The sequence below is a fragment of the Paenibacillus sinensis genome, from assembly GCF_019904155.1.
GTDB classification, from domain to species: Bacteria; Bacillota; Bacilli; order Paenibacillales; family Paenibacillaceae; genus Paenibacillus_AQ; species Paenibacillus_AQ sinensis.
On record NZ_JAHCMB010000048.1, the window covers coordinates 1 to 102,299 of the forward strand.

The window sequence follows — 102,299 nt, forward strand, 5'->3', positions numbered from 1 at the left end:
TAGTCCCACAGAAATGTGTATGATTTTACTGATTGCAACATAAACTCCGTCCCAAGCACTTTGACCATATGTACTTATAATGAGAAAAGAGATACCTAATATTAGAATATTAAATCCAATTAAGTAAATAGCTGTTCGTTTTAATTTTATCAATTAATTGCGTCCTCCATTTCTAAATCAATCTAGATAGATTTTTGATGAGTTGAATTAATTGTAGAGTTTATAATCTGTTCAGTCGGTTGCGCATGCAACGCAAATTATGAGCATAACAAAAAAAGTGCGGGGAGCGGCGGCGTTGTTCCAACGCTCCCCGCTTTCCTTATAGCTCGACTATCGCCGTAAGCTGTTTAAGCACCTCTGAAACCCGGCCCCACAATTCAGTATAATCTTTTTGCAGGGCAGCAATTTCAGACGGATACACGCCGTAGGTGTTGGCATGAATAGCAACCTGATTCAGATTGTTGGCACATCTGCGTTGCAGGGAAACAAGCTCTCGGACAGGTGAGAGGTCAACATTAAAAACATAACCATTCAAAGCCATTTTGCGGATATAGGCACTTAAATTCTGCGTTCCCGCTTCCTCCATACGCTCCTGAATGGCAGCGTATTCTTCCTCACTTACCCAAACAAAGAGGGGAACGCCACGCTTGCGCCGCTTCACCGTTCTTCTCGTTCCCGGCTTCGCCGTTTTGCCGGCGGCTCCTTTACCCGGTCTTTTTGCTTTTCCTCCGGGCGGGCCTGTGGAACAGGCAGAGGGGCATTATTGGGAATCCCATCAATCATGTTGTAATTCTGCTCGGTGGAAAGCTCTGCGTTTCTAAGATAATTGTCTTTTTCCTGCATGAAAAAATCCTCCTTTTTATGACTTCGGGCCAACTTGGCCCGAAGTGGTTATCTGTCTTTATTTATAGGGCAATGTTACGATTGGGCAGGTGCGGTCATAGAATAAGCCGCACCTGCCTAAAACAGACTCCCCGAAGCCGCATAAACAGCGGCTTTTTTCAGTCCTAATCGTAACAGCTATGCCTTATCCGAACGCCGCTTTTTCCTCATTCTTTCCCGGCTCCTGCGGCGGTTGCCCTCCGCTTGGCAGCCTGGCGAACAGTAAGCCCGTATTTCGTCCGATACAAACGCCTTTCCGCAAATGGCGCAAGCGTCCATTTCGGGAGCGGCCCGCCCTAACAAGGTTGCTTCCAGCTTTGGGTCAAGGGGAAGAACGGCATTTTGAAAATACTTGCAGTATGCGCCCGTCCACCATTTATCCAGCATATAACAGCCGCCGTAATCAAGGGGCAGACAGCCGTATTCACTGTCATAGTTGGCGCACATGGAAGTGACCAGCTTTCGGATAGCCGCCCGTTCATGGCGGGTCAGCTCTCGGCTATCCATGACTTTGCCCTCCCTGCGACTTCGGGCCAACTTGGCCCGAAGTTCTGGAAAAGGTCAAATCCCGGTAGCATATCCCTAAGCAGGGAATCCCCCGCCAGTAAGAACAGCCATAGCAGGGGGAACCGGGCGGCGGCTTTTTCGGTAGGGCTGGGCGCATGGGCCGGGGTTTTTGCTTCATCATTTTTTCAAAGGGGTTATCGGTGAAATTCATGCTTCACCGTCCTCACTGTCGGCCCCGGCTTCGTCCTCGTCCTCATTCCACGGCGGCCCGTCGTCCTCCTGTTCTGCATAGGGGTCATCTTCATATTCGCTGTAATCGTCCTCGGCATTATTGGCCCGTTCCTGCTTCGGGCGGTAAACCTTGAAGTAATACCCGGCCCCGCCGCCAGCCAGCAACACCAGGACAACAACAATCATCATGCCGTTACCGTCTTTTTCCGGTTCGGGGGCGGGTTCCAGTGTCGGCTCCGGTGTAACAGAGGTTGCAGGTGTTGCAGGCTCGGCGGGTTCTTCCGTTTCCTCGGATTTTTCGGCAAGGGCCAGCAGGTCTTTTTCTGTTACCGCATTGAGGAAATACACATTTTCCTGCTCCCGCTGCTTGTCGATAATCAGGTAGAACACGTTTTCACTTGGGGTCATTATGGTGTAAAACTCTTTCCCGTCCTCGTCCGTGGCGTTGTCAATGACGGTTCCCGTCCCGGCAGGGGTGAAGGGATTGGGAGCGGCTACCGGCTCCGGGGTTTCCATTATCTCCTCCGGGATTTCCTCACCGCCGCCAGCATAGGCGGTCAAAGGAAAAGCCGCCATGCAGAGCATAGCGGCGGCAAGCAGTGTCAATATACGCTTTTTAGGCTTATTCTTCATCTTCGTTTTCCTCCGTTTTTTCTGTGATGGCGGGTGCTTCTAACTTCGGGCCAACTTGGCCCGAAGTGGCGCCGCCTGATTTTGCCGCTTTCAGCAGGGCCGCAAGGTCGGTCAGGGAAATGTCCATGCCCCGCACAGCGTCCACGATTTCCATGTTCTCAAGCTCGGTTTTCTGCTTTTCCAGTTCCCGCAGCTTGGATTGAAACTCATTGATTTTGTCTTTTATTTTCTGTATGTCCTTGCTTACACGCTCAATTTTTGCGTTCAAGTTACCACCTCCAAATATTAGGGCAAACGCCCGAAAGAATAGTAATGAGATTGCCAGTAGTTAGTTTCGACAGAAGCATAGCCAATGGGATTTCCGCAATGCAACATCATTCCCCCGCCCACATAAATGCCCACATGCGATACGCCGGGGGTGTCATAGGTTCCTACAAAGAAAATCAGATCTCCCGGCCTTGCATTGGCAGAGGACACAGGCGTACAGATGTTAAACAGCCCTTGCGCTCCAAGCCGCCCCACATTCCAGCCGCTGTGATTGACTACCCACGACACGAAGCCCGAACAGTCAAAAGAAGTGGAGGGAGAGGAACCGCCCCAAACGTAAGGGTAGCCCAAATATTTCTCCGCTTCTGCAATCAGGGCCGCAAAGGCCGGGTCAGACAGGGCTTCGGGCGGTATGTCGTAATCGGTGTATTCTCCGGGGTGGGTGTAGATATTGCCCTCAAAGAGATTAGGACGGTTGCCTTTGGTCTTTTGGTAAATCAGGTAGCGCTCCGTCTGCTCCGGGTCGAGATTGGCAAGGGCAACGGCTCCCAATGACGTATTGCGTAGGCTTACATTGAGAATATAATAGTTGTAGGGAACCTCTACCTCATAGGTGTCGGAATGGGTCGTGGTTTCCCCGGTTTCCGGGTCGGTTTCTGTCCATGTGTCCGTCCGGGTTTCGGTGCGGTAGCGTACCTCCACGGTTTCCGTGATGGTAAGGGTATACTGCTGTTCCAAGAGATATTGAAGCTCGGCCCGAACCTTTGCCGGGGTGTAATCGTCATATTTGGCGGTCAGGTAAGAAGCCAGTTCAAAGGGGTCATGGCCGATTTCGTCCACCGAATAACGGTACTCGTCATAGGACGGATAATCCCTTTCTATCCGGGCCAGCTTATCCCGTAACGCCTTTTCCAGTGTGGTATAGTCGGCTTCCACGGCTTCAATGTCGCTGTCTGATGAACCATAGGAAGTGCCGCCCACCGCTCCAATCAGGCCGTTGCCAATGGTGGTAAGCGCCCCCATGCAGGATTGCAAGACCACAATCAGCAGGAACGCACAGGTTAAAATCAAGATGACTTTGGGATTGCTCCGAACAAACCGCCATGCGGCCCCGGCGATATTTTTTGCTGTGACCGCCGTTTTCTTTGCCGCCTTTGCGCCTGTTTTAGCGGCCTCCTTCGCCTGTTTGCGATATTGCTTTTTTAGCTGTCGCTTTTGCCACAGCCGGGAAAGCGGATTGCTTTTCAGCCCCGGATTTTCCTGCACCAACTGGCGGTAGGCATAATCGGCTTTTGCGCTGATGGCTTTTCGTTCCCACTTGCGAACCTGCCGGGCCGGGCGGGTACGGATACGCTTTTTGATAAAGCGAGTACCGCCCCGGATAAGGTGTTCCCCGGCAAGCTCGGTTTTGTGGGCCGCTTCAATACCTGCGTTTTCACGTTCTACCTGATGGATTTTGCCATGCACATACCGCCAAGTCTGAAATTTTGCGGCTCGGCCCACGGTCTTGATGGGGCCGGGCTTCTTGGGCGGCTTCTGGTTTGCCAGCTTTTCACGGGCGGTATTCAGCCTTTCACCGTTCTTTTCCATGCGGAGCTTGGATTTCTCCATGCGCTTACCGTCTTTTGTCGCCTTTTTATTAGCAGGGCCAGTATGGGGAGCGTCCTCGGCGGCTTCACCACCGGGCAACGGCTCCCCGTCACGCCACAGGCGTTTAGAGGGCCTGGGCTTATTGCTGTCCTGCCGGAGCTTTCCCGACTTCGGGCCAACTTGGCCCGAAGTGGCAGGGTCAGCCGATTTTGGCGGGGCCGGGCCGGGGCGATTACCCACAGGCGGCGAAGCTCCCGGCGGGTCGGAGATCGGCGGCGGTTCACTTTTGGGAATAGGCCGCTTTTTTGACTTCGGGCCAAGTTGGCCCGAAGTTACCGCCTGTTCCTCATGCTCAAACCGCAAACGGCCTGCTGGCCCCTTGCGGCTTTTATCCTCCATTTTGGCCCTCCCTTGCTATATCCTCCGGGCGAGTAGTTAAAAGATTGTAAATCTCACCACGGGGAAAACGGTCTACAAAAGGAATGGTGGTACTGCCGAAGAACAAAAGTCCTTCGCCGGGGTTGCTGTGGGCGATATAGGAAAGCTGGTGTTCAGAGATACCAAGCTGTTTGGCGAGGATTGCCCGGTCAGCCTGTGCCTGCGCCAGCAGTATCATAAAGTCGCTGTTGTCAAAGATATTTTCTACCTCCCGGCTTGCCAAAAGGTCTTTCACATTCTGTGTGAGCGCACTTGGCACACAGCCTTTTTTACGAAGCATTTTCCAGACACGGACAAAATAGCTTGCGGAAAGTGCGTCCTGCAACAAAATGTGAAATTCGTCATAATAGCACCATGTCGCAAGGCCAGCCGAAAAGTTTTCGTCAACTGCCTGTGTCACAAGCTCGTTGGTAATGTGCATGGCGATTTTGCGTAGGTTTTCGCCCATGCTTTTCAGCACGATACAGATGATCCGCTTGTCGGTCTGTACGTTGGTGGCGAAGTTAAACATATTAAGGGAGCCGGTGCAGTAAAGCTCCAGAGCGGTTGCAATCCGTTTGGCTTCCGGTTCCGGTTGCTGGCACAGGGTTTCGTACAGGTCTTGCAAAAGGGGCATTTTCCCGTTCCCGATGCCAAGCGCAAGCTCCCGGTACACAAGGCGCACACAGCGGTCAATCACCGTTTTTTCAATGGGCTGTAAGCCCTCTTTGCCGCCGATTATCAATTCACAGAGGGACAATAAAAAATCCGCTTTCATGGAAAGCGGGCTGTCCTCGGCGGTCATATTGAGCTTTAAGTCCATTGGGTTGATATGGTGGGGGCTGTCGGGTGAAATGTCGATTACCTCACCGCCCAGCCGTTTTACCAATGCGGCATATTCGCCCATTGGGTCTACGATAATAATTCTATCGTTAGTGGCAAGAAATACATTGATTAGCTCACGCTTTGCGGAAAAGCTCTTGCCCGAACCTGTACTGCCAAGATACAGGCCGTTGGCGGATTTCAGTTTTTTGCGGTTCGCCATGATAACATTATGGCTTAAAGCGTTCATGCCATAGTACAACGCCTGTCCGTCCATGCGGAGTTCTTGGGTCATAAACGGCACAAAGATTGCGGTACTGCTCGTTGTCATGCCCCGCTGTATTTCAATACCGTTGTACCCAAGAGGGAGCGAGGACATAAAGCCCTGCTCCTGCTGAAAGTCCAGCCGCTTCAAAAAACAGTTGTATTTCTGCGTAATGCCCGACACGGTGAAAATGTCGTTTTCCAACTGCTGGCGGGTGGGTGCGGTGTTTACGATAAGGAACGTAAGCAGGAACATTCGCTCATTGCGGCTCTGCAAATCTGCCAAAAGAGTGGCGGCATCCTTACTGTAAGTCAGCAAATCCGGGGGTAGAATGTCAATGTCATATCCCGCCCTTGCCGCTTTTTTCTGCTCGTCCATCTTCATTTTCCCTATGTCGGACAGCTTGGCCTTGACGGTTTTTACGGCTTTTGTCTGGTCTACCGTCTGTATGTGCATGGTAATGGTCATTTCGGCGTCCATTTCCAGTAGCTCTGCAAGGAGTTTGTCGGAAAGCTCCGAAGCCATAATCTGCATATACGAAGCCGCCCCCCATGTGGTTCCCACACGGAACAGGCGGCTTTGCCGAAAGTCAAAACTGGTCGGGGCTATAAAATCCTTTGTTCCCATTCCGGTTTTTGGTATCATATCCCATGAGAACCGGAACGGCTCCCGCCCTCCGGGGTGGAGCTGGCTGTGCAGCATTTCCAAGCGTTCATGCCCGGAAAGGGTTGCCGACTGTACGCCGAGCTTCTTGAAGTTGCCCATAATGTCGGCTTCAATACGCTCCAAGCGGGGCCGAGCCGTTCCGATCCCGTCCGCATGAATCCCGAACGTGATGTACTTGGAACGTACAATCCCGTTGTTGCTTCGGGCAATCTGGCCTTTCAGCATGTCGGTAAATTCATTGCGAATACCGTTACAATCATCATTCTGCGGGGGTATATTCACGCTGTACCGATTTTCGGGCCGGGAGCGGTGGTTGATGAACGACATTTGAAAAGGCAAGGCACTGTCAAAGTAGTTCAAAAAGGAACAGTACCCGTCAAAAATAGTGCTTTGGTCGTCTGTTGAAGCCACGGCGTAGTTAATATCCTCATAAGAAAGGGTCTTTGTGTAGTAGCCCTCCTGCACCTTGCAGATACCGTCACGAAGCATTTCCTTGTAGGGAATGGTCTGCTGTGCGGTCTGCGGCCCACGCTTTTTAGGCTTTGCGCTTCTTGGGGGAACGGGCAGACGTTTTGTTTTTTGCGCCATTCGGTGGAACCTCCTTTCCGGGGTTGCTTAGATACGCATAGAAATTCTGTGTCTGATATGGCCTCGTACGGGGCCACAGGAATTTGGAGCGGACGATATTCCGTACTACCTTTTCAAAGGGAAGTCCGTCACGCTCGTACATGGCGAAGAAAAAGCAAGGGAGCATAAAGTCAATCATCAGGAACATGGCCCCGGTATTGCCGATGGCGGTATGGGTAAATAGATAGGCGGGTACGCCGATACCCGCCGCCGCTCCGAAACAAATTAGTTGGCGTTTGGTAAGGTTAAATGCCAGCTTGGTCTTTATTTTCGATAAATCGTTGGGTACGCTTACATATGCCAATGGGTAAAATCCTCCTTTCCAACTTCGGGCCAAGTTGGCCCGAAGTGTCAGCGTTCGGCGCTATGGACAGAAACAGTCTGTCGGGCCGGGGCCTTTTCAAGCCCGGCCTGCCGTATACGCCAATAGTCCGGGTTGTACTCCCGGATAGATTTATTGATATTTTCCTCAAAAGCGGCCTTATCCTTAATGCGGTCAGGAACAGCCCACAGATTTTTATCCAAAAGCTCCCGGAAAGCAACATCTTCCTGCGAATCTTCCTCAAAGCAGAGAAAGCCGCCGTGACGAAAGCCGCATTTCCGGGCGGCGGGAGAGAGAACCGCCGCCATATCCTTAGAAAACATGGTGCCGCCGTGACTGGCGGTGCTTACAAGAAACACGCCGGGGCAGAGTATTTCGCAATGCTGAACTTCGCCCCACGGCGATTTTTCAGGCTGTTGGTACATAAAATATCTCCTTTCCACTTCGGGCCAACTTGGCCCGAAGTCACAATACTATCTTTCTGCACTTTTAGCCTTGCTGGCTTTTGCGGGAGCAGGGCGGGCGGCTTCATTTTTCGCCGCCTGCTTCGCTCCCTCGGCAAGCTGTTCCGGGATGGATTTCTTTTCCGGGGCGGTAACAGCAGCGGCACGGGTCTGTAATTTTTCCACCTCCGCATGGTAGGCGGCAACCACGGCCCCAGTCAGCTCCTTGCGGAACTCGGCGGTAATGGGCTTTGCCGTATCCCGGTAGCCGGTCTTGCTGGTCTTATCCGGTTTGCTCGGCATACCTACAAAAATGCCCTTGTCGCTCTGCAAAATCTTGAAATCCTCCACGACAAAAGCATCATTAAACTTGATACTGGCAAAGCCCACAAGGTTTCCCTTCGGCTCGATAGGCCGGGCGGTAACGTCCAGTTTCAGCGGCATTGCCGCCTGTTCGGGTTGCTGTTCCGCTTCCTGCGGAACGGTGTTTTTTTCATTACTCACGTTAATGCAACTCCTTTCCACTTCGGGCCAAGTTGGCCCGAAGTTATCCTGTGGGGTTAATGCGCACCAAAAATGGATTTGGCAACGCCCCCGGTCTTGAACATGGTGAAGCACAGCAGGACAGTATAGCCAATCAGTGTCCATATGGCCCCGATAGGGTCGCCGCTGATGGCGATACTCTGCACCAGCTTTGCGTAAATCCCCACGCACACCAAAATCAAAAGGCCCTGCATACCAACGGCGCACAGGGATTTCAAATAGTTTTGGCCCATATGTCCGATTTCCCGGTTGACCATCGTTGCCATCGGCACAGGAGCCAAACTGGTGAGCAGATATATTTCAATCATTCTGCCGTAGACAATCACGAAAACCACGATATTGATAGCCACAACCACCAGCTTTATGAGGAAGGATTGCAGCCACAGGCCAAGCAGGGGGCCAATGTCCATTGCCATAAGTTCATCACGAAAAGCGTCCAGCATATCAGGGTTTACCGCCGTACTGCCTTGAATCAGCCCCCCGGCGTTGCTTATGACGCTTTGGGAAACATCAAACACCGCCATGACGATATTAAACGTATTGGACAGTATCAGCACCGCCGCCGCTGTTTTGAAAATCCACTTGAAGAAAATCCAAGTATCTATGTCATGTAAATTGTTGCGGTCAATGATAAGCTGGATAAGCTCATAGGTCGCCACAAAGGTCAGCACAAGCCCGGCAATGGGCAAGACAACCGTTTCAGATAGGTTGCGGATAAGGGAGAATACTCCGGGATTCCATGCCCCCGGAGTGGTTCCCACCTGTGTCGCAATCTCCCCGATCTGGTTGTTTACGTTCTCAAAAAGCCCGCCCAAGTTGTCCATGATACCATCAACTAACAGGCCCTTTATCCACTCGTTTATCCAGTCGGTGAGAAAATCCATAGGCTAACCTCTTAAAACAGACCGGACAGCAGGGGAACAAGCGTCGTACCTAAAAGGATAATCCCACCGCCAGCCATAAGCTGTTTCATGCCCTGCGATTTTGCGCCGGGATTGTCGCTGCCATACCCTTCCAAAAGGTTGATAACGCCCCACACCGCAAGGCCAGCTCCAAGAGCAACAACAAGGGTCTGCAAGGTACTAATTGCACTCGTAAAAAATCCCATAATCTAATTACCTCCATTTTTTATCTTGTTTTCGGGTACAAAAAAACCGCCATTTCTGGCGGCTGTCACTTCGGGCCAAGTTGGCCCGAAGTTAGGCAAACGCTTCCGGGTCATCCACATCATCATAGTTGAGAATGTCCTCGTCCTCGTCTATGGCGGCGGCTTCCGCTTCGGCGCTAACTTCATAAAGGGTATACTGCTCATTGGGGTTGAGCTTTTTCATACGGCGGTTTATCAGCTTTGAAGCGTCAAAAGCGTTGCGCTTGTCGGCTTCGGCTGTACGCCCGTAATTGGGGTGCTTCTTTAAGTCATATTTCGGGGAAAGGAATGGCCGCAATCCTCGTAATTGCAGAATACACTTGTTCCCGTCCATTGTGGTCAGTTCGTCCATTGTCATAAGCTCTTTACCAAGCTGCTGCATATTCTGTCCGTAGCTTTCCGACTGGCCCCGTGTTCGGCTTTCCGTCTGCATGGAAATGGTTTCTTTCCCCAAAACCTCCGAAAGCTCCTTGATGGTACTATGTTCCCGTCCACCAAGAAAAATCACGCTGTCCATATTGCCCATAATTGTTTCCGCGTGGTCTTTGTATAAGGCTTTAAGTTGGCTCTGCGCCTGCAAAAACAGGCACAGGGAGATTTCACGGGAGCGGATAACGGCAACCAGTTTTTCCAGTTGCGGAACCTGCCCCGTGTTGGCGGCTTCGTCCCATAATACCCTTACATGATGGGGAAGTCTGCCGCCGTGTACCGTGTCGGCCCGTTCGCAAAGCAAGTTGAACATCTGCGAAAAGGCAAGGGCAACGATGAAGTTATACGTTGTGTCAGTGTCGCTGATGATGAAGAAAGTAGCGGTTTTCCTGTCGCCCATGCGGTCTAATTCCATTTCATCATAGCTTGTAATCTCCCGAAGCTCCCCAATGTCAAAGGGGGCCAAACGTGCGCCACAGCTAATCAAAATGGATTTTGTGGTCTTGCCGCTTGCTAATTTGAACTTCTTATACTGTCTTACGGCGAAGTGGTGAGGGTTCCGCTTTTCCAATCCCATGAACATATAGTCCACGGCGTTCTTGAAATTTTCATCATCTTCCCTCGTTTCCATGCTGTTAATCATATCCACAAGGGTATTGATATTGCGTTCTTCCTCTGGCCCCTCAAAGACGATATATCCAATCAAGGCGCAATATAAAAGGGTTTCTGATTTCGTCCAGAACGGGTCGCCCTCCTTGCCGTCCCCCTTGGTATTTTCAATCAGAGCATTTACAAATTTCAAAATGTCGCTCTCTGTTTTGATATACGACAAGGGGTTATAGTGCATGGATTTTGAAAAATCTATGCTGTTGAATACCTTGATTTTATAGCCCTGCTTTTGCAGGAATGTACCCACCTGCCCCAAAATGCTGCCCTTTGGGTCTACCACAACAAAGGAAGAATGGGCTTGAAGCAGGTTCGGGGTCAGCCAGAAGCGGGTTTTACCGCTTCCGCTGGAACCTATCACGCAACAATTCAGGTTCCGGGCATTGGCGGGATTGGCGGGGCGGGTGTTCATGGTAAGAAACTCTGTGCCTGTGAGTATTACGTTGTTGCTGAATTTGGGGTCGATAAAGGGCTTTATGTCCTTTTGCGTTCCCCACCGGGCCGAGCCATATTCCACATCCCTCCGAAACTTTTTTGCGTTTTTTACCTTATACCATACCACCAGCCGAAGAATTACGGCCCCGGAAAGGCCGATAAACCAATCGGACAGCACAAAGCCCGGCGTTAAGGTTTCAAACGCCGGGCCTATGGTTTTCATTACACCAATCAGCTTATTGCCGAAGTCTGCGCCGGGGGCCATTCGGTAGGCTGTACCGAGCTTCAGGAAAAACCAAAGTGCAAACAAGTACGGAATGTTCGGCAATACATATTTTCGGATTTTATCGTTCATTCCGCACCGCCTCCCGCTTACGTTCACGCTGGCGGGGCTTGGTGCGCTCCCGGTCTGCAAAGGTTTTAAGCTGCTCCAGAATAGAGGGGCGGCGGTTCTTGCCCCGGTTCAGTACCAGTTTGCTGTATTCGCCAAAACAGGCAGTAATAGCGTCTGCCTGTCCTGCCTTAAAAAACAGCAGGTACTTATTCGGCCCTGTCTTATGGAAAGCATAGTCCACATTGTATTTCCGGGCCACACGGTCAAAGAGCTTTGTATCCCCGGAAAGGTCAAGGCTTTTGGTGGAAACGCCGTGGTTCATCAGCTTTTTTACGCTCTGCTTTCCTTGTGGGGTTTGCCCGTTGTGATACTCCTTTTGGATCTTCCGCACCGCCGCCGCTAAAATCTTCGCCAACGCCCGGCCCGTCAGCTTTGTGGCATTAACGGATAGGGCAACCGTTCGGCGTTCTATTTCTTCCTGCATGAAATTCCTCCTTTCCTGCCAGATATGGCAATATCACAGGCGGGAGGACTTCGGGCCAACTTGGCCCGAAGTGGTTTACCGCTCCGCATTAACAGGGCGGGGCCGCTCTGCGGTGGGAACGTCTTTTTTCGCCTGTGTAATCTGTTCCTTATGGGTTTCAATGGCTTCCCGGATTGACGTTTTTTTCTCCGCCGCCCGTTCCTCCAACCGGGGCATTGCGCCAATGGCCTTATCAACATTCCGTTTCATGGCGGCAAAACAGGAACGCTCGGCCCTGAATGGGGCGGATATGACCGCCGCCAGCTTACCGGGCTGTTTCACTTCCTGTAAGGCTTCTCTGCCAAGCATGGCCCGGCCCATATTTTTCAAATGCCGCCCCGCCTGATGGTATTCGGTACTGATGGCTTCGATTTTGGCAATGGCCCTATCGTCAACCTGAATATCTTTGGTAAGCGTATCCCGCATGGATTCCAGAATGGGACGCACCTTGAAGAAACGGGCTACATTATCCAGAGCGGAAATTCCCCTTTCCTTAAAATCGGCAACGGCGTTTTTACAACCGTCTATGATATTCTGCTTTAGCTGTGTAAGCCGTTCCCACAGGTCAAGCACCTGTCCCTGCGTAACAATGACCGCCTTTTGCAAAGCGGTCTTAACAGGGTGGTTTTTCTCCTGCGCTGTTTTTAATTCCTGCCGCATGGCGGCAAGCTCCTTTACAGCGGCGTCAAGCTGTTTTTCCATTGCGCCCACCTGATTCAGCACCGCCAGAAAATCCTTTGTGGACGGGGAATTGTGTTCCCGCAATACCGCCAGAAGTTCTTTCACATGCTCATTGTCCATAATCGGCTCGGCGGTGGTTTTCGTTTTTGCCATAGGCTTTTTACTTCCTTTCGCACTTCGGGCCAAGTCGACCTGAAGTCGGCTTAATCAAGCGGTTTCGCCCGGCCCTGTGTTTTCACGGTCAGAATCCCGTCCAGCGTGGTGGCTGTGATATTCATCCGCCCGGCTATGGCAATGTCGTTTTTCATATCTTCGTCAACCTCATTGCCGCACACCACCAGTACATGGGAGCGGCGCAAAAGGTCACGACCCATGTCAATGCCGCTTTTGTGTTCCTCCGGGATAGCGTCATTGAGGAATAAGGGCAGATAGAGCAGGGGGCAAACCGGGGAAAAACCCGCTTCATAGACCGCCCTGCAATATTGCGCCGCCTGTCTGGTGTCCGTATCGTGATCGCCGCACCATGCGGCGGTAACATATGCTAAAGGTCGTTTCATGTATAAAGCACCTCCGTTCTTGTTGCGCTGAATGTGTCAACCTATCCCCCCGCCCTTTCCATGCTTTGGAAAGGGAGCGGCTCAAAGGAATATATATCCCCGTCGCTTGACTGCCTTAAAGCATAGCCGGGAGAAATCCGTCAAGAGTGCGAAGCACCGCCTACGGCGGCAGGCTCTTGACGGATTTTCCCGGCTATGCTACCCAATAAGCGGCGACGGGGAATATATTATATCCTTAGAGCTTTGGGGTGCGGGGCAACGTCCCGCAAAAGAACACTTCGGGTCAACTTGGCCCGAAGTGCTTTATTTCTCCTGCTCGGCTTTCTTTTCCGGGGCTGAAATGTCTTTCAGCTTATCCTTGTTTTCCTCAAGCAGCTTCATAATGGTGTCCTTCATTTCACGGGGCGTTTTTTCCTTCCCGAAATACTGTCCGAGTTCTTGGCTGGATAAAATCACTTTGTCTACCTCCTTTTTTTCTTCGAGCATAATCCCGTCTATCGTGTCGGGTTTTAACATGTTCTTTTGGTCAAGCTCCCGCATACGCTGGGACTGTGACAGCGAGGGGGCCGACTGCTGGCCCTCAATGGCAACGGCGATATACCGCTGATTTTTGGGCGTGATGAACGCAAGCTCCACGGCGGGGGTGAACGCTATTTTCTTTTCGTCCACCATTTTCATAAGGTCGGGAACCAGTTCATTGAGCTTGATATACCGCTGTACCTGCTTGATTGTCATTTTGTTGCGCTCGGCTACAACCTCATTGGAACGCTGTCCGTTGCCGGTTCGTGCGCCCTGCTTTTTAATGGCCTCCAATTGCATTTGCAGAGCTTTGGCCCGTTCACTGGGCAAAATGGCTTCACGTTGGGTAGTATTGTCCTCCACCATCTGCGTAATGGCCTGTTCGTCTGTCAGGTTGCGGACAATACAGGGCATATTGGTAAACCCGGCGAGTTCGCTTGCCATCTGGCGGCGGTGGCCCGATACGATTTCATAGCCGCCATCTTCACGGGGACGGACAATAGCGGCTTGTGTTACGCCTTTGTCCTTGACGCTTTCCACCATTGCCGCCATTTCCTCGTCTTTGCGGACTTGGAAAGGGTGGCCTTTGAATGGGTGAAGTTCGGCAAGACTGATATATACAATTTGTTCCTGCTCATTGGAGCGGGGGGCCTCCCTCGGTTCGGGCGGCTGAACAGGGGCCTGAGGCGGCATTTCCTGTTTAGGCTGTTCTGTGGATTTTCCCGAAACAGAACCGCCGCCGATTCCCGCCGCCTGTTTCTGTTTGGTGGGTTTATCCACTTGGGTGGTTTTTGCCTGTTTTTCCTGCTTGGCAGGGCGGGAGGGCTTCTTGTCCGCTTTTTCAGCGTCTTTCGGCTGGCGGGACTTGGGCTTGTTGTCAGCCGCTTTCGGCTCATTGCCCTTTGCTTTATCCGGGGCCGGTTTCTCTGGCTCTGCTTTCTTACCACCGGGGCCTGATTTTTCCGTTTCTTTTACCGCCGCCTGTTTCCCGGAAACAATCTCATTGATTTTGTCAAAGGAAACCACCACATCACCGGGGGCGGGAATATCAACGGGCGTGGGCGGCTCCAATCCATCCTTGCCTATGTCATGCGAAGCCACTTTCACGGCAGGTTTTTCCGGGACCGGGGCTACACCGCTGACTTCGGGCGGTTTTGCAGGAGCGGCTTTTTCTTCCGCTTTGACTTCCTGCGCCGGGGCGGTTTTCACTTCGTCAGGCTGATTTGTTTCATTATTTGCCATGTGCTTTTCCTCCTTGTCTGTTTTATGGCATGAAAAAAGGGCCTGATTTTTCAATCAGACCCACAGGGATTAGCAATCCCCCCTTTCCACTTCGGGCCAAGTTGTCCCGAAGTTCCGCTATCCAGACACAGAAATACCGCCTATCTTGTCCAATTAGGCGGTATCCTGTGTAATGTGATAGCTCATATTTTATTTGATTGCCCTTGTACCGGGGCTATTTTGCAGTTTCCTATTATAAATGTCCCCACGGCGGCGATTGTCTCTCTGTCGATCGGCGCGGCGCCATTTCTTGGCCGCATCATCGAGAACGCGCTGCGTGAGGTGGAGAACGGAAAGATTGAGGCGGCCAAATCGGTTGGCGCCGGCCCGTTCACCATTATCGCCCGGGTATTGATCCCGGAGGCGCTGCCCGCTCTTGTCCGGGGCATGACCATCGCCGTCATCTCGATCGCCGAATTCACGGCGGTTGCAGGCGCTATTGGCGCGGGAGGGCTGGGCAGTCTGGCAATCCGGTTCGGGTACCAGCGGTTTCGAACCGATATTTTGCTCGGAACGGTCCTGCTTATCATTCTGATTGTGCAAATTGTGCAGTGGTCGGGGGATTCTATCGCCCGTTCCATTGACCGGAAACGCTGCAAGAGCGGTTGATCCGCAGGATCTTGATAGACCTTAATGCAGCTGCTTTTATCAAACGGGTTGTACTGATTTATTACATATATTTTAGGGGAGAGAAGGGATTAGGATGAAGAGAAGAGGAAGCTTGTTGCTGGCCGCGGTCATGGTGTTGACGGGGATTCTGGCAGGATGCGGATCGCAGAACGGGAATGGGAACTCGGCGGCAGCTACCGCGAAGTCCAGTCCAGCCGCAGCTAGTTCGGCAGCAGCCAGTCCGGCCGCAGCCAAGGAAGTAACGCTGAAGGTGGGTGCTTCGGCGGTGCCGCATGCCGAAATTTTGGAGTTCATCAAGCCGAAGCTGAAGGCGGAAGGCATTAACCTGGAGGTGGTTGTGCTGGATGATGACGGCCAACTTAACCCGGCGCTGCAGGAGAAGCAAATCGACGCCAACTATTTCCAGCATGTTCCGTACCTGGACTCCATCAAGGGCGAGAAGGGCTATGATTTTGTCGTTACGACCAAGGTACATGTGGAGCCAATCGGCTTCTATTCCCAGAAGCTGAAATCCAAGGATGAAATACCGGACGGCGCCAAGATCGGCATTCCGAACAACCCGTCCAATGAATACCGGGCGCTCGTACTGCTCCAGCAGCAGGGGCTGATCAAGCTGAAGGACGGTCTCACGACATACGAGGCGACGCCGAAGGATATCGCCGAGAATCCGCATCATCTGGAGTTCATCGAAGCAGATTCAGCTACGCTGCCCCGTTCGCTGCCCGATCTTGACGGAGCGGTCATCAATACCAACATCGTCCTTGAAGCGGGTATCGACCCCAAGTCGGCGCTGTTCCGTGAAGACGCCAACTCGCCTTACGCGAACGTTGTAGTTGTCCGCAAAGGAGACGAGAACCGCGAGGAAATCAAGAAGCTTGACGAAGCGCTGACAAGTCCTGATGTCAAAAAATTTATCGAGGATAAATACGGCGTGGCTGTCGTCCCCGCATTTTAAGTTTGCGGCACAGTTCTGCTGAATGAACTCAGAATTCGGTTAACCAAGAGTCCTGCCAATTGCGGCGGGATTCTTTTTTTGCAAATGAAGAGGTGTGGCGGGCTAATTCCGGCGGGGAAGGGAGAAAATGGCGGTATACGCTCTATCGGCTGTTTGCATGCCGTTCTCCAGCGGGTAATGTACCCTCAGAGTCTTCCAAAGGAGCCCTGCCTCTTATGAAATATGAAATTGTGCATACCAATACCTTTCAGTACGAGACAAAGGTCGATCAGAGCCTGAACACGATCAGGCTGAAGCCTCTGACGGATGAGGTCCAGCGGCTGCTCGTCTACCGGGCGGACATTACACCTGCTTCGCTAACCAGGGAATATACGGATGTCTGGGGCAACCAGGTGGAGACGTTCTTCATTCCGGAGAAGCATGATTTGCTGGAGGTGAAGACGACTTCGGTCGTGAGTGTGCAGCGGAGCCCTTTTATCCATGAGCTGCGGTATTCGGGACGGATGCGGGAGATTTTTCATACGGGGCTGTTCCGGCAGCATTACCTGGCCTATCTGAACGAGACTGATTATACGTTTCTGACCAAAGAACAGGTGAAAGAGGCAGGACGCGCGCTCGGGGAAATGGACAATCCGGTTGCCTATGCGCTGGAAGTGATGAAATACATCTATGAGACCTTTACTTACAGTGGAGAAGCGACAAATGTGGAGACGCAGGCCCGTCAGGCCTTCGACCTGAAGCAGGGCGTCTGCCAGGACCTGGCCCATGTGATGATCGGCATCCTTCGGGCGGCCCGCATTCCGGCCCGGTATGTCAGCGGTTATCTATATGTCGGGGAGGACTCCGCCCTGAAGGGCGATGCCGCGACCCATGCCTGGGTTGAAGTGATGGTGCCGGGCATCGGTTGGATCGGGCTGGACCCGACGAACAATGTGGAGGCGCTCGACAATCATATTCGCGTCGGAACAGGGCGGGATTACGCCGATGTCAGCCCTCTTCAGGGGGTGTACCGGGGCGGCGGCGGCACAATGGAGGTATCCGTGTCGGTGAAGCTTCTGGAGCAGCCGGGCAGTCTTTAATTTATAGTAGCCGCTCGTATTCTTCTCTCAGGATCGACATGATCTGGAGCGACTCGAAGGTATCCTGAATCTTGATGCATTCCCGGAGGATGCCTTCCGCCCGGAATCCGGCGCGTTCATACACATGCTGCGCTCTCGCGTTATGGGTCTTCACATCCAGCCACAGCCGGTGCACGCCCGTATTCTGGAAGAGCCAGTCGCGAAGACTCCGCAGCATCTCGGAGCCGTAGCCCTTGCCCTTCGCGTCTATCGCAATCCGCTTGATGCATACGGACAGATTGGGGTCCCGGAGGCCGGTCACGATCACATAGCCGATGCGTTCGCCGCCGGGCTCCTGAACAATCAGGTGCAGCATATCGGGATTCGCCAGCGCTTCGCGGTGCTCATCCAGGCTCCACTGGCCGATAAACGGCTTGTTCTCCGGGCTGCTCTCCGCCTCTGCGACAAAGGCCAGGTCGCGCTCTTCCGTTCTCCGCAGTAGCAGCCTGGCCGATTCGATCAACACAGGCTGGATCATTGCGGAATTGATCCTCTCAGGTCCGCGCATTTCCGATTCAGACATCACGATCACCCTTTACCGAAATTTACATCAGTATAGGGCATAAGAGGCGATCTGTCTCTATCAGGTCTTCAGCCTCCCGATCGTGTATAATGAGTGGGATAGAATCGAAAGCGAAGAGGGGCGCGGTCTGCCGTTATGTATGCACTGGATATCATGTCTTGGGTTACGGAGGAAAATTTGCGGGACTGGGTGGAGCGCTACCGCTCCTTGGGGCCATTCCCGGGGATCGGACTTACCTTCCTGAAGTCGTTCGTTCCGCCGCTGCCCACCCTTGTCATCGTTGGGATGAACGCCGCCGTCTACGGGCTGTGGCTCGGCTTCCTGTATTCCTGGCTGGGCCTGGTAGCGGGCTGCCTGACCGCCTTCCTGATCATCCGGCGCATCGCGTCCCATCACCGCCTGCGGAAATGGGCGGAACGGCCGAAGGTGGCCCGGGGCATGGAATGGGTCCGGCGCAGCGGCTTCAGCTATGTGTTCCTGCTCAGCCTGTTCCCGGTCGGGCCGTTTGTCGTTATCAATCTGGCGGCCGGACTCGCCGGCATGCGGCTGCGTCCCTACCTTTTGGCTCTCGCCTCCGGCAAGGCCATAATGGTTCTGGCCGTCTCTTATGTCGGCAACGATGCAGGCAGGTTCCTCCGAAACCCGCTGGAGCTGCTGGCTGTCGTCCTGCTGGTTCTGCTGTCGCTGTGGGGCGTCCGGTCAGTGGAAGGGTATTTGTCACGGATCAAATCCATTAAAGAAAGAGGTTGAAGATAATGAAATACCGCAAGCTCGGCAGTACGGAATTGAATGTCTCGGTGATCGGAGTCGGCACCTGGCAGTTCGGCGGCGAATGGGGAAAGGATTTCACGCAGGATGAAGTGGACGCCATGTTCGACAAGGCGGCAGAGCTCGGCATCAACCTTATCGATACGGCAGAATGCTACGGCGACCACCTGTCCGAGAAGCTGATCGGCGGCTACCTGAGCCGGCGCAAGCGGGAAGACTGGATTGTCGCCACGAAATTCGGTCATCATTTTGATGGCCATCTTCAACGGGAACAACTGTGGAGCGCGGGTGATGTCCTGAAGCAGCTCGACGATTCGCTGCGCGCGCTGCAGACGGAGTATGTCGATCTGTACCAGTTCCACTCCGGAACGGACGCCCAGTTCGACAACGACGGGCTCTGGACGATGCTGGACAAGCAGAAGCAGGCCGGCAAAATCCGCCACCTCGGCGTTTCCATCAGCACCGCGAACGATGGGGTGCATCAGACAAGCTCGTCTCCGGGGATCGGCGCCGAAGCGATCCAGGTCGTCTATAACCGGCTGGACCGGGCGCCGGAGGAGAGACTGTTCCCGCTCGCGCAGGAGCATCGCCTCGGCGTGCTTGCCCGCGTGCCGCTCGCGAGCGGCTACCTGAGCGGCAAGTACAAGGCCGGCGCGACGTTCGCCGAAGGCGACGTGCGGGCGAACCACGACGCGAAGAAGCGCGAGGAGCAGCTTCGTCTCGTCGCCGAGATTGCGGCTAACGAAGTGCCGCAGGGATTGAACATGGCGCAGTGGGCGCTTGGCTGGTGCCTGCAGCATCCGGCGGTGACCAGCGTCATTCCGGGCTGCAAGGACGTGAACCAGGTGATCTCGAACGCGCAGGCGGCCGATCTCGATATGGTCACCGAAGCGTAAAACTGCGGCTGCGGCGTTATGGAACAACGCATAGAAGCCCGCTGATGGAAGGGCGATGTACAGCCTTCCGTCAGCGGGCTTTTTGCCATGCACATATAGCCGAGCCGGATCATGCATACAGCCAGCCAAGCAAGATAGCGATTGGAGGTCCCGTGAGATGCCCTGGCGTACTTGTCGGACAGAGCATGTCGAGCGGCATCTGCGGGCAGGCACCCGTGGACGGCACTTGTCGAGCGGCATCTGTCGGACGGCACCTGTCGGGGGCGACATCTGTCTGACGGCACCTGTCGGGCGACATCTATGCGGCAGCACCGATTGGGCAGCGTCAGTCTAGCGGCATCTGTGGTCAGCACTGCCGGATAGGCAGCTGGTTACAGCTCGAACATCGCAGCCGTCTCCGCCTCTGCCGCCGATATGGTCTCCGCACTCCCCCGGGAATGATGAATCCAGCAGTTCGTCTTCCGGTTATACCGGTATGCGTCCAGCCATTCCGCCTTTCGGCTGATCAGCGTCCGGAGCGCCGCAACGATATAATCGACCTCCTTCAAGGTCATTATGGGGTGCACAGAGAGCCGGACCCAGCCCGGCCGCAGCGACTGGTCGCCGGTGCGGATGGCGCTGTCTATCTCCAGGGAGGCCTTCCGGTCGATCGAGAGCAGGTAATGGCCGTAGGGACCGGCACAGGAACAGCCTCCCCGGGCCTGGATGCCGAAGACGTCGTTCAGAAGGCGGACGATGAGGTTGTAGTGCATATCCCGGACGGTGAAGGAGACGATGCCGATCCGGTCGTCGGCCTTGCCCTCGAGGACGGTAACGTCCGGGATGCCGCGCAGTCCGGCGAGCAGGCGCCGGCCGAGGATGCGCTCGAACGCGCCGATTCTGGCGGGGTCCATCCCTTCCTTCAGCCGCAGGCAGAGCGCGGCCTTGATCCGCTGCAGGAAGCCCGGCGTGCCGCCGTCCTCCCTCGCCTCGATTCCGGCGAAATAGCGGGGGCCGTACCACGGGCTTACCCAGGACACCGTGCCTCCGCCGGGCTCGTCGGGGCGGAGGCTCCGGTACAAGCCGGCATCGAACACGAGGATGCCGCTTGCGCCCGGGCCGCCCAGGAACTTGTGCGGCGAGAAGAAGATGGCGTCCAGCTTCTCCCCGGACGCCTCGGGGTGCATGTCGATTTCCGTATACGGCGCGTTCGCCGCGAAATCGACGAAGCACAGTCCGCCGTGGCGGTGCATGACGGCGGCCAGCTCCCGGTACGGCGTCTCGATACCGGTCACGTTCGAGCATGCGCTGAAGGAGCCAATCTTGAGCCGCCGCCCCCGGTACGCCAGCAGCGCGGCGTCCAGCTCCCGGGGGTCCGGGGCGCCACCGTCGCCGGGAGGCAGGACGACCACTTCGCCGATTGTCTCCTGCCAGGGCAGCAGATTGGAGTGGTGCTCCATATGGGTGACGAAAATAACCGGCCGCTCTTCCGGCGACAGGACGGCCGGGCTCAGCCACTCGGGCAGCCTGAGTCCGAGCAGGCGCTGGAGCTTGTTGATCGCTCCGGTCATGCCGTTGCCGCATGACAGCAGCACATCGCGCGGCCCCGCGCCTACATGGCGCTTGATGATCTCGCCGGCCTCCTCATAGGCACGGGTCATCGTCATGCCCGTCGCATTGGCTTCCGTGTGCGGATTGCCGACGAGTGGACCGAACCGCTCCAGTATGATTCGCTCGATCGGCTCATACAGACGGCCGCTGGCGGTCCAGTCGGCGTATAGCAGGTTTTTTCTGCCGTATGGGGTCGTAATGGGGTGCCCCAGTCCGACCGTGCGTTCGCGGTATGGGCGAAAATGCGCCTCGAGTCGTTCCTCCGCTTCCAGGGCCGGTACGGGGGTAGAAGTAAGCACAGGCAATCCCTCCAGCAAGGTGGTTCCGTTTGCCTTAGTATATGCCGGTGCCTGAAATAGGTTAATGCCCATGCCCAATCCGCCGCAGCTCAAACTGGCAGTAGAGGGAACCGCCCTGCCTCTTTAAGCCGCCTTACGCCTTAGATGAACAACTGCATATCGCTGTCCAGCGCGTCCTTCAGATAAGCTGCGGCGTCGATGATTTCCACTTCCGGCAGCAGCTCCTCCGGCTTGAAGCCCATGATTTCCACGGACAGCTTGCAGGCGTAGAATTTGATGTTCTTCTTGCGCGCCCCTTTCAGAAAATGGATGAGCTTCGGCGCATCCTGATCCTCGATCATCTCCTCCAGCATCCACTTGCCGAGACCGTTGAAGTTCATGCGGGAGAGCGGCAGCTGCTCCGGCCCCTTCGGCGTGATCATGTCCATCAGCTTTTCGTAGATGCTTTTGTCCTCCAGCGTCATTTTTTCGGGGTCCCGGATCAGAAACAGCCCCCAGAACGCGAAGAACATCGTCACCTCCACTTCGATATCGCGTGCGCTGTTGGCCAGAATCAATCCGGCCATCGCTTTGTCGTACTCGCCGCTGAACATCAGCAGGTTCATTTTCCGGCTCATTGGTCCATCGCCACCTCCGTAACAGAATGACCTTAGTATGAGCCGGGGGAAGAAAGCTATCCCTGCGTATCCTGTTCCTGGCGAGAAAAAAAGACCGTCCGCCAATCATGGCGGTCCGGTCCTTCGAGCTCGCTATAGTGCTCCGGCCCGGCCGGCCAGTCCATCAGCCTGCCGCATGAGCAGATCCCGGATTTCTTCCGCCGGAAGCGGGCGGTAGAACAGGTAGCCCTGCACGTTCATGCAGCCGAGCGACATCAGAAAGGCCGCCTGCTCCGTGTTCTCCACCCCCTCGGCGACGAGGTCGTAGCCGAGCTGGGAGGCGACGAAGACGATCGATTTAATGATCGTTTCATCGATGGAGCTGTTGCCGATTCCGGTTATGAAGGTGCGGTCGATCTTGATTTTGTTCACGGGAAAATGCTTCAAATAATTGAGTGACGAGTATTTGGTCCCGAAATCATCGACCGACACGATAATGCCGAGATTCCGCATCTCCTGAAGAAGCGGATAGTGCTCTTCCAGGAGAGCGGTGCTCTCCGTGATTTCGAATTCCAGCACTTGAGGAGGAAGTCCGTATTCCTCCAGGATGGACATCAGCGCCGGGAGCAGATTGCGGTTGTAGAACCAGCTGTTCGAAATGTTGATGGAGATACGCGGGACGTCGAGTCCTTCCTGCTTCCAGTCGGCCAGCTGACGGCAGACCTCGCGGATGATCCAGTCGGTTAGCTGCGTCATCAGTCCGGCTTCCTCGACAGCGGAAATAAAGGCTCCGGGAGGCAGCAGCCCCTTCTCCGGATGATTCCAGCGGACCAGCGCCTCCATGCCGGTCAGTCTGCCCGTGGCGGCATGAACCTGCGGCTGATAGTGAAGGACAAATTCATGCTTTCTCAGAGCGGTGAGCAGGTATTTGCTGATCATTGTCTTCTGCTGGAGCTTCTCGTGAAGCTGCTCATTGAATACGAAGTAGCCTCGCCCGTTCTGGCCTTTCGCCTGGTACATCGCCATATCGGCGTATTTCAACAGGTCTTCCTTCTTGGTGGAATGCTCGGGGTACAGGGAAATGCCGATGCTGGTGGAAAGGCCCAGATACGTTCCCGAGATCTCCAGCGGCTCCGCGGCGACAGCGGCCAGCCGCTCGGCAATTTCCGGGATGCGTTCCCGGGGAAGATCCTCGAAGAGCATGACAAATTCATCCCCGCCCGTGCGGGCGAACAGCCGGCAGGGAAGCCGGGCGCCGTGAATCCGCCGGGCCAGAACCCGAATCACCTTGTCTCCGGCGGAGTGGCCGAGCGTATCATTGATTTCCTTGAACCGGTTGAGGTCGAAGAAGAGCAGGGTAAAGGTCCGATCGGGTCCCGCCATCCGGAGCAGCCGGTCGAATTCCTCCATAAAGAACCGTCGGTTCGGGATTTCCGTCAGACTGTCGTAGTGGGCCAGCTTCTCATAGAGCCGTTCGGAGATGCGCAAATCCCGTGTCCGCACGCTGACGGTATGCTCAAGCTCCCGGCTGAACTTCTTTTGCCGGCTGAGCGAGTACAGGACGGAGGTGATCACAGACAGAAAGGCGAGGTCGATCAGGAATACGCTGAGCAGGGTCTTGCCTTTATTGCCTGGACTCAAGCTGGTATGGAGCATCCAGTCCTGGTTGTAGAGCCGAACCGGGAGACTGATGGGAGTTCCGCCCTTCCCCGGCCGATCGCCGAACAAATACGTATCGTTGCCCCGGGTAACGTACACCTGGGCGCCGCCGCTCATGAAATGGCTGATAATATCGTCTACCCGCAGCGTCGCGGATACGATTCCAAGAAAGGTGTTGCCTTGGAACAGCGCTTGCCGTATAACGAGACCATAATCGCCCTGGGCAAGGGTGCGGGGGCCGTCGATGGTGATGGCGCGCGTGCGGATGGTCTCCTGGATCAGACCGGGCGAGGCCAGTTCGGGATCGAGCAGCAGGCTTTTGTTATATACGGCTGTATTTCCGGTGAGGGGATACAGATATTTGATAATGCCGCCGGGAGCGACAACGATATTCATCAGGTGATTGGTGCTTCGGTATGCGGTGGACAAATAGCGGTCGATAACGGCAGGCTCCGCATCGAAGCCGACAGTCTGGATAAAGGAGCTGATGCCGCTGACGATGGACACCCGTTCCTCGATGTTTGAGGTTAGCGTAGAGGCCTGGGATGACAGATCGGCCCTAATGGCCCGAACCTCCTGGTTGACCGACAGGGTGTAGTAGTAGAACAGCAGGATTTGAAACAGGGTGATAAACACAGCAAGAATAATAACAGGCTTTTTCCTGAGGAGAGCCATGAGCTGCCTCCGATACAATAAACTCGTACTTAATAGTGATTATTATATAGAATGTCTTAAGCGGGCGGGGGGCGTCAACTAGATTTTAGCGGCGGAAAATGGAAAGCGGACCGGCCTCTCAAGGAAGGGGGACGATCCGCCATGGATTATTTCTTGAAGATGCGAAGCGGTGCACCCATGGGGAGGAACACTCGTCCGAAATGGGCGTTCAGCACCGAGGCGCCGCAGCCGTACAGGGACACGATGCCGATGCACAGCTCCGAAATGGCGGCCAGCTTGTGGAAGGCTTCTGCGGCTATGCCGAAGGAGTCGAAGGTTAGACCCAGGAACAGCAGGTCGATCAATGCAAAAATAATCAGCAGCACTTTGTTCGCCTCTGTCGCGCCAAGCGTCATGAAGAGCGTGAAGACAAGGTAGCCGAGGAAGACAAAGCCGAGCTGCTTCGGATCGACAGCTTCGGCAAGGGCGGTCCCGAACACGCCGAGCTTGATCAGCCAGCTTCCCGCCATACCGAACCAGAAGAAGGCGTAAGCGGCGAAAGCGGTCATGCCGAAGGTGTTGTTATGCTTCGCATCCTGAATGCTGGCGAAGAGCTGGGCGAAAGCGCCGAGGAAGATGGCCCAGGGTATCACATAGCTGAGGCCGCTTGTGATTTCAAGCTTCTGCGAGGATGCGACCAGGGTCACGATGGCGAGACCGAACAGGCCGATTGCGCCGGGGTCGGCGGCAACGATCTTGACCGGCTGGGCTGCCGGATGCTGGACCGTGCCGCCGGCCGTTTTGGCGGAACGGGATGACGAAGGTTGCGATGACATGAACAATAAAGCCTCCAATTATCATTATTATGAAATTCCATTACGCATTCACACCTGAAAATATGGGATCAGCGCTTCCGCTGCGCGAACAGCGGCGCATTAACTCCACAGGTTTAGTGCTGCAGGCGTATCAGCAGCTTATCATAACACATCCCCCTTGGCTTGCCTATCCTGTGTTTCTTGTATTACGTCGAATTTTGGTGGAATTTGTGACATTCGCCTGAAGGGGCGTGTATAATGAAGTAGATTGGAATCATTCTTAACTGGCAGCAAGGATAAGACCCGAAGGAGAGAGTTAGGCCATGAAGAAATGGACTTTTTTTAAGAAGGCGTCCCGTTTCGGCGTCATTCCCGTGATGATCGTGCCGGTTGTTCTCGGGGCGCTGGGGGCTTTTGTCTGGGAGGATGTATTTCATCCTTTTTTATTTATGCTCACCTTTATCGGTGCCGCCGCGGCCCATCTGTTCTCCAATATGGTGAACGATCTGTGGGACTATCGCAGCGGTGCGGATATGGAGGCGAAGAATACACCCGGCGTCATTACGACCAATTCGGGCTTCCTGTCCGGCGGGCTGATCTCCGAGCGGAGATTCGCACTCCTGACCTGGGGGCTGCTTCTGCTTGCCGTTCTGTGCGGAGCGGCGTTGGCATTCTATTCGGGCTGGCAGGTGCTTTGGTTCGTTGCTGGAGGGGCTCTGCTGGCCTATTTCTATGTGGCGCCGCCGCTGCGCTTTGGATACCGGGGCAAGGGGTACAGCGAACTGGCGATATTCGCGGCGTTCGGTCTGATGCCCGTACTCGGCTCCTATTTCGTGCAGACCGGGCATTTCGGAATCAAGCCTGTGCTGCTGTCGCTGCCCGTCGGCCTGCTGACGACGCTGCTGCTGTTCAATCACCACTTCCTGCATTGGAGTGCGGACAAGCAGGCCGGCAAGCGGACGCTTGTCGTCGTGCTTGGCGAAGCGCGGGCGCTGATCTTTTCACGCATTCTGCTGTACACGGCTTATGTCTCGCTTGTCGTCTGCGTCGGCATCGGGGTGCTGCCTGTCTATGCGCTGTTTGCGCTGCTTACCGCGATTCCGCCGATTGGTGTCTACCGTGGACTGAAGCAGCATAACGCCTCCCCCGCCTATCTGCCGCTCATGGGCGCTTCGCGTCAAGCGTCGATCCGCTGCGGCGCTATTATGGCGGCGGCCCTGCTGATTCAGGGCATTGTCGGGAACTATTGGGGCTAGATTGATCGGAATCATAGATACTAACTTTAATTGACACTAACTTAACGGAAAGAAGAGATGACGGATGGAGAAGCAGGTTATCGGCGATTTTCACACGATTCTAAATGAAGGCGAGGTCTGGAAGACCGGAGGCTTTGCCCTGCCGGATGGCTCATTCTGGGCATACCGGGAGCCGAACGCTGTTGTCATCGTACGCGGCGGCATCCTGTACGTGCGGGCCCAGCTCAGCCGCCAGCATCATCAGGTGCAGATTCTGGACAACGCCAAGCACATGTATTATTCCGCCAAGGAATTCGAGGTTCCCGAGATGGGTGAAATATCATTTGAGCTGCAAATACGCGCCCGGACTTCAGGGACGGCGCCGGGAGACCTGTATGACGGCTATGTATCGCTGAATCTGCTCGATTTCACGACAGGTGCCGCTCTGGACTTTTTCGCCGGCAACGATACGTACGCCACAGTCTACGGTATTCTGCCTTTCCCCGGGGTTACGGTGCCGGAGACGGACCGGACGAAGTATTTCTGCATTTTCAGGGAAGACACGGATTTCAAGCCGCGGGAGTTCAACACGTACAAGATCACCTATCACCGGGGCAAGGACGAGGCGGTATTCTTCCTCAACGGACGCGAGGTGCGCAGAGAGACCGGCATTCCGGTCAAGCTGAACAAGTTCACCGTGGCGCTGGGCATCATGACAGAGAAAGATTTGTCTCCGGAAGGCAGCGTGTCGGTGCATGGACAGACCGTGATCGGGGAATGGTCGCCGGTAACGATCACGACTTCAGAGGAATAGGCCGGGTGAAGCGGTGAATATCAGAAGTTTTCTCAGACTGGTGGAAATCCAGACAAAGGCTGCCAGCATAATTCCGTTTGCTCTTGGCACGCTGTACGCACTATACCGGTTCCACAGCTTCGATGCCGGGAAATTCCTGCTCATGCTGGTGTCTCTGCTCAGCTTCGATATGGCGACAACGGCCATCAACAACTATTACGATTTCAAAAAAGCGCAGCGGACGCACGGCTACGGCTATGAGACGCATAATCCCATCGTCCGCCACAAGCTGAAGGAAGGCGTGGTAGTCGGTGTCATTTGCGTCCTCCTGCTCCTTGCGGTGGGCTGTGGGCTGCTGCTGGTGACCCGGACCGGACTGCTTGTTCTCGCGCTGGGTGGCCTCTCCTTTATGATCGGCATTCTGTACTCCTTCGGTCCGGTGCCGATTTCCCGGATGCCGCTTGGCGAGCTCTTCTCGGGACTCTTCATGGGCTTTGTCATCATCTTCATTTCGGCCTATATTCATGCGGGTGATGCGCTCGCCGTGCTGGCCGTGGACCTGCGGGATGGCTGGGTGCATTTCGATCTGAACCTGATCGAGGTCCTCTTCCTGTTCGGATTCTCGATTCCGGCTGTGCTCTGCATTGCCAACATCATGCTGGCCAACAACATCTGTGATGTGGAGGAAGATATCGAGAACCGGCGCTACACGCTCCCGGTCTATATTGGGAAGCCAAATGCGCTGCTGCTGTTTGGGGCGCTCTATTATGCCTCTTACGCGGATCTTGTCGTCCTGCTCATACTCGGTGTTCCTCCGCTGCTTCTGCTGCTGGTGCTGCCGACGCTGATTCCCCTGCGCCGCAATCTGGCGAAGTTCGCCGAAAGGCAGGAGAAGGGCGTTACCTTTATTTTGGCTGTGCGAAATTTTATGCTGCTAAATGGTTCCCGGATCGTTGTTCTGCTGGGGGCGCTGCTGCTTCGGTTATAGCCTGCCGCCATTGGACTGGCTTATAATGAAACGGATACATGCAGTCATTGAGATCAGGAAGGGGTGGAGGGTATGACAACAAGGCGCAAACTGAGATTCGGCATTATGGGCTGTGCCCAGATCGCAACGGGGAGCGTGATTCCCGCAATCGCGGAATCAGAGTCCGCTGTTGTGCAGGCGGTAGCCAGCCGGGGGCTGGACAAGAGCGGGCGCGTAGCGCGCGAGTTCGGCATCAAGAGCGCTTACGGAAGCTATGAGGAACTGCTCCAGGACCCGGAGGTGGACGCGGTATATATTCCGCTGCCCAATCATCTGCACCGGCAGTGGGCAATCCGCGCGGCGGAAGCGGGCAAGCATGTGCTGTGCGAGAAGCCGATAGCGCTGAATGCCGCGGAGGCGGAGGAGATCGTTCAGGCCTGCCGGAAGGCCTGCGTCCATCTGGCGGAAGCGTTCATGTACCGTCATCATCCGCGATATGAGGAGATCCGAAACGTTCTGCGGTCGGGAGAAATTGGAGAGCTGCGGGCGATCCGGGGATCTTTTACGTATAATGACGCCTCCGACACTTCCAATATCCGGTTCCGTTCCGAGTGGGGCGGAGGATCGCTGTTTGACATCGGATGTTACCCGCTTACGGCCGCGCGCATGCTGTTTGATGCCGAGCCGGAAGCCGTTACCGTGCATTCCCTGTTCTCTCCGGATCACGGCAACGTGGACATGATGTCCTCGGGGCTGGTCGAATTTCCGGGAGGCCTGAGCCTGCTGTTCGAATGCGGAATGTGGGCCTATAACCGTCAGCTGCTTGAGATCATCGGGACAAAAGGGCTTCTGGAGATTCCGATGCCGTTCAACGCCCGGACGGAAGATGCCGGATTTGTTGTCCACGGGGAGAACGGCCGCCGCGAGGCCGCCGCGCCTGGCGCCAATCCGTATACCCGGCAGGCCGACCACTTCGCCGCCGCCGTATTCGGCGACGCACCGCCGCTCTATGAGCCGGAGGATGCGATTGTGAACATGAAGCTGCTGGATGCCTGCCTCGCTTCGGCGACCGGCAGAAGAAGGGTCGAACTGTGAACCTGTTTCTAAATTTCGACATTGCTTTACCCTGTCCGAAAATAGGGCACAAGTTCCAGTATTTACTTAGACAGCCTATCGAATACAAGGTAGAATAAGCTAACAAAGATGTTAACCATGAAAATTTCATTTGCTTTATTGCCATATACTTCTATATTGCAGCTTTCCGGCCAAATCGGATAGCGGGCATGTCAACGCAGCGACAATCCAGCCTATAACTAACCGGTAAAGAGGTCGTCCTATGGACCATTTGGGAATCCACTACAATATTTGGATCGTACTGCTGTCGTTCGCGCTAGCGGTCACGGCATCCTATTCCGCGTTGAATCTGATCTGTCAGGTGCCCTCCTCATCCCGGCGAACGCGCAGCCTCTGGCTGCTGTCGAGCGCCTGTGTGCTCGGAAGCGGCATCTGGTCTGCGCATTACGTCGGCATGATGGCCGGGCGGATGCCGTTCGATGTCCGCTATACCCCGGGCAGAGCCATCATATCCATGCTGATCGGCATTGTTATCTGCTACCTGGGTCTGGCATTCTGCCTGTCTGAGCGCAGATTATTCTGGCGCTGCACCGGAGGCGGGCTGCTGCTTGGTGCAGGGATTGCGGTGATGCATTATGTAGCCATCTCCTCCATGGTGATGGAGGCGAGAATTAACTATGGGCTGTCCGGACAAAGCCTGGCCGTGCTGATCGGAATGGCGGTCTCCTGGATGAGTCTCATGCTGTTCGGAAGAGTCAGAGGGAGGACCGGCTTCAGCGGCTGGAAGCTGCTCGCCGCACTGCTGCTCGGCCTCGCAATCGGCGGGATGCATTATACGAGCATGGCGACGAGCCAATTTGCCTATGACAGCTGGCTCGGCACCAATCCTTCGCTTATTCAGACGGATGTTATTCTGCTGCTGGGCGTATCCCTTGTCACGCTCTTTATGTTCGGTATCTCGGGTGGCGCCGTCTTTCTGGACCGGAATGTGCTGGAACGAATGGCTTACAACGATCCCCTTACCGGGCTGCCGAACCGGCACGGGCTGGAGCGCTACTTCAGAGAATCATTTCTCGCGGGGCAATCGGGGGCGGTATTCTTCGTCGATCTGGACCGGTTCAAATCGATCAACGATACGCTTGGGCATGATATCGGCGACATGCTTCTGCAGGAAGTAGCAGAGCGGCTGAGGCAGAGCGTAAGTCCGAGAGGGAATGTATTCCGGCTTGGGGGCGATGAATTTCTGATCGCCGAGCCTAGCTTCAGCTCCGAGGAAGCGGCTGAGGAAGCCCGGCGTATCCTGCAGGAGATCAAGAAATCCTACAAGATACAGGGCAACGAGCTCTATGTGACGGCAAGTGTCGGCATCAGCATTGCGCCGGCTCACGGCACGGACCGTTCCTCGCTGATGAAGGCGGCCGATACGGCGCTCTATACCTCGAAGGACTCCGGCAAGAATAAGTTCAGCATCTTCGACCAGGAGATGAACCGCCATCAGCTGCGGCGGATGTCGCTGGAGAAGGATCTGCGCAAAGCGCTGGCGAGATCGGAGTTCATGGTCGTCTATCAGCCTAAATGGGATTCGCTGATGAATGTGACCGTTGGTCTGGAGGCGCTGCTGCGCTGGAGGCATCCCGAGCACGGAGTCATCTCGCCCGGCGAGTTCATTCCGATAGCGGAGGAGACGGGACTGATCGTGCCGATCACTTACTGGATGTTGCATGAAGTGTGCAGCCAGAATATGCTCTGGCATAAGGAGGAGGTCGCCTCCGTCGCCGTTTCGATCAATATGTCCGCACGGATGTTCGAGACGGAAGATTTGTATGAAGTCGTGGAGGAAGCCTTGTCGCGTTCGGGATTGCCGCCGCATTTCCTGGAGCTGGAGATCACCGAATCCATCGCCATGAACAATATGGAGGAGACGGTAGCCCAGTTGTCCAAGCTTCGCGGCCTCGGTGTAAGAGTATCGCTGGACGATTTCGGGACCGGATTCTCCTCGCTAGGGAATCTCGATGAAATTCCGGTCAACACGCTCAAGATCGATCAAATCTTTATCCGCAAGAGTAAAATGCATTCCAAGAAGGCGATTATCAGCAACATTATCGCGATCGCAGGCAACTTGAATATGGAGGTTGTCGCGGAAGGCGTGGAGACACCTGAGCAGATCGAGCTGCTGCAATCGCTTGGCTGTCGGGTTATGCAGGGTTACTATTACGGGCGTCCGATGCCCGTCCATGAACTGGGACAGTGGTTCACGGAGAATACAGCCGCCATCTATAACGTAAGGCCGCACTTCACCCATACATAGAAGAGGAAGGCCCGAAGCGATCGCTTCGGGCTTTTTGTGTTGTCCGGGCGGCTCAGCGCCTCTCAATCGCAGAACGAATCCGCTGAATGCCTTCGGCGCTCTCGTCTTTTTTCAGATGACCGTAGCTCAGAAGCAGCCGTTGACCCGGCGATTAGGGAAGCGATGACTCTCTCCTTATCGAGAAGCTGGGGGAGATCGTCTGGCAGCGGGGGGTGAAGCTCGGCCGTCAGATGTAGTCCGGCCGCACTTTGGAGACCGGTCTTCCAGTTGTTCCAGGGAACGGAACGCGTAACGACAGCAGGCGGCCCCGGACATCCGGGGCCGCCTGGCTATGTAGAGCGTATGATTGATCGGGGCGCTGAAGGAAGAAGCCTCAGAGTCCCAGGTCAGACAACCTTGAATTGTTCCACCAGACCATTGAGCTTGTCCGCCAGCGAGGAGAGGAAGGCGGAAGAAGCTTCAATTTCCTGCATGGCTGCGAGCTGCTCCTGAGAAGTAGCGGACATGCTCTCGGCGCTTTGGGCAGTCTGGTTCGACACGCTGACGGTGTTCTGGATCGCCTCGACCAAGCCGTCCGCAATCTCTGTGAGCTGACGAACCGTCTCGGAGATCTCCCGGCTCTGGGACGCCATGCCCGTTACGGCGGATTCAAGCTCCGCGAAGGAGCTGCCTGCCGCGGCCACCATCTCCGTTCCATGCTCCATCTCCGCAGTCGAACGGGACATGGTCTCCTCGGCGAGATCCATCTGGGCGATGATCAGGCCGAGCAGCTCGCCGATCTGCCGTGCTGAATCGCCGGAGCGCTCTGCCAGCTTGCGGACCGAGCCCGCCACAACAGCGAAGCCGCGGCCTTCTTCTCCGGCGCGGGCCGCTTCAATAGCGGCGTTCAGAGCGAGCAGATTCGTCTCTGCCGCGATGCTGGCGATGGTGCCGACGATGCTCTCGATTTCCTTGGAGTGGCCGGACAGCGTGCCGATGATGCCGGACAGTCCGGTCAGTTGCTCGTTCATGATGGTCATCTGGGTGGTAGTGGAGTCCATCGATTTCCGGCCAAGCCGGGCTTTTTCCGCTCCGCTGACGGCGTCGCCCATCGCCTGATCGGCATTCGCCGCAATCTCTGCGATAAACCTGGACATCTCCTGAACCGCCTGATAGCTGCTCTCCAGATGGCGAAGCTGCACCTGAGCGCCTTCGGCGAGCTCAATAGTTATATTGACGGAATGTTCTCCGGCACGGTTGGTTTCCTGGGCGCTTGCGGACAACTGCTGGGATGAGGAAGCGACATGAGCCGAAGTATCGCTGACCTCGGTGATGAGCCGGGTGAGATTCTCCTTCATTTCATGGAAATCCCGTGACAGCGTGCCGATTTCGTCTTTACTGTTCAGTATCAGCGACTCCTGCATCAGATCGCCGTGAGCCACGTGGTTGACGGACCGGGACAGCTTGGACAGCGGGCTGACCATGCGGCGAATCAGAATATAGGCTGCCAGGATGGCGATAATGAGAATAACGGCGCCGATAATAAAGGGCTGCACCAGAATTTGAAGCGTTCTTTCCTGAACAAGCGAACCGTCAAAGTTGATGGCCATGAGGGCGATAATCGGTTTGGTAGGGTCGTGGTCTTGGTAGATGGGGCCGTATCCGGTTTTGAGCGATACGCCCTCGTAGGTGTAGACCTTGGAGTAGGTGGAATGCTTCATGGAAGTGATCATCTCTTTGTCTTTATCGCTGAAATAGAAAGAGTCGCCGGCTTTATAGCCGCGTGCCTGCATATTTTTGTCTGCTGCAAGGATCTTACCGTCAAGCGACAGGATGAAGGCTTCCTTGAAGATCGGTTTGTGCCCGGTGATCCAGCCGATACGGTCCTGAATGGCGTTCAGATTGCCGGTATCGCCGGAGGCGAGGGCTGCTATCTGCGAGGGGTCGACGAGGCCGGTCGTAATGTTGGCGCAGCCTACAAGCTCAATCCCTGCCGCTTCATCCAATTGATTATAGGCGGCCCTATAACCAAAGAACCCGATGGATGAGCCCACAAGAAGCAAGACAAGCAGCATCATCCATGTTAATTTAGTAGCCAATTTCATACATTTCCCCCATTTTTTAATACCAGATTATAGGACAAAAGTCTAATCCGATTATATCTGAAAGAGGCGTCTTTGGCTGTGTCAAATTATGTTGTCCTCTAAGTATACTAACGGTTTTCGGCAGATGGATTTGAATAGGATGCTTCAGTTTTCAGAAAACTTTCATCTTTCAAGTATTTAATTTTTAATTTTTTTCATAAGCACGCATTGAAGGGGGGCGGCTGCTAGTGGTACGCTAGAGGCAGGACTAAGAAACGGGAGCTGAATCGTAATGCCGGAACAGATCAACCCGCTGGTGGAGCAGATCGGATTATCAATGTGGCGGGTACAGAAGAGAATTATTTCGGGAATCGCCATGACTGCGGAGCTTGGCCTCACGTTTCCGCAGTTCTCGCTGCTGAACATGATCGCCCGGGAGGGAAGGGCAAGAGTGATCACGCTTGCAGAGCGTATGGAGGTTAAATCGAGCGCCGTGACGGTTATGCTTGACCGTATGGAATCGGTCGGACTGGTCCGCAGGGAGCCGGATGAGAACGACCGGAGAGCTGTGGTGGTGACGCTGACCGAGAAAGGCGAAAATGTGCGAAACGAGGGCCATAGGCGTTCACTCGTTCTGCTGGAAGAGCATTTATCCATTCTCACTCCCGAGGAGCTGGGCGAGTTTGCGCGGTACTATGACCTGCTGGACAGACAGGAGCGCTGACGGACGGAAGCAGGATGCTTCCGGAGCCATTAATGCAAGCGCTTTATATTGAACGGCAAAGGCGCTAGCCGCCGCAGAACCTGCGGATGCAGATATGGTTATGCCGCAGAACTTGCGGTTACGCTTATGCCCGCCGGACGGGTCGAAGCGGTGTGGTATCGGTCATCTATTCCGTCAAAAAAAGCCTTCAGGTCCACTTGCTGTGGTCCTGAAGGCTTCTTGGAGTTCAGTCTGTGTAAGCGTCGATTCCCCGCGTCTTATTCGGATTTCTTCTCCGGCAGCTGGGAGACATAGCTGTCGGACAACTGAAGCAGGCGAAGCGCCCGATTGTATTCGTCCTCCGTGGCCGCAGGCTGCTTGCCGCCGGACGCAATCGAATACTGCGTGTTGTCCTCGAAGCTGTTGCCCGGTATCAGCAGGCCTGAGCTTGAGATGAACGACCCGGACGGCAGATAATAACGTTCCGGCAGCAGGTTGTAGGTCTGGTTCAGAATGTCCTGGCCGAAATGCAGATGATTGTCTGTGGAGACGCCGAGCAGATTGGCCGCTGTCGGGAGAATGTCGATTTCGCCTCCGACCTGATCCAGCGTCTGCGGCTGGGCGCCGGTTACGCCGTGAATGATCAGCGGAATATTGGTCATATTCGCATATCCGTAATCATGGCCGTAGATTTCGGTCATCAGTTCTTTGTCGTCGCTGTCGAGGGAATAGATCGGCAGACCCATATGGTCGCCATAGATCATAATGACACTGTTATCCCACAGGCCGGCGTCTTTCAGCTCCTGCACGAATTGGCCGAACGCGTAATCGGCGTAATTCTGGTCCCGGACATAGTCGCCGACAAAGGTTCCTTCATAGCGTTCCGGCAGCTTCATCTTGTAGTATTTCTCCGGAATGGTGAACGGGTGATGCGATGACATGGAAATGACCTGCGCATAGAACGGCTTGCCGCTCTCGCTCATTTCCTTCAGCTTGGCGGTCGTCTTCTTGTAGAGTACCTCATCGGAAGCTCCGAAGAAGAACGCGTCTTCGTCGCCGAAGTATTTGTGATCATAGTAATTCTGCCAGCCCAGCGAGCTGTACAATTCACCCCGGTTCCAGAATTCCACATCGTTCACGTGGAAGGTGGCGGTCTGGTAGCCGTTCTCCTCCATCAGGCGCGGCAGACTCGGCAGCACTTTGTCGACGTACATCTGCGTAGCCGCTCCGCGCGGCGGAATGTAGAAGGAGGTGTTGACGACGAATTCGGCGTCAGACGTATTGCCCTGGCCGACCATCTGATAGAAGTTCCGGAAATACAGACTGTCTTTCATAACGGCGTTCAAATTCGGCGTAATTTCCTTGCCGTCGACTTTGAGTCCGATCAGGAAGTTCTGCAGCGACTCCATCTGGAGGATAATCAGGTTCTTGCCCTTGGCTGCTCCCTGGTATTGCGGACTTGCCGGCTCCGTAGTGCCCTTGGCCTTGTCGATCGCTTCCTGCGTAATATCGCTGGCCTTGACGAGGTCGAGTTTCTCCGGTGCGAAAATGGTATAGGCTTCATAATTAAGAATGCCCATCTCTTCCGCCTTCTTGATTTCGTTCATGCTGGCCTTGTTCGGCAGCACATTGAACAGGCAGAGCGCGAGCGAAGCCGCGAACAGAAGCGAGAATCCACGCTTGCCGCCGCCGTGACGTCCGGTGTTGATCTGCTCCTTCTTGAAGTTGCGTCCGTTCCGGGTGAGCAGGAAATAGTAGCCCAGCACGACAACATCGACGAAAATCAACAGATAATAAGGGTCCATCAGCGAGAACACGCTGTTCCGGACGGCGGTTACCTGGTTCACCTGCTCAGCCGCATGGTATGTCACAATAACGCCATAGTATTTGAAGTACATGATAGCTGTGAAGAAAATCGCGGTGACCAGCAGATTGATCGTCATGTAATACCCGAGCTTGCGCTTGGACGCAAAGCGTTCGATAATGCAGAATAGAGCCCAGGCGAACGGAATTTCCGTCAGCAGCGATTTCCAGGGCAGCGCATTGTCGAAAATGACCCACCAGGCGAGGCATCCTTTGAGGATAAGCATAATGGTAAAAAATATAAATGGTTTGGTAAGCCACCGTTTGATGTTGATCGATGTCACGGTTTCGCCCTCTTTCTTGATATCAGACAAATAAAACGCCATCATAACAAAACTCATTATGCCGTTCTGTAAAGGGAATGTCAAAACCAGCGGCGCGAAGCCGAAGCAAGCAGGAAGGCCTGCGAAAAGGACGTATTCGCTTTCACGGCTGGAAATGGACCTAAATGCCCCGAAATGGGGAAAAACGAACTCTGGAACAGCTGCCTATATTATACATATACCCCGAGAGGAGGTGGATTTCATGTCTTCCGCCTTATCGATTTCCGTCAGAGCGCTGGTGGAGCATGTCTATAAGAGCGGCAGCCTGGAGTCGGGCTTTCGCAGCGCAGCCGCTCTTGCCGAAGGCACACGCATCCATCAGAGCATACAGCGGCAGTACGGAGAGGATGACCGGAAGGAGGTCTATCTCAGCGCGGACATCCCCTGCGGCGGACTCGTACTCTCCGTATTCGGGCGATGCGACGGCCTGCTCCTGTCTCAAGACGGCGGGCTTACCGTCGAGGAGATCAAATCGACCGGAGGGCCGGAGCTGCCGGAGGAAGGGAGAGAGGTGCACTGGGCCCAGGCGATGATGTATGCCTACATGATTCTCCTGGAGCAGTCGCTCTCCGGGATGAGGGTCCGTCTCACCTACGTGCATACCGGTACGGGGGAACAGCGGAGCCTCGAACGGCAGGTGACCTTTGCGGAAGCAGAGGCTTTCGCTTATGGGACAGCGGCTGCTTACGCGCCCTATGCATCGCTGCTGATTTCCCATGCGGAGCGCAGAGACGAGAGCATCCGAAGACTGGAGTTCCCGTTCCCGTCCTACCGGGCGGGTCAGCGGCATCTGGCAGGAGCCGTCTACAAATCGGTTGCGGAGGGCGTCAGTCTCTTCGCGCAGGCGCCCACCGGGATCGGCAAGACGATCTCCACGCTGTTTCCATCCGTCAAGGCTGTCGGAGAGGGCCTGCTGCAGAGCCTGTTCTATTTGACGGCCAAGACGGTCACCCGCCTGGCCGCACAGGAGGCCTTCGCTCTGATGAAGGAGCGCGGCCTGCATATGCACACGGTCACCCTGACGGCGAAGGAGAAAGCCTGCTTCCGGGAAGAGGGTCTTTGCGGCCCGGAGCACTGCCCATTTGCCGAAGGGTATTACGACCGGATTAACGGCGCGCTGATGGACATGCTGGAAGCGGAGACCCTGATGGACCGGAGCGTGCTGGAGGTCTACGCCCGCAAGCACATGGTCTGTCCGTTCGAGCTGTCGCTGGACGCCGCTTACGTCAGCGACGCCGTCATCTGCGACTATAATTATGTATTCGATCCCCGGATCTCGATGAAGCGCCTTGCGGAGGACCGCAAGAAGAACACCGTTCTGCTTGTCGACGAAGCGCATAATCTGGTGGACCGGGGAAGAGAGATGTTCTCCGCGAGCCTCTGCAAGGCCCCCTTTCTGGACTTGAAGCGGCGGTTCAAGGGCCGCAACCGCGCCTTGAGCGCGGCGGCGGGCGAGGTGAACACCTGGTTTATCGCGTTGCGCAAATCCTGCGGCGACGAAGGCTCCGGCGTCTGGGAGAACTGTCCGGAGGATCTTCCGGAGCTGCTGGAGAGGTTCACGCATGAGGCCGAGCTTGAACTGATCCGTCCCTCTCCGGGAGAAGCGGAGGAAGACGGACTGCTGGATGTCTTCTACGAGGTACAGGGCATGCTGCGGACCTTCAAGCTGTATGACGAGCGGTATGTGACCTACGCGGAGGTCCGGAGGGGCGATGTCTTCCTCAAGCTGTTCAACCTGGACCCGTCCCATCTGCTGACCCAGTCCTCCAAGGGCTTCTGCAGCCGGATTCTGTTCTCGGCCACGCTGTCGCCAATGCATTATTACCGGGATATGCTCGGCGCGGGCGAGGACGATTACAGCCTTGCGGTTCCCTCGCCCTTCGACAGAAGCCAGTGGGATGTTGCCGTTCTTCCGGTCTCCACCCGGTATCAGGACCGGGAGGGCTCCGTTGCCCCGCTCTGCCGGGCGCTGGAGAGTATGGCGTCAAGGAAGGGCAACTATCTGGTGTTCTTCCCGTCCTATCTGTATATGCAGACGGTCTACGACGCCTTCATTCCCCCGGAGGCCGGTGTCCGCACGCTGATTCAGGGAAGCGGAATGACCGAGGAGGAGCGGGAGGCGTTTCTGGACGCTTTTTCACCGAATCAGGAAGAGACGCTCCTCGGGTTCGCCGTGATGGGCGGCATTTTCTCCGAGGGCGTCGATCTGCCAGGGGACCGGCTGAACGGAGTCATGGTCGTCGGCGTCGGCCTGCCTCAGCTCGGTCTGGAGCGGAATCTGCTCCGGGACTATTTTGCCTCGCGGAGCAAGAACGGCTTTGACTACGCCTATGTCTATCCCGGCATGTGCAAGGTGCTTCAGGCGGGAGGACGGCTGATCCGCAGCGGGTCCGATACGGGGACGATCATCCTGGCCGACGACCGGTTTCTTCGCCACCCGTACGACTGGCTACTACCGGAAGAATGGAGAGACTACCGGGTGCTGGACTAAGACGGTATAATCTAAGCAAGGAAATGAACTTCGGAAATGGAGGGTAACGATGATGACACTGAACATCGGAATGGTAGGAACAGGCTGGTTCGCGAAGGTTCACGCCGATTTGCTTGCCGGTATGGAGGATGTGAAGCTGGCAGCCATTTGCGGCACGAGTAAGGACAAGGCCGACGAAATGGCGCGCTCCTATTCGGCGCAGGGCTATGGAGAAATTACGGAGATGCTGGACGCCAATAAGCTGGATGCCGTCTATGTCTGCGTGACGCCGGGGGCGCACGGGACGATCGAACGGGCGTTGATCCGCCGGGGCATTCCCTTCTTCACCGAGAAGCCGCTTGGGGTGTCTACCGAAATACCGGCGAGCCTGCTTCAGGACATCCAGGACAGCGGGCTGCTCACTTCCGTGGGCTATCACTACCGCTACCAGGAAAATGTGCAGCGGCTCAAGAAGCTGCTCGCGGGCGACAAGATCGGCATGGTGGTTGGACAGTGGATGGGCAGCATGCCGGGGGCGCCGTGGTGGCGCGATCAGGAGAAATCCGGCGGGCAGTTCACCGAGCAGACGACGCACATCGTGGACCTGCTCCGCTATCTGGCCGGGGAGGTCACAGAGGTGTACGGCATGTTCGGCAACCGGGTCATGCACGAGAAGCATGCGGGCGTCAGCGTGGCGGATGTCGGGACCGTATCGCTGAAGCTTGCGAACGGCATCGTGGCCAACATCTCCAACACCTGCGTGCTGCCGGGCGAAGTCGGCAAAGTCGGCCTCAGTTTCTACAATGACCGTGGCCTGCTGGACTGGAACCCTCAGCGGCTGCTGGAGACCCGGGAGGATGAGAGTCAGGAGTATCCCAATGCCGGGAATCCTTATGTGACGGAGAGCGAGGCATTCCTGCATGCCGTCCGCACAGGGGACCGCAGCGGCATACTGAGCGATTATGCAGACGCTTACCGGACGCTGAAGATCACCTGTGCCGCCTTCGAGTCGGCCAAGAAGGGAAAACCGTTGAAGCTGTAGCCATGAAAGCGCCATCTATTGTTTTGCCCGGGGGCGTGTCTCCCGGGCTTTTGCTGCGCCGTCCCCATAAAAAAAGACACGCCGCTTCATCGGCTGATAACCGATAAGGCGAAGTGTCTGCGGCCCAAGCCAGGACGGCCTAGTGGAGGAATACCGCGAGTGCAGCTGGCGCTACGCCAAGCGTTAGCAGCGCCGTTAGAATCATCGCGATACTGGAAATGGTGCCTGTGAGCGAACTCAGCTCAAAGGCTTTGGAAGTGCCCGTGCCATGCGCGGCAGTTCCCAGCGATACACCGCGCGCAATCTCATTCTCAATGCGGAAGAGGCGGTGAATGGACGGTCCCATCAGCGTTCCGAGGATTCCGGTCATGATGACGAATACGGCTGTAATGCTCGGAATGCCCCCGATGCTCTGCGAGATGTTCATGGCGATCGGTGTTGTTACCGAGCGTGGCACCAGGCTGCTGGCCAGATCGTTGCTCAAATGCAGCCATCTGGCCAGCAGAACGGAGGACACGACCGCCGTCACCGTGCCCGTCAGCACGCCGACCGCGATTTCGGCAGCATGCTTCTTGAGCACTTTGAAGTTCTTATGAAGAGGGATAGCAAAGGCGACGGTTGCCGGTTGAAGCAGATCGGTGAGCCATTTGCCTCCCGCATTGTAGGAAGTATAGGAGGTCCCTGTCACCAGCAGAAAAGCGATGATTACCAGGGGAGTCACGATCAACGGAGACAGCAGCATACTCTTTCGGGCGTAATAGATCTTTTTAGACGCGAGATACACCCCGAGAGTCAGAGCGAGGAACAGCGTTCCGATCAGCATGATGTCTTCCCTCCTTGGTTTTGTGGATATAGGATGTCAGCAATCCTGAGCTTGCGATAACGAGAAAGCTTCCTGCGATAACTACGGACAGCACCCGCAGACCGTCGGTCTCAAGCAGGGAGCCGTATTTCATGATGCCGATCGCGGAAGGAATAAAGAACAGCAGCAGCTCGGCCAGGAGCCAGGAAGCTCCGACCTCGATCCAGTTCAGCTTCACGACGCCTGTCTCCAGAAGAATGAACAGTACGGCCATGCCGATAATGCTTCCGGGAATCGGAAGATGCAGCCAAGAGGAAAGGTGACTCATGATCATCGAGAATATAGTCAGCGCACCTACCTGCAGTACTCCAAATAAATATTTTTTCATTAAGGTCCGCCTCCTTTCAAGCTATACTGAAATTTTACATCAATTGTTTTCATAGGTAAAATGAATATATCGAATATTAATCATTCCGTTCATCTATATAGGAGGCGACTGTATCTTGGATATTCGGCAGCTGCAGTATTTCGTGGAAGCGGCCCGGCTTGGAAGCTTCTCCAAAGCGGCCAAATCGCTGTATATCACCCAGCCTACCGTCAGCAAAATGATTCGGCAGATCGAAGAGGAGCTTGGGGCCGATTTGTTTTACCGTGAAGGAAAAAGCATCAAGCTGACCGATGCCGGCGAGATTTTGCTGGCGAAGGCCCAGAATATCGTCGAGTCCTTTCACAGCCTGTCCTCGGAGCTGGACAGCTTGCGCAATCTGAAGAAAGGGCATATCCGGATCGGCCTGCCGCCTATGGTAGGCGCGAACTTCTTCCCGGCGGTTATCGGCCAGTTCCACAGGAAGTACCCGAAGGTGACCATCCGCCTGTATGAGGATGGCGCGAAGAAGGTGGAGAACGATGTAGAGAACGGGATTCTTGACATTGGCATGTCCGTGCTTCCCGTGGATGAAACGAAGTTCCACGTCTTCACCTTCGCTGAGGAGCGGCTGGAACTGCTGGTCCCGGCTGGCCACCGGCTGGTAGGGAGGAAGGCTGTGAGCCTTGCGGAGCTGAAGGAGGAGGAGTTCGTCCTGTTCCAGGAGGATTTCGCGCTTCACGACAGGGTGATCGACGCCTGCGTGAGGGCGGGCTTTCAGCCCCGGGTTGTCTATGAGAGCACGCAGTGGGATTTGATCGCCCAGATGGTGGCGGCGGGACTTGGCATCGCTCTGCTGCCGCAGACGATCTGCCGGGACATGGACCGTTCCCGCATCTCGATTCTGGCCATGACCGACCCGGTCATTCCCTGGCAGCTTGGCATGATTTGGCGAAAAGGCCGGTATTTATCGTTCGCCGCCCGTGAGTGGATTGACTTTGCCCAAGGTCTTCTCAAGGACAAAGGGGATTCGGGGAAAAAAGTTGATTCATCGACATAATTTTCTTTTTCTGCAAATTATCTTTTTGTGTTCTATGCGTTATAATAGGGGAAGCAGGCTATAGAGAGAAGGTGACTAAGGTGCTTCAGAATCCTATTTATCGTAACGAATATATCTATGAATCCCGCGATGAGGAATTGCTGGTGACCATTGAGAGTCTCCGGGGAGAACTGCTTGAGGTCGCTCGCGAACGGAGTCTAAGCGATCGTGCCGTAGTTGAATTAAGTGAGCGCCTGGACCGCTATATTCTGCTTGCCCAGCACAAAATGATGGAGAACTTGCGAAGCCGCCAGAGCGGCGGGCTGTACGAAGGCGAGGCCGCCTCTTCCCGAAGAAGAATGAACTAATTCCATAATCCCACTTATAATCACAGACCCTTTCGCCGTTGCCGGCAGATGGGTCTTTTTTGTGCGCGTACATCTTAAAAAGATTGTAACAATGAGAGCGGTTTCGAAAATTGACAGAGGAATTCCGGAGAAATATAATTAGGTAGCCTAAATAGTATATTGTTTAATTATTTGGGTTCCGAAATAATAGGCATGCTAATGAAATGGAAGGGATGAACAAAGGAAAATGGAGGGAGTACTATTGGGGTAAAGGACGAGAACAACCGGATGACGGGGCATAAGCTTTTTGCCGCTCTGCATCAGTTTCATAAAGCGGATTGGAAGCAGAGGGTGGATGGCAATAAGCCAAGCGAAATGACGCTGATGATTTCCCTGGCTCATCATGTCGATCACAACGAGAACGCCCAGGGGCTCAAGGTATCCGAGCTCAGCCGTTTTCTGGGTCTCACGCCTCCTACAGTAACCCAATTGATCAACAGTCTCGAAGCCAAAGGAATGGTACGGCGCGAACCGGATCCGTCGGACCGGCGGGTCGTACGCGTAGCCCTGACCGAACAGGGTATCATGGTTACAAACAAAGCCAGAGAGCATAGAGATTATATGCTGGGCCGGCTTGTGGAATTCCTGGGAGAGGAAGACAGCGACCGGCTGGCCGATCTGCTGATAAAGGTTCAACAATTTATCAGTCAGAATCCGCCTCCGCGGATTGAAGACTTACCGATGAACGGAGATGACGAAGATGATTAAACTATTCAGACAGTTAAAGCCATACTGGCTGCCGATTACCGCGATTCTCCTGCTGGTGTTCCTCCAGTCGATGGGCGATTTGTACCTGCCTACATTGATGTCGGACATCGTGGACAAGGGCATTGTTCAAGGGGACCGGTCATATATTTGGCAAATTGGCGGATTCATGCTGCTCGTTGCGGGCGGAGGCGCGCTCTGCTCGATTATCGCGAGCTTTTTGTCGGCACGGGTGTCCGTAGGATTCGGACAGCGAATCCGGTCTCGCGTGTTCAACCATGTGGAGAATTTTACACTGACCGAGTTCGACAAGCTCGGAACCGCCTCCCTGATTACCCGGACGACGAACGATATTACGCAGGTTCAGACCGTACTGACGATGATGCTGCGGATGATGGTCGGCGCTCCGATGATGATGATCGGCGGGCTGATTATGGCGGTGTCCGAGGATGCGAAGCTGTCCCTTATTTTTGTAGTGGTGGTCCCGGTGCTCGTGCTGGCCATCGCTTCCGTAGGCATGAGGGGGCTGCCGCTGTTCAAGGCTATTCAGGTCAAGCTGGATAAACTCAACCTTGTGCTCCGCGAGCATCTGGTTGGCATCCGCGTCATTCGCTCCTTCAACCGCACGGAGCATGAGAACAGACGCTTTACTACGGCTAACCGCGATCTGACGGATACCGCAATCAAGGTTAACAAGATCATGGCGCTGCTGATGCCGATGATGATGTTCGTCATGAACTTCTCCATGATCGCCATCCTGTATTTCGGCGGCATCCGCATTGGCGATGGGAACCTGCAGGTCGGCTCGCTGATGGCGTTCATTCAATACGCGATGCAGATCATGTTCTCGCTCGTTATGGTCTCCATGATGTTCGTATTGATTCCGCGGGCATCCGCGTCAGCGATCCGGATCAATGAAGTGCTCGATATGGTTCCGGAAATTACCGATCCCGAGGTTAAAGTGTCGGGGCTGAACGAATCGGAGACAGACCTCGCCAAGGCAGTGGTATCCGAGCAGCCGCTTCGGGGCTATGTGGAATTCAAGGAAGTCTCCTTCTCCTATCCGGGAGCGGAGCAGCCGGCGATTTCGGGCATCACATTCAGCGCGCGTCCCGGCGAGGTTACGGCCATTATCGGCGGCACGGGCTCCGGCAAATCGACGCTGCTCAGCCTTATTCCCCGATTCTACGACGTCGTAGAGGGCCAGGTGCTGGTGGACGGTGTGGATGTCCGTGAAATGACGCAGGAGGAGCTTCGGGCGAAAATCGGCTATGTGCCGCAGAAGGCCGTCCTGTTCACGGGCACCGTTACCGAAAATATTAAGTACGGCAAGGACGACGCAACCGACGAGGAAGTCCGTCATGCAGCCGAGGTAGCACAGGCGCTGGATTTCGTCTCCAAGATGAAGGACGGCTTCGATTCGGAGATTGCCCAGGGCGGAAACAACGTGTCCGGCGGGCAGAAGCAGCGCCTGTCAATCGCTCGGGCTCTTGTACGGAAGCCGGAAATCTATCTGTTCGACGACAGCTTCTCGGCGCTTGACTTCAAGACCGATGCGAAGCTGCGCGCCGCTCTGAAGGGAGAGACGACCGAGTCGACAGTTCTGATCGTCGCCCAGCGGGTCAGCACCGTCATGGACGCCGACCGGATCATCGTGTTGGATGAAGGCCGGATCTCCGGAATCGGCAATCACCGCGAATTGCTTGCAAATAGCGAGGTATACCGCGAGATCGTATCCTCGCAGCTGTCAGAGGAGGAGATCGCATGAGCGAGAAGAACCAGGAATTCAAACGCCCCCAGCAGCCGCCGCGCAGAGGTTTCGGACCTGGAGGGGGAGGCCCTCCCGGCATGAGCATGCCGGCTGAGAAGGCCAAGGATTTCAAAGGAACGCTGCGCCGGCTGACCCGCTACCTGCGTCCGAAGCAGATTCAGCTGCTGATCGTGCTGGCTACCGCCATTCTCAGTACGGTGTTCAGCATTTTCAGCCCGAAGGTCATGGGCAAGGCGACAACGAAGCTGTTCGAAGGCGCCATCGCCATGATGAAGGGTGTCCCGGGAGCCTCCATCGATTGGAGCTATATCAACGAGATTCTGCTGATTCTGGGAGGCCTGTATCTGTTCAGCGCCCTGTTCAGCTATATTCAGCAGTATGTGATGGCCAGCGTGGCCCAGAGCGTCGTATACACGATGCGCGAGGAAATCAACGGTAAGCTGGAACGGCTGCCGCTTAAATATTTTGACTCCCGGACCCATGGTGAAATTCTCAGCCGTGCGACCAATGACGTGGACAATATCAGCACCACGCTGCAGCAGAGCTTGACCCAGCTGATCACCTCCATCGTCACGATCATCGGCGTGGTTATCATGATGCTGACGATCAGCCCATGGCTTACACTGATTACCATCATTACGCTTCCGCTTAGCTTTGTGGTTATTATGGCCATTACGAAGCGGTCGCAATCGTATTTCGTCGGCCAGCAGAAATCGCTGGGCCAGCTTAACGGCCATGTCGAGGAAATGTATACGGGCCACCGGATCGTCAAGGCGTTCGGCCAGGAGCGCAAATCGCTTCAAGAGTTTGACCGGATTAACGCCGAGCTGTATGATTCCGGCTGGCGCGCGCAGTTCATGTCCGGCATTATCATGCCGCTCATGATGTTTATCGGCAACCTGGGCTATGTATTGGTCTGCGTGGTCGGCGGCATATTCGTCACCAAGAAAATGATCGACGTCGGCGATATTCAAGCCTTTATCCAGTATTCCCGTCAATTCACGATGCCGATCACCCAAACGGCCAATATCGCCAACATCATTCAGTCGACGATCGCTTCCGCAGAGCGGGTATTCGAACTGCTCGACGAGGAAGAGGAGGTGGCGGAAACGGCAGTTTCATTAGCAGCCTCCGAAGACAAGGGCGCCGTGGAATTCCGCCACGTGAAGTTCGGATATAAAGAGGACGCGCCTCTGATCCAGGATATGAACATTCAGGTCAGCCCCGGACAGACGATTGCGATTGTCGGACCGACCGGCGCAGGCAAGACGACGCTGATCAACCTTCTGATGCGCTTCTACGAGCTGAACGGCGGACAGATTCTGATCGACGGTGTCGATATCACCGACATGAAGCGGAGCGATCTTCGCCGCCGCTTCGGCATGGTGCTTCAGGATACGTGGCTCTTTAACGGCACGATTCGCGACAACATCGCCTACGGACGCGAGGGCTCTTCGGAAGCTGATGTCATCCGGGCCGCCAAGGCTGCGCATGCGGATCATTTCATCCGCACGCTGCCGCTAGGGTACGATACAATTCTGAATGAAGAAGCCTCCAATATTTCGCAGGGCCAGAAGCAGCTGCTGACGATTGCCCGGGCGATTCTGGCCGATCCGTCGATCCTGATTCTGGACGAAGCGACCAGCAGCGTCGATACGCGGACAGAGGTTCAGATCCAGAAGGCGATGAACACCCTGATGCAGGGACGGACCAGCTTCGTCATCGCCCACCGTCTGTCCACAATCCGCGACGCCAACCTGATTCTGGTGATGAACCACGGAACGGTGATCGAGCAGGGTACGCATGAGGAGCTTCTCGCACAAGGCGGCTTCTACGCCGATCTGTACAACAGCCAGTTCTCCGAAGGCGATCTGCCCGATGCAGGTTAACCGGCGATTATAAGATGAGCTTAGGGTGCGTAAGACTCGCCCTAGCTCTATACACAGGTTATTGAAATGAGCGCCTCTTCTGTGGCGGCCCTTTGGCGGGCTGTCCGGGAGAGGCGTTGTTGATTTGAAAGAACCTTCATACTTGGAAAAACGGTTTGCTCTTGAATGGCAGAGCGGATATGATTAGGAGGAGAAAAATGACCCGAGGTTCATTTTAGCGATGCCATTACGTTCAGAAGGGGAGGAAATCAATGAAAGGCTATGGACAATGGCTGTCCGGACGTACCGGAAAATGGGTAATGCTATTGGTCTGGATCATCATCGTCGGCGTGCTGAACGCGGTATGGCCGGCGGTCAATTCGCAGGTGGACAACAATGCCGCCAACCTGCCGGACAGCGCGGCCTCCGTGCAAGCGGCAGCCGTGGCCGAGCGGGAATTTCCGTCGGACGATGGTGTGCCCGCCTTGCTGGTATGGCACCGGGAGGGCGGCATGAAGGACGAAGACCTGGCCCATATCGGGGCGCTGTACAGCACGCTGACGAAGCAGCCGCCTGCCTATGTCGTGACGGTTCCGCCGCTCGGCCAGCTGCCTCCGCAGGCGCTGAAGGCGGAGCTCTCGCAGGATGGGAGCACGCTGGTTACGCCGCTCGTGTATGACCGGAGCGCGGACAGCGACAAGCTGGGGGACAGCGTAACCGGGTTAAAGGAAACGATCCGGAAAGAGACCGGAACCGACGTCACCTCGGCGAAGCTGGAGAGTGGGGAGCTGACGCTCCGCGTGTCCGGACCGGTCGGCATCTCCATTGACGCCACCGGCCTGTTCAAGGATGCCGATGTCTCGCTATTGATTGCGACAGTCGTGCTTGTGCTAATCTTCCTGCTTCTGATCTATCGTTCACCGCTGCTGGCGCTTATTCCGCTTGTCGCCGTAGGCTTCGCTTACGGCGTGACCGGTCCGCTGCTCGGCAAGCTGGCGCAGGAGGGTGTGATCACGATTGATTCGCAGGCGGTATCCATCATGACCGTGCTGCTGTTCGGGGCAGGAACGGATTACTGCCTGTTCCTGATCTCCCGGTTCCGCCAGCTTCTGCATGAAGAACGGAGTGTGGGCCGTGCGCTGACCCGTTCGCTCGGAAGCTCCTCCGGCGCGATCGCGATGAGCGGCTTCACGGTGGTGCTAGCACTGCTAGCGCTCCTGCTTGCGAAGTATGGAGCTTATCACCGATTCGCGATTCCGTTCAGCTTATCCATCTTTGTTATGGGCCTGGCGAGCCTGACGCTCGTTCCGGCGCTGCTGGCGATCTTCGGCCGAGCCTCCTTCTTTCCCTTCATTCCGCGCACCGGCGATATGGAGAAGGAACGGGCAGCGGCCAAGGGCAAGCCGGTTCCCTCGCAGAAGCCCTCGCGCAAAGGAAAGATCGGCCGGCTTGTCGTGACCCGTCCGTGGACCGTGGTTATCAGCTCTGTGCTCGTGCTCGGTATTCTGGCTTCGTTCTCTGGCGGCATCAGTTTCACTTATGACCTGCTGTCCTCTTTCCCGAAGGACATGGAATCCAGAGAAGGCTTCGACCTGATCGGCAGCCAATTCTCACCCGGCGAGCTTGCGCCGGTCACTCTGATGGTCGACACGCAGGGTAAAGTGGCGCCAGAGGATTTGAAATCGGTGCTGTCATCGCTGTCCTATGTTGAATCGGTAGCCGATCCGAAATCGGGCGCGAAGAACGGGAATATCAAGTCTTTTGAGATTCTGTTCAAGGCCAATCCCTACTCACAGGAAGCCATGGACCATATTCCTGCGCTGCGGGCGACGGTGGAGCAGGCGCTCGGCGAATCGGAACTGGCGAACCCCGAGGCAAGCGTCTGGATCGGCGGTCAGACTGCGACACAGTACGATAACCGTGAAGTCGGCAATCGGGATCAGGATTTGATCATTCCGGTCGTCATCGGTCTGATTGCGCTGCTTCTGCTCCTGTATTTACGCTCGCTCACGGCGATGCTATATCTTGTGGGCACTGTTATTCTGTCCTTCTTCTCCGCACTGGGACTGGGCTGGCTGATTCTTCATTATCTGCTCGGAGCCGATGCCATCCAGGGAGCCATCCCGTTGTATTCGTTCGTCTTCCTGGTAGCGCTCGGCGAGGATTACAACATCTTCATGATCTCGAACATTTGGAAAAAGAGCCGGAACATGCCGCTGAAGCAGGCCATCGCCGAAGGCGTCAGCGAGACCGGCTCAGTGATCACCTCGGCCGGCCTGATCCTGGCCGGAACCTTCGCCGTGCTGGCGACGCTGCCGATCCAGGTGCTGGTGCAGTTCGGCGTCATCACCGCGCTCGGCGTCCTGCTGGACACCTTCGCGGTGCGGCCGTTCCTCGTGCCCGCGATCACGACGCTGTTCGGGAAGCGGGCCTTCTGGCCGGGACGCCCGAAGGCCGTCCCGGAGGCCGGGGCGGAGAGCGCGGACTGACGACCGCGCCTCGCCCGGCACAGACAAGAACCCCAGGCTCCGCATGAATTGCGGGACCTGGGGTTCTTGGATTTCCGGCGGGCTGCGCGCGCCGCCGGATCTGCCGGCCCGGACGGAGCTGCCTGTCCGGGCTTGTGGCACGCGCGAGGCTCCTGCGCGTGTGGGGCGGCCGGGGCCTTGCGAGAAGCCCCGGCGGCGCGGGCCCGCCCATAGCCAAGCCGGCGCTGCAGCAGGCTTGGCTATTCACGCGGGTCCGCGCTTATGCCGGGGCTGCCATTGCCGCCCCGGCGCAGACCGCTTACTCGCCCGGAGCGATGCGGGCCAGCAGCTCGTACTTATCCAGCGAAGCGCCGAGAATGTCATCGTTCTTCCCGGCGCCGCGATGGGAGTGGCGGAACGCCTCGCTCGATGTCCAGCCCTTGAACGCCTCTTCATCTTCCCAGACGGTGCAGATTTTCAATTCCTCCGCTCCATCCTTTGGAGCGCCGTGCCATACTTCCAGACGGACGAAGCCGGGCATTGCCTGTACCCCGCGACTTCCCGTGAAGCGCTCGGCCAATGCTGCTCCGGCGCCTTCCTTCACTTTGATCGTATTTGTGACTACAAGCATGTGATCAGCTCCTCAAGGTGATGGGATTCCGGCGTCAGACGTTTGATGCTTGCGGATTATTGTGGGTTGGTCGTCCAGATTCCGGCGGTCTTGACGAACACGCGGTCCGGCAGCTTAAGAGCGGCCAGCGCAAGCTCGGCGACATCCTCCGGCTGCATCATCCGGTCTTCGTCCCCGATCGGCAGTCCTGCGTTCTCGGCGAGCGGCGTGTTGACCGTGCTCGGCGTGAGCGCGACGACCCGGATATTGGATTTGCGCACCTCCTGCGCCAGCGCTTCCGTGAAGCCCATCAGCGCGAACTTCGACGCGCAGTAAGCGGAGCCTGTGGCGAATCCGCGTTCCCCGGCGGTGGAGGATATATTGATGATATTGCCGCTCTTCTGCTCGATCATCGAAGGCAGCGCGGCGTGGGTGACATAGTAGGTTCCGAACAGATTGATGTCGATATGCCGTTTCCATACCTCGGGGTCCATGTCTGCAACGGTGCCGAAGGTCGCCACGCCGGCATTGTTGATCAGCACGTCAAACGTGCCGAGCTCGCTCTGAAGCGCGGCTACTGCGCGTTCTGCTTCTTCCCGGATCGAAATGTCGGCCACCGCTATGCTGACCTTCACATCATATCCCTCGACAATGGCAGCTTTCAGCGCCTCCAGGTCGGCAGCCGTCCGCGAGATCAATCCCAGATTGGCGCCCTCCTTGGCCAGCGCCAGTGCCAGAGCCTTGCCGATCCCTTTGCCGGCGCCGGTAATGACAGCCGTTCTTCCTCGAAGTTCCATCGATTCAATCTCTCCTTCTTGAATGAATAGTAAGTTTAAGCTGGTTCTCCTTGTGTCATCCGCTTGATGTCCTCCGGAAGCCCGGGTGTAGGCTCATGGCTCCACCCTAGCCAGCGGCTCGACTGCCGGTCCCTCCAGCACTTCACCGTCATAGGAGAAGCGGGAGCCGTGGCAGGGGCAGTCCCAGGAACGTTCGCTCTCGTTCCATGCGCATTCACAACCCAGATGTGTACAGGTCCGGTCTACGAGATGAATACCGCCTTCGGGGTCCTTGTAGGCTCCGACGCGTCTGCCGTCATGTCGGACTACAGCGCCTTCGTCCGGCTGAAGCTCTTCCAGCTTACGGTGGATGAGCTCCACCTTGCCTTCTATGAGCTCATTCGCAACGTTCAAATTCTGCACGAGGAAATTCTTGATGCCGGGAACTGCCTTGAACCGGGAAGGAGCATAGAGCTCTGTGTACGGATTGTGTTTGCGCATGATCTGATCGGTGATGAGCCGGGCCGCCAGGGTGCCGTTTGTCATGCCCCATTTGGCGAAGCCTGTGGCTACATAGATTTCCTTGTCATCGGACATTTTGCCGATATAAGGGACTAGGTCCATCGTTACGAGATCCTGGGCCGACCAGCGGAAGGGGATGGACCGGATGCCCAGGAGCCCCCCGGCGAACGTCTCCAGATTCTCGTAATGGCCGAACGTGCATATGCTCTGTCCGGTTTTGTGGTTCTCGCCGCCTGCGATAACGAGCCGCTTGCCTTCCCATTCGACTGCCCGGAGAGAGCGCTTCGGTCCTCCGGCACTCAGGTACATGCCGCCTTCATAATCTGATTCGGGCTCGAAGGCCAGCGCGTAAGAACGCTCCGCGTGAAGAAGGGTGAAGTACAGATGTCTGCCGTCGTAGAAGGGAAAATGGGAAGCCGAGACCGCGTGCCGGCACTTGATCCGGTGATTGCCGTGCTCGGTGAACAGCGTAAGTCCGTCGCCGCTTTCCACTTTTTCCCCGATGGCCGTGTGCTCATAGACAACTCCGCCCTTAGCATGGATCTTCTGAAGCAGTCCCTTCAGGTATTCGAGAGGGTGAAAGCGGGCCTGTCCCGGAAGCTTGATTGCTCCGCCGATCTGCATAGGCAGAGACACATAATCGACCCACTCACCGGGAAGGCCTAGCTTGCGGTAAGCCTCGAACTCCTTCCTCAGGGTCTTCAGCGTCTTATCATCGCCGATGGGACTGTAGAGGTAGGCGTCCTCCCGTTGTATTCCGCAGGATAGGCCGAGCTTCTCCGCTGTTTGCAGAATCCACTCCATCCCTTCGTTGTTCGAACGGTAGTAGGCCAGAGCCTGTTCTTCTCCGAAATGCTTCAGCAGATTGTCATAGATCAGCCCGTGCTGGGCCGTGATCTTGGCGGTTGTGAAGCCTGTCGTGCCGGTCAGCAGCTCGTCTGCTTCCAGGAGCGTAACCTTATAGCCGGCTTCTGTCAGCAGATAAGCGGTCGTTATACCGACGATGCCCCCGCCGACGATGGCCACCTCTGTTGTATGATCCTCGGCCAGTCTTGGAAATGACGGCAGCTCAGTGGTTCTTCTCCACAGCGATTCGGGCATTTTTGGCAGACTTTCCTGCCGTGTATATTCCGGGTCCATCCCGTTTCCTCCTTCATTATACAGTCATCATTACATTTATTACCACTGAAGTGGGAATAGAAACTTGATGTAAGCTGCATGAATTGAAGAGGAAGAAATCAATCCGCGGGTAGAATTGACAAGACAGCAGGGGAGCTGCAGGTGGCAAAAACGAAGTCTTGGTGCGGCTTCGGGCCGCAGAGCAACAGACGCAGGCATATAGATTTTGGGCGTAATTTTGGACGGAATCCGGTGGTATCCGCGCAGTAGCTTCACGGTTTAACGGCAAAGGCGTTTGCGCAAGAGCGTCGGATTGCATTTATTCAAAGCCAGGAGCGTGCCGATGAACGATAACTTCATTTGTGAGCCGTCCGGACAAGGCTCGGGTGCAATGGAAGCGGCGTGAGTGCCGGGAATGTGGGGAGTCACGGAGTGGTGCACTATTAGCAACTGGCAGCTATTAGCAACTGGCAGCCGGCTGGCGCTCCGTGATCCTGCACTATTTGATTTCTCCAGGACAATGATTCCGGATTCCTGGTTCCCGCCGGACTTCTGTACGACCCGCCAGATTCCTGCTCATCGTCCGCTTCGGGTAACGATCAGGAGCCCGTTTAGTAATCGGCAGTGCGTACTTTATTTCTGCCCGCATTTTTGGCGGCGTACAAGGCTTTGTCCGCGTATTGGAAGAGCAGGGCTCCGTCTGGGTCCTGAATGCTCTCCGGATACGATGCCGCTCCTACGGAAATGGTAATATGGATTTTCTTGCCGGCTGGGAGCGTGAAGTTGTCGCTGTCTACCGCCGCACGAATCCGCTCCGCGGCTTTCTGCGCCTGGTACAGCGGACAGTCCGGAAGAATGACGGTGAATTCCTCCCCGCCGTTCCGGGACACGATATCGTAGGTCCGGGAAATGCTCGAGAGACGGCGGGCGAATTCCATCAGGATCGCGTCTCCCGCAGGATGGCCGTAGGTGTCGTTGATCTGCTTGAAATGATCGATGTCGATGGCGAGAAGCGACAGGCACTCTCCCCGGCGTTCGGCGCGTGCAATCTCAGTATCCAGATGCCGGTGAAACTGGCGGAGGTTATTCAGGCTGGTCAGGTAGTCGGTCGTAGCGTTCAGCTCAAGCTGGGTATAGAGGTCGTTGGAGCGGTAGATGTACTCGGCGACATAATAGATGGCAAGACCGGCGGCAGCCGTGATGGTGAACTGCAGCGGGAAAAAGTTCATAACAAGCCGGATGTCTCCCAGATTGTTCACAAGCGTCAGCAGCATAATGCCCAGACAGAGCAGATTGCCGACGTTAACCTTGCGCAGGCGGGACCACGGAAGTATGGAGATCCAGCAGCAGCAGATGCCTGCAATCAGCAGGGAGACAGCGGCTGAGATCGAATTATAGGAAGCGCCGTACACAAGGATGCGGCTGACGGACAGCAATAGGGTGCAGATCAATCCGGGAAGCCAGCCGATATACGACGAGATCAGCACGATGGTCAGATGTCTCAGATTTGCATAGGTGTCCGGACCCACCGGAAACGAATAGCTCATCAGGACGATGCCGAAGCATCCGAAGAGCAGCCCCGCATTGACGCGGGTGATCCTGCTGACGGAATGGCCGGCGATGTTGTATTTTTTGGACAGCATCCCCGACAGAAACAGAAACGTGACGAGGATGCAGAAATTAGCGAACAGGCTGTTCAATAGTTCAATTATCAGCATAGGGGAATCTTGAGCTCCTCTGACAAAAATGGCTTGGCCGTAATCAGCTGCGGCTCGAGTCTATTTTATCGGAATTTACAGTAAAAGTGTTGACGTTTTTTGTCGAATTGGATCGAAATATTGGCGATTTTTTAGATTGCAGCTCGTTATACGCTTCCTTTCAACAGGAATGGTTTACCCGGATTGACCGGAGCATATAAACGATTTATACTTGATCTAAAAATAAAATAGTTAGGATGATTGATGTGAGACATATAAACCTGACTTCACAGCGCCAAGCTGTCTATGATATTGTCCGTGATTCCCATGACCATCCCACCGCCTCCGATGTGATGAACCGTCTCGTCGAGAAGGGCCACAACCTTGCTTATGGAACCGTGTACAACTCTCTTCGCTACCTGACCGACAAGCAGTTGATCCGCGAACTGAAGCTGGGCGAGGCGGCGAGCCGTTACGACGCCCGGATGGATGAGCACCAGCATATTATCTGCGAGGTGTGCGGAGCCGTCGACGAAGTCATGACGCATGTACCGGAGCAATGGATGGATTCGGTCGCCAGAGAGACCGGGTACAGCATCGGGCATGCGCATGTCGTCTTTAGCGGCGTATGCCCCTCTTGCCGCAGCAAAGTGGTGAACTAAGCCTCTTACAGAGGCCAAGGCGATTCGAAGCAACGAATACCTGAATCGAAAGACGCCTCCTTCGGAAGCATGACGGAAGGAAGCGTCTTTGTGCTGTTTGACTCAGGGAATATGAGAATGCTCAAGAAATATAGAGAGTAAAAGTAAATAAATGGCTGATGGCTACCGATATACTGATATACCTTATGTACGCGTCCGTATCTCCTTAGTACGCCTGCGCACTGATTCAGCAAGAAGCGCCCGTCCGAACTCCGGCAGGTCTGACTCCCATGCTCTTGGCGTGTACGCTAGGTTAACAGAAAGAAATGGGGGATTGGAAATGCCTGAACCAAAGAAGGTGCGCCTCAAGATGCGTACCAAGCTGGCGGCCACGTACCTGATTGTGCTGCTCATCCCGAGTCTTGTCGTCGCAGGTCTGACCTTCAGGTCTGCAAGCAGCAATCTGGGCGATCAACTGGCCGGAAGCGCCCGGGAGAGCGTAGAAACGGTCAATGAGATCGTTGATAATAATATGGCCTCCAAAATCAATGACGTCAAATATTTCGTCGACGCCCTCTCCTCCGACACAGTCAACAGCGGTCCCGACGGATCAGGCTACGGCGAGTTGAAGGATAGGCTGAAGGAATATGCCGCCATACATCCTGATGTGCTTAATGTGTATGTGGGAACCAAGCAAGGCAAGGTTATTACATCGTCGGACAAATCACTGCCTGCGGGCTTTGATCTGCGGACCGACGCTTCTTATGTCAATGCTGTGAAGAAGGGACAGGGCGTTGTCATTTCTCCTGTGTCCCAGAATGAACACGAAGAAACGGTTGTCTCTCTTTCCTCCGTTCTGAAGGATGGAGACGGCGTATTTGTCATACAGATCGACCTGAAGCAGCTGGCGGAGCTGGTCAACATGAAGGTTGGCAAGAGGGGATATATTTTCATCATAGACAGCAGCAAGAAGTTCGTCGTACACCCGATAGAGAAGGTGGGTCAGGAAGCGAAGCAGGCTTTTTTTCTGAAAATGTTCGACAAGGACTCCGCCACCTTCGACTATACGTATAACGGAGTTCCTAAAGAGATGTCCTATCTGATCAATAAAGCGACGGGTTGGAGAATCGCCGGCACCATCGACAAGAGCGAAATCTCGGAAGCCTCGGTGGAAGTCCGGAACACGGTTATCATCGTGCTCTCCTTGTCCGTTCTGCTCGCGCTTGTGCTGATTGTCTTCATGATCCGTTCGCTCCTGAAACCAATCCGCCGGCTGGGACATGCAACCGAGGTTATCAGCCGCGGCGATCTCTCCCAGGACATCGGCTCTTTTGGAAATGATGAAATCGGTGAGCTTGCCGCGCACTTCAAGACAATGGTTACCAGCCTAAGAGAGATGATTACCGGCGTTCAGGAAATGACGGACAGCGTCTCCTCCTCGGCAGCCGAGTTGACTTCAGGCGCGGAGCAGACAACCAAAGCCATTGAGCATGTCACCGTGGCGATTCAGGAGGTAGCGGCCGGAGGCGAGCGTCAGTTGGAGAGTACGGTGCGCGGTATTGAGGGCACTTCGGCTACTGCGGCGGAAGTGTCGAGTCTGTCGAACTACATGAAGGAGGTGTCCGAGGTGATGGGGAAGACCACGGACACGGCGGTGTCGGGCAACGATGCCATAATTCTTGTTGTCGATAAAATCAACGGCATCCATGAAACGGTCGAGAATCTGGGCGGGGTGATCGGGAACCTGAACGAGCGGGGCGAACGCATCGGAGGCATTGTCGAGCTGATCATGGGCATCGCCCGTCAGACCAATCTGCTGGCGCTTAACGCTTCCATTGAAGCCGCGCGCGCCGGCGAGCATGGCCGGGGCTTCGCCGTCGTCGCGACCGAGGTTCGCAAGCTGGCCGAGCAGTCCGAGAAATCGGCCGGTGAAATCGCGGCCGTTATCCAGGCCATCTACAGCGAGATGAAGGAAGCGGCGGCTCTGATGGATGACGCCAAGGAGAAGGTGTCGGACGGTATCCTGGCCGTAGACACCAGCGGCCGTTCCTTCACACGAATCCGCAAAGCCGTCAAGGGAGCGGCGGACAAGATCGAAGCCATGAGCCAAGGCGTCCGGACTCTGTCGTCGCAGGCCGCAGGCATGGAGTCGGCGATGGAGGAGATCGGTCTGGTCTCCCGTGAGACAGCAGCCAATACGGAGACGATTTCGGCGGCGGCAGAGGAACAGTTGGCCTCGGTCGAGGAGATCGCCTCGTCATCCGCGGATCTCAGCCGTCTGGCGGACGAGCTTCAGGTGCTAGTCAGCCGGTTCAAGCTGTATACGAATGAACAGTCAGAGTCCTCAGGCGGGCCGAACGGCTTGTCCGGAGACAACGCTCGTTCCGGCGATGACGAACAGACATCCGGAATCGCAAGTTAAATCAAGTCAAATGTCCCCCGGCCCCGCCTGAATAGGCGGGGCCGGTCTTTTCTTCCGGGCATTCTTCCAAGTATACTGAGAATCAACCACAGCGTGGAGAACAGGGGGAGCCGCATCATGGCAGATCAATTACAAGGAATCACCATCGCTCTTGCCGGTCCGAGAAAATCGGAAGAGCTGGCCAAGCTGGTGGCCAACATGGGCGGAAACGCATTGCTGCGACCTGCTCAGGGAACGGTCTTTCTGGATGGAGAGGAGCTTCGCCGGGAGCTTGCGGCCTGGATCGCCGATCCGCCGGACTGGAGCATTCTGACGACCGGCATGGGACTGGACGCTCTGTTCGAGTCCGCAGCCGGCATGGGGCAGGAGGAGAGGTTCCGGGAGGTTCTGGCAGGTTCAAGCATTGCGGCCCGGGGTTATAAGACTGTGAACGCCCTGAAGAAACGGGGGCTTGTTCCGGCAGTGAGAGATGATGACGGAAGCACCTCCGGTCTCATCAGAGGTCTTGAGCCCTATGATCTCAGAGGCACCCGGGCAGTGCTTCAGCTTCACGGCGATCCCGCGCCGAGGTTGAATGCCTGGCTGCAGGAGGCGGGAGCCTCCGTCCGGCAAATTCTTCCCTACAAGCATCTCCCGCCCGAGGAGGAGAGCCTCGCGCTGCTTCTGGAAGAGATTGTTCAGGGCAAGCTGGATGCTGTCTCCTTTACGAGCGCGCCTCAAATCCGGTTTCTGGCGGAATATGCGGAGAGCAGGGGGCTGCTGCCCGCTATGCTTGAAGCATTCGAGACTTCCGTGCTTGCGGTATCGGTCGGCAAGGTGACCGCCGATTCTCTGAAGGAGGCGGGGATCAACCGCATCGTCGTACCGGAACAGGAACGGATGGGCAGCATGATGGTGGAGCTTGGCCGCTATCTGGCGGCGCGGCGGTAGCCGCCTGATCCTTCGGCTGCCATTAGAGCATTTCCTGCCGGGCATTGCGGGAGGGAATGCTCTTTGGCATTGACTGGAGGGGGCGGCCAATCTGAATGCTCACATGGACATCCGGCACCATTTTCCTTACAATAAAGGCAGCAATACTGGATTCGACGCACAAGGAGGCACCCTTTTTATGGATAAAAGAAAATGTCTGCTGCTGGGTGAATACACGCATCCCCGCTTTCATCCGCTCCAGGGAGTGGATAAGCAGATTACCCATGTACTCAACGATTTGATGGTAGTCCAGTGTACGGAGAACAAGAAAATGATGCTGGCCGAGAATCTCGGCGGCTATGACCTGTGTATCGCCTACAATGAGCTGTGGAACGAGTCCGTCTCCCCGCAGCAGGCATCGGGCCTGCTGAGCTATGTGGCGGGCGGAGGAGGACTTATCGTTCTACATACCGGCCTCTCGCTCGCGAACCGTTATGAGCTCGCCCAGTTGATTGGAGCCAAATTTACGGGCCATCCCCCTTACACGCCTCTGCAATTCCGGGTGCTTGCGCCTGATCATGACATTATGGAGGGCATTGAGGACTTTGCGCTGGAGGAAGAGCCTTACCGGTATGAATTCGATCCGTTCACCGAGAAGACGGTTCTGATGGAGTACGAAGCGGATGGCGAAACCTGGCCTGCGGCCTGGTGTCACAGCTATGGGCTGGGACGGGTAGTATATCTTATGCCGGGTCATCACGAGCCTTCGTTCCGTCACCCGGCGATGCGCAAGCTTCTGCTTCAGGCCGCCACTTGGGCGGCGCGGATTCCGCACGTTCAATAAATTCATAAATTCAATAAGCTGCAAGCCAGCTGCTTTGTGCGTTATCCCACAGCATGGGGTATAATTTACCCGTTGCCTGCTATTAACGGATACTCTAGGAGGAAAAGACGATGAGCGATTTGTTTAAGAAAGCTATCTCTTTGGGCGTAGGTCTCACCGTTGTCAGCAAGGAAAAGGTAGAAAAGGCTGTAGACGAGCTTGTGAAGCGGGGCGAGGTTGCACCCACCGAATCCCGCGCGCTTGTCGACCGGCTGATCGAACGGGGCGAAGAGGAACGGAGCGCCTTCAAGTCGGCTGTTCAGGAGCAGGTGCAGCGTGTGCTGAAGGAGTTGGATGTTCCGGTCAAGAGCGACGTCGCCGCACTGGAAGAACGGATTGCTGTACTGGAACGCCGTCTGGCAGAGCTGGAAGGGATTTCGCACCTGGAGGGTACGTACTCCGTCGGCGACGACCGCCTGCCGGATTCCGGCGCGGATTGAAGGAATGGTTCGGATCAGACATGCCGGACGCTACCGGTCGATCGCCATGGCGCTGATGCGTCATGGCTTCGGCTATATGGTGGAGGAACTGGGACTGTACCGGGTCCTCTCGCTCCCCCGCCGGCTCGTGACGCAGGAGGAGCATGCAGGACGTAGCCTCGGGGAACGGATACGCCTCGTCCTGGAGGATTTGGGGCCGACCTTCGTCAAGCTCGGCCAGCTGGCGAGCACCCGGTCCGATCTGCTGCCAGAGCCGATCATTCAGGAACTGGTCAAGCTGCAGGATCATGTTCCGCCTTTTCCCGTGGAAACGGCCCGGCATATTCTGGAGCAGGAGCTTGGTCTGACTCTGGAAGAGATCTTCGAAACTTTCGAATCGGCTCCTCTTGCAGCAGCCTCTATCGGGCAGGTGCACCGGGGCATACTCCATGGCGGCCAGGCAGTGGCCATCAAGATTCAGCGACCCGGAGTAACGCGAATTATGACTCGGGATTTGGAAATTCTCCGTGATCTGGCGGCGCTTGCCGAGAGGCGCATGGCCTGGGCAAGACAGTATGGAATCTACCGGATGACAGAGGAATTCTCCAGATCCCTTCTCAGCGAACTGGATTACAGCCAGGAAGGGCGGAACGCGGAGCGGATCGCCCAGCAGCTGGCGGATAATAAATCGGTATATATTCCGGCAATCTATTGGGAGTACTCCTCCTCCCGGGTGCTGACCATGGAATACGTGGAGGGCATTACACTGAACCGGCGAGAGGCGCTGCTGAGTCAGGGCATCAGCATGAAAGATACGGCAGAGCGGCTTGTGGATATGATGCTGCGGCAGATTTTCATCGACGGCTTCTTTCATGCCGATCCTCATCCCGGAAATGTGATGGTTACCCGTGAAGGCAAGATCGCGCTGATCGATTTCGGGATGGTGGGACGTCTCAGCGAGGACACGAAGGACCATCTGTCGAGCTTGGTCATCGCACTGATGCGCCGGAATACAGATGCAATGGTTCGGGCGATTCTCCGCCTCGGGGTTGTTCCGGAGGATGCGAACCGTTCGGCCATTTACGAGGATGTAGACCGGCTAAGGGAGGATTATTATGACGTTCCGTTCAGCAGAGTCAGCATCGGACGGGCGTTGAATGATCTGTTCGTGGTGGCGCAGCGGCACCGGCTGGTCGTCCCGGCGGAGCTGACGCTGCTCGGGAAGACGATGCTGACCCTGGAGGGCGTGGTCACGGACCTTGATCCCGGCTTCAGCATTATCCAGATGGCCGAGCCTTTCGGCCGGAAGCTGGTGAAGCAGCGTTTCAGCGGCGGACGTCTTCAGCGCAAGCTGGTTGGCGGAGTGGCGGAGATCGCGGAAAGCCTCATCGAGCTGCCGGGACAAGCCCGCCAGCTGTCGGAGCTGATCGGCAAAGGCAAGCTGAAGGTGGAGGTCGGAGTTCCCGAAGTTCAGAACCTGCTCCGCAAGCTGGACCGGATCGGGAATCGGCTGTCATTCAGCATCGTTCTGCTGTCGTTCAGCATCATCATGGTCGGCCTTATCGTCGGCTCATCGCTGCGGCGGGACCCTTCGATGATCTGGAATTTCCCGACCGTCGAGATCGGCTCGGTTATCGCGCTGCTGATGTTTATATGGCTGCTGTATTCGATTTTCAAATCGGGAAGGTTCTAGCCCCTTGCGGGCCAACATCATAGCACAACCGATATAGGCGGAAGAGCTCCGGCAGGAGTTGTTCCGCTTTTATGTCGGGCGAGACGTTACTATACAAGGAAGAAGAAGGTGATGAGAATGACGGGTTTTAAAGAGTTGGGGGTTTCGGCGGAACTGACCGGGGTTCTTCGCGGGCAGGGCATTGCACAGCCTACTCCCGTGCAGGCGGAGGCGATTCCGCCGCTGGTCCAGGGACTTGACGTAATCGCGAGAGCGAAGACAGGAACGGGGAAGACACTGGCGTTCCTGCTGCCGATTCTCGATAAAATCAGGCCGGAGCGGCCATTCCCGCAGGCGCTGATCCTTGCTCCTACGCGGGAGCTGGCGCTTCAGATTACAGAGGAAGCGCGCAAACTGACCGAGAAGAGCGATATCAAAATCCTGGCCGTATACGGCGGGCAGGATGTGGAGAAGCAGCTGCGCAAGCTGGAAGGCGGACGGCATCTGATTATCGGAACGCCGGGAAGACTGCTCGATCACATGCGCCGCGAGACGCTGAGCTTGGGCGGCGTCACGATGCTTGTGCTCGATGAAGCAGATCAGATGCTTCACATGGGCTTCCTGGACGAAGTGGAGAGCATCATTACGGCGGTGCCTTCGCGGCGCCAGACGATGCTGTTCTCGGCGACGATGCCCGATCCGATCAAGCAGCTGGCATCAAGCTATATGCGCCAGCCGATCGACATCTTGATCAAGAGCGGCTCACCGATTCCGCTGGACAATATCCGCCAGCAGGTCGTCGAGTGCACGGACCGCGCCAAGGAAGAAGCGCTGAAGGCGCTGATTGAGCGGGACCGGCCGTATCTGGCGATTATTTTCTGCCGAACGAAGCGGCGGGTATCGAAGCTGAATGAAGCGCTGCAGGAAGCGGGCTATGACTGCGACGAGCTGCATGGCGATCTGTCGCAGAACAAGCGGGAGGCCGTCATGAAGACGTTCCGCGAGGCGAAGCTGCAGCTGCTGGTCGCCACGGATGTTGCCGCCCGCGGCCTTGACGTCGAAGGCGTGACGCATGTGTTCAACTACGACATGCCGCTGGATGTCGACAGCTACATCCACCGCATCGGCCGCACGGGCCGCGCGGGCGGCAAGGGACTTGCGATCACCTTCGCCTCGCCGCGCGACCGCGCGGGACTCGAGATGATCGAGAAGGGCATTTCGCAGCGCCTGGAACGGCGGCGCTACGAGAAGGGCGAATTCGGCGATGCCACATTCGCCACTTCTGGCGCGGCACGCACCAAGGCCGCGCCGGAGACGGCGCGCGGCGGACGCGGTTCCCGCGCGGGCGGAGCTGCCGCCGGCAGCCGTTCGCAGCGCGGCGGCGCGGCAGCGGGCGGCCGGAGCAAGGAGTACGGCCGCAGGGAAGATCGCGGCCGGGAAACCGGCGGCCGCAGAGAGGATCGCGGCCGGGAAGCTGCAGGCCGCGGAGGCAGCACCGGCGGCGGGCGCGTCAAGGACGCCGCCGGCTGGAGCGGCGCGCCCGCACGGCAGGGCCAGGGCCAGGGCCGCCAGGCGAATGCGCCGGCCCGCGCTCAGGGCGGCGCGGGCAAGGACGGACTGCGGGCAGGAGCAGGCAAAGGCGGTCCGCAGGCGGGCTCAGGCAATGCTGGTCCGCGGGCAGGAGCAAGCAAAGGCGGTCCGCAAGCAGGCGGACGCGGGAAGGATGCCGGGCGCAGCGGCGGCGGGTACGGCAGCGGTGGACGCGGCAGTGGCGGGCGCGGTTCGGGAAGCGGCGCAGCGGGCCGCGGAGCCGGCCCTCAGGGCTCCCGGGGCTCGCGAGGTTCGCGCGGAAGGTAGCGGCGGGCGGTTTGTTATCCGCTGCCAAGGAACGGCGGCTTTGCGGCTGCTAATTTTGGGAACTTAAGGGATTTTGCGGGCGGCTGAAACTTTTGCCGCCTTTATCCTGTCTATAAGCTGTACAAGCAGTACCGGTGAATTAAGGAGGAAATGCAATGCGAGGCAAATGGTGGGTTCCCCTGCTGCTGCTGGCCGTAATCGCGGCGGGCTGGGCAATAGGCCGCTATACGGCACCGGCTCCTTCTGCCGGTGATTCGGCGGCGACGGAGCAGCAGGAATTGAACGGCGGAGCGGCATCTACGGCTGCATCTGGTTCCGAAGTCTCTCCGGCTCCTTCGCCTTCCGGGGAGCCCGGCGGCAATGAAGTCCGGCAAGCCGACACGGAGCCCGACAGCATCGGCGTTATCGTGAACAAGGAGTATGGACTGGAGGATGGCTATAAGCCGGATGATCTGGTGTATCCGGACGTGCCGTTTATTTTCAAGGAGAAGATCGAGAAGCGAATGCTGCGCAAGGAAGCCGCTGCGGCACTGGAGGAGATGTTCGCCGGAGCGGAGAAGGACGACGTTTATCTGGCTGGCGTCTCCGGCTACCGTTCCGAAGCGACGCAGACAGTGCTGTTCGACAACTACGTGAAAAAGGACGGCGAGGAGAAGGCGCGCACTTACAGCGCAGTCCCTGGTCATAGCGAGCACCAGACGGGGCTGGCGATCGACTTGTCCGGACGGGACGGCACATGCGCGGCGGAGAGCTGCTTCGCCGGAACGAAGGAGGCGGACTGGCTGGCACAGCATGCGCCGGATTACGGCTTCATCATCCGCTATCCGGAAGGCAAGGAAGCCATAACCGGTTACATGTACGAGCCTTGGCATGTCCGCTATGTCGGCAAGGAGCTTGCCCGCACGCTTACGGAGCAAGGGCTTACGCTGGAGGAATACTATAACGCTGTGCCGGTATCCAAGTAAGCTCCCGCCTGCAGGCTTCTTCGAGCCTGTTGGGAACATAGTATGATGCGGAACACAACATGATGCGGAACACAACATGATGCGGTACCCTGAGGGGGACTTCTGCTCGCGAAGAGCAAGAGTCTCCCTTTTGGCATTGTAGTGGATAGAACCTGTTCCTAGAAAGGTTGCCGGAAGATTCACTTGCCCCCAAATCATCAGCCAGCGAAGCGCAGTATTCGGAAGACTTGATTTCCTGTAGAAAATGCGCCGGAACATTGGTACGCTTGAGGGAAAAAGCGGAAGGATGGCTTGACGATGTTAAAACTCAGCGTGCTGGACCAATCTCCGGTCTCGGAGGGAGGCTCGGCGGCGGAGGCGCTCCGTCAGACAGCGGCTCTGGCGAAGGAGACCGAGCGTCTTGGTTATACCCGCTTCTGGGTCGCGGAGCATCACGGGGCCACCGGGCTCGCCGGATCGAGCCCTGAAGTGCTTGCGGCGCATGTGGCGGCCGTAACCTCCTCCATTAGAGTCGGCGCCGGAGGCGTTCTGCTGCCGCATTACAGCCCCTACAAGGTCGCCGAGAATTTTCGCGTGCTGGAGGCGCTCCATCCCGGGCGGATCGACCTTGGCATCGGCCGCTCGGCCGGAGGCGGCGCCCTGGCCGTCCGGGCGCTGCGGGAGCATCGGCGCGAGGAGACCGATGATTTCGCCGGGCAGCTAGGTGACTTGGCCGCATATACACAGGGAGCGGCGCCCGAAGGCCACCGGTTCGCCGGGCTGCAGGCAGCGCCCCACGCTGACTCCGCGCCGCAGCTCTGGCTGCTCGGCGCAAGCCCCGGCAGCGCCCGGCTGGCGGCCGAGCGGGGGATGGGGCTGGCTTATGCCCGCTTTATCGCTCCGCAGGGAGAGGCAGGGGCGATAGCCGAATACCGGGCGCATTACCGGCCATCCTCTGCCGCGCCGCATCCTGCCGTGCTGGTAGCTCTGTTCGCAGTCTGTGCAGAGACTTCGGAAGAGGCGGAACGGCTGGCTTCAAGCTCCGACCTGGCGGCGGTGCTGCTGGCGCGCGATCACATCTCGTCGCCTACACCTTCGCCGGAAAGCGCGGCGTCCTATCCATACACGCCGTTCGACCGGCAGCTCATCCGGGAGAACCGCGGGCATCTGCTGGTCGGTTCACCAGCGGAAATCCGCGAACGGCTGGAGGCGATCAGCAGCGCCTGCCGCTGCGAGGAAATTATGATTGCAACGGTGACGCATTCTTTTGAGGACAAGCTAAGGTCATACCGGCTAATAGCCGAAGCCTGCGGACTTCAGGCCCGGCCTGTCCCGCAATTTTAAACCCGCTACGGTTCACATAAGCGGCCAGGCAGGATAAAATACTAGTTGAAACGTAAAAACACAGCTCCGGTCGGTAGTCCGGACGCACGGACCTGACAGTAATCGCGGGCATCGGCACCGCGCGCGGCTCTCGGCGCACTGTGTCGTCGCATGACGGTGGTCGAGCACATGGCTTCCGCGCATTTCGAGTCAGGCTGTGCCAGTAACCTTCCCCCTCGGGATGTCCCTCGTTTCGTATATCTTGGCAGAGGGGGAATACCGGATGAAATTAACGGTATTTTACGAAGCGCCTTTTTGGGTAGGCATTGTCGAGTTGGAAGAAGACGGGCGGATTAGGGCCGGCAGGCATATTTTTGGCGCCGAGCCGTCTTCGCAGGAAATCTGGGAGTTTGTGCTATCCGGACTGGAGCGGGTAATGGACGGTCTGTCCTGCGAGGTTCAGGCAGAGCGGAGGCCTCTCGCCGGCAATCCGAAGCGCCGCGCCCGGGAAGCGGCCAGAGAATCCCGCGGAAAGGGCGCAGGCTCGGCGAGCCACGAGGCGGTGAGGCTGGAGCTGGAGAAGCACAAGCGGGAATCCTCCCGGCAGAGCCGGGAGTGCAGAGAGGCTCTTGCCGAGCATAAGCGGGAGCTTGCCCGGCAGAAGGCGAAGAACCGGCACCGTGGCCGCTAGGATGGATCTGGCATGTGCCTTCGGGCGATCTTCGCCCAAGGATTACTGGATCGGCCGCTGCAGGCAAGCGGCGGCCGGTATTCCAGCGAATTCTCGACCGGCGTTCCGGTCAAGGCGAACCGGCACTTGGCCCGAAACGACTTCTGCCTTGCCGGTGTATGCGGGGTTACCGGAACATGCGGTCCGGATAGCGGCTTCGAACCGCTGTAATCGTGCCGCATCCCCCGCCCCGCTGCATCTGCTGCTGTTCAGGTTCCGCTGCAACCAGCCCGCCATGGTACTGGGTGGACCATGACCGGCAAGCTGTTCCGGAACCGAGAGGGCATGACTGCACCGGACCTTTAATCCGGCGCAGAACAGCTTCGGCGGGAGCATCTGTGAAGAAGAGGGTTTCGTCCTTCTTTGGCAGGTGATTTTTTTCACGAAAAGGGCAGTTGACCGAATGAAAGCGGCGGTAAAGTCTGAAAATAAGGCTTGACGCTTTTCAAAGACCTTGTATCCTGAAATAGAGTCTAATGTACGGCGCGGCCATAAGTAGGGAACACGCATGGGTGCATGCGGAATACAAGGATAATGTTGCAGGAGGTAATTTTACAGGCATGAGGTTAATAACGGAAATAGCGGCGGAGACGGGAATCGGCGAGGAACATCTGGAGCTCTACGGCAAATACAAGGCGAAGCTGGCTCCGTCGCTCTGGCAGGAACTGAAGGACCGCCCTAACGGGAAGCTGGTGCTGGTGACGGCTGTCAATCCGACGCCGGCGGGCGAGGGCAAGACACTGACGACGATCGGACTGGCCCAGGCGATGAACAAGGCGGGAGTGAAGACGGTAGCGGCTCTTCGGGAGCCTTCTCTGGGGCCTTGCCTCGGAATGAAGGGGGGAGCGACGGGCAGCGGCAAGTCACAGATTGTGCCTGCGGATGATATCAATTTACATTTTACCGGGGATATCCATGCGGTAACCTCGGCGCATAATCTGCTGTCTGCCATGATCGACAATCATATTTTTCAGGGCAATGAGCTGAATCTGGACCCTCAGCGGATCGTCTGGAAAAGGGTACTGGATATGAATGACCGCAGCCTGCGGAATATCGTCACAGGTCTTGGAGACGGCAACGGCGTCGTCCGGGAAAGCGGCTTCCAGATTACTACGGCATCGGAAATCATGGCCGTACTATGCCTATGCACTGATCTGTCCGATCTGAAAGCCAGACTGGGACGGATGCTGGTCGGTTATGACCGGGAAGGGAAGCCGGTCACGGCGGACCGCTTGAATGCGGTGGAGGCGATGAGCGCGCTGTTGAAGGAAGCGGTGAAACCGAATCTGGTGCAGACGCTGGAAGGCACGCCGGTCATCGTTCACGGAGGACCATTCGCGAACATCGCTCACGGATGCAGCAGCGTGATCGGTACCCGGTACGCCCTGAAGCTCGGTGAAGTCGTCGTAACGGAAGCGGGCTTCGGCGCCGACCTTGGAGCCGAGAAGTTCATGGACATTAAATGCCGCCAGGCGGGGCTTGCGCCAAGCGCGGCCGTGCTGGTGGTGACGGTGAAGGCGCTCAAGTACAACGGTGGAATCCCTAAGGGAGAGCTGTACGCGCCTAATCGCGAGGCACTGCTGGACGGGCTTGCCAATATGGAACGCCATATTGAGAACCTGCGCAAGTTCGGGGTCCCGGTACTGGTCGCCCTGAACCATTTCGAAGGGGATAGCGAGGCCGAAGTTCAGGCGATTATGGACGCCTGCCGGCGTCTCGGCGTACCGGCTGCGATCTCCAATGCCTGGGCCGAAGGCGGCTCCGGGGGACTTATGCTTGCGGAAGAGCTGAAGAAGCTGCTGGCCCGCGAAGGCTCCTCTGCCTTTGCTCCGCTGTATGAGGATCAGCTTGACATTCCGTCGAAGATCAGCAAGATCGTCAAGGAAATCTACCGCGGCGCGGAGGTCGCCTTCAGCCCTGCGGCCAAACGCAGCCTTGCGCTGATTGAGCGGCTCGAACTGAGCGGACTTCAAGTATGCATGGCGAAGACGCCGTATTCCTTCTCCGACCAGCCTAAGCTGCTGGGCGCTCCGGAAGGCTTCACGGTTCAGGTCCGGGACATCACCTTGTCTCTGGGCGCGGGCTTCGCCGTCGTTGTCACCGGCAGCATCGTGACGATGCCGGGCCTTCCCGCCAAGCCAGCCGCTGAAGGGCTGCGGATCGATGAGGACGGAGTGCTGACCGGCCTGGCTTAAAGGTATTGTCCAACATTCATATTCCTCAAATTCCCCCGGTTTCTGCTGAAACCGGGGTTCTTCGCGTTCCCGGGCAATCGCCGATTTCCCTGATTCTGACGGACATAAGCGCTTCTTCGGCGGGAAAGATAAGGATAAATCGGTCGGAATCTCCGGGAAAGGAAGCGGATCGCACCTTTTTCAGTAATGAATCGCATTATCCAAGATTGTCACTTAATATTTAAAATTGTGAATATTGAGTTAACTCGGGTGCAAAAGGGTTGAAATGTGATAAATATCACAATATAATGATCATATAAAGTGAAATAAATCACATAAATATTGAAATATCCATTTTGGAGGAGGAAGAAATCATGAAAGTCGTTGTTATCGGATGCACCCATGCAGGAACCGCCGCCATTGTAAATACCGCCCAGCTCTACCCGGACGCCGAAATTACCGTATACGAACGGAACGACAATATCTCTTTTCTGTCCTGCGGCATTGCGCTGTATGTAGGAGGAGTGGTAAAAGACCCCCAAGGCCTGTTCTATTCCTCGCCGGAGAAGCTGGCGGAACTGGGAGTCAAGACGAACATGCTGCATGAAGTCACCTCCGTCGATACCAAGAGCAAAACGCTGCGTGCCCGCAACCTGAAGACCGGAGAGGAATTCGGCGATTCGTACGACAAGCTGATTGTTACTACGGGATCGTGGCCGATCGTTCCGAAGCTTGAGGGCATGGAGCTTGAAAATATCGTATTGTCCAAAAACTACCGCCATTCGAACACGATCATCGAGAAAGCCGAGCAGGCCAAACGCATCACCGTGGTCGGCGCCGGTTATATCGGAATCGAGCTGGTTGAAGCATTCCAGCAGAACGGTAAGGAAGTAACGCTGATTGATGCGGAAGACCGGATTCTGAGCAAATACCTGGATCCCGAGTTTACAGCACCGATTGAGCAGTCCCTGAAGGATCACGGCATTGACCTGGCACTTGGGGAAAAGGTCAGCTCCTTCAAGGGAGAGGATGGCAAAGTGACGACTGTAGTGACCGATAAAGGCGAATACAAGGCCGACCTCGTCATTCTCTGCATTGGCTTCCGTCCGAACACCGAGTTGCTGAAGGGTCAGGTTGATATGCTGGCCAATGGAGCGATCATCGTTGACAACTTTATGCGGACAAGCGCACCGGATGTGTTTGCCGCCGGAGACAGCTGCGCCATCCATTATAACCCGACCGGCAAGAACGCCTATATTCCGCTGGCAACGAACGCGGTTCGCATGGGAACTCTGGTTGCCCGCAACCTCGTCAGCCAGTCGATCCCGTACATGGGAACGCAGGGAACTTCGGGCATCAAAATTTATGAGGATAATATTGCCGGAACCGGATTGACCGAGGCCGCCGCTCTTCACGAGGGCATTGATGCCGAAGCGGTGCTGGTGAAGGACAACTATCGTCCGGAGTTCATGCCTACCTTTGAAGAAGTGCAGCTCAAAGTCGTCTACGAGCGTGGAACCCGCCGCATTCTCGGCGCCCAGATTATGTCGAAGGCGGATTTGACGCAGTCGATCAACACGATTTCGGTATGCATTCAGAACAAGATGACGGTTGATCAGCTGGCATTCGTCGACTTCTTCTTCCAGCCGCATTACAACAAGCCGTGGAACTTCCTGAATACGGCGGGCCTCCAGGCGCTGCCGAAGGCGGTGGAGACGAAAGAGACGGTACAAGCGTAACGTCGCTCAGGAGAGCGTCCTATGCCGGTGAGGCATGAAGCTGAATAAGCTATATTGAAGCGGGATACAACGCGAGAATAGAAAACGCAAGAATGAGAAACCGGTGCCGGAAGGCTCCGGTTTCTTTGAAGTTAAGGGGTCGGTCACTCTGCGGGGGCTACTATCCAGCCAAACCCGGAAATAAGCGGAGACCGCAGCATATTAAATATTAGAATTTTACATTTTAAGGGAAAATGAAAAAGTTTGTCACATGGGTGAAAAATTTCACGAGGCACTTTCTCGGAGTGACATTTGTCACGTTATTGTCCGTAGTAACGCGATAAAATGAGGCAGTAGGGTTAATAGAAAAAATTTAAAGTATTTTGTGAAGGAGACAGAAACCATGGCTTATAACAAACCACAGCAAATAGCCGAAGTGACGGTGGAGAACGGAATCAAGAAGGCTCACAACCCTCTGCTTGCCGTGCTCATTCTCGGCTTTCTGGGAGGAGCGTTCATCGCTCTCGGATATTTGCTTGATATTCGCGTCATTGCCAGCGCGCCGAAGGAATGGGGTTCGATCGCAACCTTTATCGGAGCGGCTGTGTTCCCGGTTGGCCTGATTCTCGTGCTGCTGGCCGGCGGCGAGCTGCTGACCGGCAATATGATGGCCGTTCCGCTCGCTTTTATGTCCAAGAAGATTACCTTCGCCGAAACGATCAAGAATCTCGTGCTTATTACGATCAGCAACTTTGTGGGAGCTTTGTTCGTTGCCTACTTCTTCGGCCATGTCGTCGGTCTGACGGCTGACGGCGTTTATCTTGATAAACTCGTAGACTTGGCACAGCATAAGCTGGACGCCACCTTCCTGCAGGCGTTCGTATCGGGTATCGGCTGTAACTGGCTCGTAGCCCTGGCGGTATGGCTGTCCTACGGCGCCGACAACTTCAGCGGCAAAATCCTCGGTATCTGGTTCCCGACCATGGCATTCGTTGCCATCGGATTCCAGCACGTTGTGGCTAATATGTTCCTGATTCCGGCCGCCATCTTCGAAGGCCATTTCAGCTGGGGCGAATACTTCGGCAATTTCGCGCCGGTATGGCTCGGCAATCTGGTGGGCGGCGCTCTGTTCGTGGCTGGCGCCTACTTTAACGCCTATCTGCGCAAGACTCCTGTCGCAGTTCAGTCGATCGACAGCGCGGCTGCCGGCGTGAAGAAGCACGCTTAATCATTCTATATTTTACAAGTCTTGGACTAATTACAAAGACGCGGATGGAATTCCTTCCATAGGATTCCGCCGCGTTTTTTCATTCTTGCAGCCGTGACATTGACAATGGCGCCAAGTCAAAGTTATGATATAATCAGTTTTTGTTACATGAAAAAAACGATTTTTTACATGAATTTTTGTGGGGAGCCGGAGGGATCATTGTGTCTAAAATCCAAGAGGTAGCCAGATTGGCGGGAGTTTCGATCGCGACTGTATCGAGAGCCTTAAATGACTCGGAATTGGTCAGCCCGGATACTCGAAAGCTTGTATTTGAAGCTGCCAAGAAGTTGAATTACAATTCCCATACCAAGCCCAAGCAGATGAAACCCAAAGAGGGAGAGCTTTCTATCGGGATTATCATCCCTGATCTTGCCACGTTTTATTTCGGAGAGCTCTACCAGGGAATGGGGAAAATCGCCCATGAAAATAAAGTGAATGTCCTGTTAAACGATCTGTACCATCAGGATACGGAGAAGAGCGGCATCATCGGCGCCATTAATTTTATGCAGAAGAAGGGCGTGGACGGCATTATACTGGCCAGCCGGTTTCTGTCCGAACAATTCGACGAAGATCTTCATAATGTGAAGGTTCCTATGGTTCTCGTGCTGGGGGATCATGAGAAAGCCGAGATGCCTTCATTCCGAATAGATGACATAAGGGCGTCTTTTGATGCCGCTGCCTATTTGGTTTCCCGTGGGCATCGCAGTATCGGAATGATTTCAGCGCCATTAGCCAACAAGGTTGCCGGCGAGAGGAGATTAACAGGATTCAAACGGGCGGTGGAGAACTATAATCTTCCTTTCACAGACAAGCATATCGCTTATGGGGATATGAGGTATGAAGGCGGTTACGAGGCAATGAAGGAGCTTCTGCACAATCGCGGAGACACCGGGATAACGGCTGTGTTTGCGGCGACAGACGAAATGGCGATTGGGGCTATGCGGTGCATTTATGACGCCGGCCTTCATGTTCCGGGTGATATTTCCGTTGTCGGTTACGACAACTTAAGTATTTCGAATATGACTACACCTAAGCTTACAACCATATCGCAACCTTTTGCCGAGATCGGAATGGAGAGCATGAAGCATCTGGTAGAGGTGCTGAAGGAGCCGAGAAAGACGTTTCAACAGGGAAGCCACTTCCTGCCCTACAAGCTTATCGAGCGTGAATCGGTTGCGGAAGTTAAACTAAAAAAATAAGTCGGAAGAGAGAGTCTTGTCGAGGCTCTCTTTTTTTGTTGTGTTTTTTCATGAAAATATATTGTAAAAAAATACAGGATAAAGAATTTTCCTGCACCATTTTAAAAACCGATTTATCCGGAAACACTCTATAAATAAGGATAAATGCGAGAAAATGTTTGAGAATTGAGGCCGGTATTAGCGTAAACAAGCCGCTTGATTGATGTAAATAAACATGACATGATGAAAAAAGAATGATTGACATAGTGTATATTTCCTCGTTATAGTATCACTAAGATGTAAATTTACATTTTAATTCATGAAAAAAGTGGGTGATTGGGCTGTCGATTTAGACTGTGATTGCTGTAATTATCAGAAAAAGTTTCATGTAAAAAAACAAACAAGCTGAGAAAGGCAGGGTTTCCATGAAAAAAAGAAGGTTTCTCGTTCTCCTGTTAGCTCTTGTCATGATTCTTGTCACGGCATGCGGTACGTCATCCACAAATACCGCCTCCTCTTCTGAAAATCCCGCCGCAGGCAACACGGCCAGCCCAACTGCAACTTCTTCCGAAGCAGCTTCCGGGGGCTCCCCTCTAGAAGAGGCATATGCCGGAAAATATAAAGGGACAACGGTCACGTTGTTCGCGAAGGAGATTGGCGAGGAATCTGTAAAATTTCAGGATGCGCTTAAGCCCTTTGAGGAAAAGACCGGTATCACGATCGAGTATGAGGGCAACCAGAGCTTTGAATCGACTCTTTCCGTCCGGGTAGACGGAGGCAATGCCCCGGATATCGCAAAGATTTCACAGCCTGGACTTCTTGCCAATTTCGCCAAGGCGGGAAAAGTAGTCGACGTCAGCCAGTTCTTGAACATGGACAAGCTTAAGGATAATTACAATCAGAGCTGGCTTGATATGGCGACTATGGACGGCCCGGACGGAAGCCCGATCATGGCCGGCGTGTGGCATCAGGCGCTTGCCAAGAGTCTGGTGTGGTACAACAAAAAAGAATTCGAGGACGCAGGTTATCAGATTCCTCAAACTTATGACGAGTTGCTTGCCTTGTCGGATCAGATGGTTTCGGACGGTGTAGCGCCGTGGGCAATCGGCATACAGAGCGAATCGTCGACCGGCTGGGTTGCCACCGACTGGATTGAGGATTATTTGCTCCGGACAACCTCGCTTGAGAATTATGACAAGTGGACACGGGGAGAGCTTCCTTTTTCCTCGCCCGAAGTGAAGAAGGCGGTTCAAATGATGCTGGATATCTGGACCAATCCGGATTACGTGAATGGCGGGACCAAATCAATTGTATCCACAACGCTGTCCGATGCGACCATTCCAATGTTCGAGAACCCCCCAAAAAGCATGATGTACAAAATGGCGAGTCTTGCCGTCAACTATTTCCCTTCCGACGTGAACGAGGACGATTATGATTTCTTCTATTTCCCTCCGATCGACGAGCAGTATGGTAAGCCAGTGCTGGTCGGTGGCGAGATTATGGCCATGTTCAACGACCGCCCGGAAGTCCGGGCCGTTATGGAATATTTCACACATGGCGAGTCGCTGAAAGGATGGATTGAGCAGGGGGGCGTTGTTGCTCCGCAAAAGGATGCCAGTCTCGATTGGTATACGAACAAAGTGGACCGCGGTGTTGCGGAAATTATCCAGAACGCTGACAGCGTACGGTTTGATGGCTCCGACCTGATGCCGGGAGAAGTTGGCGCCGGAACGTTCTGGAAGGCGATGACGGATTTGGTCAGCGGCTCGGTTACGCTGGACGAGGCCATGAAGGAAATCGATGATTCTTGGCCCAAGCAGTAATAAGGTTTGACGAGTTCCTGAGGATTGAGGCCCTTCCCTCAGTATGAGGGCCTCTCCTTTTTAGCAAACGCCAGCCTCACTTGTGCACATAGCAAGGATTTGCATAGAAATGGAGAACTTCCAATGAATACCGAGATTAAGACTGCTTGGGGCAAGACCGCAATCTCCATCCTTCTTCTAGTGGTGAATGGGTCTCTTCACTATTGTTTTTATCAGTTGTTCAAGAATACGACATTTCCATTCTATTTAACGATTATTCTGGCTCTGGTCTGGAGTATCTTCGCCCTGTATCTGACCTATTATTCCTTTAACTGGATAGCGGAGCAGGCGCCTGCGAAATGGAGAAAAAAAATTCTGCCTTTGGTCTTCATCGGGCCTGCCCTCTTGCTTCTTGCGTGGCTGCTGCTGTTCCCGGCTGTCCGAACCCTTGCACTCAGCTTTTACAATGCCGATTCTTCCACGTTTGTGGGGTTTGCCAACTATTTGGCGGTGTTCACAGAACGAACGCTGCAGATGGCGATCCGAAATAATATCTTGTGGGTCTTGATCGGCACAACGCTGTCGGTTTCGCTGGGCCTGATCGTGGCTGTGCTGGCCGATCGCAGTTCCTTTGAGAAGACGGCAAAATCGATCATGTTCATGCCAATGGCCATATCCTTCATTGCGATAGGGATCATATGGAAGTTTGTCTACTACTATAAACCGGGTGACGACCAGATCGGTCTTCTTAATGCAATTGTTGTCGCCTTCGGCGGGGAGCCGCAGGCATGGCTGGGACTGGTTCAGCCCTGGAACAACCTGTTTCTGATCGCTACGATGGTCTGGACCCAAACCGGATTCGCGATGGTGATTCTGTCGGCCGCCATTAAAGGGATACCTAATGAAATTCTTGAAGCGGCCAGGGTGGACGGAGCCGGTGAGAGAAAGATCTTCTTCCGCGTTATTATTCCTTTTATCCAGAGCACGATTTGGACGGTTATGACGACTATCGTTGTTTTTACACTGAAAATTTTCGATATTGTCATGGTGATGACAGGCGGACAGTACGGAACGGAAGTGATTGCGACGCAATATTACAAGCAATTCTTCAACTACCGGAATTTTGGCTATGGCTCCACTTTGGCGATTATTCTGATGATCGTGCTGATTCCCGTCATTGTCTATAATCTGCGGATGTTCAAGAAGGAGGGAAGGCTATAGTGAGCGGAAGAAGAAGGTTCTCTTCAAAATGGATGGTTAACGGAGTGCTGCTAATCATTTGCCTCGTCTGGATTATCCCTACGCTCGGACTCTTTATCTCTTCCTTCCGTCTGGCGGACGACATCAAGCGGAGCGGCTGGTGGGATGTGTTCCCCCACCGGGCATGGACGGAGACGCGAACCATCGCTCTGCCCGAGGATACAAATTTACGGAGCCCGATTACGCTGGAAGGCGTAGAGACGACAGACCGGGAACTGCGGCAAGGCATCACTCTTGGAGACGGACAAAGAGCGGTCTGGAAAGACCGGGGAGACCGAACCGTGTCCGTGCTGGAACAACGATGGACCGTCAACTGGAAATTTACGATTGATAATTACCTTGATGTTCTGCAGGATAAGGGACAGTCGTCCAGCGGGCAGCGTATAAGCGGGCTCTCGAAAGCTTTTGTCAACACATTGACCGTTTCGATTCCTGCTACCGTCATACCGATCTTCATCGGGATTGTGGCGGCTTACGCCTTCTCCTGGATGACGTTTCCCTTTAAACGGATTTTGTTTGGTATTGTCATTGCCCTGCTGGTGGTTCCGCTTCAGGTATCCCTGATTCCGATTCTGAATGACTTCCTGAAGCTTGGGATCAATGGGACGATCCTGTCCATCTGGATTGCCCACACCGGATTCGGACTGCCCTTGTCCATTTATTTCATGTACAACTATGTCAGCCAACTGCCAAGGGATTTGTTTGAATCGGCGGATATCGACGGCGCGAGCCATTTTACCGCGTTCCGGCAGATTGTTCTCCCGCTGTCCGTTCCCGCCCTGGCCTCATTCGGAATCTTTCAGTTTCTATGGGTATGGAATGATTATCTGGTCTCCCTTATTTTCTTGGGAAGCCGTCCGGATAATAAAGTGCTGTCCATCTATCTCTCCGAGATGTCGGGACCATACGGGAATGAATGGCACTTGCTGACCTCCAGCGCCTTTATTTCAATTCTTGTGCCGCTACTCGTCTTTTTCCTCTTGCAGCGCTACTTTGTCCGTGGGCTTATGGGCGGAGCTGTAAAAGGATAAAAGAATGCTGGAGTGCCGGCGCATGTCTTAGCACTTCACAACTATGTTCGACATGGAGGTTCATATGAAGAAAACCAATTGGTGGAAAGAAAGCGTTGTTTATCAAATATATCCCCGCAGCTTCAAGGATTCCAACGGAGACGGCATCGGGGATCTTCAGGGCATCATATCCAAGCTTGACTACATTCAGGAACTTGGCGCCGATGTTGTCTGGCTCTCTCCGGTCTATAAGTCTCCTAATGACGATAACGGCTACGACATCAGCGATTACCGCGACATTATGGATGAGTTCGGGACGATGGCCGATTGGGAGCAGCTGCTCCGGGACGTGCATGATCGCGGCATGAAGCTGATCATGGACCTGGTCGTGAATCATACCTCCGACGAGCACAATTGGTTCATGGAGTCGCGAAGCTCCAAAGATAACGCGTATCGGGATTACTATATTTGGCACCCCGGCACAGACGGACGTCCGCCGAACAATTGGGAATCGGTATTCAGCGGTTCGGTATGGCAATACGACGAGAAGACGGGGCAGTATTATCTGCATCTGTACAGCATCAAACAGCCGGATCTGAATTGGGAGAATCCCAAGGTCAGGGAAGACGTATATGACATGATGCATTTCTGGATTCAAAAAGGGATCGACGGATTTCGGATGGACACGATTACCACATTGTCCAAAACGCCCGGATTTCCCGATGCGCCGCATGTGAAGGAAGGGCCTTTTCAGCCGGCTACTCAATACTATATCAACGGTCCCCGCCTTCAGGACTACCTCGCTGAAATGAAGCGGGAGGTATTATCCAAGTATGATCTGATGACTGTTGGCGAAACCCCGGGGGCCACCCCGGAGGAAGCGATTAGCCTGACGGAGGAAGAGACGGGAGTCATGAATATGCTGTTCCAATGGGAGCACATTGAGGCGGACCCGGGAACTGGGGGGAAATGGGGAGAAGATACGTGGAACATGCCTGAGTTTCGCCAGGCCATGACCAAATGGCAGGTTGAACTGGAGAGCAGAGGATGGAACACGCTGTATCTGAGCAATCACGATCAGCCCCGCCAGGTCAGCCGGTTCGGTAATGACGGCGAATATCGCGGGGAGTCGGCCAAAATGCTGGCGACCTGCCTGCATATGATGAAAGGGACGCCCTTTGTGTACCAAGGGGAGGAGCTCGGCATGACCAATGTGGCATTCGAGACCATTGAGGAGTACCGTTGTGTAGAGACCCGCAACATGTACCGGGCCGCAATCGAGGCTGGCGGCGATCATGATAGCCTAATGAAGGCCATTCATCGCAAAAGCAGAGACAACGGGCGGACGCCCATGCACTGGAACGCGGAAGCAAACGGCGGTTTTACAACGGGAACTCCCTGGATTGGAGTCAATCCCAATTATCCGGAGATCAATGCCGAGCTGCAGCTTGGCGACCCGGATTCGGTCTTTCAATATTACAAACGGCTGATTGCCTTGCGCAGAGAATATCCGGTCATCAAATGGGGGATGTATCAAGTCATACTCGAAGATGATCCGTATGTGTATTCCTATACTCGCGTAATGGACGAACAGACGCTGCTTGTCATCTGCAATTTTTCGGATCAACCGCGGAGCTTTGGATGGGATGCCCTTCATGCTTACACCCGTAAGCAGCTATTAATCGGCAACTATAAGCCGGAGGTAGAGCTGCAATCCGATATGACGCTTCGGCCGTACGAAGCAGCCGTCTATTTGCTGCAATCCTGACGAAGAAATGGAGGTCTCCGAGATGGCGAGAGGTTCGAAACGCGAAGGTTATGGGTATTTTATGATTGTTTTGGCTCTGCATGTGCTGGGAGGAGCGGCTTTCGTCATATCGGGTTACCAGGAACCGCAAATGTGGGGGTTGGGCGTGCTGGCCTATTCGTTTGGGCTTCGTCATGCCTTTGATGCCGACCATATCGCCGCAATCGACAATACAATCCGGAAACTGATTGCGCAAAAACGGAATCCACTGGGTGTAGGCCTGTACTTCTCGCTCGGGCACTCCACCGTTGTCTTTCTGATGGTGCTGGCCCTCTCCTTGTCCATCAAGACCTTGATGTATGACAATCCGGTGCTGAGCGCTACCGGCGGGTTCATCGGAACAGCGGTGTCGGCTTTGTTTCTTCTGGGGCTCGGGCTGCTGAACACAGTAGTGTTGATAAGATCGCTGAATCGTCTGGGGAAGAGGGAGAAAGGGCAAGCTCATCCGCCGCATGAAGGCAAGCCTCATGGATTCCTTACAAAGCTGCTGGCTCCGGCGTTTCGTCTGGTGAATCGAAGCTGGCATGTATATCCGCTTGGTTTTTTGTTCGGCCTTGGCTTTGATACGGCTACAGAAATCGGAATCCTCGCCCTGTCGGCAGGAGCCGCTGGCAATTCTTTTTCGTGGCTGGGTGTTATGTCGCTTCCTCTATTGTTCGCATCGGGCATGAGCCTGATGGATACGCTGGACGGCGCAATTATGACCCGGGCTTATCGCTGGGCGTTTCTTTCGAATCGAAACCGGGCTGTGTACAACTTGACGGTGACCGGTGTATCCATTCTGTCCGCGTTATTTATCGGAGGGGTACAGTTTATGCGTTTGTTTGAAGGACAATTGCCGTCCTCTGTCGTCCGATGGATGGAAGGAATTGATTTTGTTCTGCTGGGTTACGGATTGGCAGGATTACTGGTGCTGAGCTGGTTCATCTCCATTCTGATCTGGAAAGGTAGGAGGTACCGCCATGCAGTGGACAGAGCGTGAGAAGGAGAAGCTTCTCCTTACGGTCGCAGCCAATTTGGCCCGTGCCCGGCTGGAGCGGGGCGTCAAGCTGAATTATCCGGAGAGCGTCGCGCTTATTGCTTCGGAAATTATGGAGGGAGCCCGAGACGGAAAAAGCGTGCCGGAACTGATGCAGTACGGAACGCAGATTCTGACAGCCGGTCAGGTAATGGAGGGTGTTCCGGAAATGATTCATGAGGTGCAGATTGAGGCGACGTTTCCCGACGGGACCAAGCTGGTCACGGTTCATCATCCGATTGTAAATGAATAGGACAGGAGGCGAGGTTCATGGTGCCGGGTGAGTACCGGATCAAACCGGGGGAAATCGAACTGAACGCGGGAAGGAAGGCAATGGAGATTCTTGTTGCCAATTTGGGAGATCGCCCGGTTCAGGTAGGCTCGCATTTTCATTTCTTCGAAGTTAACCGGAAGCTCAAGTTTGACAGGGAGGCAGCCTTCGGCATGCGGCTCGACATACCCGCCGGAACGGCCGTGCGCTTTGAGCCGGGGGAAGAGAAGCCGGTTCGGCTCACGAAGCTTGGAGGGGCAAGGCGCTCTTTCGGGCTAAACGGATTGACATGCGGGACCGCCGAGATGGGGGCCGTTCCAGAGACTATCCGCAAACGGCTCGAGGAATGGGAGGCGTTGGGATGAGCAGAATGGACCGGAAAGGGTATGCCGCTATGTTCGGACCCACGACGGGAGATGCGGTCCGGTTGGCCGATACCGATTTGTGGGCAGAAATCGAACGGGACTATACCCGGTACGGCGATGAATGCAAATTCGGCGGGGGCAAGGTCATCCGCGATGGTATGGGCCAATCCTCCGGCGCCTTGCGAAGCGACGGAGTGCTCGACACCATCATTACAGGCGCTGTGATTATCGATCATTGGGGAATTATTAAAGCGGACATTGGCTTGAAGGATGGACTCATTGCCGGTATAGGGAAAGGAGGGAATCCGGATGTGATGGACGGCGTTGATCCCGGCATGATTATAGGGGCCAGCACGGAGGTTATCGCTGCGGAAGGGAAAATCGTAACGGCTGGCGGAATTGACGCCCATATCCATTTCATATGTCCCCAGCAGATCGAAACGGCATTGTCCTCGGGAGTGACGACGATGATTGGAGGAGGGACAGGACCGGCTACCGGGACCAATGCTACGACATGCACACCGGGTGCCTGGCATATGGCGCGGATGCTGGAAGCGGCGGAGGCCTTTCCGATGAACCTGGGATTCACAGGGAAAGGCAACGCTTCCGAGCCGGGTCCGCTTCGGGAGCAGATCGAGGCGGGCGCGATCGGTCTTAAGCTGCACGAAGACTGGGGAACAACACCTGCCGCAATCGATACCTGTCTCCAGGTGGCGGATGAGTATGACATCCAGGTCGCAATCCATACGGATACCCTTAACGAGGCCGGATTTCTGGAGGACACCCTTCGGGCGATTGGCGGCAGAACGATTCATACCTATCATACGGAAGGAGCGGGAGGGGGCCATGCGCCCGATATTATCCGTGCCGCTTCCGCGCTGAATGTGCTGCCTTCTTCGACAAATCCGACGCGTCCGTTCACGGTCAACACGATCGAGGAGCATCTCGACATGCTGATGGTCTGCCATCATCTGGACAGCAGGCTTCCCGAGGATGTGGCGTTCGCGGATTCGAGAATCCGCCCGGAGACCATCGCGGCGGAAGATATTTTGCACGATATGGGCGTATTCAGCATGATTAGTTCCGATTCGCAGGCAATGGGACGGGTTGGCGAGGTCATCATGCGAACTTGGCAGACTGCGGACAAGATGAAACGCCAGCGCGGCCCGCTGGCTCCGGATACGGACAGCGACAACTTCCGGATTAAGCGATATATCGCCAAATACACGATCAATCCCGCGATCACACACGGCGTATCCCATCTGGTCGGCTCGGTCGAGCCCGGCAAGTTCGCCGATCTGGCGATTTGGACACCGATGTTCTTTGGAGTTAAGCCCGATCTGGTGCTGAAAGGCGGGAGCATCGCCTATGCGCAAATGGGCGATCCCAACGCTTCCATTCCGACTCCCCAGCCCGTGATGGGCAGACCGATGTTCGCTTCATTCGGGAAGGCGATGGAGGGGACATCCATTACCTTCGTATCCGAAGCTGCTTATGCGGCGGGAATAGCGGACAAGCTGGGGCTGCAAAAAAGAGTGGAGCCGGTGAGGAATTGCCGGAGTGTTACGAAGAAGGACATGATTCACAATGACCGAACCCCGAAGATCGAAGTGGACCCCGAAACTTACAAGGTAACCGTTGACGGTGAGCCGGCCGTATGTAAGCCGGCGAACACGGTTCCTATGGCGCAGCGATACTTCCTGTTCTGATAAGACAAGAAGGGAGGCCTGGGTGCAAGCTCGAATGTGATTGGGGGAGAAAGAATGTCTTGGCTCGCGATTCAACAGATGTTGGACTCAGCCATTCCGATTGGCGGATTTGCCCATTCATTCGGACTGGAGACGGCGGTACAGGAAGGTAGGATTCGTCATTCAGGCGACCTGGAGGAATTTGTGGGCACTTTGATTTTACAGAACTGGGCCACCGCCGATGCGATGGTTGTGAAGGCCATCTATGAAGATGCTCCCGGCGGGGAGTGGAGCCATGCCTTCGAGATCGAGCGTCTGGTTCATCTGCAGAAGATCAGCTCCGAATCCAGACAGGGAGCGGAAAAAATGGGCAGGCGGCTCCTTCGGCTGGCTGCGTCGATTCATCCCTTACTCGACTGGTCTCCTATGCTGCGAGGCTATGAGGCTGGAGATTGCCTGGCCACGCATCCCTTTGTCCACGGTTTCGTCAGTTATCGCTTGGGCAGTCCGCTGGATCAGGCTGTTCAAGGTTATTTGTACAGCTGCGTCGTAACCGCTGTGGGCAGCGCGCTTCGGCTGTTGTCTATCGGGCAGACCGAAGGACAAGTTCTGATCGCCCGCTTGTTCCCCTTGATCGGGCAGGGATGGAAGATCACCCAGAGTCTTCCGTCCGAAGACGTGTATACCAACTCGCCTGCCGCAGAGCGGTATGCCATCTGTCATGAAACCTTATATTCCAGACTGTTTATGTCATAAATCATAGAAGAACGGGAGGAAATGCAATGTGTCAAGGACAAGGACATCATCATCATGATTGGTTTCAGCCGGTATTTCAAGGGAAGCGGCCGATGCGAATCGGGATTGGCGGGCCTGTTGGTTCCGGCAAGACCGCGCTTATCGAAATGATCGCCCGAGAACTTGGAGACAAGTACAGCCTGGCCGTGATTACCAATGACATCTATACGAAGGAAGACGCCCGAATTCTTCTGAATACCGGGGTTCTGCCGGAGGAACGTATAATCGGAGTGGAGACAGGGGGATGTCCGCATACCGCCATCCGGGAGGATGCCTCCATGAACTTCGAAGCGGTAATGGAATTGGAGGAAAGGTTCTCCGATCTGCAGATTATATTGATCGAAAGCGGTGGCGACAACCTGGCCGCCACGTTCAGCCCCGAATTGGTGGATCGGTTCATCTACATTATAGATGTAGCGCAGGGCGAGAAAATTCCCCGGAAGGGGGGTCCCGGAATTATGCGGTCGGATCTCCTGATTATTAATAAGACCGATCTTGCCCCGCATGTGGGTGCCAGCCTTGAAGTGATGGAAGAGGATACGAAACGAATGCGCTCCTTCCGGCCCTATGTGTTCTCCAATATGTTCGGCGGGGAGGGCGTTGCGGATATCTTATCTTGGGTAGAGCATGAATTGCAGCATGCCAACCATATCGCCCATGAGCATTCCTGAATACTCCCTGCCCGAATCGACCTTTCTTCGCGCTTCTTTTTCACTTAGAGGGGGGAAGACCGAGGCGATTGAGCGTTATCATACGGCCCCGGTCAAAATCGCCAAGCTGTTTCGTTTTCCCGACGAATTAGGAGTAATTGTGATGGATTCATCTCCGGGAATGCTGGGCAACGACCGATATGTGATGGAATGGGAGGCTGGGCAAGACACGCGAGTGGTCTTAACCAACCAAAGCTTTACGAAAGTTCATCCCTGTGAATACGGCCAAAAGGCTTCCATGCTGCAGCGCTTTCGTCTGGGTTCGGGTTCCTGCATCGAAGTCATGATGGAACCCGTCATGCTGTACCGGGATGCCGCTTATGAGAATGACACTGTGGTGGAACTGCAAAAAGGGTCGGTCTGGATGCAGGGAGAGGTGTTGTGTCCCGGACGTATTTTGCGCGGCGAGTCCTTTGTATACCGCAGATTGGACAACCGTCTCCGGGTTTATTCCGAGGGCCGGCTGATATTTCATCAACGTCAGGTGGTGCTCCCGGAGCAGCAGGCAATCGAAGCGACAGGGTCATGGGAAGACTTTAGCCACACCGGCACGTTCTATGTATTCTCGGACGGCGTTACTCCGAAACTGCTCGAGGATGTAAGACAGGCGCTTCAGAAAGCCCCGAGCAGATTGGGAACGGAAATTCTCTCGTGCGCTTCGCTTACTTACACACAAGGTCTCGTCGTAACGGGCTACTCGAAGTCGGCATGGATTTTGCAGGAGCTGCTGAAAGAGGTGTGGAGCGAGGTGCGAAAGTCCCTTTTGGGGCTCCCTCCTCTGCACTGGTACAAATAAGCTTGGCGTACGGAACAATAAATCGATAGCCCGCCGTAAGGACAAGGAAAGTGTCCTGTAAGGCGGGCTGTTTGTCGTCTCTGGCGTCTTGCGGATAGAGCGCGATGGATAAAAAAACGCCGTCATCATCATTGGCGGCCCGGGGGAACGAAACCGTCAAGAGGTACGGCGAGAAAATAGGGAGTATTTCATGCTTGTTATTACCCTGCGCGTTATCCTGCGAATCATGAGCCTCTAAAAGGGTTTGGTCTTTTCTTTGAAAATATGCGACTATAAAATAGTAACAAACACAGACTGACCGCATATGGAGGACTGCAAGCATGAGAGAACTGAAGAACGGCGTGTTCCCGGCGGTGTGCCCGCTGGATTGTCCCGACACTTGCGGACTTCTTGTTCATAAGAAAGACGGCAAAATCGAAAAGGTGACAGGGAATCCGGAGCATCCGGTGACCCGGGGAGCCATCTGCAACAAGGTCCGACATATGGCGGAGCGCGTCCATCACCCGGAGCGGCTGACAACGCCATTGCGGAGGGTGGGTCCCAAGGGAGAAGGCCGCTTCGAGGCGATCTCCTGGGATGAGGCGATTGCCGAAATCGCCGGAACCTTCTCCCGGCTGTCGGAGGAATACGGGCCGGAGAGCATCCTGCCTTACAGCTTCTACGGCAATATGGGCATACTCAGTGTTGAGGGCATGGATCGGCGTTTCTTCAATGCACTTGGCGCCAGCCGGCTGGAGCAGACGATCTGCAACTCCGCCGGAAGCGCGGGCTGGAAATATACGATGGGCTTCGGCGGCGGAACAAGTCCCGAGGATATTGTGAATGCCGATCTGATCCTCGTATGGGGCGGCAATATCGTCAGCACGAACATGCATCAGGTTGTACTCGCTGAGCAGGCTCGCAAGAAGGGGGCCAAGGTGGTCGTGATCGACGTTCACCGGAACCGGACCGCCCAATGGGGAGACTGGTTCCTGCCGCTGTATCCCGGAACGGACACGGCGCTCGCCCTTGGCATCATGCATATTCTGTTCCGTGACGGGCTGACGGATGAAAGCTTCCTGGCCGCTTACACAACCGGACATGAAGAGCTGCGACAGCAGGCGGAGGAATATACGCCTGAGGCGGTATCCGCGATTACGGGCATTACCGCTGCTGACATCGAGCGTCTGGCCCGGATGTACGGGGAAGCAGCGGTGTCCTACATTCATATCGGCAACGGACTGCAGCATCACGATAACGGCGGCATGTCGGTGCGCACGATTTCCTGCCTGCCGGCACTGACCGGACAGTGGCTCAAGCCCGGCGGGGGAGCGTACAAGTCCAACGGCGCCTATGCCTCAATGAACGCTCGCGCTCTGGAGCGCCCCGATCTGCGTCCGAATCCGCGGGCGCGCAGCATCAACATGAACCGGATCGGGGAAGCGCTGGAAATGACGGAGCAGCCCATAAAAGCCTTATTCGTCTACTGCAGCAATCCGCTTGTCGTCGCACCCGATCTGGAGCGGGTGAAGCGCGGCTTTGAACGGGAGGATCTGTTCACCGTCGTGCATGATCTGTTCCTGACCGATACGGCGAAATACGCCGATCTGGTGCTGCCGGCAACCTCCACCTTCGAGAATACCGATCTGTACAGCTCTTACTGGCATCATTACGTCCAGCTTCAGGAGCCGGTGCTTGAACCGCCGGGAGACTGCAAGAGCAACTTTGAAGTATTCGCTCTCCTTGGACAAGCCATGGGCTTCGATGATGAGGCGTTCCGTGTCACGGAGGAAAATATGATCCGGGAAGCGCTGGACTATCCGCGTAATCCCTATCTGAACGGCGTGACGCTGCAACGGCTGAAGGAAGAGCGGTTCGTGAAGCTGGATATGTCGCCCAAAGCTCAGTACCTGGAGCGCTTAACCACGCCTTCCGGCAAAATAGAGCTCTTCTCACGGGCGATGGAGAATGCGGGTCTGCCCCCGCTTCCTACCTATTCGCCGCTTGTCGAAGGCTATGACGGACTGCGGCGGCCTTCGCCGGATGAGAAGTATCCGCTGATGTTTATTTCGCCGCCCAATCACAATTTCCTGAACTCCACCTTCGCCAATACGATGAAGCATCAGGCTCTGGAGAAGCGGCCGACGCTGCAGATTCATCCGGAGGACGCGGCGGCGCGCGGCATCGAGGACGGCGCTGAGGTTAAGGTGTACAATGACCGGGGTGTCATTGAGATATGGGCTTTGGTGACCGACAGGATGCTTCCGGGAACGGTCTTCAGCCAGGGGCTGTGGTGGGAAGGGCAGGACCGTCCGCAGCGCAGCAATGTGCTCACCCCGGACAGGCTAAGCGATATGGGGAAAGGGGCCACCTTTTTCTCCACCACAGTGCAGGTGAGGCTGCGTTAATGCGGCAATGCGAAGGCTTGCCCAATACATCGGTTAAACGTAATACTATATAGAATTAGTGACATATAGATTACAGGGGATGTATGGGCAGATGAGGTTTTTGGACAACTATCCTAGAGAAGTCAAAGTTTTTTTAATCGCAAGTCTGATTAATGCAACCGGCAGTTCCTTGATGTGGCCGCTGGTGACGATGTATGTATTCGATGAGCTGGGACGCAGCATGACGGACGCGGGATTCGTGATCCTGGTTCAATCGCTTGGCGGTATTCTGGGGCAGCTGCTGGGCGGGTCACTGTATCATAAGGTCGGCGTCAACCGGTTGATTGTCGGTTCGCTGGCGGTCAACGCCCTGACGCTGTTCGCACTCCCGGCTGCAAGCGCGAACTGGACCGCTTTTATCGTTACAATGGGGCTTATGGGACTGTTCAACGCGCTGTCCATGCCTGCGATTCAGGCGTTTGTCGGCTTTCGCTTCGCCTCGCAGCGAGCCCAGCTGTTCAATATTATTTATGTGGCCAACAATATCGGGGTGGCGATCGGCACGGCGCTGAGCGGCTTCCTCGCTGATATTTCCTATATGCTGAGCTTCGTGCTGAACGGCGCGACCTCCGCTGTTTTTGCGGCTTTTTTCTTTGTGTATCTCAGACGGGTCGGCGGTGCGTCAGGGCCGATTCCGGCCGATGCCCGGAGGGTATCCTCCCGCCAGGAGTCGAACTGGAAGCTGATGCTGAATACGCGCATTTATCTATTCATGGCGCTGGGTTCGCTGTTTCTGCTGATCGGCAACTCGATCTGGAACACGGGAGTCTCGCCATTCATTATTTCGGAAGGCCTGCCGAAGAAATATTATGGCTTTCTGTGGACGCTTAACGGTGTGCTGATCTTTGCCGCCCAGCCGCTGGTCTCGCTTATCCGGCGCCGCTTCGCGGCGGAGCCTTCGTCGCAGATGACGGCCAGCGCGATTTTTTACCTGCTTGGTTATGTGGTCATCCTGACCGTTCCAAGCTACGGAGGCATGCTGTGTGCAATGATACTGACAACGCTTGGAGAGATGCTGATTTCGCCGGCACAGCCGGCATTTATCTCCGATCATGCCGGCCGGAACGCGCCCTTCTATCTGGGTCTATCCGGCGGCATCGGCGCCGTCGGCCGGGTGCTGGGACCTCTGTTCATGGGTGGCCTGTTCGATGAGGGCGGTCTTGCTCCGACCGCATGGCTTGCCTGTGCGATGGCGGTGCTGTCGGTCGGATTCTTCATCATTAATGCGTACGGCATCCGCCGCCGTCCGGCGGCTGGGGAGTCGGCTGCATAAAAGCCTTAAAGGCTTTTGCAAATGATCAGGGGGTGGCAGGTACGATCCCGCCTCTCCGCAATCATTCGCAGAGCTGTTCAAATGCAAGGGGGAACTGACCAATGTTTCGAACAGACACGGAACCGCTGCTGATCCGTCCGTCCGAATTTCACGACGTTCGTGAGCTCATCACGCTGGACCATCTGATCTGGAACGAGGATACCGCTCCCGCGGCTCTCTCCTGGCGCTCCAGCGAGGAATATTTGCTGCACGCGCCGCCCGGCTCCCAGCTCGTGGCGCTCAAAGGCGGCTCGCTATGCGGCTATCTGGGCTTCGGATGTCCTACCAGCCACCGATGCAACCGGCATGTCTACGAGATCTACATAGCCGTTCATCCCGACTGGCAGCGGCAGGGAGTCGGCAGCTCCCTGATCGAAGCGATGAAGAAGCTGGCGGCGGAGGCAGGCGTGCGCAAGCTGAGACTTCGCGCGCTGTCCTGTAATGTGCAGGCGCTGGCCTTTTACGGGAAATGCGGATTTACCGAGGAGGGCCGGCTGCGCGAGGAATTCTACCTGGCGGGCCGCTATGTGGACGAGGTATTCATGAGCTATAGGCTCGTGTAGAAACGAACGGACAGCTGAGAGGAGATCAATCGTGAATATTCAGTCCTTGAATGTAGGAATGCCTGTTGAAGTGTCGTACCGGGATAAGCCGCTCCAAACCGGCATTTACAAAGTTCCGGTATCGGGACCGCTGCCTCTGACTACCGCCGGGCTGGCCGGAGACGGACAGGCCGATCTCGTTAACCACGGCGGGCCGGACAAGGCTGTATGCGTGTATCCTTCAGAGCATTACGCTTATTGGGAGAGCTGGCTCGGCCGGAAGCTGGACCCATCAGCTTTCGGGGAGAACGCCACTACCTCCGGCCTTCTGGAGACGGAGGTATGCATCGGCGATATTTATGAGATCGGCACCGCGCTTGTGCAGGTGAGCCAGCCCCGCTATCCATGCTTCAAGCTCGCGCAGAAGCACGGGCCGGCCGACATGCCGGCAGAGGTGCTGAAGACGGGCTACAGCGGCTTCTATCTCCGCGTGCTGCGGGAAGGCGAAATCGCCGCCGGCTCCGAGGTAATCAAGGTGGCGTCCGGCGAGGCAAACGCAACGATCGCGCGGGTGTTGCATCTTATGGGAGCGGGACGCGGCGACAAGGAGGGCCTTCGTGAAATGCTTGACGTAGAGGCCTTGGCGGCCGGCATCCGCGATTCGTTCCGCAAACGGCTGGAAGAGGCGCAGTAGGCTGACCGCCGCTTGAGCGCCTCGCTTCGCTCATTTCATGCTTTCGATTCCTGATGACGCCTTCTTGGAGGCAATGAACAGAACGCATAAATAGTGGAGAACGATACGTCCGCCGTTCCGGTTCAGGATGCCGGCAAGCTCTTGGCTAAGGCGAGTCCGGTTCGCTTCAGGCGGCTCTCCCTGACATTCCTCCTACCGCAGCATATTCCACTCCCTGCGCAGCATGCCGTACACGGCATGGTGAACATACCCTGACGGCAGCTTCTCCGCCTCCCGGACAATACCTTCGAGCACAAAGCCAAGACGTTCCGGAATGGCACGGCTGGAGAGGTTCTCCGTCGCGCAGCGGATTTCCACCCGGTTCAGCTCCATTTCCAGCATGGCATAATCAATGAAGACGCGGCATGCGCTCGTCATATAGCCCTTGCCCTCATAGCCTTGTCCGAGCCAGTAACCGATGTCGACCGAGCGATTATGCCAGTCGATCTCGTGGAAGCCGATAATGCCCGCAAGCTGCTCGCGAATCCACAGCCCTGCGGTAAAGCCGCCGTTCTCGCTGCCCTGCTTGAGGGCACTTTTGATGAAGCTGGCCATATGGGCGGGTTCCGTTACGCCATCCACCCAGGGCAGCCAGCGCCGGAGCCGGGCTCTCGATTGCTCCACCAATTGAAACAGAGGTCCGGTCTGCTCCGACGCCAGCGGTTTCAATACAAGCTCATCATCGATGACAAAGTGAAACAAGCTGACGCCCCCTTGAAATCATGTTTATCTCTTCAAACGCCGCCCGTGTCCGGGCGCTATCTTCGTTTGCTTGTCCATTCCAATGCGTATATATCCTCTTCGAGGCCCTGCATCCGCTGTTCCGCAAGTGTCCGGCAATCGCTGAGCGCCTGGTTGTACACAGCAGGTCCAAGCTCTCCCATGAAGAATTCCAGCATATTGTCGGCTGCAAGCCGTCCGATATTCTCCCCTCGCTCAAGCTCGAAATATTCCTGAATATGACCGAGTATGGCCTCGCGCTGATCCTGCGGCAGTTTGACTGGTTTCATCCCAACCTCCCCTTTCTGCATTCATGCTACTCCATCCCCCGCCGGGAAGTCAAAGCACTTGTCCTGCAGGGTGGAATCCCATTTTATTGAACATTAACTGCGTAACGGGTATATTAAGAAGACCAGACTTAAAGTAGGAAAGGTTGATTGCTGTGGAGAAACCGAACACCCCCTCCAATTTCATTAAAAATATCATCAACGAAGATCTCAGCTCCGGCAAGGTAAAAGAGGTTCTTACCCGCTTTCCTCCCGAGCCGAACGGATACCTGCATATCGGACATGCCAAGGCGATCTGGATCAACTTCACGCTGGCGGCCGAGTTCGGCGGCAAGACGAATCTGCGGTTCGACGACACGAATCCGTTGAAGGAAGATACGGAGTACGTCAAATCGATTGAGGAAGACGTCAAGTGGCTCGGATATGAATGGGAAAATCTCCGCTTCGCGTCCGACTATTTCGGCGAAATGTACGAACGCGCGGAGCTGCTCATCAAGAAGGGCAAGGCGTATGTGGACGACCTCAGCGCGGACGAAATCCGCGAGCTTCGCGGCACGCTTACGGAGCCGGGCAAGAACAGTCCGTACCGGGAGCGCAGCGTGGAGGAGAGCCTGGATCTGTTCCGGCGCATGAAGGCAGGCGAGTTCAAGGATGGCGAGAAGGTGCTGCGCGCCAAGATCGACATGGCTTCGCCGAACATCAACCTTCGCGACCCCGTGCTCTATCGCATTGCCAGAGCCCATCATCATAACACGGGCGACACGTGGTGCATCTATCCGATGTACACATACGCGCATCCGCTGGAGGATGCCATCGAAGGCATCACGCATTCGCTCTGTTCGCTGGAGTTCGAGGATCAGCGCCCCTTCTATGACTGGGTGATCGCCGAATGCGAAGTGCCGGCAGCGCCGCATCAATACGAATTCGGCCGCCTCAACCTGGCCCAGACAGTGACTAGCAAGCGCAAGCTGAAGCTGCTTGTGGACGAAGGCCATGTGGACGGCTGGGACGATCCGCGTATGCCGACCATTTCCGGTCTGCGCCGCAGAGGCTATACGCCGGAGGCAATCCGCAATTTCGTGTTCGAGACGGGCATTTCGAAGAGCCAGGGTCTGGTAGATCTCGGGATGCTGGAGCATTTCATCCGCGAAGACCTGAAGCTGAAGGCGCCGCGCACGATGTCGGTGCTTCGTCCGCTCAAGGTCGTCATCACGAACTACCCGGAAGGCAAGACGGAGTGGTTTGAAGCGGAGAATAATATCGAGAACGAGGAAATGGGCGTCCGCCAGGTTCCGTTCTCCCGTGAAATCTACATTGAACGGGATGATTTCATGGAGGATCCGCCGAAGAAGTTCTTCCGTCTGTTCCCTGGCAACGAAGTGCGGCTGAAGTATGCGTACTTCATCACCTGCAACGAAGTGATCAAGGACGAGAACGGCGAAGTTGTTGAGCTGCGCTGTACCTACGATCCCGATACAAAGACCAGCACCCGGAAGGTCAAAGGCACGCTGCACTGGATAGACGCGCAGCATGCCGTTCCAGCCGAATTCCGCCTGTACGAGCCCCTTATTCTGGCCGAGCAGCCGGAAGGGGAGGCCGGAGAGGATGAAGGCGAAGGCAAGCCGGAGCCGACCTTCCTCGACCAGCTCAATCCGAATTCGATTGAGATTCTGCATGGCTTTGTGGAGCCAGGGCTCAAGGACAGCAAGCCGCAGGACAAGTTCCAGTTCTTCCGTCACGGCTATTTCAATGTCGACAGCCGGTACTCAGCACCGGGCAAGCCGGTATTCAATCTGATCGTCAAGCTCAAGAGCTCCTATCAGCCGCCCAAGGAAGGCTGAGAATCGTGGGCTGCTGCGGAAGGACACAGCTGAATAAGCTTCTCTCATAAAGGAAAGGAATTCCTGCATTAGTGCGGCAGGAAGAACCCTCCAGCTTACTGGCGCCGGTGCCTTGCCGGCGCCGGTTTGTTTATTCCGCCGAATCCGTACCCCTCACATTATCGAAACGATGCTCGCCGAGCTCCCCCATGATCTATCCCGGCTGCCGTGAACCGGAAGCCGGGTGAAGGATCAGTTTTTTTATTCCCTGATACAAAAGCCCCTTCCCGGCCGTCTATTAACAGCTGCAGCAAGAGAGGAGGAACAATCTTGGGATTTCCGGAATCTTCCCTGTTTAAACAAATCTTTTATGAATATTATCCTGGAGTGCTCCGCAAGCTGACCGCGCTGCTGCGGGACGAAGCGGTTGCGGAGGATCTCGCTCAGGAGACGTTTCTGAGGCTGTATAGACAACCGCCCGACAATCTGGAGGCTCCCGGCGCCTGGCTGCACCGGGTAAGCACTCGCCTTGCCTACGACTATATGGGCCGGGCGGCGAGGGAGCGCGAATTGGCTGAACAAACAGAGCGGGAGCAGCCGGCAGGCGGTTCCTCGCCATCAGGCGAGGAGGAATGGATGCGGCGGCTTGACCAGGAGGAGGTCCGGCAGTGGCTGGACGGACTGGATGAGCGGGACCGCAAAGCGCTGCTGCTGCGCTACTCCGGTTACAGCTACGCCGAAATCGCGGAGGAGCTGTGCGTACGGCCCCAGGTCATGGGCACGCTGCTCTCCCGGGCGACGGAGCGGCTGCGTCGCCAGGCGGCGGAAGCGGGAGCGGAGCTTCACTGACAGGAAAAGCTCTGCGGAACATAAGAGGAAATGCTGGACCAGAGTGTGCGGGAGTCTGCACTTCTGACAAGCGGGCATCGGCCGCACATAGATCAGGCATGAGGAGGCTTAATACAGATGACGACAACAGATCGTGAATATGAAATGACGAACGCCGATGTCACCGACAAGGCGTGGGAGCGGATAAGAAAGACACTGGAGCGGGAGCCGGCTTCCGCAGCATGGGAAGCGCTGGAACGGCGGACTATGGAAGCTGGACAGGAAGAACTGCGGGCGGAGCATGCCGTTCATCCGGCTCCGGCGGAGGAACTAGTGAAGGTGGATGCCGGAGAGGCGCCGAGGGACCTGCGGATTCAGGCGGACAGCCGCCTGGCATCCGGGAAAGCGGCTGCCGGGAGCGGACCCGCCGCCGTAATGAAGAAGGAAGAAGCGCCTGCCGCAGCGCGCCACGTAAGGAACGGGCGGATGCGCCGCTGGACGGCAGCCGCAGTAGTTGCGGCGACTGTGCTGGCTGTAACCGTTACCCCGGCCGGAAGCAAGGCGCTGGCGTCGATTCTCGGCACTTTCCGGATGGAGAAAGTAACCGAGGTGAACGAAGCCGATATGGAGCAGTTATTCAACAGTGTCTTCCAGTCGGGCGTCTCAAGCGAGCAGATTAACCGGTACGGCGAATTCCGGGTGAAGAGCGGAACCCAGAGCGGCGGATACAGCCGTGATCAGGCGGAGGCCTTGACCGGCGTGAAGCTGCTGCCGCAGGCGCAGGCCGATGACGCAGACCGGTTCTACGTCTCGGCGGATTCGGAGATTTCCCTTAAGCTGAACGTGAAGGAAATCAACAAGACGATGAAGCAGCTTGGAGCCATGAAGCTGTTCCCGTCCTCGGTTGACGGCAAGGAGGTTACGCTCGTTACCGAACCGGCTGTGAACTATATGGTCAAGCTGGACGGCATTGGCGAAGGCGTTCAAATATCGCAGATGAAAGCGCCGAAGGTCAAGGTTGATCCTTCCGTTGATGTCCAGGATGCGCTGGACACCGTGCTGCAATTCCCGCTGCTGCCGGAAGCGCTGCGCAACAGCCTTAGCGCCGGCAACCTGCTGGAGAACGGAGAGCTTCCGCTTCCCGTCATGACGAAGGGGCAGTCGACACGGCTTGACATTGATGAAGTTCCCGTCATTCTGACCGAAAATTCGTATGGAGACCATTATCATTCCTGGAATGCGATCTGGGTCAAGGACGGCGTCATGACGACAGCAACGGTTTCCAACGGCTCCGGCGGTCAATCCGAGCAAATCGGCCAGGCGTTCCGTGACAAATTAGGGGAGCTGGTCGAGCCGTGATCGCGATCAAAACGGAGGGGCTGACGAAGCGGTATCCGAATGGCCGCGGCTGCAGCGACATCCATATTGAAGTAAGGGAAGGGGAAGCCTTCGGCTTCCTCGGTCCCAACGGCGCAGGCAAGAGCACCTGCGTCAAAATGCTTGTTGGCCTGACCTTCCCTACGGAAGGCCGGGCTTCGCTGTTTGGAGAGCCGATCGGCAGTGTGGCGGCCCGGCGTATGATCGGCTACCTGCCGGAGCTGTACCGATATCAGGAGTGGCTGACCGGACGCGAGGTGGTCGAGCTGCATGCAAGGCTGTGCGGCCTGTCCCGGGAGGAAATCGCTCGCCGGGTGCCGGAGATGCTGGACAGAGTCGGCATCGGCTTGCGTTCGCGCGACCGGGTGAAGCATTATTCCAAGGGAATGCAGCAGCGGCTGGGCCTTGCCTGTGCGCTGATCGGCGATCCCCGCATTCTGTTCCTTGATGAGCCGTCTTCGGCCATGGACCCGATTGGCCGGGGTGACGTTCGGCGGTTGATGAGAGAGCTGAAGGAGCGGGGGGTCACGATTTTCCTGAATTCCCATCTCATGGAGGATGTCGAAATGCTGTGCGATCGGGTAGCGCTGCTGAATGACGGCAAGATTCTCAGTCAGGGAACGGTGGACGAGGTGCTGCGGAAGTCTCCGGTATGGCGGCTTCGTGTCGGCGGCTGGGAACCGCGCCTGCTGGAATGGCTACGGGAGGAGACCGGACTGAAGATTGTCATGTCCGGGGCGCAGGCAGACGGGGCGGCGGTGCTGGAAGCGGAAATTGTGGATGAAGAGCAGGCCGGCTGGCTGCATCATTTGCTGATCGAACAAGGCATCATTCTGTACGAAAGCGCCCGGGCCCAGACACGGCTGGAGGAATGGTTCGTCACTGAGCTGGCCGGCAAGAACCACAGGGGGGAACGGGCATGAACATCATATGGAAAATGACCTGGAAGGAGCTGCTTCGCAAAAGAGTGCTGACTCTGACGCTCATCCTGACTGCCGTCTTCCTGATCACATTCTGGTTCATCGCATCGTCGATCGGCAGAGACTTTGGCGCCGGTCTCCCGGCGGATGATCCGGGGCGGCTGATTGAGCGGTATGGGGGCGGCCTCTTCGTGCTGGGCCTCGGTTTCTTCTTCGGCACCTTTGTCGTGGCGTTTCTGTCGATCTTCAGCTCCTCTTCCTCCGTGTCCGGGGAGGCGGAGATCGGCGTGATGCAGGCGCTCCTGCCCCGGCCGCTTCCGCGCTGGAAATGGTATCTGGGCCGCTGGCTTGGATATGTCAGCTTCTGCATGCTGTATGCGCTGCTGCTGTTCGCCTCGATTTTGCTGATATCATCCTTCCACGTCGCCGTTCCGCGTGATCCGCAGTCGCTGCTGCTCGCTTATCTGCTGTATGCGCTTCTCGTTCCGCTGCTCGTTAGCGTCTCGATGCTGGGTTCGACATTCCTGTCATCGATCGGCAACGGTGTACTGATGACGATGCTGTACGGCGCAGGCTGGTTGGGCGGAATGATCGAGAAAGTATCGAGCCAGTTCGCTTCGCTTAAGGAAGGCGCGTTCGCAACGCTGAACCAGATATCGGGTCTGCTCATGCTCGTTATGCCGACAGACGGGGTGCAGCGCATGATGCTGGATCGGCTGTTCAACCTGTCAGACATCCAGGAAATGGCTGGATTCGGAATGGACAGCATGCTGTCCGTGTTCGGCGTCGGGAACGCACCGTCTCCGGCATTTCTGGCGTATACGCTGATTTACACGGGTGTGATGCTAGGGCTCGGCTTGTGGCGTTTTCAGAGCAAGGACCTGTAGAAATATGTTAAGATTGGGATAACCGCGTGAGGAAAATGCGGGCGGCCAGGCGGCGATGAAGGCGCATGAGAAGCCCTGATTAGGTGTCAAATCAAACAGGGTGGACCGCTCTGGCCAATTGGCCTGGCAGTCCACCCTTCTGTGGTTTAAACGGCTGCGCCGCGTGTGAGACGACTTTGGGCTGACTCAGGGTTCTTCGTCTTCCGCTTCCTCATTCCCGGCCGAGACCGGCCGGTAGCTGCCGCTCTTGACGAACAGCCACATCGCGCCATACCCCAGCGCGCCGATCAAGGCGAGAAAGAGGCAGAATTCGTACATGCTCTGGGCACCGAGATAGTGAAACAGCCACCCGCCGAGAACGCCGCCGATCATGCCCGAAATGCCGCTCCAGGTCAAGGTGAACAGCATCTGTCCTGAGGAACGGACGGGGGCCGGTACGAACAGCATAGTCAGCTGGGTTCCGACGAAGAAGAAGCCGCCAAAGGTGACAGAATGCAGAATTTGAATGAACGCTACCTCCAGCGGAGTGGTGGACCGGGCCATCAGCCACCAGCGGAGAACGAATAGGACGCTGACCAGGGCCAGCCAGCCGAGCAGGGTCGCAATATTGCGGCGCAGGTATCGGCTGCACAGCCAGAAGACGCCGAATTCCAGAATCGACGAGAGAAATACGGCCAGTCCGACCATCGTCTTCGATCCGCCCATATCATTGATATACAGCGGCATGAAGGTCGTGTTGATCGTATTCGGAATCGAGACGAGAACGCCGAACAAGATGAACACCAGAAAATACGGATTTCTGAATACGAGCCGGAAGCCCCGGAACGGATTCGGCGATGTAAAGGCAGGCTGCTGCAGCTTTGGCAAAAAGGCAAGCGACAGCATGGACAAGGCCAGCAGTCCGGCGAACAGGTAGGACAGAACCGGCACACCGGCTGACTGCACGATCGGCCCTGCGGCGATAGCCGTAAGCGCCCATCCGAGCGATCCCCACAGGCGCAGCGAACCGAACCGCCTGGCGTCTCCTTCCGTGTAGCTGAGCACGAGCGTATTGCTCTGGGCGAAAAGCGGGGTCTGACAGAAGTAGAACAGAATCATCGCGATATAAATCGTTTCATATGTATTGGCCTGAAAAATGAGCAGCGAGAACAACAGCGTACCGGCCAGCATCAGCAGCACGATTACTCTGATATTCTGATATCGCTCCGTCCACATTCCCCAGAAAGGATTGGCGGCGATCGAGACGAACGGGCCGACTGACAGCAGGAGCCCGATCTCCAGTTTGTTCATGCCGACATCCTGAAGGTAGAGCTGAAAGTAACTGGTGAATAACACCATGGTGCCGTAGACGAGAAAATTAAACAATTTTAATGATCCAAAAGTAGATTGAATTCGGTTATTTGCCTGCAATGGGATGTCTCCTCCTGCAAATGCCTTTCATTCGAACTAGAGCCGGCGATGGACGCCGCTTATCTTCACTGTATCATGTGTTGAAAAGGGATACAAACCAGCAAAATGGGATTTTTCCAGCAATATAGGAATTTTGGAGGGGGATTGGGATTTGTTCGGAGTTCATAAAGGTGAAAAACAACGGCCCCCCTTCGTTGGGGGCATCGTTCTGGCCGGCGGGCGGTCGTCGCGGATGGGAACCGACAAGGCGCTGTTGGATATCGGCGGAATGCCGTCGATTTCCCGGGCCGCCGGAGCGCTGCGGAGCATCGCAGCGCAGGTCGTCATCGCCTGCGGGGAGAGGGAGCGGGAGGAATACCGCTTCCTGAACCTTCCGCAGGCGCCGGACATCTTCCCGGGCTGCGGCCCGCTGGCGGGCATTCACGCCGGGATGATGCACTCGCCCGCGGAGTGGTACGCAGCGGTTGCATGCGATCTGCCGTTCGTCACGGCGGATTTTCTGCACTGTATGGCAGCGCGCGCGGCAGAGGATATGGCAGCGGGAAGCGGTGCGCCGCAGGCTGTTCTGCCGGTGTCGGCGGAAGGGCGGCTTCAGCCGCTCCTGGGACTATATCACCGGGACGCTCTGCCTTTCCTGGAAGAAGCGCTTGCCGCAGGCCGCTTCAAGGTCATGGACTGGCTGCGGCACCTGGACGTGCGGCAGGTGCCGGAGTCCCTGTGTTCAAGCGTTCAGAGAGACCGACCCTCTCCGCTGCTTAATATGAATACTCCGGAGGACTACCGGAAGGCGGGGGATTTTCGAGTTTAAATCCAGTTTACAGGGAAGGTGTATGTTGTCCTTATACTTGTGAAGAAGGGAATGAACTTCAATGGCCAAGGCCGATCCGAAATCCCGGGACGTTAAGTCCCTTCGTCCTTTTCTGAAGCTGCTCAAGGAGACGAGGCCTCCCTACGGCCTGCTCGCGCTTGCGATAACGCTCAGTGTGATCTCCACGCTGGTTTCTCTCGTGATCCCGATGTTCACCAAGGGACTGGTTGATGGCTTCGAACTGTCTTCGATCAGCGGGTTGCAGATTGCCGGCATAGCCGGCGCTTTTATCGCCCAGATGATCGCGGCTGGCGTTTCGGTCTACCTGCTGAATTACGCGGGCCAAAAGATGGTGGCGGGGCTTCGGGAACGGCTGTGGCGCAAGCTGCTGCTGCTGCCGGTCTCCTATTACAATGACAGCCGTACAGGCGAAAGCGTCAGCCGGATGACGAATGATACGGGCATTATCAAGACGCTCGTCTCGGAGCATGCCGCCAGCCTGTTCACCGGACTGATTTCGATCGTCGGCTCGGTGTCGGTGCTTTTTTATCTCAACTGGAAAATGACGCTCGTCCTGTTCACCGTACTGCCGCTGTCCGCGCTCATTCTCGTGCCGCTCGGCCGGATGATGTACCGGATCTCGAAAGGCATGCAGGATGAGACGGCGTCATTTACGGCCAATCTGAGCGGGGTGCTCTCGGAGATCCGGCTGGTCAAGGCGTCCGGGGCGGAGGATCGGGAATATGAGTCCGGCAGAGCCAGCATCGGCAGACTGCTAACCTTCGGCATCCGCGAGGGCAAGGTCGGCGCGTGGATCAGCCCGCTCGTCTCCCTCGTCTTCATGATGCTGCTTGTCGTTATTATCGGCTACGGCGGGATGCAGGTGTCGAGCGGAGCCTTGACGGCCGGGGAACTGGTCGCGTTCATTCTGTACCTGATCCAGATTGTCATGCCGCTGACGCAGCTGACAACCTTTTTCACCCAGATTCAGAAGGCGATGGGCGCATCGGAACGGATTATGGAGACGCTCGGTCATGAGGAGGAACGCTACGTAGGGAAGGAAGCGGAGGGCGGAGGGAATCTCCCGATCACGCTTGCGAACGTCGTCTTTGGCTACAAAAGCGAAGAGCCTGTCCTGCGCGGTGTAAGCTGTGAAATCCGTCCGGGCGAGGTGACCGCGATAGTCGGGCCGAGCGGCGGGGGTAAGACGACTCTGTTCGGACTGCTGGAGCGTTTCTATGAGCCGCTTGCGGGAAGCATTGCGCTCGGCGGTACGTCCATCACGGACTTCTCCCTGTCCTCCTGGCGGGGGAGCATCGGGTATGTCTCCCAGGAAAGCCCGCTGCTTGCCGGAACAGTCGCAGAGAATCTCACCTACGGCCTGGATAGGGAGATCAGTCCGGAGGAAATGAAGCGGGCGGCCGCCATGGCGTATGCCGACGCTTTTATCGAAGAGCTGCCGAACGGCTACAATACCGATGTCGGGGAGCGGGGCGTGAAGCTGTCCGGCGGCCAGCGGCAGCGGATCGCCATCGCCCGGGCGCTTCTGCGCGATCCGAAGATACTGATGCTGGATGAGGCAACCTCAAGTCTGGACAGCAAGTCCGAGGCCGTCGTGCAGAAGGCTTTGTCCAATCTGATGCAGGGACGGACGACGCTGGTTATCGCCCACCGGTTGTCCACGGTCGTGAATGCCGATCAGATTCTGTTCATGGAGAAAGGCAAGATTACGGGCAGAGGCAAACATGAAGAACTGCTGCGGGAACACGAGCTGTACCGGGAATTTGCGCTTCAGCAGCTGCAGGTGGCGGGAACGAATGAGGCTGGCGGTTCCGATGCGGCGGAGCTTGACAAGAGAGAGGAGGACACCGGACATGGCCAAAATTCTGGTAGTGGACGACGATCCGCACATCCGCGAATTGGCGGCCGTCTTTTTGAAGGCTGAGGGGATGGAGGTGTTCGAGGCGGCCGACGGCAGGGAGGCCCTCGATTTCCTGATGGACCAGACGGTTGATATGGTTATTCTCGATATCATGATGCCGAATGTGGACGGATGGGAGCTGACCCGGGAGCTGAGACGCGACTCCGATCTGCCGCTGCTCATGCTGACTGCGAAAGGCGAAACCTCACAGATCGTCAAGGGCTTCGAGCTCGGCACCGACGATTATCTGGTCAAGCCGTTCGAGCCGCCGGTGCTGCTCGCCCGGGTGAAGGCGCTGCTCAAGCGATACCAGATATCTTCGGCGCAGAGCGTGACTGTAGGCAGGCTGAAGATGAATCGCAAGACGTATGAAATTCATAGCGAGGAAGGCGTTCTGACGCTGCCGCTGAAGGAATACGAGCTGCTGTTCAAGCTGGCGAGCTATCCGGGGCAGACGCTGGCGCGCGAGAGATTGATCGAAGAGATTTGGGGCTATGACTTTGAGGGCAATGAGCGCACGCTGGACGTGCATATCAACCGGCTGCGCGAGCGGTTCCCGGGCGAACGGTACGGCTTCGTGATCCGCACGGTCAGAGGGCTGGGCTACCGTCTGGAGGGGATCGAATGAAGAAGCTGCTTATGGGTCTTAAGGCCGCGCTGGGAATGATGGTTATCTTCACGGCATTAACGGGTACATGGACGGCGGGATACTTCATCATGCATGCTCTCTATCGGCATTATGGGGCGCCGTCCTCCAAATACGTCTCTCAGCTTCTGGCGGTGCTGCTCGGATTCCTGATCGTGCTTCTGATCGGCGGGGTGATCTCCTTGTTCGGCCGCGGCAGGGAACGGGCCTTCTTCATCCCGGTCATGGAGGCAATCCGGCGTATCGCCAAAGGCGACTTCTCCGTGGTTGTGGAGAACACAGAGCGTTACGGCCAGTTCGGTGAGCTGGTGGAAGGAATCAACGAGATGGCCAGCGAGCTGAGCCGGATGGAGACGATGCGGCAGGATTTCATTTCGAACGTCTCCCATGAAATCCAGTCGCCGCTGACGTCGATCCGGGGCTTCGCCCAGGCGCTGCGCAGCGAAGGAATCAGCCGGGAGGACCGGGAGCATTATCTGGACATTATAGAGTCCGAGAGCGCACGGCTGTCCGGTCTCAGCGACAGTCTGCTGAAGCTGTCGGTGCTGGAGGGCGACAGTTCTCCGACGGAGACGAAGCCGTACCGGCTGGACCGCCAGCTCCGCAGCCGGATTCTGGCATGCGAGCCGCAGTGGATCGGGAAGAACATCGAAGTCGAGGCGGAGCTGGAAGAGCTGACGGTGACGGGAGCGGAGGATCTGCTCGGCCAGGTTTGGAGCAATCTGCTGCATAACAGCGTTAAATTCACGCCAAAGGGCGGATTGATCACGGTTACGGCACGGCAGAGTGGCCGGAACATCAAGGTGAAGGTTGCCGATACGGGGGTCGGGATATCCGGGGAGGATCTGCCCCGTATTTTCGAGCGGTTCTACAAAGCCGACAAAGCGCGCAGCGCCGGCGGGGGAGGCAGCGGCCTGGGACTCTCCCTCGTGAAGAAGATCGTGGAGCTTCATGGAGGGACAGTCGCCGCCGAGAGCCGGCCCGGTGAGGGAACGGCGGTTACAGTCACGCTGCCGGGCGAGCCGGTAGGGTGAGGGAACGCCGCCCGACCTTCATCCACATTAGGACCGATATCCGGAGATTGTCCGATTGTCACAGTCGTCTCAGATCTTTCCGTATGCCTAAGTATTAGCTTTCTTGCGAAAGTCCGAAGGATTTACTCCAGTCCATCTTTTAAATTGTCTACTAAAGTGGGACAGGTTTTTATAACCTAAACGATTTGAGATCTCATTTAAAGACATTTTGGGTTGTTGTAATAAAATTTTAGCTTCTTGCAGCTTAAGATCGGATAAATATGTTCGGGGCGACATATTATAAATTTTTTGAAAGACTTCTAAGCCATAATTGGGGCTTATCCCAAGCGAGGCAATAATCGGTTGTATGTGGATTGTGTAGTCTACATTTTCCTCTATAACATTTTTTTTAAAGGCTCTCTTTATTGCCTCAGCAATTTCTTTGGCATATTTTGCAGTAGTCATTGATTGATTGGTTCCTATATCAATGTTTAATGGCTGTATGTCTNGAAAACGATAGATCTGGTTCATTTAAGATGTCAATCCATCTTTGAAGATGCTTTTTCAATCGGCTGTGGTATGGGTTGGACGGTTCATAGACCCAATCACAATTCTTCACGATTTTCATTCGTAAAGAAGGTTCATCTATATCAAAATGGGCACAAAAATAGGTCATAGACTTAGTAGAGATGCATTTATTGATATGCTCGA

At 55.8% G+C, this 102,299-nt stretch carries 93 protein-coding genes and 1 pseudogene; 60 read left to right on the top strand and 34 right to left on the bottom strand.

Annotated elements, in window-relative coordinates; all coding sequences use genetic code 11:
• Positions 1-319 precede the first annotated feature (319 nt).
• The 17 genes from KIH86_RS05355 to KIH86_RS05435 form a co-directional block, all read right to left on the bottom strand.
• Positions 320-661, bottom strand: a complete 342-nt coding sequence (locus KIH86_RS05355) for a plasmid mobilization protein (RefSeq protein ID WP_223081372.1) — start codon at positions 659-661, stop codon at positions 320-322.
• Positions 658-843: a DUF4316 domain-containing protein gene (locus tag KIH86_RS05360; RefSeq protein ID WP_223081371.1), complete on the bottom strand. Its 186-nt coding sequence runs from the start codon at positions 841-843 to the stop codon at positions 658-660. The genes KIH86_RS05355 and KIH86_RS05360 overlap by 4 nt, the downstream gene beginning before the upstream one ends.
• 177 nt (positions 844-1,020) lie before the next feature.
• Positions 1,021-1,389 carry a cysteine-rich VLP domain-containing protein gene (locus KIH86_RS05365; protein ID WP_223081370.1) on the bottom strand — a complete coding sequence of 123 codons (369 nt, stop codon included), beginning with the start codon at positions 1,387-1,389 and terminating at the stop codon, positions 1,021-1,023.
• 207 nt (positions 1,390-1,596) lie between these two features.
• Entirely contained in the window at positions 1,597-2,253 is a 657-nt protein-coding gene (locus KIH86_RS05370; protein WP_223081369.1) for a DUF4366 domain-containing protein, read from the bottom strand.
• Positions 2,243-2,521, bottom strand: a complete 279-nt coding sequence (locus KIH86_RS05375; protein WP_223081368.1) for a DUF4315 family protein — start codon at positions 2,519-2,521, stop codon at positions 2,243-2,245. Before KIH86_RS05375 ends, KIH86_RS05370 begins: the two co-directional genes overlap by 11 nt.
• A 17-nt stretch (positions 2,522-2,538) precedes the next feature.
• On the bottom strand, positions 2,539-4,509 hold the full coding sequence (locus tag KIH86_RS05380; RefSeq protein WP_223081367.1) for a CD1108 family mobile element protein: 1,971 nt from the start codon (positions 4,507-4,509) through the stop codon (positions 2,539-2,541).
• Positions 4,499-6,868: a VirB4-like conjugal transfer ATPase, CD1110 family gene (locus tag KIH86_RS05385; protein WP_223081366.1), complete on the bottom strand. Its 2,370-nt coding sequence runs from the start codon at positions 6,866-6,868 to the stop codon at positions 4,499-4,501. The genes KIH86_RS05380 and KIH86_RS05385 overlap by 11 nt, the downstream gene beginning before the upstream one ends.
• Positions 6,816-7,211 (bottom strand): PrgI family protein, encoded by a 396-nt coding sequence (locus KIH86_RS05390; protein WP_223081365.1) that lies wholly within the window; start codon positions 7,209-7,211, stop codon positions 6,816-6,818. The genes KIH86_RS05385 and KIH86_RS05390 overlap by 53 nt, the downstream gene beginning before the upstream one ends.
• Positions 7,212-7,258: 47 nt before the next feature.
• Positions 7,259-7,654 carry a DUF7007 domain-containing protein gene (locus KIH86_RS05395; protein WP_223081364.1) on the bottom strand — a complete coding sequence of 132 codons (396 nt, stop codon included), beginning with the start codon at positions 7,652-7,654 and terminating at the stop codon, positions 7,259-7,261.
• 48 nt (positions 7,655-7,702) lie between these two features.
• Positions 7,703-8,176, bottom strand: coding sequence for a SpoVG family protein (locus tag KIH86_RS05400; RefSeq protein ID WP_235775270.1), 474 nt, complete (start codon positions 8,174-8,176; stop codon positions 7,703-7,705).
• Positions 8,177-8,232: 56 nt separating this feature from the next.
• Complete coding sequence (locus tag KIH86_RS05405) at positions 8,233-9,099, bottom strand: VirB6/TrbL-like conjugal transfer protein, CD1112 family (RefSeq protein ID WP_223081363.1); 867 nt, start codon at positions 9,097-9,099, stop codon at positions 8,233-8,235.
• Positions 9,100-9,110: 11 nt separating this feature from the next.
• On the bottom strand, positions 9,111-9,323 hold the full coding sequence (locus tag KIH86_RS05410; RefSeq protein WP_223081362.1) for a Maff2 family mobile element protein: 213 nt from the start codon (positions 9,321-9,323) through the stop codon (positions 9,111-9,113).
• A gap of 91 nt (positions 9,324-9,414) precedes the next feature.
• Complete coding sequence (locus tag KIH86_RS05415) at positions 9,415-11,247, bottom strand: VirD4-like conjugal transfer protein, CD1115 family (RefSeq protein ID WP_223081361.1); 1,833 nt, start codon at positions 11,245-11,247, stop codon at positions 9,415-9,417.
• Positions 11,237-11,710 (bottom strand): PcfB family protein, encoded by a 474-nt coding sequence (locus KIH86_RS05420; RefSeq protein ID WP_223081360.1) that lies wholly within the window; start codon positions 11,708-11,710, stop codon positions 11,237-11,239. Before KIH86_RS05420 ends, KIH86_RS05415 begins: the two co-directional genes overlap by 11 nt.
• Positions 11,711-11,785: 75 nt before the next feature.
• Positions 11,786-12,583 (bottom strand): DUF6674 family protein, encoded by a 798-nt coding sequence (locus tag KIH86_RS05425; protein ID WP_223081359.1) that lies wholly within the window; start codon positions 12,581-12,583, stop codon positions 11,786-11,788.
• A gap of 50 nt (positions 12,584-12,633) precedes the next feature.
• A complete protein-coding gene (locus KIH86_RS05430; protein WP_223081358.1) occupies positions 12,634-12,987 on the bottom strand; it encodes a DUF7768 domain-containing protein in 354 nt (117 codons plus the stop codon).
• A gap of 303 nt (positions 12,988-13,290) precedes the next feature.
• On the bottom strand, positions 13,291-14,748 hold the full coding sequence (locus KIH86_RS05435) for a ParB/RepB/Spo0J family partition protein (protein ID WP_223081357.1): 1,458 nt from the start codon (positions 14,746-14,748) through the stop codon (positions 13,291-13,293).
• 243 nt (positions 14,749-14,991) lie between these two features.
• On the opposite strand from KIH86_RS05435, the pseudogene KIH86_RS05440 reads away from it, so the two are divergent.
• The 3 genes and pseudogenes from KIH86_RS05440 to KIH86_RS05450 form a co-directional block, all read left to right on the top strand.
• Positions 14,992-15,396, top strand: a pseudogene (locus KIH86_RS05440) (ABC transporter permease subunit); the annotation flags it as partial.
• A 94-nt stretch (positions 15,397-15,490) separates the two neighbouring features.
• Positions 15,491-16,372 (top strand): MetQ/NlpA family ABC transporter substrate-binding protein, encoded by an 882-nt coding sequence (locus KIH86_RS05445; RefSeq protein ID WP_223081356.1) that lies wholly within the window; start codon positions 15,491-15,493, stop codon positions 16,370-16,372.
• Between the two features lie 215 nt (positions 16,373-16,587).
• Positions 16,588-17,451 (top strand): transglutaminase family protein, encoded by an 864-nt coding sequence (locus tag KIH86_RS05450; RefSeq protein WP_223081355.1) that lies wholly within the window; start codon positions 16,588-16,590, stop codon positions 17,449-17,451.
• 1 nt (position 17,452) lies between these two features.
• Here KIH86_RS05450 and KIH86_RS05455 read toward each other — a convergent pair whose 3' ends face one another.
• Positions 17,453-18,013, bottom strand: coding sequence for a GNAT family N-acetyltransferase (locus KIH86_RS05455; protein ID WP_235775272.1), 561 nt, complete (start codon positions 18,011-18,013; stop codon positions 17,453-17,455).
• Between the two features lie 153 nt (positions 18,014-18,166).
• Between KIH86_RS05455 and KIH86_RS05460 the strand changes: the two genes are divergently transcribed.
• The 3 genes from KIH86_RS05460 to KIH86_RS05470 all read left to right on the top strand — a co-directional run bounded on the left by KIH86_RS05460 (position 18,167) and on the right by KIH86_RS05470 (position 20,011).
• Entirely contained in the window at positions 18,167-18,763 is a 597-nt protein-coding gene (locus KIH86_RS05460; protein ID WP_235775273.1) for a TVP38/TMEM64 family protein, read from the top strand.
• Between the two features lie 5 nt (positions 18,764-18,768).
• Positions 18,769-19,677 (top strand): aldo/keto reductase, encoded by a 909-nt coding sequence (locus KIH86_RS05465; RefSeq protein ID WP_223081632.1) that lies wholly within the window; start codon positions 18,769-18,771, stop codon positions 19,675-19,677.
• 157 nt (positions 19,678-19,834) lie between these two features.
• Positions 19,835-20,011, top strand: a complete 177-nt coding sequence (locus KIH86_RS05470) for a hypothetical protein (RefSeq protein WP_223081353.1) — start codon at positions 19,835-19,837, stop codon at positions 20,009-20,011.
• Between the two features lie 37 nt (positions 20,012-20,048).
• On the opposite strand, the gene KIH86_RS05475 is transcribed toward KIH86_RS05470, so the two are convergent.
• From KIH86_RS05475 to KIH86_RS05490, 4 genes are all read right to left on the bottom strand, one after another.
• Complete coding sequence (locus KIH86_RS05475) at positions 20,049-21,566, bottom strand: aminotransferase class V-fold PLP-dependent enzyme (protein WP_235775274.1); 1,518 nt, start codon at positions 21,564-21,566, stop codon at positions 20,049-20,051.
• 140 nt (positions 21,567-21,706) lie between these two features.
• A complete protein-coding gene (locus KIH86_RS05480) occupies positions 21,707-22,183 on the bottom strand; it encodes a DsrE/DsrF/DrsH-like family protein (protein WP_223081351.1) in 477 nt (158 codons plus the stop codon).
• Between the two features lie 132 nt (positions 22,184-22,315).
• Positions 22,316-24,457 carry a bifunctional diguanylate cyclase/phosphodiesterase gene (locus KIH86_RS05485; protein ID WP_223110338.1) on the bottom strand — a complete coding sequence of 714 codons (2,142 nt, stop codon included), beginning with the start codon at positions 24,455-24,457 and terminating at the stop codon, positions 22,316-22,318.
• Positions 24,458-24,642: 185 nt separating this feature from the next.
• Positions 24,643-25,311, bottom strand: coding sequence for an acetate uptake transporter (locus tag KIH86_RS05490; protein WP_223081349.1), 669 nt, complete (start codon positions 25,309-25,311; stop codon positions 24,643-24,645).
• A gap of 29 nt (positions 25,312-25,340) precedes the next feature.
• On the opposite strand from KIH86_RS05490, the gene KIH86_RS05495 reads away from it, so the two are divergent.
• From KIH86_RS05495 to KIH86_RS05520, 6 genes are all read left to right on the top strand, one after another.
• Positions 25,341-25,535 (top strand): hypothetical protein, encoded by a 195-nt coding sequence (locus KIH86_RS05495; protein WP_223110340.1) that lies wholly within the window; start codon positions 25,341-25,343, stop codon positions 25,533-25,535.
• A gap of 78 nt (positions 25,536-25,613) precedes the next feature.
• On the top strand, positions 25,614-26,546 hold the full coding sequence (locus tag KIH86_RS05500) for a prenyltransferase (protein WP_223081348.1): 933 nt from the start codon (positions 25,614-25,616) through the stop codon (positions 26,544-26,546).
• A 64-nt stretch (positions 26,547-26,610) separates the two neighbouring features.
• On the top strand, positions 26,611-27,339 hold the full coding sequence (locus tag KIH86_RS05505) for a DUF6081 family protein (RefSeq protein WP_223081347.1): 729 nt from the start codon (positions 26,611-26,613) through the stop codon (positions 27,337-27,339).
• 13 nt (positions 27,340-27,352) lie between these two features.
• Positions 27,353-28,306: a 1,4-dihydroxy-2-naphthoate polyprenyltransferase gene (gene menA, locus KIH86_RS05510; RefSeq protein ID WP_223081346.1), complete on the top strand. Its 954-nt coding sequence runs from the start codon at positions 27,353-27,355 to the stop codon at positions 28,304-28,306.
• Between the two features lie 72 nt (positions 28,307-28,378).
• The gene (locus KIH86_RS05515) at positions 28,379-29,380 is read left to right on the top strand and encodes a Gfo/Idh/MocA family protein (protein ID WP_223081345.1); all 1,002 of its coding nucleotides are present in this window, start codon (positions 28,379-28,381) and stop codon (positions 29,378-29,380) included.
• Between the two features lie 241 nt (positions 29,381-29,621).
• Positions 29,622-31,667 carry a putative bifunctional diguanylate cyclase/phosphodiesterase gene (locus KIH86_RS05520; RefSeq protein WP_223081344.1) on the top strand — a complete coding sequence of 682 codons (2,046 nt, stop codon included), beginning with the start codon at positions 29,622-29,624 and terminating at the stop codon, positions 31,665-31,667.
• Positions 31,668-32,053: 386 nt separating this feature from the next.
• Here the strand turns inward: KIH86_RS05520 and KIH86_RS05525 are convergent, their stop codons facing one another.
• Complete coding sequence (locus KIH86_RS05525; RefSeq protein ID WP_223081343.1) at positions 32,054-33,751, bottom strand: methyl-accepting chemotaxis protein; 1,698 nt, start codon at positions 33,749-33,751, stop codon at positions 32,054-32,056.
• Between the two features lie 271 nt (positions 33,752-34,022).
• Here KIH86_RS05525 and KIH86_RS05530 point away from each other — a divergent pair, with 271 nt between their 5' ends.
• Positions 34,023-34,454: a MarR family winged helix-turn-helix transcriptional regulator gene (locus KIH86_RS05530; RefSeq protein ID WP_223081342.1), complete on the top strand. Its 432-nt coding sequence runs from the start codon at positions 34,023-34,025 to the stop codon at positions 34,452-34,454.
• Positions 34,455-34,711: 257 nt separating this feature from the next.
• On the opposite strand, the gene KIH86_RS05535 is transcribed toward KIH86_RS05530, so the two are convergent.
• Positions 34,712-36,523, bottom strand: coding sequence for an LTA synthase family protein (locus KIH86_RS05535; protein ID WP_262416331.1), 1,812 nt, complete (start codon positions 36,521-36,523; stop codon positions 34,712-34,714).
• Between the two features lie 298 nt (positions 36,524-36,821).
• On the opposite strand from KIH86_RS05535, the gene KIH86_RS05540 reads away from it, so the two are divergent.
• The gene (locus KIH86_RS05540; protein ID WP_223081341.1) at positions 36,822-39,110 is read left to right on the top strand and encodes a helicase C-terminal domain-containing protein; all 2,289 of its coding nucleotides are present in this window, start codon (positions 36,822-36,824) and stop codon (positions 39,108-39,110) included.
• A 49-nt stretch (positions 39,111-39,159) separates the two neighbouring features.
• Positions 39,160-40,131 carry a Gfo/Idh/MocA family protein gene (locus KIH86_RS05545; protein WP_316503073.1) on the top strand — a complete coding sequence of 324 codons (972 nt, stop codon included), beginning with the start codon at positions 39,160-39,162 and terminating at the stop codon, positions 40,129-40,131.
• 139 nt (positions 40,132-40,270) lie between these two features.
• Here KIH86_RS05545 and KIH86_RS05550 read toward each other — a convergent pair whose 3' ends face one another.
• Entirely contained in the window at positions 40,271-40,954 is a 684-nt protein-coding gene (locus KIH86_RS05550; protein ID WP_223081340.1) for a CidB/LrgB family autolysis modulator, read from the bottom strand.
• Positions 40,899-41,321, bottom strand: a complete 423-nt coding sequence (locus KIH86_RS05555) for a CidA/LrgA family holin-like protein (RefSeq protein WP_223081339.1) — start codon at positions 41,319-41,321, stop codon at positions 40,899-40,901. Before KIH86_RS05555 ends, KIH86_RS05550 begins: the two co-directional genes overlap by 56 nt.
• Before the next feature lie 115 nt (positions 41,322-41,436).
• On the opposite strand from KIH86_RS05555, the gene cidR reads away from it, so the two are divergent.
• The 6 genes from cidR (at position 41,437) to KIH86_RS05585 (ending at position 49,576) form a co-directional block, all read left to right on the top strand.
• Positions 41,437-42,357, top strand: a complete 921-nt coding sequence (cidR, locus tag KIH86_RS05560; RefSeq protein WP_223081338.1) for a cidABC operon transcriptional activator CidR — start codon at positions 41,437-41,439, stop codon at positions 42,355-42,357.
• Between the two features lie 80 nt (positions 42,358-42,437).
• Positions 42,438-42,704, top strand: coding sequence for an aspartyl-phosphate phosphatase Spo0E family protein (locus KIH86_RS05565; RefSeq protein WP_235775276.1), 267 nt, complete (start codon positions 42,438-42,440; stop codon positions 42,702-42,704).
• 267 nt (positions 42,705-42,971) lie between these two features.
• On the top strand, positions 42,972-43,451 hold the full coding sequence (locus KIH86_RS05570; RefSeq protein ID WP_223081337.1) for a MarR family winged helix-turn-helix transcriptional regulator: 480 nt from the start codon (positions 42,972-42,974) through the stop codon (positions 43,449-43,451).
• Positions 43,444-45,216 (top strand): ABC transporter ATP-binding protein, encoded by a 1,773-nt coding sequence (locus KIH86_RS05575; protein WP_223081336.1) that lies wholly within the window; start codon positions 43,444-43,446, stop codon positions 45,214-45,216. Before KIH86_RS05570 ends, KIH86_RS05575 begins: the two co-directional genes overlap by 8 nt.
• The gene (locus tag KIH86_RS05580; RefSeq protein WP_223081335.1) at positions 45,213-47,108 is read left to right on the top strand and encodes an ABC transporter ATP-binding protein; all 1,896 of its coding nucleotides are present in this window, start codon (positions 45,213-45,215) and stop codon (positions 47,106-47,108) included. Before KIH86_RS05575 ends, KIH86_RS05580 begins: the two co-directional genes overlap by 4 nt.
• A 251-nt stretch (positions 47,109-47,359) precedes the next feature.
• Positions 47,360-49,576 (top strand): MMPL family transporter, encoded by a 2,217-nt coding sequence (locus KIH86_RS05585; RefSeq protein WP_223081334.1) that lies wholly within the window; start codon positions 47,360-47,362, stop codon positions 49,574-49,576.
• 298 nt (positions 49,577-49,874) lie between these two features.
• Here KIH86_RS05585 and KIH86_RS05590 read toward each other — a convergent pair whose 3' ends face one another.
• From KIH86_RS05590 to KIH86_RS05605, 4 genes are all read right to left on the bottom strand, one after another.
• Positions 49,875-50,186 (bottom strand): antibiotic biosynthesis monooxygenase, encoded by a 312-nt coding sequence (locus tag KIH86_RS05590; RefSeq protein ID WP_223081333.1) that lies wholly within the window; start codon positions 50,184-50,186, stop codon positions 49,875-49,877.
• Between the two features lie 56 nt (positions 50,187-50,242).
• On the bottom strand, positions 50,243-50,962 hold the full coding sequence (locus KIH86_RS05595; RefSeq protein WP_223081332.1) for a 3-ketoacyl-ACP reductase: 720 nt from the start codon (positions 50,960-50,962) through the stop codon (positions 50,243-50,245).
• Positions 50,963-51,055: 93 nt separating this feature from the next.
• Positions 51,056-52,603, bottom strand: a complete 1,548-nt coding sequence (locus KIH86_RS05600; protein ID WP_223081331.1) for an FAD-dependent oxidoreductase — start codon at positions 52,601-52,603, stop codon at positions 51,056-51,058.
• Between the two features lie 590 nt (positions 52,604-53,193).
• The gene (locus KIH86_RS05605) at positions 53,194-54,300 is read right to left on the bottom strand and encodes a diguanylate cyclase (RefSeq protein ID WP_223081330.1); all 1,107 of its coding nucleotides are present in this window, start codon (positions 54,298-54,300) and stop codon (positions 53,194-53,196) included.
• A 245-nt stretch (positions 54,301-54,545) separates the two neighbouring features.
• Between KIH86_RS05605 and KIH86_RS05610 the strand changes: the two genes are divergently transcribed.
• The 30 genes from KIH86_RS05610 (at position 54,546) to KIH86_RS05755 (ending at position 88,912) form a co-directional block, all read left to right on the top strand.
• Positions 54,546-54,941, top strand: coding sequence for a Fur family transcriptional regulator (locus KIH86_RS05610; protein WP_223081329.1), 396 nt, complete (start codon positions 54,546-54,548; stop codon positions 54,939-54,941).
• A 319-nt stretch (positions 54,942-55,260) separates the two neighbouring features.
• A complete protein-coding gene (locus KIH86_RS05615) occupies positions 55,261-57,342 on the top strand; it encodes a methyl-accepting chemotaxis protein (RefSeq protein WP_223081328.1) in 2,082 nt (693 codons plus the stop codon).
• A 117-nt stretch (positions 57,343-57,459) separates the two neighbouring features.
• The gene (locus KIH86_RS05620; RefSeq protein WP_223081327.1) at positions 57,460-58,272 is read left to right on the top strand and encodes a uroporphyrinogen-III synthase; all 813 of its coding nucleotides are present in this window, start codon (positions 57,460-57,462) and stop codon (positions 58,270-58,272) included.
• Positions 58,273-58,450: 178 nt separating this feature from the next.
• Positions 58,451-59,095: a ThuA domain-containing protein gene (locus KIH86_RS05625; protein WP_223081326.1), complete on the top strand. Its 645-nt coding sequence runs from the start codon at positions 58,451-58,453 to the stop codon at positions 59,093-59,095.
• A 110-nt stretch (positions 59,096-59,205) separates the two neighbouring features.
• The gene (locus KIH86_RS05630) at positions 59,206-59,574 is read left to right on the top strand and encodes a phasin family protein (RefSeq protein WP_223081325.1); all 369 of its coding nucleotides are present in this window, start codon (positions 59,206-59,208) and stop codon (positions 59,572-59,574) included.
• Positions 59,575-59,578: 4 nt separating this feature from the next.
• Positions 59,579-61,246 carry an ABC1 kinase family protein gene (locus tag KIH86_RS05635; RefSeq protein ID WP_235775277.1) on the top strand — a complete coding sequence of 556 codons (1,668 nt, stop codon included), beginning with the start codon at positions 59,579-59,581 and terminating at the stop codon, positions 61,244-61,246.
• 117 nt (positions 61,247-61,363) lie between these two features.
• Positions 61,364-63,082, top strand: coding sequence for a DEAD/DEAH box helicase (locus KIH86_RS05640; RefSeq protein WP_223081324.1), 1,719 nt, complete (start codon positions 61,364-61,366; stop codon positions 63,080-63,082).
• Between the two features lie 155 nt (positions 63,083-63,237).
• Positions 63,238-64,047, top strand: coding sequence for a M15 family metallopeptidase (locus KIH86_RS05645; RefSeq protein ID WP_223081323.1), 810 nt, complete (start codon positions 63,238-63,240; stop codon positions 64,045-64,047).
• Between the two features lie 297 nt (positions 64,048-64,344).
• Positions 64,345-65,370 carry an LLM class flavin-dependent oxidoreductase gene (locus KIH86_RS05650; protein WP_223081322.1) on the top strand — a complete coding sequence of 342 codons (1,026 nt, stop codon included), beginning with the start codon at positions 64,345-64,347 and terminating at the stop codon, positions 65,368-65,370.
• Between the two features lie 262 nt (positions 65,371-65,632).
• Positions 65,633-66,040 carry a YjdF family protein gene (locus KIH86_RS05655; RefSeq protein WP_223081321.1) on the top strand — a complete coding sequence of 136 codons (408 nt, stop codon included), beginning with the start codon at positions 65,633-65,635 and terminating at the stop codon, positions 66,038-66,040.
• 12 nt (positions 66,041-66,052) lie between these two features.
• Positions 66,053-66,250 (top strand): hypothetical protein, encoded by a 198-nt coding sequence (locus tag KIH86_RS05660; RefSeq protein WP_223081320.1) that lies wholly within the window; start codon positions 66,053-66,055, stop codon positions 66,248-66,250.
• A 389-nt stretch (positions 66,251-66,639) separates the two neighbouring features.
• Entirely contained in the window at positions 66,640-68,274 is a 1,635-nt protein-coding gene (locus KIH86_RS05665; protein WP_223081319.1) for a formate--tetrahydrofolate ligase, read from the top strand.
• A gap of 353 nt (positions 68,275-68,627) precedes the next feature.
• Positions 68,628-69,992: an FAD-dependent oxidoreductase gene (locus tag KIH86_RS05670; RefSeq protein ID WP_223081318.1), complete on the top strand. Its 1,365-nt coding sequence runs from the start codon at positions 68,628-68,630 to the stop codon at positions 69,990-69,992.
• A 382-nt stretch (positions 69,993-70,374) separates the two neighbouring features.
• Entirely contained in the window at positions 70,375-71,199 is an 825-nt protein-coding gene (locus KIH86_RS05675; RefSeq protein WP_223081317.1) for a formate/nitrite transporter family protein, read from the top strand.
• Between the two features lie 200 nt (positions 71,200-71,399).
• Positions 71,400-72,437: a LacI family DNA-binding transcriptional regulator gene (locus tag KIH86_RS05680; protein WP_223081316.1), complete on the top strand. Its 1,038-nt coding sequence runs from the start codon at positions 71,400-71,402 to the stop codon at positions 72,435-72,437.
• Between the two features lie 404 nt (positions 72,438-72,841).
• Complete coding sequence (locus KIH86_RS05685) at positions 72,842-74,239, top strand: ABC transporter substrate-binding protein (RefSeq protein WP_223081315.1); 1,398 nt, start codon at positions 72,842-72,844, stop codon at positions 74,237-74,239.
• A gap of 123 nt (positions 74,240-74,362) precedes the next feature.
• Positions 74,363-75,439: a carbohydrate ABC transporter permease gene (locus tag KIH86_RS05690; protein WP_223081314.1), complete on the top strand. Its 1,077-nt coding sequence runs from the start codon at positions 74,363-74,365 to the stop codon at positions 75,437-75,439.
• The gene (locus tag KIH86_RS05695) at positions 75,439-76,509 is read left to right on the top strand and encodes a carbohydrate ABC transporter permease (RefSeq protein ID WP_316503072.1); all 1,071 of its coding nucleotides are present in this window, start codon (positions 75,439-75,441) and stop codon (positions 76,507-76,509) included. The genes KIH86_RS05690 and KIH86_RS05695 overlap by 1 nt, the downstream gene beginning before the upstream one ends.
• A 52-nt stretch (positions 76,510-76,561) precedes the next feature.
• On the top strand, positions 76,562-78,256 hold the full coding sequence (locus KIH86_RS05700) for a glycoside hydrolase family 13 protein (protein WP_407672241.1): 1,695 nt from the start codon (positions 76,562-76,564) through the stop codon (positions 78,254-78,256).
• A gap of 22 nt (positions 78,257-78,278) precedes the next feature.
• A complete protein-coding gene (locus KIH86_RS05705; RefSeq protein ID WP_223081312.1) occupies positions 78,279-79,277 on the top strand; it encodes a HoxN/HupN/NixA family nickel/cobalt transporter in 999 nt (332 codons plus the stop codon).
• Entirely contained in the window at positions 79,258-79,566 is a 309-nt protein-coding gene (locus tag KIH86_RS05710; protein WP_223081311.1) for an urease subunit gamma, read from the top strand. Before KIH86_RS05705 ends, KIH86_RS05710 begins: the two co-directional genes overlap by 20 nt.
• 17 nt (positions 79,567-79,583) lie before the next feature.
• The gene (ureB, locus tag KIH86_RS05715; RefSeq protein ID WP_223081310.1) at positions 79,584-79,949 is read left to right on the top strand and encodes an urease subunit beta; all 366 of its coding nucleotides are present in this window, start codon (positions 79,584-79,586) and stop codon (positions 79,947-79,949) included.
• Positions 79,946-81,658 carry an urease subunit alpha gene (gene ureC, locus KIH86_RS05720; RefSeq protein ID WP_223081309.1) on the top strand — a complete coding sequence of 571 codons (1,713 nt, stop codon included), beginning with the start codon at positions 79,946-79,948 and terminating at the stop codon, positions 81,656-81,658. The genes ureB and ureC overlap by 4 nt, the downstream gene beginning before the upstream one ends.
• Positions 81,659-81,712: 54 nt before the next feature.
• Entirely contained in the window at positions 81,713-82,393 is a 681-nt protein-coding gene (locus tag KIH86_RS05725) for an urease accessory protein UreF (RefSeq protein WP_223081308.1), read from the top strand.
• 26 nt (positions 82,394-82,419) lie between these two features.
• Entirely contained in the window at positions 82,420-83,103 is a 684-nt protein-coding gene (gene ureG, locus KIH86_RS05730) for an urease accessory protein UreG (RefSeq protein WP_223081307.1), read from the top strand.
• Complete coding sequence (locus KIH86_RS05735) at positions 83,090-83,938, top strand: urease accessory protein UreD (RefSeq protein WP_235775278.1); 849 nt, start codon at positions 83,090-83,092, stop codon at positions 83,936-83,938. The genes ureG and KIH86_RS05735 overlap by 14 nt, the downstream gene beginning before the upstream one ends.
• A 320-nt stretch (positions 83,939-84,258) precedes the next feature.
• Complete coding sequence (locus KIH86_RS05740; RefSeq protein WP_223081305.1) at positions 84,259-86,325, top strand: molybdopterin-containing oxidoreductase family protein; 2,067 nt, start codon at positions 84,259-84,261, stop codon at positions 86,323-86,325.
• Between the two features lie 91 nt (positions 86,326-86,416).
• Positions 86,417-87,637: an MFS transporter gene (locus KIH86_RS05745; RefSeq protein ID WP_223081304.1), complete on the top strand. Its 1,221-nt coding sequence runs from the start codon at positions 86,417-86,419 to the stop codon at positions 87,635-87,637.
• A gap of 101 nt (positions 87,638-87,738) precedes the next feature.
• Positions 87,739-88,239, top strand: a complete 501-nt coding sequence (locus KIH86_RS05750) for a GNAT family N-acetyltransferase (protein WP_223081303.1) — start codon at positions 87,739-87,741, stop codon at positions 88,237-88,239.
• 31 nt (positions 88,240-88,270) lie between these two features.
• A complete protein-coding gene (locus KIH86_RS05755) occupies positions 88,271-88,912 on the top strand; it encodes an MOSC domain-containing protein (protein ID WP_235775279.1) in 642 nt (213 codons plus the stop codon).
• A gap of 192 nt (positions 88,913-89,104) precedes the next feature.
• Here the strand turns inward: KIH86_RS05755 and KIH86_RS05760 are convergent, their stop codons facing one another.
• Entirely contained in the window at positions 89,105-89,653 is a 549-nt protein-coding gene (locus tag KIH86_RS05760; RefSeq protein WP_223081302.1) for a GNAT family N-acetyltransferase, read from the bottom strand.
• A 56-nt stretch (positions 89,654-89,709) separates the two neighbouring features.
• Entirely contained in the window at positions 89,710-89,961 is a 252-nt protein-coding gene (locus tag KIH86_RS05765; RefSeq protein ID WP_223081301.1) for a DUF2164 domain-containing protein, read from the bottom strand.
• 152 nt (positions 89,962-90,113) lie between these two features.
• On the opposite strand from KIH86_RS05765, the gene KIH86_RS05770 reads away from it, so the two are divergent.
• From KIH86_RS05770 to KIH86_RS05790, 5 genes are all read left to right on the top strand, one after another.
• A complete protein-coding gene (locus tag KIH86_RS05770) occupies positions 90,114-91,799 on the top strand; it encodes a glutamine--tRNA ligase/YqeY domain fusion protein (protein WP_223081300.1) in 1,686 nt (561 codons plus the stop codon).
• Between the two features lie 309 nt (positions 91,800-92,108).
• A complete protein-coding gene (locus KIH86_RS05775) occupies positions 92,109-92,627 on the top strand; it encodes a sigma-70 family RNA polymerase sigma factor (RefSeq protein ID WP_223081299.1) in 519 nt (172 codons plus the stop codon).
• Positions 92,628-92,744: 117 nt separating this feature from the next.
• The gene (locus KIH86_RS05780; RefSeq protein WP_223081298.1) at positions 92,745-93,965 is read left to right on the top strand and encodes a hypothetical protein; all 1,221 of its coding nucleotides are present in this window, start codon (positions 92,745-92,747) and stop codon (positions 93,963-93,965) included.
• Entirely contained in the window at positions 93,962-94,906 is a 945-nt protein-coding gene (locus tag KIH86_RS05785; protein WP_235775280.1) for an ABC transporter ATP-binding protein, read from the top strand. Before KIH86_RS05780 ends, KIH86_RS05785 begins: the two co-directional genes overlap by 4 nt.
• Positions 94,903-95,790, top strand: a complete 888-nt coding sequence (locus KIH86_RS05790; RefSeq protein WP_223081297.1) for an ABC transporter permease subunit — start codon at positions 94,903-94,905, stop codon at positions 95,788-95,790. Before KIH86_RS05785 ends, KIH86_RS05790 begins: the two co-directional genes overlap by 4 nt.
• A gap of 186 nt (positions 95,791-95,976) precedes the next feature.
• Here the strand turns inward: KIH86_RS05790 and KIH86_RS05795 are convergent, their stop codons facing one another.
• Entirely contained in the window at positions 95,977-97,200 is a 1,224-nt protein-coding gene (locus KIH86_RS05795; RefSeq protein ID WP_268964118.1) for an MFS transporter, read from the bottom strand.
• Positions 97,201-97,351: 151 nt separating this feature from the next.
• On the opposite strand from KIH86_RS05795, the gene mobA reads away from it, so the two are divergent.
• From mobA to KIH86_RS05815, 4 genes are all read left to right on the top strand, one after another.
• A complete protein-coding gene (gene mobA, locus KIH86_RS05800; protein WP_223081296.1) occupies positions 97,352-98,008 on the top strand; it encodes a molybdenum cofactor guanylyltransferase in 657 nt (218 codons plus the stop codon).
• A gap of 61 nt (positions 98,009-98,069) precedes the next feature.
• The gene (locus KIH86_RS05805; RefSeq protein WP_223081295.1) at positions 98,070-99,953 is read left to right on the top strand and encodes an ABC transporter ATP-binding protein; all 1,884 of its coding nucleotides are present in this window, start codon (positions 98,070-98,072) and stop codon (positions 99,951-99,953) included.
• Positions 99,883-100,557, top strand: a complete 675-nt coding sequence (locus tag KIH86_RS05810; protein ID WP_223081294.1) for a response regulator transcription factor — start codon at positions 99,883-99,885, stop codon at positions 100,555-100,557. The genes KIH86_RS05805 and KIH86_RS05810 overlap by 71 nt, the downstream gene beginning before the upstream one ends.
• Complete coding sequence (locus KIH86_RS05815; protein ID WP_223081293.1) at positions 100,554-101,609, top strand: sensor histidine kinase; 1,056 nt, start codon at positions 100,554-100,556, stop codon at positions 101,607-101,609. Before KIH86_RS05810 ends, KIH86_RS05815 begins: the two co-directional genes overlap by 4 nt.
• Before the next feature lie 87 nt (positions 101,610-101,696).
• On the opposite strand, the gene KIH86_RS05820 is transcribed toward KIH86_RS05815, so the two are convergent.
• Positions 101,697-102,119: a helix-turn-helix domain-containing protein gene (locus KIH86_RS05820; protein ID WP_223110343.1), complete on the bottom strand. Its 423-nt coding sequence runs from the start codon at positions 102,117-102,119 to the stop codon at positions 101,697-101,699.
• Positions 102,120-102,299 lie beyond the last annotated feature (180 nt).

Excerpts from the sequence above, each read along its gene's own strand:
- KIH86_RS05360 (WP_223081371.1), bottom strand. The coding sequence starts at position 843 with ATGCAGGAAAAAGACAATTATCTTAGAAACGCAGAGCTTTCCACCGAG.
- KIH86_RS05365 (WP_223081370.1), bottom strand. The coding sequence starts at position 1,389 with ATGGATAGCCGAGAGCTGACCCGCCATGAACGGGCGGCTATCCGAAAG.
- KIH86_RS05370 (WP_223081369.1), bottom strand. The coding sequence starts at position 2,253 with ATGAAGAATAAGCCTAAAAAGCGTATATTGACACTGCTTGCCGCCGCT.
- KIH86_RS05380 (WP_223081367.1), bottom strand. The coding sequence starts at position 4,509 with ATGGAGGATAAAAGCCGCAAGGGGCCAGCAGGCCGTTTGCGGTTTGAG.
- KIH86_RS05385 (WP_223081366.1), bottom strand. The coding sequence starts at position 6,868 with ATGGCGCAAAAAACAAAACGTCTGCCCGTTCCCCCAAGAAGCGCAAAG.
- KIH86_RS05395 (WP_223081364.1), bottom strand. The coding sequence starts at position 7,654 with ATGTACCAACAGCCTGAAAAATCGCCGTGGGGCGAAGTTCAGCATTGC.
- KIH86_RS05405 (WP_223081363.1), bottom strand. The coding sequence starts at position 9,099 with ATGGATTTTCTCACCGACTGGATAAACGAGTGGATAAAGGGCCTGTTA.
- KIH86_RS05410 (WP_223081362.1), bottom strand. The coding sequence starts at position 9,323 with ATGGGATTTTTTACGAGTGCAATTAGTACCTTGCAGACCCTTGTTGTT.
- KIH86_RS05415 (WP_223081361.1), bottom strand. The coding sequence starts at position 11,247 with ATGAACGATAAAATCCGAAAATATGTATTGCCGAACATTCCGTACTTG.
- KIH86_RS05420 (WP_223081360.1), bottom strand. The coding sequence starts at position 11,710 with ATGCAGGAAGAAATAGAACGCCGAACGGTTGCCCTATCCGTTAATGCC.
- KIH86_RS05425 (WP_223081359.1), bottom strand. The coding sequence starts at position 12,583 with ATGGCAAAAACGAAAACCACCGCCGAGCCGATTATGGACAATGAGCAT.
- KIH86_RS05430 (WP_223081358.1), bottom strand. The coding sequence starts at position 12,987 with ATGAAACGACCTTTAGCATATGTTACCGCCGCATGGTGCGGCGATCAC.
- KIH86_RS05435 (WP_223081357.1), bottom strand. The coding sequence starts at position 14,748 with ATGGCAAATAATGAAACAAATCAGCCTGACGAAGTGAAAACCGCCCCG.
- KIH86_RS05445 (WP_223081356.1), top strand. The coding sequence starts at position 15,491 with ATGAAGAGAAGAGGAAGCTTGTTGCTGGCCGCGGTCATGGTGTTGACG.
- KIH86_RS05450 (WP_223081355.1), top strand. The coding sequence starts at position 16,588 with ATGAAATATGAAATTGTGCATACCAATACCTTTCAGTACGAGACAAAG.
- KIH86_RS05455 (WP_235775272.1), bottom strand. The coding sequence starts at position 18,013 with ATGTCTGAATCGGAAATGCGCGGACCTGAGAGGATCAATTCCGCAATG.
- KIH86_RS05460 (WP_235775273.1), top strand. The coding sequence starts at position 18,167 with ATGTCTTGGGTTACGGAGGAAAATTTGCGGGACTGGGTGGAGCGCTAC.
- KIH86_RS05465 (WP_223081632.1), top strand. The coding sequence starts at position 18,769 with ATGAAATACCGCAAGCTCGGCAGTACGGAATTGAATGTCTCGGTGATC.
- KIH86_RS05470 (WP_223081353.1), top strand. The coding sequence starts at position 19,835 with ATGCCCTGGCGTACTTGTCGGACAGAGCATGTCGAGCGGCATCTGCGG.
- KIH86_RS05480 (WP_223081351.1), bottom strand. The coding sequence starts at position 22,183 with ATGAGCCGGAAAATGAACCTGCTGATGTTCAGCGGCGAGTACGACAAA.
- KIH86_RS05490 (WP_223081349.1), bottom strand. The coding sequence starts at position 25,311 with ATGTCATCGCAACCTTCGTCATCCCGTTCCGCCAAAACGGCCGGCGGC.
- KIH86_RS05495 (WP_223110340.1), top strand. The coding sequence starts at position 25,341 with ATGAAATTCCATTACGCATTCACACCTGAAAATATGGGATCAGCGCTT.
- KIH86_RS05500 (WP_223081348.1), top strand. The coding sequence starts at position 25,614 with ATGAAGAAATGGACTTTTTTTAAGAAGGCGTCCCGTTTCGGCGTCATT.
- KIH86_RS05505 (WP_223081347.1), top strand. The coding sequence starts at position 26,611 with ATGGAGAAGCAGGTTATCGGCGATTTTCACACGATTCTAAATGAAGGC.
- KIH86_RS05515 (WP_223081345.1), top strand. The coding sequence starts at position 28,379 with ATGACAACAAGGCGCAAACTGAGATTCGGCATTATGGGCTGTGCCCAG.
- KIH86_RS05520 (WP_223081344.1), top strand. The coding sequence starts at position 29,622 with ATGGACCATTTGGGAATCCACTACAATATTTGGATCGTACTGCTGTCG.
- KIH86_RS05525 (WP_223081343.1), bottom strand. The coding sequence starts at position 33,751 with ATGAAATTGGCTACTAAATTAACATGGATGATGCTGCTTGTCTTGCTT.
- KIH86_RS05530 (WP_223081342.1), top strand. The coding sequence starts at position 34,023 with ATGCCGGAACAGATCAACCCGCTGGTGGAGCAGATCGGATTATCAATG.
- KIH86_RS05535 (WP_262416331.1), bottom strand. The coding sequence starts at position 36,523 with ATGCTTATCCTCAAAGGATGCCTCGCCTGGTGGGTCATTTTCGACAAT.
- KIH86_RS05540 (WP_223081341.1), top strand. The coding sequence starts at position 36,822 with ATGTCTTCCGCCTTATCGATTTCCGTCAGAGCGCTGGTGGAGCATGTC.
- KIH86_RS05545 (WP_316503073.1), top strand. The coding sequence starts at position 39,160 with ATGATGACACTGAACATCGGAATGGTAGGAACAGGCTGGTTCGCGAAG.
- KIH86_RS05550 (WP_223081340.1), bottom strand. The coding sequence starts at position 40,954 with ATGCTGATCGGAACGCTGTTCCTCGCTCTGACTCTCGGGGTGTATCTC.
- KIH86_RS05555 (WP_223081339.1), bottom strand. The coding sequence starts at position 41,321 with ATGAAAAAATATTTATTTGGAGTACTGCAGGTAGGTGCGCTGACTATA.
- KIH86_RS05570 (WP_223081337.1), top strand. The coding sequence starts at position 42,972 with ATGACGGGGCATAAGCTTTTTGCCGCTCTGCATCAGTTTCATAAAGCG.
- KIH86_RS05575 (WP_223081336.1), top strand. The coding sequence starts at position 43,444 with ATGATTAAACTATTCAGACAGTTAAAGCCATACTGGCTGCCGATTACC.
- KIH86_RS05580 (WP_223081335.1), top strand. The coding sequence starts at position 45,213 with ATGAGCGAGAAGAACCAGGAATTCAAACGCCCCCAGCAGCCGCCGCGC.
- KIH86_RS05585 (WP_223081334.1), top strand. The coding sequence starts at position 47,360 with ATGAAAGGCTATGGACAATGGCTGTCCGGACGTACCGGAAAATGGGTA.
- KIH86_RS05590 (WP_223081333.1), bottom strand. The coding sequence starts at position 50,186 with ATGCTTGTAGTCACAAATACGATCAAAGTGAAGGAAGGCGCCGGAGCA.
- KIH86_RS05595 (WP_223081332.1), bottom strand. The coding sequence starts at position 50,962 with ATGGAACTTCGAGGAAGAACGGCTGTCATTACCGGCGCCGGCAAAGGG.
- KIH86_RS05600 (WP_223081331.1), bottom strand. The coding sequence starts at position 52,603 with ATGGACCCGGAATATACACGGCAGGAAAGTCTGCCAAAAATGCCCGAA.
- KIH86_RS05605 (WP_223081330.1), bottom strand. The coding sequence starts at position 54,300 with ATGCTGATAATTGAACTATTGAACAGCCTGTTCGCTAATTTCTGCATC.
- KIH86_RS05615 (WP_223081328.1), top strand. The coding sequence starts at position 55,261 with ATGCCTGAACCAAAGAAGGTGCGCCTCAAGATGCGTACCAAGCTGGCG.
- KIH86_RS05620 (WP_223081327.1), top strand. The coding sequence starts at position 57,460 with ATGGCAGATCAATTACAAGGAATCACCATCGCTCTTGCCGGTCCGAGA.
- KIH86_RS05625 (WP_223081326.1), top strand. The coding sequence starts at position 58,451 with ATGGATAAAAGAAAATGTCTGCTGCTGGGTGAATACACGCATCCCCGC.
- KIH86_RS05630 (WP_223081325.1), top strand. The coding sequence starts at position 59,206 with ATGAGCGATTTGTTTAAGAAAGCTATCTCTTTGGGCGTAGGTCTCACC.
- KIH86_RS05635 (WP_235775277.1), top strand. The coding sequence starts at position 59,579 with ATGGTTCGGATCAGACATGCCGGACGCTACCGGTCGATCGCCATGGCG.
- KIH86_RS05640 (WP_223081324.1), top strand. The coding sequence starts at position 61,364 with ATGACGGGTTTTAAAGAGTTGGGGGTTTCGGCGGAACTGACCGGGGTT.
- KIH86_RS05645 (WP_223081323.1), top strand. The coding sequence starts at position 63,238 with ATGCGAGGCAAATGGTGGGTTCCCCTGCTGCTGCTGGCCGTAATCGCG.
- KIH86_RS05650 (WP_223081322.1), top strand. The coding sequence starts at position 64,345 with ATGTTAAAACTCAGCGTGCTGGACCAATCTCCGGTCTCGGAGGGAGGC.
- KIH86_RS05655 (WP_223081321.1), top strand. The coding sequence starts at position 65,633 with ATGAAATTAACGGTATTTTACGAAGCGCCTTTTTGGGTAGGCATTGTC.
- KIH86_RS05660 (WP_223081320.1), top strand. The coding sequence starts at position 66,053 with ATGTGCCTTCGGGCGATCTTCGCCCAAGGATTACTGGATCGGCCGCTG.
- KIH86_RS05665 (WP_223081319.1), top strand. The coding sequence starts at position 66,640 with ATGAGGTTAATAACGGAAATAGCGGCGGAGACGGGAATCGGCGAGGAA.
- KIH86_RS05670 (WP_223081318.1), top strand. The coding sequence starts at position 68,628 with ATGAAAGTCGTTGTTATCGGATGCACCCATGCAGGAACCGCCGCCATT.
- KIH86_RS05675 (WP_223081317.1), top strand. The coding sequence starts at position 70,375 with ATGGCTTATAACAAACCACAGCAAATAGCCGAAGTGACGGTGGAGAAC.
- KIH86_RS05685 (WP_223081315.1), top strand. The coding sequence starts at position 72,842 with ATGAAAAAAAGAAGGTTTCTCGTTCTCCTGTTAGCTCTTGTCATGATT.
- KIH86_RS05690 (WP_223081314.1), top strand. The coding sequence starts at position 74,363 with ATGAATACCGAGATTAAGACTGCTTGGGGCAAGACCGCAATCTCCATC.
- KIH86_RS05700 (WP_407672241.1), top strand. The coding sequence starts at position 76,562 with ATGGAGGTTCATATGAAGAAAACCAATTGGTGGAAAGAAAGCGTTGTT.
- KIH86_RS05705 (WP_223081312.1), top strand. The coding sequence starts at position 78,279 with ATGGCGAGAGGTTCGAAACGCGAAGGTTATGGGTATTTTATGATTGTT.
- KIH86_RS05710 (WP_223081311.1), top strand. The coding sequence starts at position 79,258 with ATGCAGTGGACAGAGCGTGAGAAGGAGAAGCTTCTCCTTACGGTCGCA.
- ureB (WP_223081310.1), top strand. The coding sequence starts at position 79,584 with ATGGTGCCGGGTGAGTACCGGATCAAACCGGGGGAAATCGAACTGAAC.
- ureC (WP_223081309.1), top strand. The coding sequence starts at position 79,946 with ATGAGCAGAATGGACCGGAAAGGGTATGCCGCTATGTTCGGACCCACG.
- KIH86_RS05725 (WP_223081308.1), top strand. The coding sequence starts at position 81,713 with ATGTCTTGGCTCGCGATTCAACAGATGTTGGACTCAGCCATTCCGATT.
- ureG (WP_223081307.1), top strand. The coding sequence starts at position 82,420 with ATGTGTCAAGGACAAGGACATCATCATCATGATTGGTTTCAGCCGGTA.
- KIH86_RS05735 (WP_235775278.1), top strand. The coding sequence starts at position 83,090 with ATGAGCATTCCTGAATACTCCCTGCCCGAATCGACCTTTCTTCGCGCT.
- KIH86_RS05740 (WP_223081305.1), top strand. The coding sequence starts at position 84,259 with ATGAGAGAACTGAAGAACGGCGTGTTCCCGGCGGTGTGCCCGCTGGAT.
- KIH86_RS05745 (WP_223081304.1), top strand. The coding sequence starts at position 86,417 with ATGAGGTTTTTGGACAACTATCCTAGAGAAGTCAAAGTTTTTTTAATC.
- KIH86_RS05750 (WP_223081303.1), top strand. The coding sequence starts at position 87,739 with ATGTTTCGAACAGACACGGAACCGCTGCTGATCCGTCCGTCCGAATTT.
- KIH86_RS05765 (WP_223081301.1), bottom strand. The coding sequence starts at position 89,961 with ATGAAACCAGTCAAACTGCCGCAGGATCAGCGCGAGGCCATACTCGGT.
- KIH86_RS05780 (WP_223081298.1), top strand. The coding sequence starts at position 92,745 with ATGACGACAACAGATCGTGAATATGAAATGACGAACGCCGATGTCACC.
- KIH86_RS05790 (WP_223081297.1), top strand. The coding sequence starts at position 94,903 with ATGAACATCATATGGAAAATGACCTGGAAGGAGCTGCTTCGCAAAAGA.
- KIH86_RS05805 (WP_223081295.1), top strand. The coding sequence starts at position 98,070 with ATGGCCAAGGCCGATCCGAAATCCCGGGACGTTAAGTCCCTTCGTCCT.
- KIH86_RS05810 (WP_223081294.1), top strand. The coding sequence starts at position 99,883 with ATGGCCAAAATTCTGGTAGTGGACGACGATCCGCACATCCGCGAATTG.
- KIH86_RS05815 (WP_223081293.1), top strand. The coding sequence starts at position 100,554 with ATGAAGAAGCTGCTTATGGGTCTTAAGGCCGCGCTGGGAATGATGGTT.